We start from the raw sequence: 114,762 nt of genomic DNA, 5'->3' as shown, positions 1-114,762 counted from the left end.
CCGTGCCTGGCCTGCAAAAACGCATGATACGCATGGCGCGCGCGCAAAATAAATTAGTGATTACCGCAACGCAGATGATGGAGTCGATGATTACCAGCCCAATTCCAACCCGGGCGGAAGTTTCTGATGTTGCCAACGCAGTGCTGGATGGCACAGATGCGGTGATGTTGTCTGCTGAGACTGCAGCAGGGCAATACCCGCTAGAAACAGTGGAGGCGGTGCATCGCGTAGCCCTTGAGGCAGAGAAAGAGTACTTTAGCCAGCACCATGCACAAAAGCTTGATCAGGTGTTTATTAAAACCGATGAGGCTTTGGCTGCCGCTGCAATCTATACCGCGCAACACCTAAAAGTAAAGGCGATAGCCGCGCTGACACAATCCGGCAATGCTGCGCAATGGCTGTCACGTGCTGATGCCGAGGTGCCGATTTACGCCTTGTCACCAGACAAGTACGCACGTAGAAAGCTCACTTTGCATCGTGGTGTGTATCCTTACCCAATTGAGCAGGCCGGTAAAAATCGAGATGAGATTATCATGGAGATGGAGCAAGTATTGCTCAGGCAACGTGTCGTCAATCTGGGGGATCTGGTATTGTTAACCTTTGGTGAGCCGATTGGCCATCCGGGCGGTACCAATACGCTTAAAATCATTAGAATTGGCGAAAATCGGAAAGATTAAGGCCTATTTACACTATCGTGGATAACACTTTGCCGTGTTTGTGGTTGCTAGTCCCACAAGCTTAATTTATTCCAATATTTTTGTGCTGGATTCTGCATTTTAAATTCATCAGAATTAAACTACGTTTATAATATCTGCTTAGGTTAATTTACCCATTTATATAGTCATCATCACTCATGAATAATCCACTATTAGAAACCAGCATTCAAAGTTTAAAACGTATCCATCAAGGTAAGGTGCGTGATATTTATGATATCGACGCCAACACGATGTTGCTGGTATCTACAGATAGATTGTCGGCATTTGATGTTATTTTGCCTACGGGTATTGCTAATAAAGGCGCAATGCTAACGCAAATGGCTAATTTTTGGTTTGAGCAGTTAAAAGATGTAGTGCCTAATCATTTAACCGGTATTGAGCCAACTAGTGTGGTGACTGACCCAGCTGAAAAGGCCCAGCTAGCCAATCGTGCTGTAGTAGTCAAAAAGCTCAAGGCATTGCCGATAGAAGCGATTGTACGGGGCTACTTGGTTGGTAGCGGCTGGAAAGAATATAAAGCCAAAGGCACCGTGTGTGATATCCCGTTGCCAGAGGGCTTGCAAGAGGCCTCTAAATTGCCTGAGCCATTATTTACACCATCTAGCAAAGCAGCGGTGGGTGAGCATGATGAAAATATCAGCTTGGCGCAATGCGCAGCGCTGATTGGTGAAGAGATGGCTGCACAGGTGGCCAAAGCCGCCATTGCCTTGTACACGCAGGCTGCTGAGTATGCGCTTACACGCGGTATTATCATTGCCGATACTAAGTTTGAGTTTGGATTAGATGAAAACGGTGTGTTGCATGTGATGGATGAAGTTTTAACACCCGACTCTTCACGCTTCTGGCCGGCCGAGAGTTATGTAGTAGGTAAAAATCCACCTAGTTACGATAAGCAATACGTACGTGATTGGTTAGAAGCTAGTGGCTGGGATAAAACCCCGCCAGCACCAACATTGCCAGCAGATGTTGCCAGCAAAACCAGCGAAAAATACATGGAAGCGTTTGAGCGTTTAACTGGTCAGCCATTGACGCTTAAATAGGTGATTACTTTTAGTCAATCACTGTATTTGTAACGTGTTAGAAAAACTGAAATCATTGGCCAAGCAGCTCAAGCAAGAGCTAGCTGTTTATCGTTTGGTACTAAAGCACCCACAAACTCCTTGGCTGGCAAAATGCTTGCTATGGCTGGCTGTGGGTTATTTATTACTGCCGTTTGATTTAATCCCAGACTTTATCCCAATATTAGGTCAGCTTGATGAGTTGGTGATTATTCCAGCTTTATTGTACTTTGCCTTGTTATTAATTCCTCACAGTGTAGTACTGGCCTGCCGAGAGCAAGTGCAACACGCAGCAGCCATGGCAAAAGAGATTTAGGCGCCACTACACTTTGTTACGACTTTTTTCTGTGCGTTTATTGTGGGCTTGCTATAATTGCGCCTACAAAAATTCATTAGTAGTATTTATATTTAGGAATAGACCATGTCATTAAACCAAGTGCCAACCGGTAAAGATGTCCCTAACGATTTCAATGTAATTATTGAGATTCCAATGCAGGGTGATCCAGTAAAATATGAAGTAGATAAAGAGAGCGGAGCAATCTTTGTTGATCGCTTCATGGGTACTGCAATGCAATACCCAACCAACTATGGTTACGTGCCGCACACATTGTCAGATGATGGCGACCCTGTTGACGTATTGGTGATGACACCTGTGCCGTTGATTCCTGGTGTGGTTGTGCGTTGCCGTCCATTAGGTGTGCTGCTGATGGAAGATGAAGCAGGTATGGACGCAAAAGTGTTGGCAGTGCCTGTCGATAAAGTTTGTGGTTTATATGGTCATTTGAAAGCACATACTGATGTATCAGAATGGCGTTTGAACATGATCGCTCACTTCTTTGAGCATTACAAAGATTTAGATAAAGGCAAATGGGTTAAGATTAATGGCTGGGGCGATATCGAAGCCGCTAAACAAGAAATCCTGAACAGTGTAGAGAATTACAATAATGCACAAGTTAAGCCAGCGTTTTAATTAACATAGGTTTAAATAAAAAAAGGCAGCGTAAGCTGCCTTTTTTGCATTTAAGGTATGGTTTTAGACGATTCTGATATTAAAAGGCTAAGCCGTCACCACGCCAAATAGTTTACCCACAATGGCCGTGGCAGCCATGGCTACCACTCCCCAAAAGGCGACTCGCGCCACGCCTACCATAATATTAGCACCACCAGCCTGTGCCGCTAGCCCGCCTAGTATTGCCAAGAATAGAAGGGAGGATGTGCCTACGTACAGTGTGGTACTAGCTACAGGTGAAAAATAAGTGACCAGTAGCGGTAATAAAGCGCCGACTGCAAAGGTTGCGGCAGAGGCCAGCGCTGCCTGCATCGGGCGCGCGTTCATGGTTTCGGTAATGCCAAGCTCATCTCTGGCATGTGCGCCCAAGGCATCATGATGGGTGAGTTGCACGGCTACCTGATGCGCCAGCTCTGGTGTTAAGCCGCGGTTGATATAAATGCCCGTAAGTTCTTTTAGTTCGCTTTCGTGGTCGCTGGCTAATTCTAAGCGTTCCCGCGCTAGGTCTGCTGTTTCAGTGTCGGCTTGCGAGCTCACAGAAACATACTCACCTGCCGCCATCGACATTGATCCTGAAACTAAGCAAGCAACACCGGTAATGACTATGCTGCTGTTCGATACGCCAGCCGATGCCACGCCTATGATTAAACTGGCGGTAGAGATGATGCCATCATTCGCTCCGAGTACCGCAGCGCGCAGCCATCCGATAAGGTGTGAGCGGTGAAATTCTGAGTGTCGCATGAAGGGTTCTTCACTTAAAGTTAAACGTAGTGTTATTGTATAACGTAAGTTTGGATATGTTTAAATTGCTGCTGCTCTATCCATTTCTGTAATGCTCGTAAACTAATAAGGCGAATAAAAAGGCGGCCTAAGCCGCCCTCTGTGCGTTGGTGTTTATAGTAAAGGTACTATCAGCAATGCCACGATATTGATAATTTTAATCAATGGATTCACGGCAGGGCCTGCGGTATCTTTGTATGGGTCACCCACTGTATCACCGGTCACCGCGGCTTTGTGCGCTTCAGAGCCTTTGCCGCCATGATTGCCATCCTCAATATATTTTTTGGCGTTATCCCAAGCGCCACCACCGGTACACATGGAGATTGCAACAAACAAACCGGTCACAATGGTTCCCATGAGTAAACCGCCAAGGGCGACCGGGCCGAGTGTCAAGCCTACGACCACCGGTACAGCCACTGGTAACAGTGAAGGAATCATCATTTCCTTGATTGCAGCGGTGGTGAGCATGTCTACTGCTTTACCGTATTCTGGTTTTGCCGTGCCCTCCATAATGCCTTTGATGTCACGGAATTGGCGGCGAACTTCTTCAACTACGGCACCTGCGGCACGACCTACAGCCTCCATTGCCATCGCCGCAAACAGGAACGGAATCAAACCACCAATAAATAAACCAATAATCACCATTGGGTCACTTAAATCAAATTTGACCGCAATGCCTGCGCCTTCCAGTTTGTGCGTGTAGTCAGCAAATAGCACTAACGCAGCCAAACCGGCTGAGCCAATGGCGTAGCCTTTAGTGACGGCTTTGGTGGTGTTACCTACGGCGTCCAATGGGTCAGTCACATCACGCACGCTACTAGGTAATTCGGCCATTTCTGCAATACCGCCAGCGTTATCGGTAATGGGGCCATAGGCATCTAGCGCTACCACTATGCCTGCCATGCTCAGCATTGCCGTTGCCGCAGTTGCAACGCCATACAAACCGGCTAAATGGTATGAGGTGTAGATGGCCACACATACCGAAATAACAGGTAATGCGGTAGATTTCATGGAAATACCAATACCGGCAATAATGTTGGTTGCGTGGCCGGTAGTAGAGGCTTGTGCCACATGCCTAACCGGTGCGTAATCCGTACCAGTGTAGTATTCAGTAATCCACACCAAAGCGGCGGTTAGTACTAAACCAACAGCACAAGCGCCGAATAGTTGATTGGCAGAAATAGCTAGCTCGCCAGCAGTCACGCCATTTGGGAACATTTTGGTGGTGACAAAGTAAAAGGCAATCAGTGATAGTAGGCCAGCTACCGCTAAGCCTTTGTAAAGCGCTGGCATGACGTTTTTCATGCCAGGGGAGGCTTTGACAAAGAAGCAGCCAATAATAGATGCCACAATAGAAACTGCGCCCAACATCAGTGGGTAAATGACGCCATTAGCGCCTGCGCTGGTGAGCAGTAAGCTACCTAGTACCATTGTTGCAATCAAGGTTACAGCGTAGGTTTCGAACAAGTCAGCTGCCATGCCAGCACAGTCGCCCACATTATCCCCTACGTTATCGGCAATTACCGCCGGGTTGCGTGGGTCATCTTCCGGGATGCCGGCTTCCACTTTACCTACCAGGTCGGCACCAACATCCGCACCTTTGGTAAAAATACCGCCGCCTAAACGGGCAAAAATTGAGATAAGCGACGAACCAAACGCCAAGCCGATTAAGGGGTTCAGATTGGTCGCTGCCTCCCCGCCCAGATAAGCATAAAAGCCAGTCACACCTAATAAGCCTAGGCCTACTACCAGCATGCCTGTAATTGCGCCGCCATTAAATGCTACATTAAGCGCAGGGGCAATGCCGTTAGTAGCCGCTTGGGCAGTGCGTACATTGGCCTTGACCGAGACGTTCATGCCGATAAAGCCACATGCGCCCGATAGCACTGCACCTATCACAAAGCCAATGGCGGTGGTGATGTTTAGGAATATACCAATTAAAACGGCTAGGACGATACCAACGATGGTGATGGTTTTGTATTGGCGGGCAAGGTATGCGGCTGCCCCTTGTTGAATTGCACTGGCAATTTCTTGCATACGTGCATTGCCAGCAGGTAAACCTGTAATCCACTTACTCATTACTGCGCCGTACAGTACCGCTAATAACGCGGCCCCTATGGCAATCATTAGTTCGACTGACATGACTTCTCCCTATCTAAATTTTTATTAAAACTGCAAAATAAAACTAGTGTGAAAACGAAACCAAGTGCTAAACATCTGTGGCAGATAAAGCTTAAGTTGAGGTTTAGTGCTCCTTAAAATTTGTAAATAAAATGTAACATGACTTCATTATTGCACTATTAGGCTAGGTCAACAATAGCAGTACTTGCTAACGATTGATTGTAGCGTGCCCAGTTACTTGTTTGCGTTCTTGAGGAGCTTGGTGAGTGAGTCACCTAAGGTAGTGCCAGATAGTCTTAGTTCTAGTTTTTGCAGCTGACTAATGGCCTCTGAACTCAGTGATTTTGTGGATTTTGGCGTGGGTAGCGGGTTAGATTTTGCTTGCACTTTTATGCGAATTGCAGTAACTTCGTACCCTTGCTTTTCTAGCTTAATCAATAAGCTAGGAATTAAAAGTTTAATTTTCGCAGCCACCGCGTTGTTGTTTGCATACACGGTAAATTGTTTGTTTTTGATGCCGCTGATATGGCTATAATTTGCCATGCCGTCAGGCGCAATCTCCGCCCAAAGTTTTTGCGAAGCCTGTGCTTCCAGGGTGCGTTGATTCAGCTCGTTTAACTCAGGCTGCTTAAGTAATGTATTAAATCTTTGCATAGTGCTTGTAGTTAAGTGCTTTTATAAGTGACTGGCAGGGATTAGGGGTAGTATGAATATCATTTTAGTCTCAAACAATATGGCAAAAGCCAAAACGCTGTCTATACTGCAAGTCAGTATGATCGTGTTTGCACTAGTAATGTTGCCAGTCATGTTCATGCTTATGTTCATTGTGCCACAGGAGCCGTCTGCACAGAAGGGCGTAAAGTCACTGATTCCACATCATTTACGTTTTTCTTTCAATAATCCACAAAAACATCTGGATGCTTACGCAGTGCAGTTAGGTGAAATGCAGGCACGTATGATGCGTTTGGACGCGCAAAGCGAGCGTCTGGCCAAGCTGGCAGGTGAGAAGAAAAACATACGCAATAATAAAGTTGAACCCAGCATCACTCCTAAACCAAATTACTCACCGACTTCCAGCCTTGATTCAGCACTTGCTAACCCTGTAGTAAATGCCTCAATCGGCGCTAATCAGGGTGGGCCGTTAGTGCAAAGTGCGCCGTTGTCCGAAGCGGAGCTGCAAGCTAAGATTGCCGACTTGATGGCGAAAATCGAGCTTAAAACCGAATATTTAAGCGATATCGAAGCAAAGCTGCTACAGCAAAGTGTGTTAAAAAACACTTTACCAAACAGTAGCCCAGTGGATGCCGCATTTAATTCGTCTAGTTTTGGCTGGCGTTTAGACCCTTTTAATGGCAGTAAAGCTTTTCATGAAGGCTTGGATTTTACTGCAGCAACCGGTACTGCGATTTACGCTGCCGCTGGCGGTATTGTCTCAACGGCAGAGCAGACCCCTGATTATGGTAAAATTGTCAAGATTGACCATGGCTCTGGCTTGGAAACACGTTATGCTCATGCTTCCAAGTTGCTGGTGACTGTGGGGCAGCGTGTGGCAAAAGGACAAGTTATTGCCGAGGTGGGAAGTACCGGGCGCTCAACCGGACCGCATTTGCATTATGAAATCAGGTTAAATGGTAACCCGTTAGACCCAAGAAAATATCTTAGTGCATCGCGCTAACTATTGAAATAGTAAAAATAAACCCCACTTAATACCTTATGATTTATTACCTGTCAGGCATTTCGAGTTTACAATCTCACACTTAACTTCAATCTTTACTCAATTTAAAGTTGTTTATCCTCTAGCGGAAAGTATTTCATTTCATGATATCTACGTTGTTCAAAAAATTATTCGGTAGCCGTAACGATAGGCTGGTTAAGCAATATGCACAGAAAGTAGAGCAAATTAATGCATTAGAGCCTGCAATGCAGGCGTTGAGTGATGATGGCCTACGCGCGAAAACAGAGGAGTTTAAGCAACGTTTTGCCAATGGCGAATCTTTGGAAAAATTGCTTCCAGAAGCATTTGCTGTGGTACGCGAAGGCGGTCGCCGTGCTTTAGGGATGCGCCACTTTGATGTACAGCTCATCGGCGGGATGGTGCTGAACGCTGGCAAAATTTCTGAAATGCGTACTGGTGAAGGTAAAACCTTGGTAGCAACTTTGCCTACCTACCTGAATGCGATCACTGGTAAAGGCGTACATGTCATTACAGTGAATGATTACCTAGCAAAGCGTGACGCGGAGTGGATGGGTAAGCTTTATAACTTTTTAGGATTATCAATCGGTATTAACTTATCGCAAATGCCTAATGAAGCTAAACGTGCAGCTTATGCGGCAGACATTACTTACGGTACCAATAACGAGTTTGGTTTTGACTACCTGCGTGACAACATGGTGTATAGCCGTGAAGAGCGCGTGCAACGTGGGTTGAACTATGCATTGATCGATGAAGTAGATTCGATTTTAATTGACGAAGCACGTACGCCGCTGATTATTTCAGGTCAGGCAGATGATAGCGTTGCCCTGTATACGCAAATCAATGAAGTGGCTGCCAAACTGATTCCGCAAAAAGAGGAAGAAGGCGAAGGCGACTTCTGGGTGGATGAAAAAGCACAGAATGTGGTGATGTCTGAACAAGGCCATGAGCATGCTGAGGCGGTGTTGGCCGAGGCTGGTTTATTAGCTGAAGGCTCAAGTTTATATGAGGCATCTAATATTACTTTAGTGCATCATCTATATGCTTCGCTACGTGCACGTAACCTTTACCATCGCGACCAGCACTATGTTGTGCGTGATGGTGAAATCGTGATTGTGGATGAGTTTACTGGCCGTATGATGGCTGGCCGCCGCTGGTCTGATGGTCTGCACCAAGCCGTTGAGGCTAAAGAAGGCGTTGAGATTCAAAAAGAAAACCAAACGCTGGCATCCATTACTTTCCAGAATTACTTCCGTATGTACAACAAGCTGTCTGGGATGACAGGTACTGCCGATACCGAAGCTTACGAATTTAACCAGATTTATGGCCTAGAAACCGTTGTGATTCCTACACATCGCCCGATGCAACGTAAGGATGCAATGGATAAAGTGTACAGAACCTCACGTGAGAAATACGAGGCGGTAATTTTAGATATTAAAGATTGCCAAAGCCGCGGACAGCCAGTGTTGGTGGGTACGACCTCAATTGAGAACTCCGAGCTGATTTCTAAATTATTGACTGAGGCTAATCTGGAACATCAGGTATTAAACGCGAAGCAACATGAGCGTGAAGCACATATTATTGTACAAGCAGGGCGTCCGGGTGTAATTACCATTGCTACCAATATGGCAGGCCGCGGTACCGATATTGTGTTGGGTGGTAATCCTGAGCCTGAAATCGCTGCAGTGCATGATGATGAGTCATTGACCGCTGCGCAAAAAGAAAGCCGCGTGGCCGAGATTAAAGCTGCTTGGCAGCAGGTGCATGATGCTGTGTTGGCAGCCGGTGGTTTACATATCGTAGGTACCGAACGCCATGAATCACGTCGTGTAGATAATCAACTACGTGGACGTTCAGGTCGCCAAGGTGACGTGGGCTCTAGCCGCTTCTATTTATCTTTAGAAGACCAATTACTAAGAATCTTTGCTTCTGATCGCGTTTCAGCGATTATGGGCAAGCTGAATATGCCGGATGGCGAGGCTATTGAGCATCCTTGGGTCACGCGTGCGATTGAAAACGCACAACGTAAGGTTGAAGGCCGTAACTTTGACATTCGTAAGCAATTATTAGAGTTTGATGATGTATCGAATGACCAACGTAAAGTAATTTACGAGCAACGCAATGAGCTGCTAGAAGCTGCGGATGTCGGTGAAACCATTAAAGCCATGCGTGAAGACGTGATTGTGACCATGGTGGCTACCCATATTCCGCCTGATAGCGTGGAAGAACTGTGGGATGTGCCAGCGTTAGAGCGTGAGTTGAAGGCTGATCTTGGGTTAGAGGTTCCATTGCAGAAAATGTTGGAAGAGAACCCCGACCTGCACGAAGAAACATTGCGTGAGCGCATCCTTGCAGCGGCCAATGCGGCGTATCAAGCAAAAGAAGATTTGGCTAGCCCAGATATCTTGCGTCAGTTTGAACGTTCAGTGATGTTGCAAAGTCTAGATAACCACTGGCGTGAACATTTGGCTGCGTTGGACCATCTGCGCCAAGGAATTCATTTACGTTCTTATGCACAGAAAAATCCTAAACAGGAATATAAACGTGAGGCATTTGAACTCTTTGAAGGCTTGCTCAATATCATCAAAACAGAAGTAACCAAAGTGACTATGTTGGTACAGGTGAAAACTGAGGCGGATGTTGAGGCGGTGGAAAGACCAGTAGAAGTTGAAAACGTACAATACCAACATGCAGACTATGCAGAAGCGCTGGCAGGTGATACATCAGATGCCGCTGAGACGAATGTTGCTGCGCAGCAGCCGATGGTGCGTGATGGCGTTAAAGTAGGCCGTAATGACCTATGCCCATGCGGTTCGGGTAAAAAATACAAGCAGTGCCATGGCGTATTAAGTTAAGAATAGGGTTAGCAATGTCAGACAATACAGTAGAAGTGCAATCCCCTTGTATCGGGGTTTGTAGCATTGATGAAACAACAGGCTTTTGCCATGGATGTTATCGTACCATTCCAGAAATTAAGGGGTGGTGGGATATGCACCCATCTGAGCAGCAGAGCTTGCTTTCTGTGTTAGAAACGCGCCAGGGCGAGACCGTTAGTTTCGATTAAATAAGGGCAATGGTATGTTCTTCGGCAGGCGTCGATGATCATACCTGTGGTGCTGTACCAAGAATAATTCCTTGGTTTTTCAAGTCTAGTAAAACTCCTAATCCAAATTGCATGATGATTTGTGGTTGGGGGTGTTTTAATTCATCCGCAAGCATGTTTAGTGCTTGTTGTGCAGTCAACTCTCCAGATTTTAATAGCGTAATCAATTTAAATGTCATCGGATTTAGCTCGATAAATTTAATTTTGTCGTTTATATCACGGTGTACCAGCAGAGACGTGGGCGCTTTATCCTTAGGTTTATGTCTAGGGGATATCTTGTGCACGGCGTAGTCGTACGCCAGCAGCTGCATAGTCTGTGTAAATATTAAAACTTGGCGCGCTATATCACCATGTATGTCTACATCTTGATGATTGGGTGCGGGTAAGGCACTCAGGTAAAGCTCTATCCATTCATAGTGGCATAGCGCCTGCAAATAAGGTGGCAACGCCAGATTGGTGTGCTGCAAAAAGGCTAAGAACTCTTCTGGAATTTTGCGGAATAGTGGCGAATCTGCAGCGTGCTCTTTTAAAAAAGCTCGTACCAACTTTAGCCAGTCAGCTTTACCGATGGTCTTACGTGCGACTGGAAAACATGCAGAGACAGATTCCAACAGATTGTTAAATACAATTTCGTCATAAATTGCCATGCGTTCAGGCGCAACCCCCACCGGAATCGGTTGGTTGCGTGTGTCGCGTAAGCGTGCAGTAAAGGCTAATTGATATTGCTGAAAGCTGGGCAGTTCGTTGGTCATGATGGTTAACTGATTGAAATGGTCAGAGGTGTAGGCCGATTTCCATCAAGCTTACTGGGGCGTGGTATCGCCTGACGCTGCAAATCAGCGATTTTGTTCACTTCATGTATCAAGGTGCCTAGCGTTGGAATATTGCTATCGCGCTCTAGTAAGGTAGGGAACACGCCAAATAAGTCGTAAGCGTCTTTTAAGAGCGCCCAAACCGGGTCGATGACATCTTCACCATGCGTATCAATGAGTAAATCTGGCGATTGTTGATAGTGCCCTGCGATATGGCTATAAATAATGCGCTCATGCGGTATGCCACGCAAGAATGAAGGTGCATCAAAATTGAAATTCACGCTGTTGACGTATATGTTATTAATATCCAGGTGCAACAGGCAATCTGCTTCACTTAGCACTGCGTTAAGAAAGGTTAGCTCGCTCATTTCTGAGATTGGAGCCGCCGCATAAAACGAGGCGTTCTCTATGCCGATGCGCCTGCCTAGTATGTCTTGGGTTTGGCGAATGCGCTTTGCTACATAATGTACAGCTTCTTCGGTAAATGGGATGGGTAACAGGTCGTATAAATAGCCCTGCTTACCTTGGTAACCATCTGTGCAATAGCTTAAATGCTCAGTGTAGATATCAATGTCATACTGGTTTAAGAACTGCTTCACTTGTTGCAGGAAATCAATATTTAGCGGGCTGATGCCGCCTAGGGATAAGCAAAGACCATGACATACGATAGGATAGCGTGCTGCAAACCAATCTAGCTGTTTGCTTGCTTTGCTGCCCGCATCTATCCAATTTTCTGGTGCTATTTCTACAAACTGGAGATTGGAAATTAATGTTTGGTTGTCGAGTGACTGAATCTGGGGTATCAGCTCACGCTTCAACCCCAGACCTGCGCCATGAATTGGACTACGATTCATCATGCACTATATCAATCTGCTGGTGCTTATTTTTTCTCACCGCCGCAAGAGCCCTCTTTGGCTTTCTCACCGCCACATGAGCCTTCTTTTGCTTTTTCTGCACTGCTGGTCTTGCTGGAGCCACATTTTGCATCTTGCATTTTCATTTCTTTGGCTTTTTCAGCGGTGCCACACTTACCTGTGCCACATTTGCCATCGGCAGATTTTGCATCGTGCGCATCAGCTACTTGGTAGCCATTAGCAAGCGTTTTTAATGTAAATGGGTTTTCTGCCGCATTGACTGTGGTTGCTGCAACTGAAAGCGCTAATGCGCCACCGATAGCAAGAGAAATGGTTTTTTGTGTTTTGTTCATTATCGTTTCCTTTAATTTAAAGAGTTACCGCTAATTGCAATTAACGAAAGTTACTGAGATTGCTGATCAGATTCTATCTGATCAATTATTCTCGCCTTTGCTGCTAATGGGAGCGTAATAGCACTATTGTTTTCCATATTGGTTCTGATGCTTTGCAGTGCTACACGCAGTAGATTCAATTGTTTTTTGAATCGGTTACATGCACCGCAAATCATGAGATGCAGTTTTAACTGCATAAGTTCAGACCAAGATAACGGACGGTCCAGAGATTGCGAGATGAGTTTGCTGGCTTGTTTACAGGTCATCATATTCATCACCTAGCCTTTAACCCAGTTCATCTCTAAACATTTTCTTAACACCATCCTAGCTCTATACAACATTACCCAAGCATTGGTCGGCGTAATATCGAGTTCCTTACAAATATTTTCATTCTCCATTTCATGTACGTCTCTTAACATAAAAATGGCTTTAAGTTTCTTTGGTAGTTTTTGCATGCAAGCATCCAGTACACTTAAAAACTGGCTTTGCTCTAGCGCATGGTCTGGCATGTCAAAAGATTGCGGCTTGTCTAGCCAATGCCCGGTTTTGTCAAAGAAGTCATCCATGCTTTCTTCGCCAGCATCTAAATCAATAATGTCTGATATCGGCTGTTCACGGATCAGCTTGCGCTGCATATCCACTACTTTATGTTTGAGTATGCCGGTGAGCCAGGTGCGTACTGATGAATCACCTGCAAAACTATTGTGCTTAATTGCTGCGAGCATGGTTTCTTGTACGGCGTCCTCTGCCTGATGCGTATCTTTTAATCGCGCTAGGGCAAAGCGATATAAGTAATCCCCATGTTCATTCAGCCAGTCGTGAACATTGCTGTGCATATCAAGCCGCCACTCTTTGTTGTAATAGGCTCAGGTAGTGCGCAGAGTCTAATGGTGTGTTATTGCGCTGTGATTGCCATATGGTTTCGGCGAGGCATTCTAAGATATCGTGTTGTGCAAGGTGTTGGTCTTGATGTTTTTGTTTGAGCTGTTCGTAAATACCATGAATGCCGATGGGTTGATTGATGGATATTTGCTCAATCACAGATAAATGCAGGCTTAAATGCAGAAACGGATTGGTTTCCCCCATTTCTGGAAAGTACTGTTGCTGCATATAGCGCTCTGGCGCATCTAGTATCGTGTGATATTCGGGGTGCATTTGCATCACCTCGATCGCAATTTTCTCTAAATCTGAGAGCTGGACGTGTTGTTTAAACTTTGCCCATGCGTCAAATAAAAACTGTCTGGCTTGGTCGCGGCTCGGGTTATATAAACTCATAAAATACCTATTGCGCTATAACGCTGAAAATAATGAAAGAACGGTAGAGTAGGGGAGTAGCTGATTCTGCCCATTGATACAGGCAATTTCACCGTTACCATAAAAGCCTAATAATGGCATGTTTGGGAAGCGCTTGGTCACGACTTTTAGGTCTAGGTCTTCTCCATCGTATAAGTATGGTCCTCTCCCTAGGCAGGAAAATAGTAGGCCAAAGTCTGGGGTGCTGCCTAGCGCTGTTGATAGTGCGTCTGTCGCTAGCAGCATGTCCGCTTGGGCGCTGTTGGCATCACGCAGTGCCCAGCTTAAATATTGCCCCACGGGCAAGGTGTGTGCGAGTGTGACGCTGCCGTCAGCTTCGTCACAACTGATAATCGTGGTTTGATGATAATTCCCCTGCAGAATCGCCTTTTCACTATCACCATATACCGCCATGATTAAATGTAGCGGTAAGGGCTCTGGTGTCTTGCGGTAGCTATCCCAAGCTTTTTGTAAGGATCTAAGCGCTTTATGTTTGCCTAGCTGCTGCACATCAAACTGCTGGCTGGTCTGTATCAGCTTGGGGGGGCTAAGCAAGCTTAAACCATGCGCGGCCTGAGTTGCCATCTTTACTCCAGATATAAACATCTCGATATGGCCTGTTACATCCCCTTTTGCATTTTGCCATACCGAGAATGGCCCTTGTCCGGTAACGTCGCCAGAAATACCGCCATAGCGCGTGTGGTGGTCGAGCCATGTACTATTAATTGCACTCGGTGCTGCAATCGTCAACAGTGGCTGCAGGTTATGGTTGTGGCGTGCCAACTCGAGCTTGATATCGCCGCCAAACACCATTGCTGCGGCTGCAGGCGTATCCAACACCCAGTCTTCTTCAGTAAAGATGCCAGTTGCCGAGCAACCCGTGACTTGCGTGCAAGCTGCAGCCTTGGCCGCGGCTTTAATAGCAGCTTGCGGGTTGCTTGCAAACTCTGAGGTCAATAACAGTATCACAGCGTTGGCGCTAGTGATTCCAGCTTTGCTCATGGCATTGTTCACGGCCTGCGCAGCAAGTGCAGGCTGTGCCTGACGCCCCAATACAATGCTGGTGGCGACTTTCATTCTTTGGTGACGCCAGCGTTAGGTGGCAGGTAGTATTCTTTGGCCTGATATTCGCATAGGTCTTCTATGCAGCATTCTGCACACTTAGGTTTGCGTGCAGTGCAGACATAGCGCCCATGTAAAATAAGCAGATGATGCGCATCCTGCATGAACTCTGCCGGAATGGTTTTAATGTATTTTTTTTCTACATCCAGCACGGTTTTGCCTGTAGCGAGCTTGATGCGGTTGCCCAGCCTAAATAAATGCGTATCCACAGCGATGGTAGGTTCACCAAATGCTGTATTTAACACCACGTTGGCAGTTTTACGGCCAACGCCTGGCAACGCCTCTAATGCGCTGCGCGAATGTGGCACTTGCGATTGGTGTTTTTGTATCAATATTTGGCAGGTAGCTAATACATTTTTGGCTTTAGAGTGGTACAAGCCGATGGTTTTAATGTAATGCTCTAAATTTTCAAGTCCCAATGCCAAAATGCTTTCTGGCGTGTTGGCGATAGGAAAAAGCTTATCTGTGGCTAGATTCACGCTCTTATCCGTGGCCTGTGCTGACAGCATTACCGCAATCAGCAATTCAAAAGTCGTGCTGTAATTTAGTTCTGTGGCTGGATTAGGGATGGCTAACTTTAAGCGTTTAAATATCTCTAAGCGTTTTTCTGCATTCATAGGTTGTATTGACAGGTTAGGGGTGGAGCGCTGGTTGCAGTGCAGATGTAGTTGTATGCTCGTCAGCTGATTTTGCTTTGTTTCTAATATCCATCCAATTACGTGCCGCAATCAACATGCCTAGGCCTAGAAATGCCCCTGGTGGTAACACTGCCAATAAGAACCCGTGATAATCCGGGATGATCGTGAGTACAAACTGTTTGGCTGCTGGGCCAAACACAAGGTCTAGGCCTGAGAATAAGGTACCTTTACCTACAAGTTCGCGCATCCCGCCTAACAATCCTAATACTAAGGTTAAGCCTATCCCCATCATAAATCCGTCTAGAATCGATGGTATTGGCGCATTTTTGGCAGCAAATGACTCAACGCGTGCTAATACGATGCAATTTACTACAATTAATGGGATAAATATCCCCAGCACTTTATGCAGTGGGTGTGCAAACGCATTGATCGATAAATCAATCACAGTGACTAACGCTGCAATCACTAAAATAAATACAGGTACGCGAATTTCGTTGGGAACATATTTACGCACAGGGGAAATGGTGCCATTGGCTGCCGCCATGACCAATACTGTTGCTAAGCCAAGGCTGACTCCGTTGACGACACTAGTGGTGACGGCCAGCGTTGGGCACAAGCCCAATAATTGCACTACGCCCGGGTTTTGCTTCCAGATCCCATTCAGGGTAATTTCTTTATAGATGCTCATGTCGCGTCCTTACTTTGCGCTACTTTATCTGCAGTTTTGTTTTCTAATAACAAGAGTTTGTTTTCATTAAAAAACTGCAATGCCTTAGCCACTGCTTTAACGACCGCGCGCGGTGTAATTGTAGCACCTGCCATGTATTCGAACTTGCCGCCATCTTTAACCACCGCCCAATCTTTGGCAACGGTTTTAGTTAAAGATTCATTGCTAAACTGTGTGATCCAGGTATTGCGTTCAATTTCTATATAATCACCAAGTCCCGGTGTTTCTTTGTGTGCGAGCACGCGTACGCCGCTGATAGCGCCATCTGCACGGATGGCCAGCAATAGCTTAATGTCACCAGCGTAACCATCGTGTGCAATTGCCTCTAGGATGACGCCCACAGTTTCATCTCCTAATTTGGCAATATTGGCTTTACTAGGAACACGGTTCCCCAGTAGGGGGTTAGGCGGGATAGTAAGTTCTGTCTTCAGTAGATTATTGTTGTAAGTGTTATGCGGCAAAATCTGCGAAAACAGAGCCAGGCGTGCCTCGGCTTCACTTGCCTCTATTGGCGCGCGCGTGATGATGAATATATAAGCAAGTATGGCCGTTCCCACTAGCGCAAATGCAGTGAGCGTGCCTGCTGTTTTAATGGCGTGTTTAATAATGGTTTCTGACATTCTTCAGCCTGTTGATGATGAATTAACGCTTATGCCCAAATACACGCGGCTGGGTGTGCGCATCAATCAGTGGCACGCACATATTCATGATTAATACTGCAAATGCAACGCCATCTGGATAGCCACCATATACGCGAATTAAATAAGTGAGTACACCTGCACCTGCCGCAAAGTATAGTTTGCCTTTAGGTGTGGTTGGGCCGCTGACCGGATCGGTAATAATAAAGAACGCGCCCAGCATGGTAGCACCAGCCATTAAATGCAGGCCAGGGCCGGCAAATTGGCTAGGTTGCGCGATATTAAAAATAAAGGAAATGAACGCTAGGGCTGCGATAAATGCCGTGGGTAAATGCCAGGAGATAATGCGTTGCTGCACTAAATATAGGCCGCCGAGCAAATACGCCGCAGTGACCCACTCCCCTCCTTTTGCACCAAAATGACCAAAAATGGATGCTTGTGAAATGGTGGTTACTTCTTGCTGCAGCATGCGCTGAGTTTTAAGGTAGTCCAGCGGTGTGGCCGAGGTCACGGCATCCAGTGGCACGCCAGTGGGCAGTATGTTGCCAAAAATTAATCTAAATTGTTCAGTCCATGCTAATGGTGTTGTTGCCAGTGCTAGTGGCGCTGGCCATTTGGTCATGATTACCGGAAAGGAGATTAATAGTACAGCGTAGCCAACCATGGCTGGGTTAAACGGGTTGTAGCCTAATCCGCCGTAGAGTTGTTTAGCTATTGCAATCGCAAATAGTGTACCTACCACCACTAGCCACCATGGTGCGAGCGGTGGTAGTGCTAGTGCCAATAGCCATGCCGTTACCACAGCACTAAGGTCTGCTAGGCTAGGCGCTATCGGACGCTGTCTAATTTTTAAAATAGCAGCTTCGGTGATTAATGCGGTGATTGTGGCCAGCGTGAGCGAAATTAAAATACCACCGCCATAGACCCAAGTGTAAGCGATGATGCCCGGTACCAGCGCAAGCAGCACCTTGAGCATAATCATGCTTACGCTAGGTGCATCAGTGATGTAAGGTGAGCGGTTCAATCGTCGTATCCTAATAACAATAGAGTGGGTATAGTCATTAATCAGGTGCTTTACTTTTAATCATTTGTTGTGCTTTAGTGCGTATAGCTTCGATTTCATCGATTTCAGCTTTGACCTTGGCACTCAGGTTTTCTGTATTTTTAGGTGTAGCGCCAGTTTGCGCAGCAGCTAGCTTCTGCGCCTTGGCACGTTCAATCGCCGCGGCAATCAGTGCTTGCTTGTCTGCTTTGGCTTGCGCCTCATTAGTTGCCGATGTTGTGGCATCAGGCTTTGCCTCAGCTATATTAGGCAATGTGTTATCTGGAGTTGATTCAGCTTGTACTGGTAGGTCTGTGCCTGTTTTGGCTGCATCAATGTTGGCCGCCGCCAGCTTTAGTGCTTTTGCGCGCTCTACAGCTGCAGCAATTGCGGCTTTTTTCGCTTCAACAGCATCTGGATTGCTAGTGGTTTTTTCTGTTTCTGCTAGCTCTGGTTTAGCTTCGTTGTTTTTAGCGCTGGCTGCCCGTTCTGCATGTTTTTGCGCGCGTTCCAGTTTTTCGCGCTCAATGCGAGCTAGCCTAAAGTCATTGCGTTCACGTGCCAAATCTGCTGCTTCTTGGGCTTTGTCGAGGGCAATAATTTCACTTTTTGCGTAGCGGTAGTATTGCACGAGCGGGATATTGCTGGGGCAAACATAAGTGCAGCAACCACATTCGATGCAATCAAATAAGTTGTAATCTCGTGCTTTTTCAAAATTGTCAGACTTCGCAAACCAATACAGCTCTTGTGGCTGTAAATTAACTGGGCACGCGTCCGCGCAACGTGTGCAACGTATGCAGGGCTGAGCTGGCGGCGGCGGTGCAAACAAGGCTGGGCTAGCGGCAATAATGCAATTAGCAGCTTTGGTCACGGGCACATTGAGCGTAGGTAAGTCAAAACCCATCATGGGCCCGCCCATCACAAAGTGGGTGGTGTCTGGTTTTGCACCGCCGGCAGCAGCCATGAGTAATGGGATTGGTGTCCCTAACAAGACCTCAAAGTTCTGTGGGGTTGTGACATTGCCGGTGACAGTGACGATGCGGCTGACACTGGGCTCGCCAAAGGCGAAATAGCGATAAATCGCCAATACGGTTGCTACGTTAAATACTTGAATGCCGACTTCAGTTGAGCGTTTGTGATGCGGCACCTCTACGCCAAGTAATAAGTGAATGAGCCGGCGTGCATCGCCACTAGGGTAGAGAGTCGGCACGGTTGTCACAACTGCATTGGTCAGGCTTTGGCTAGCGCCAGCCATCGCCTGAGTGGCCTCAGGCTTGTTATCTTCAATACCGATGACGACTTTAGCCGCACCCAGTAGATGCTGGGCAATAGCTATTCCTTGAATGATTTCCTCAGCACGTTCACGCATGAGCATGTCATCACATGTAATGTAAGGCTCGCACTCCGCTGCATTGATAATCAGGGTGTGGATAGCTGATGACCTATCCTTACGCAGCTTAATATGTGTGGGGAATGTCGCACCACCTAAGCCCACGATGCCCGATGTACGTAAGCTGCTAATCAGTTCGCTGTGCGCAGTGTTTTTCCAGTCTATCGGTGTTAATGGTTTCCATTGATCTTTACCATCTGGTGTCAAAGTCACACACATGTCAGGCAAGCCGGACGGGTGCGGAATCACTGCTTCCTCAATAGCAGTAATGGTGCCGGAAGTCGGTGCATGGATGGCGGCAGATACTGTGCCTTCCGCCTCGGCAAGCATCTCCCCTTTTAAAACGTAATCGCCTACTTTAACTTTTAGTTTAGGAATGTAGCCCACATGCTGACGTAATGGTAGCGTGAGCGTCTGTGGAATCGGGAGTTGCGCAATCGGGCGTGTGGTTGATTCATATTTGTGACCATCCGGGTGCACGCCACCATGAAACTTATGTATATCATTTGCAGTGTTGGTAGCGAGGTTTTTAATCAGCTTGCTGGCAAATTGAATAATGGTATTCATGAAGGCACCTTGCCGGAATCTACAGGCAATGCCTTGATGGGGAACACTGGATACTTCCACTTCCAGTTATCAGGCGTTTCAGCCAGCGCTACCATGCTAATGCAGTCTACCGGGCAGGGTGCCAAACATAGCTCGCAGCCAGTGCATTCTGATGCAATAATCGTATGCATGTGTTTAGCCGCACCTAAGATGGCATCGACTGGGCACGCTTGTATGCATAAAGTGCAGCCAATACAAGTGGCCTCATCAATGAAGGCGACAGACTTGGGTTTAGGCAAGCCGTGCTCCGCGTTGAGGGGTTTATACTCGACGCCCAGCAAATCAGCCAGCGCATGCACACCGGCGTCACCGCCTGGCGGGCATTGGTTAATATCTGCTTCACCATTGGCGATGGCGGTAGCGTATGGCTTGCAGCCGGGGTAGCCACATTGGCCGCATTGTGTTTGAGGCAGAATGGCATCTATACGTGCCACCACTGGGTCGCCCTCTACTTTAAAAAGTAATGCCGCAATGCCTAACAAGGCACCCAGCACTAAGGCTAGCCCAAGCATGACGTAGATGGAGGTTAATAACATATCGCTTTTTGATTATCTTTAAATAAAGTGGCTAATATTTTAGTAGTTCTTTATGTTGTTTAACGAGGTTTGGCGACACCCAAATCTTTTAATACAATGTTTTTTAGCGGCTGAAGATTGAGTGCTTAAGTCTAGTATTTATCTTTGAGTCTAGTATTTATCTAGGCCCATAAATCCCATAAATGCCAAGCTCATTAATGCAGCGGTAATCATCCCGATAGCCGAACCTTTAAATGCAGCAGGCACGTCTGCACCTTCTAATCGTTCTCGCATGGACGCAAACAGGATCAGCACCAATGAAAAACCAAGTGCGCCACCTAGCCCAAAGAACAGTGATTCTAAAAAGCTATGGCTTGCTTGTGCATTGAGGAGTGGAATGCCAAGCACCGCGCAGTTTGTGGTGATTAACGGTAGAAAGATGCCTAAGCCTTGGTGTAGGGTAGGGAAGTTCTTTTCCATGACCATTTCTGTTAGCTGCACAACGCCAGCAATAATCACAATGAAAGATAGTGTGCGCAGATAAAACAGGCCATTCGGTTCTAGCAGGTAGTGATTGATGCCCCAGCTTGTCATTGAGCCCACGCTTAACACCAGCGCAGTGGCACCTGCCATTCCGATAGACGCTTCTAATTTTTTAGAAACACCCATGAATGGGCACAAGCCCAAAATCTTTACTAGCACGATGTTGTTTACAAACACGGTGCCAATCAAAATCATGATGTAATGATGAAAATCGAAAGTCATATTTTAAATATGGGTTTCAGCGATAATTTTTTAGATTATACAGCGTTTGTTACGGTGTAAATCAGTTAAGGACGCACTTGAGTTAAGTGTTTGATATATAAATGCTGTCATAAGTTTTGACTATCATTGAGTTGGCTGCAGGTTGATACTGGTAGTGGTAATCTACCTATGTGATTTAGTGCTGCAAGTGCGATAAGCTTTACGATTGGCGACGTCTGCTGAAAAGATGCTGGCGAATGTTTCTATAAAATCATCGTCAAATGGAAATTGTGCGTAATAAATACAGAAAATTATGAAACATTCAGGTTAAAATATAACATTATGAATCAGGTAGATTTCCTATGTTGCAAGGCAGTTTAGTTGCTATTGTTTCGCCCATGTTTGAAGATGGGCGTTTAGATATCCCATCTTTAAAAACATTGATTGATTTTCATATTGATCAAGGCTCGGATGGTATTGTGATTGTTGGCACTACGGGGGAGTCACCTACTGTAGATTTTGATGAGCATTGTTTGCTGATTGAAACAGCCGTGGCCCAAGTGGCTGGCCGCGTGCCAGTGATTGCGGGTACAGGCGCTAACTCAACCAAAGAAGCTATTGTGCTGACACAAAAGGCAAAAGAGCTGGGCGCTGATGCTTGTCTTTTGGTTGCACCTTATTACAACAAGCCAACACAAGAGGGTTTGTACCAGCATTTTAAAGCTGTGGCAGATGCTGTAGCTATTCCACAAATTCTGTATAACGTACCTGGTCGTACGGGTTGTGATATCAGCAATGACACGGTGCTGCGCTTAGCCACCCATGCCAATATTGTAGGTATCAAAGATGCGACAGGTGGTATTGAGCGTGGAACTGACTTGTTATTACGTGCTCCAAAAGAGTTCGCTATTTACAGTGGTGATGATGCAACCGCATTGTCTTTAATGTTGTTAGGTGGGCATGGCGTGATTTCAGTCACCGCCAACGTTGCGCCTAAGTTGATGCACGACATGTGTGTGTCTGCGTTGGCTGGAGATGTAAAAGTCGCACGTGAAATCAATGCCAAACTGTTCGGTTTACATCAGAAGTTGTTTGTAGAGGCGAACCCAATCCCGGTTAAATGGGTATTGGCACAGATGGGCATGATTAAAACTGGCATTCGATTGCCAATGGTTAATTTATCAGCTCAGTATCATGAAGTATTGCGCAAGGCTTGTGAGCCTGCACAAATTCTATAACGAACAATAGAGTTCTACACGAGGTTTGAATGAAACAAGTTAATTTCAACGCAGGCGTTTATCGTCTAGGCGTGTTGCGTAAAGCAAAGTCTTTAGTGCTACCTTTGTTTTTAATGGCAAGTTTAAGTGCTTGTGATTCTATTCCTTTTATTGATACAAAATCAGATTACAAAGGCGCAGGCCGTTCACGCCCATTGGAAGTGCCGCCTGATTTAACCGCAAGTCCAGTGAGTGATGCCTATGCCGTGCCAGGTAGCGCAAGTTACTCTAGTTATAGCCAAGCGCAAGAGGGGCAAGAAGTCGGTGTTGAGAAAGTGCTGCAAAACCCTGATGGTGTACGCATGGAAAAGTCAGGCACACAGCGCTGGTTGGTGGTAAATGCGCCAGCTGACAAAATATGGCCGGTGATTCGTGACTTCTGGACCGACATGGGCTTTGCTGTACGTGTAGAGAACCCACAGATTGGCGTGATGGAAACAGAGTGGATTGATGCTGAAGCACTGAAAAAAGATGAATCAGGCAACGCTTTAGATAAGTTTGACAAATGGCTGGATAAATTATCTGGGTTTGCTGATAAGAGAAAATTCCGTACACGTTTGGAGCATGGTAACGATACTGGCACAACTGAGATTTATATGACGCACCGTTCAGTGGTTGGTGCGCCAGACGACGGTAAAACCCGCATTAGAACCCAATTGGGTGAAATTGAAACCGGTTACAAAGCCGAAGCGGCAACTAACCCTAGAGGTGATGCGTTCGATGCGGAGCTTGATGCTGAGCTATTGCGCCGCTTGATGGTGAAGTTAGGGGTAGAAGAGAAAAAATCGCAAACGATTCTTGCTGATGCAACAGCTGCTAAACATGCCGAGGTGGTGAAGGAGGCTGACGGTAGTGCTAGATTGTTGCTGACTGACCAGTTTGACCGTGCATGGCGTCGTGTAGGGTTGGCTCTAGACCGCGTTGGCTTTGTAATCGAAGACAGAGATCGCTCTAATGGCCTTTTCTTTGTGCGCTATGCTGATGTAGATATTGATGATGCACCTAAGAAAAAGAAAGGCTTGATCGAGAGCATTAAATTCTGGGGTGATGACGAAGAGAAAAAGCCTGAGTCAGTCGCTAAAAAAGAAGATAAAAGCATCGTAGATAGCTTAAAGTTCTGGGGTAGTGACGACAAACAAAAGGCGAATCGCGATCGTCAATACCGCATCAAAGTGAGTGACGGTGATAACGGTGCAGTGGTGACCGTGGTTGATACCGAAGGTGCACGCGTGCGTACCACAACGGCAAATAGAATTATTGCCCTGATGTATGAGCAGTTACGCTAACTAAATATAAGGCGGCTTATTGGCCGCCTTTTTTGTTGGTGATGCGGCAAGTTTTAGGGTAAGAATAGGGCTACCGCTATTTGCCATGATTTGTAGTTCTTGGATTTATATGTTCTCAGGCTTTTACTTTCTTAATAGCTTGGCTAACTTACCTTTGTTTATTGTCAGTTTATAGAAGAGAGATCAAAGATGCGCTTTGCTTCGCTCGGAAGTGGCAGCGCTGGCAATGCGCTAGTGGTTGAGGTCAATAACACGCGCTTGATGCTGGACTGTGGCTTTAGCATTAAGGAAACCACCAGTAGACTGGCACGTTTGAATTTAAAGCCTGAAGATCTGGCCGGCATTGTCATTACGCACGAGCATGACGATCACGCTGGCGGCGCTTTTAAGTTTGCGGCTAAGCATCACATCCCCGTTTGGCTCACCTATGGCACACTCAAAATGGCCGAGCGATATTTTCCGAATCAGCACGACCTGCAACTTAATGTGATTGATAGTCACACGCCATTTAACGTGGCTGATATTGAAGTGTGCCCATACCCTGTCCCGCATGATGCGCGTGAGCCAGTGCAGTGTGTATTTGGTGATGGTCAGCATCGCCTAGGGGTGCTGACAGACGTTGGGCGTACTACCTTGCATATTGAGCAGCAGTTGAGCGGTTGTGATGCGCTGGTGCTGGAATGTAATCACGATAGCGCTATGCTACGCAATGGACCATATGCCGCCTCTTTAAAAAAGCGGGTAGGGGGTGAATGGGGGCATTTGGAGAACTCAGCCTCAGCTGATTTGCTCGCGAAGTTAGATCGTTCCAAATTGCAGCATCTGCTAGCTGCGCACCTAAGCGCAAAAAATAATACGCCGTTGCTTGCGAAATCTGCGTTAGCAGGGGTTGCTGACTGTGCGCTGGATTGGATTGGTGTTGCTGATCAGGCCTTGGGATTTGACTGGCGTCAAATTAGCTAGTTTGCCTGGTGAATAAAGCTGATGCTAATTGCTGAGGTTCAGTGCTCAGACGTAAAAAAGCCGACTTGCGTCGGCTTTTTTAATAACTATTGATTAAACAATAAATTATTTTGCAGCTTCAGCAGGAGCAGCTTCAGCAGCTGGTGCAGTTTCAGCAGCTGGTGCTTCAGCAGCAGGAGCAGCTTCAGCAGCTGGTGCTTCAGCAGGAGCAGCTTCAGCAGCTGGTGCTTCAACAGCAGGAGCTTCAACAGCAGGAGCTTCAGCAGCTTTTTCACCACAAGCAGTAACAGCAAGAGCTAACAATGCAGCTAACAAAACAGAACGTGTCATTTTAAATTTCCTTATGAGTTTAACTGGTTAAAAAACTGTTTTCGATACTACTTAAAAAGTGACTAATAACTATATCGAGTGGCGCAAATTCTAGCAGGAATTAAAAAAAAAAACACTACATTTCAAATATTAAGCTGAAATATAGTAAAAAAGTTCCCGCTTTCGTATAGCTTACCTGAAAATGATTATTCAACACGAATAAAAAGCTGGTTATTTTGGGAAGATTGCCCGCTACTGCTGGCCAATATCGCGCGACTCACCTCATCTTTGTCTTGCATCATGCCACCTAGATTGACCCACTCACCACGTTGTGCCCGTACTGTAGACGAGAGTTGCTCAAACTCTATGCGACCATTCTGCTGCAAGCTAGAAAATGTCGGGGTGATTTCAAGCTCAACTTGGCTGCCTATGCTACGAGCGCGCACTGTAAAACCTGTGCCAATATCTACAAATTCCGTACTGACTTGCCTAACTGCGTAGCGGCGAGTGAGCATTACCCATTCACTGGTGTAGGGAATGGATTCACCGACACTGATATAGGCAGGTGCGCCATCTGTAACCCGAATAAACTGTTGGCTACTTTGTCGTGAGCTGGTTTGGTTATCTTCTAGGCCTATTTGGATGCCATCCCTGCCGCTTCTAGCATCATTTTCCGTCTGTATGGCGACATTGCCAATGCGGGTGCGGCCTTTTACTGTAGTGTTACGACTAGTGCCTGTAACGTTATTCTGGCGCTTTACGCTAATGGTGAAATTTTCTCGTGCAGTGTCTAGTGTGGCAATGGTTTGCTCAACTTCGGCCATCGTTTTGCTATCGGTGCGGACGATAAGCTGGTTTTGTATGGCGGATGCTGTTCCATGGTTGCCAATGACAGCTTGTATCGTTGGTAGCACCTCTTCCGCAAAGCGATGCTGCAGGGTGAAAATTTTGAAGTCATTAGCGGCATGGCTTTGCAGCGTGAGGCTTAATGCCAATAACAGCCATAGCCAGCGATTTTTTATCAATAGTCGTATCATGTTGATGCCCTATAACCCTAATGGTGTGATGCTTACTGTGTCTTGGATTGCCTCTGTCAGTTCCTCAAATCTGGTGTGAAGTGCTTTAACCGTTGCGACGTCATCATAAGCATACTTAAATCGTGCTTGGTCGATATGTATGCGCTTAATGTAGTGTTTGCCATCCGCCAGAATAAAACAGTCTTTCGCATGCTTTGCGGACTGGTTGGTGACATGTACACTCATTTTGTGCCCAAAGGTTTTAAGCAGATTAAGTAGCCTAGGGCATTTATCTTGGAAATGAGCGCTATCTTGCAGAATAATCGATACACGGCTGGTAATCTGCTGGCTTAAGAGTTGTTGTAACAACTCATAGGTAGCCAAGCTGGAGAATTCACCTCGCTTTAAATCTTGGTCAAAGATTAAAAGCTCATGCTCTGCACTTTGTATAATGAGTTGCATGGCCTCGTTATACAAATGCTCTCCTACCATGATTTTATCCGGCATTAATATGCTGTCCATGATGTTAATAATACGCGCTATGCTTAATTGAAGTAAAGGTAACCAGCCAGATACCATGCATGTAATTGCTCAATGATTGTGGTCTCTATCTCGCCTGCTTGTTTAATATCGTCGCTAGTCAATTTACGATAATCGGCCAGTGCGGTGAGTAACTTTGCTGACCCGCCTGTCGCCGCAATAGATTCACCGTTTAAATAAAAATACTGCGCAGAAAACAGCATTTGGCTTTTTAAATCTAGGCAGATACCTTGCTGCAGCAGGTTTTCATGGAATTTACGTAAAGATATTTTTTTGTTTGGATTAAAAAACACGTCAACTTTAGGTTCGGACAAGTAAGACCCTAAGAAATCTGCCACATGCTGATCTGACCATTGAATAGTTTTTAAAATATCGGCTACTTTGCTAATCATCTCGCCGCCAATTTCGGCTGGGTGTTCTTGTAGAGTTAAATCGGCATCTTGATAGATACCAGGCAAGGCGTTTGCATCTTTATTGAGTTTATCTTGCAAAAAGCCAAGAAACTCTGTGGCTAGTTCTTGCACTTTGGGTGCTCTAAACCCAATGGAGTAGGTCATGCAGTCCGTATTGCCATCTGTCACGGCGATGCCCCAATGTGCTAAGTGTGGCGGTAAATAGAGCAAGTCGCCGGATTCCACTAGCCACTCTTGTGCAGTATCAAAGTTTTTTAAAATGCGTAATGGTGCGCCTTCGACCAAACTTAAATCGGTTTGCTCGCTAATACGCCATAGCCGCTTGCCTTGGCCTTGCAGTAAGAATACGTCATAGCTATCAAAATGCGGCCCTACACCACCGCCATCCGGTGCGTAGCTCACCATTAGGTCATCTAGCCTCGCATGTGGAATAAAATTAAATTGGCTCAGCAGTTCAGCGGCTTCATGTAAGTGATGATTCACACTCTGTACCAGCAAGGTCCAGCGGTGCTTAGGGTCTGGTTTTTCAGGAAGGTTCGCGAAGTCACTTTCATCAAATGGACCATGACTTGCATGCCATTTTCCTTTAATTTCCTCCACGATGCGGGATTGAACCTCTTCTTCGCAAGCTAGCCCTGCTAGCTCATCTGGGCTCAATAGTCCCTTAAATTCTGGAATGGCATTTTTAATCAGTAAAGGTTTTTTATGCCAATAGTGTTCTAAAAATTCGCTGGCAGTGATACCGCCTAGTAGCTGTAGTGGTTGGTTAAGATTATGCATGTGCTTGATTGATTAATAGTTCAGTGAATAATTATGCCATTGCATTACTATACAGGTGAGTATATATTAGTGAAAAAGTGTAAAAATTAAATCAATCTGTTGCAATCTAATATCACGAATCATCGCTATATTATTTTTTAAGGATTATTAATGATGAGCGCTCCTACTGACTCTTCTGTTCAAACCTTTCATGGCGGATGTCCGCATGATTGTCCAGACACCTGCTCAATGGTGTACACGGTTAAAGATAAAAAACTCATTTCAGTGACGGGTAATAAATCTCACCCTATGACGCGTGGCGGCTTGTGTGTGAAATTAAAAGATTACGAAAAGCGTCATTATCACCCAGACCGTTTGCTCTACCCGCTAAAACGTATCGGCACCAAGGGTAGTAAGCAATTCAAGCGTATCTCTTGGGATGAGGCCTTGGATGAGATTACAAATAAGTGGAAAGCGATTATTGATACAGACGGGCCGCACGCCATCATGCCAAATAGTTACTTAGGTAACCAAGGTTTGGTGCATGGGCTCAATGGTGGTGATGCATTTTTTAATCGTATGGGTGCAACGGTGTGTGAGCGTACTTTCTGTGGCGAAGGCTCATGTACAGCCTGGCTGCTGACGGTAGGGCCTACAGCAGGAGTAGACCCAGAAAGCTTTGCGCACGCTAAGTATATTGTGATCTGGGCTTGTAACTCAGTGAGTACTAACTTACACCACTGGCACATCATTCATGAGGCACAAAAACGAGGTGCTAAAGTGGTGGTAGTGGACTCTTATGCCTCTAAAACGGCCAAAGAGGCAGATTGGCATATTGCGCCTAAACCGGGTACTGATGGTGCCTTAGCGATGGCAATGATGCATGTGATTATTAGTGAAGGCTTAACAGACCAAGACTACATCGATCATTACACCATAGGTTATCAAGAGTTAGCCGAACGTGCTAAAACCAGAACGCCAGAGTGGGCTGCAGAAATCACCGGCATCTCCGCTGATGATATTAGAAAGTTTGCTCGTGAATATGCGACCACACCGCCAGCCGTAATCCGCCTAGGCGTTGCGCTAGAAAGAAGTTACGGTGGTAGCCAAGCCATTCGTGCTGTCACAAGTTTGCCTGCACTTATTGGCGCATGGCGCCATGTGGGTGGCGGTGCACTACAGTTTCCGGTATGGGAGCATCCATATAAATTCGATGTGATTTCCCGCCCAGATCTAATTCCCGAAGGAACCCCTGTAGTCAATAACCTGCAACTAGGGCGGGCGCTTACAGGTGAACTAGATCTTAAAACACCGATTAAATCGATGATGGTGTGGAACACCAACCCACTCACTCAAGCACCGGAAACGGACAAAATAGTCAAAGGCCTGGAGCGTGAGGCCCTATTCTTGGTAGTGGCTGAGCACTTTATGTCCGACACTGCTGCCTACGCGGATATTATCTTGCCAGCTGCGATGGGCGCTGAGATGGAGGATATGGTGCTCTCATGGGGGCATTTGTACCTGACTTACAATCAAAAATGCATAGATCCACCAGGGGAAGCGCTTCCAAATAATGAGATATTTAGACAGCTAGCCAAGCGCATGGGTTACACCGATGCTAATTTCCAGTGGAATGATACTGAGTGCTTAGAGAATTATGTAGATTGGGATTCACCTACCTGTGACGGTATCGATTTAGATTATTTACGGCAACACGGCTTTGCACGTTTAAAGGCGTTTGGTGATAAAGATACGCGCGCGCGCCATGCAAAAGGTGAGTTTCCTACGCCTAGTGGCAAGTGCCATTTCTTAGTGGAAGGGGCAAAAAACTTTGTGGCAGGGCCTTTCCGCCAAATGTATGATGGTTTCCAACCGGGCGAAGATTTAGATAGCCTGCCAGACTATGTGCCATCACGTGAAACGCCGGCAACCAACCCTGAACTTGCCGCCAAGTATCCTTTGAATATAATTTCACCTAAGAGTCATGGCTTTCTAAACTCATGCTATGCCAATGTCACAGAAAAAATTAAGGGTCAAGGCGAGCAGTTTGTAATGATTAATCAGCTAGATGCTACAGCGCGCAATATTAAAGCAGGTGATGTCGTAAAAGTGTTCAACGACCGTGGTGCATTTGAAGGTGTGGCGAGAATTTCAGACGATGTTAACGCTGGGATTGTGGTAGCGACACTAGGTTATTGGCGGCAGTTGAATAATGGGACGGTGAACTGTATTAGTTCGGCTGAGTTTGGGGATATGGGGCACTCCACTACCTTTAGTGATAATTTGGTGGAAGTGGCGTTGGGGTAAGCTAGTGGCGTAAAAATAGCTCCATTAGTTGGCAGTGTATAGCTCTCATATTTTGCAAGGAGCACACACCTTGATTTTGGGGATGTTCAAGAATGCAGTAAAATCATGTTATGAATATTTACTCGCTTGCTCGTCCTTTATTATTTCAGTTTGATGCTGAATCTGTTCACGATTTTACTTTAAAAAGCTTAAAAACCGCCGAGCGGTTAGGCGTTCTAAAGTTGTGTGCATCCCCGCCTGTTTGTCAGCCTCGCACAGTGATGGGCATTACCTTTCCTAATGCAGTTGGTTTGGCGGCTGGCTTAGATAAAAATGCAGCGGTGATTGATGGGATGGCTGCCTTAGGTTTTGGCTTTATTGAAGTCGGCACTGTTACACCAAGACCGCAGCCTGGTAATCCTAAGCCACGCTTATTCCGTGTGTCTGAAGCACAAGGCATCGTTAATCGCTTTGGCTTTAATAACCTAGGTGTAGATAACCTGATAGCAAATGTGAAGGCGTCTAAGTACAAAGGCGTGCTTGGCATTAATATCGGTAAAAACTTTGATACACCCAATGAAAATGCGGTGAGTGATTATTTGATTTGTATGCGTAAAGTATATGCGTATGCTAGCTATATCACGGTGAACATTTCTTCACCAAATACAAAAAACCTGCGTGCGCTACAAGAAAAAGAGGCGTTGTCTGACTTGCTGGCAACATTAAAAGCCGAGCAGTTAAAGCTTGCTGAACAGCATGGCCGGTATGTGCCAATCGCTTTAAAAATAGCGCCAGATTTAGAGCTGGCACAAGTCAATGAAATTGCAGATTTGCTCATGACGCATAAAATTGATGGTGTGATTGCCACCAATACCACGCTCTCGCGTGATGCGGTACAAGGCATGCAAAACGCGGCAGAAACTGGTGGCTTGTCTGGTGCGCCAGTGCGAGATAAATCTACAGTAGTGATTCAGCAGTTATCGCAGCGCCTGCAAGGCGCGTTACCGATTATTGGGGTAGGCGGTATTTTAAGTGGTGCTGATGCGGTAGAGAAAATTGCGGCCGGTGCGAGCTTAGTGCAGTTGTACAGTGGTTTAATCTATAAAGGCCCGCAGCTTATTCGTGACGTAGCGCAGGCATTGGGCTAATTTCCGTTTTCTGTCGATGACCCTGCCGATTTTATATTCGTATCGCCGTTGTCCTTATGCCATGCGTGCCCGCATGGCATTAAAGTATGCCGGTATTGCAGTAGAAATACGCGAGATATCATTGCGTGATAAACCTGCGCATTTGCTCGAAGTTTCACCTAAGGGTACCGTCCCTGTATTAGTGACAGCCCATGGTGCGGTATTTGAACAAAGCTTGGATATCATGCATTGGGCATTGCAACAAAACGATCCAGACGGCTGGCTCTCGGCAGACGTAGCGCAAACACAACAGCTCATTACTGAGAACGATACCAGTTTTAAGCAGGCTTTAGATCGCTATAAGTACGCGATACGCTTTCCTGAGCAAGCGATGGAGGACTATCGTTCACTTGGTGAGGTGTATTTAGCCAAGCTGGAGCAGAAGCTAAGCCAAACAGCCTTTTTGATGGGAGCTAAGCTGACCTTAGCCGATATTGCTATCTTTCCATTTATTCGCCAATTTTCTGCGGTAGATGCTGCGTGGTTTGAGTACGCAAGCTATCCTAAGTTAAAGGCATGGCTTGATTTGATGCTGTCGTCTGTGCTGTTTAATAGCATTATGGAGAAGCATCCGGTCTACGCTGCGCCCTAAGTCAGTTGGCTATCAATCGCCAACGTTTAGTTCGACTCTGTTTTCCAGTGCGGTAGGCGCCATTCAAAATAAATCGCCAAGATACGTAATATCGTCATCAAGGCAGCAGGAATAAAGATACAAAGCCAGGATGCCAGATTGAGCTGGTTAAGCAAACACACCAGCAAGCCACCTAAAAACGCAATCACCGCATATGGCTGGTAATCACTGAAAGCTTTGGGGATTTCGTCGCAAAAAATATCTCGTAATACACCTCCAAACACCGCAGTCATTACCCCCATTAAGGTACAAACAATCACAGGCAGTTGCTGCTGTAATGCGATTTGTGTGCCTAGTGCGGCATATAAACCTAAGCCTAATGCATCGGGGATGAGAATGGCGCGCTCGGTAAGTTGTATATGTTTATTGCGCATGAACAACATGGCCAGCATACATACGCATAACATGAGCCATATCCAGTTGGCATGATCAACCCAGAAGAAGGGGCGCCGATCAAGCAGTACGTCGCGTAAAGTGCCGCCACCAAAGGCCGCCACCCCGGTGACGACAAACACGCCAAAGGCATCTAGCTTTTTTCTAGCGCCAGCAACCAGCCCAGAAAGCGCAAAAGCTGAGGTGGCAAAAATCTCAATAGCCACTTGTAGCGTGGATGCAGTGACATCAACCATGGCTTAATACCTTAATAACAAGTGGGTGACTGTTTGCTTACTCAACAATACAACAGCATCGTGCGTTGCAGCACGATGCTGGTCAGCAAACAGCCAGTGAGATTTAAGTGGTTGCTAAGTCTTTAGCTTCGTTCTGATTATTTTCTTCAAAGATGAGTTTTACTTCGTCTTTGTCATCAATATCCACATGTACACTGCCGCCATTAGCCAGTTTGCCAAATAGCAATTCATCAGCCAGCGCTTTACGGATAGTGTCTTGTATCAGCCTTGCCATTGGGCGAGCACCCATTTGTGGATCAAACCCTTTTTTGCCGAGGTAGGTCTTGAGAGCATCACTAAATGTTGCCTCAACTTTTTTCTCATGCAACTGGTCTTCCAACTGAATCAGGAATTTATCCACAACGCGGATAATGATGTCGTGCGATAGCGCTGTGAATGAAACGGTAGCATCCAACCTGTTACGGAACTCTGGAGAGAATAAGCGTTTGATATCAGCCTGTTCATCACCAGCTTGTTTCGCAGTGGTAAAGCCCATGTTGGATTTAGATAAACTCTCAGCACCAGCATTGGTAGTCATAATGATGGTAACGTTTCTAAAGTCAGCTTTGCGGCCATTGTTATCTGTGAGCGTACCGTGATCCATCACTTGCAATAAGATGTTAAAAATATCTGGATGCGCTTTTTCAATTTCATCTAATAGCAATACGCAGTACGGATGCTTCGTAATCGCCTCTGTCATTAGGCCACCTTGTTCAAACCCTACATAGCCTGGAGGCGCACCAATCAGGCGTGAAACCGCATGGCGCTCCATGTATTCGCTCATGTCAAAACGAATCAGCTCAATACCCATAATATAAGCTAATTGCTTGGCGACTTCTGTTTTACCCACACCAGTTGGGCCGCTGAACAGGAAGCTACCAATAGGTTTGTTATTTTGCCCCAAGCCGCTACGTGCCATTTTAACGGCAGAAGATAGCGCTTCAATGGCTTTGTCTTGACCAAATACCACGGCTTTCAAGTCGCGCTCTAGTGTTTTTAGCGCGTTGCGGTCGTCTGAAGAAATGTTTTTGGGCGGAATACGTGCCACTTTGGCAATAATGTCTTCAATTTCTTTATTGCCAATGACTTTCTTCTGTTTCGATTTTGGCAAGATGCGTTGTGCCGCGCCCGCCTCATCAATCACATCAATCGCTTTATCTGGCAGGTGACGGTCATTGATATATTTAGCAGACAACTCTGCCGCTGTGGTGAGCGCCGCCGCTGTGTATTTCACGCTATGATGCGTTTCAAAGCGTGATTTAAGCCCTTTGAGGATCTCAATTGTCTCAGCTACGCTAGGTTCTACTACATCTACCTTTTGGAAGCGGCGAGATAGCGCGTGGTCTTTTTCAAAGATACCGCGATACTCTTGGTAAGTGGTTGCACCTATGCATTTAAGTGAGCCATTAGATAATGCCGGTTTCAGTAAATTACTTGCATCCAATGTGCCGCCACTGGCAGAGCCTGCGCCAATCAGTGTGTGAATCTCATCAATAAACAAAATCGCGTCAGGTTTTTCTTCCAACTGTTTCATTACCGCTTTTAAGCGCTGTTCAAAGTCGCCACGGTATTTAGTGCCGGCAAGCAAGGCACCCATGTCGAGTGAGTACACCACTGCGTTGGCAAGTACGTCTGGAATATCTTTTTCTACAATACGGCGAGCCAGACCTTCAGCAATCGCCGTTTTACCAACGCCAGCTTCACCTACCAGTAATGGGTTGTTTTTGCGGCGGCGGCATAAGGTCTGTACCACGCGCTCCAGTTCAGATGCGCGGCCGATCAGCGGGTCTATTTTCCCAGCGACAACCTGTAAGTTCAGGTTGAGGGTGTAGTTCTCAAGTGCGCCATTCGGCGCGGCCTCTGGCTCGGCTTCTTGCTCACCACCTTCTGGTTTAGCAGTTTCACCGATTTTTGAAACGCCATGTGAAATGAAGTTGACAATGTCTAGGCGAGTAATGCCTTGCTGATGCAAGAAGAATACCGCGTGTGAATCTTTTTCACCAAAAATGGCTACGAGCACGTTCGCGCCCGTCACTTCTTTTTTACCTGAGGACTGTACATGCAACATAGCGCGCTGGATTACACGTTGGAAGCCCAGTGTTGGTTGCGTATCCACATCATCCTGCCCAATCACGGTTGGGGTGTGTTCTTCAATGTACTGGTTTAACTCGGTACGTAATGTCTCTAATTTTGCGCCGCAGGCACGCAAAACCTCTGCCGCGGTTGGATTATCAATCATTGCGAGCAGCAAATGCTCAACCGTGATGAGCTCGTGGCGTTTTTGTCTTGCGTCCATAAACGCCATGTGCAAACTAACTTCTAATTCCTGCGCTATCATCTCGGTACCTAACTTTCTATTATGTATCTCGCCTACATTTATGCCATTTCAATGATGCACTGCAATGGATGTTGCGATTGCCTTGCATAGCTCACTACTTGATTCATCTTTGTTTCTGCAATGTCTTGTGGGTAAATGCCGCATATACCAGCACCCTCAGTATGTACTTTGAGCATAATTTGCGTTGCTTGTTCACGACTCTTGTTAAAAAAACGCTCAATTACTTCAACAACGAACTCCATTGGGGTGTAGTCGTCATTTAACAGTAGCACTTTAAACATGGGGGGTAATTTTGGTTTTGCAACCTCAGGCTTAAGTGCAATGTCATTTTCGTGCGGTTTATTTGCCATAGTATGAGTCTATTTTGAGCCAAACTGAAAAAAATTCAAGTGTAATTTGGTGTATCTTCAAGAGATATTGTTGCGAACAGGCAATCAGTGACTGCTTAGGCTAAGGGAAGATTTTGACGCTTTTTACAATTCTATCTTGTGTCTGCAATATCTCGAGACGGTGTGGGCCAATTTTGAAGCTGGTGTTAGGCTCGGGGATGTCTTCAAAATGTTCAAGAATCAGGCCGTTGAGCGTGCGAGGGCCATCCAGTGGCAATTCAAGATTTAATTTTTTATTAAGGTCGCGTAGTGTGCTGGTGCCATCAGCTAGCCAGCTACCGTCCTCTTCTTGGTGGTAGCTGCCAAGTCTGGAAGGCAATTGGGTATTAAAGTCACCAATCACTTCTTCTAAAATATCTTCTAAGGTGACCAAGCCTTTTAGCTCACCATATTCATCCACCACCAGCGCAATCCGCTCGTGGTTCTCCTGAAATTGCTGGATTTGCGTAAATAAAGGTGTGCCGGATGGAATGAAGTAAGAATCATCAATCACTTCAAGCAGCGCGGCTTTACTAAAGTCATCTCGTAGGTAGTGCTCACGCAGTTGATTGATCACTCTACGTACATGCAAAATACCAATGATTTCTTCAGACTCGCCCTGGCGCACAGGCAGACGCGTGTGGTGTGTATTGGTAATGTGGCTCAGGATATCTTCTAATGGCGCGTCAAAGTTAATGCTTTCAATCATGGTGTGCGCCGTCATGACATCATCTACAGTGATTTTTTCTAGCTCAAACAGGTTTAACAATATTGTGCGGTGCTTCTTTGGCATAAAGTGGCCAGCGTCAGTCACAATGCTGCGTAGTTCGTCCATGGTGAGTGATTGTGCTTGCGCATCAAAATTCACTTTAACTCTAAGTATGCGTAATAAGCCCACAACAAACAAGTTAACAAACCATACGATTGGATATAGGGCTTTTAGTAATGGGTACAAAATGTAGCTTGCGAAAAACGCTAGCTTTTCTGGGTATGCCGCTGCGATGACTTTGGGCGAGATTTCACTAAACACTAAAATAGCAAAAGTCACGGTCATGGTGCCAAACATCAGGGTCCATTCCCCTTCACCAAACAGCTCAACGACGATAATGGTGACTAAAGTAGCGGATGCTGCATTGGCAAAGTTATTGCAGAGTAGGATTACCCCTAGCAGCTTGTCGGTTTTTAGCAGCAAAAATGTTGCTAGCCTTGCTCCACGATGCCCTTGGTTCGCTAAATGTTTTAAACGATAGCGGTTAACCGACATCAAGCTGGTTTCAGCTAGTGAGAAAAAGCCTGAAATTAACAGCAGAACGGCTAAGGCGCCAAGCTGCCAAGAAATGGGTATGTTGTCCAAAGTATGATGTGATGGTTACTACGAAGAGGTAGTGTATACGTGATAAGGGGTTAGAACAAGTGCCGTGATTCTCTGCACCATACTGAGAGGGGTTTATACTGAATGGCTAAGAAGCGGAAGTGGCTAAAATGCTTTGTATAGGGAATGCAATGCGCTACAGCAACCTTTAGATTTGTTAGGTTGTTGTAGCGCTATCGTTGTTTTAAGCAAACTCTGATGGGTCTGGATCAGGATGCGTTTCTTTTTTATCGCTGTCTTTCTTTTCCACATCACTCATTAGGTTGGCACGACTAACACCCAACCACATGGCAATCGGGCAAGCTACCAGCACTGATGAGTAAATACCAAATAAAATACCAATGGTCAGTGCGAGGGCAAAGTTGTGTAACACTTCACCGCCAAATAGCAACATAGACAGCACCATCAGCTGTGTAGAAAAGTGCGTGATGATAGTGCGTGACATGGTGCGTGTAATCGCATTATCAATCACGTGGGTGACAGTAGCTTTACGCATTTTGCGGAAGTTCTCACGCACTCGGTCGAACACCACCACAGATTCGTTCACTGAGTAACCTAATACTGCGAGTACTGCTGCCAGTACTGTCAGGTTGAACTCCCATTGAAAGAACGCGAAAAAGCCCAAAATAATAACTACATCATGCATATTTGCAATGATTGCCGCAACTGCAAAGCGCCATTCAAAACGTAGTGCTAGATAAATCATAATGCCTGCAATCACCAACAACAGGGCTAGCGAGCCTTTTTCATATAGCTCGGTACCCACTTGCGGGCCTACGAACTCAATGCGGCTCATTTGTACTGAGTCATCAACTGCTTTAAGTGAGCCGAGTACTTTGTCTGAAAGCTGTGCACCAGTAAGACCCGTTCTGACTGGTAAACGAATCAGCACGTCACGGCTAGTACCAAAGTTTTGTACGGTTGCATCTTTCAAGCCGATGCTATCAATCGTGGTGCGGATCTTGTTCAGGTCTGCGGCGTGCGGGTAGTTCACTTCAATCATGGTGCCGCCGGTGAAGTCCACACCAAAATTCAACCCACGTGTAGCAAGAAACACAACTGCGAGTACAAAGGTAATCATGGAAATGGCTGTGGTTAAACGGCCATAGCTCATGAAGGGGATGTCTTTTTTTACTCTAAAAAATTCCATAGTTTTTACTCTATATTTTTGTCTGAGGGCGCTAAATTAACTGGAGCGCTTAACCAATTGAAAGGTGTGTTGTTTTACGACGGCTACCGTAAACCCAGTTAACAATCGCACGTGAAACCACTACCGCACTGAACATAGAGGTGAGGATGCCTAGTACGTGTACAACTGCAAAGCCTTTCACTGGGCCTGTGCCGAATAAGAATAAGGCAATGCCGGCGATCATAGTGGTGACGTTAGAGTCTAGAATCGTATCCCAAGCACGGTCATAGCCGATATGGATTGAAGCTTGCGGCGTATTGCCGCTATGCAACTCCTCGCGGATACGCTCGTTAACCAATACGTTGGCGTCAATCGCCATCCCCAGCGTTAGTGCTACCGCCGCCAATCCAGGTAAGGTTAATGTTGCTTGCAGCATGGAAAGTATAGCCACGAGTAGTAGTAGGTTAATGCCTAGCGCCAGTACTGAAATGCCACCAAATGCTAGGTAATAAATAATCATGAATACCGCAATCGCTGCGAAACCCCACAAGGTAGAGTGCATGCCGCGTTTGATGTTTTCTTCACCCATGCTTGGGCCAACGGTACGTTCTTCAATGATGTCCATTGGCGCAGCCAATGCACCGGCACGTAATAGTAAAGAGATGTCAGTTGCCTCTTGTGTGTTAGCCATACCTGAGATTTGTACACGGCCGCCACCAATTTCTTCGTTAATCACTGGTGCGGTGACTACTTCGGTATTGCCTTTTTCAATTAGCAAAATGGCCATACGTTTGCCCACGTTTTCACGTGTGACTTGTTGGAATACGCGAGCGCCGCGTGCGTCCAGTGTTACGTTCACCACTGATTGCCCTGTTTGCCCATTCACGCCAGGGCCGGCATCGGTAATGTAGTCGCCGGTGAGTACTACGTTCTTTTTCACGAGAATCGCACGACCTTCGCGGTCTTTAAAGGCATCGGTACCAACAGGTGCTTGCCCTTTCTCAGCTTTTTCTAAAGTCATGGCATCTGACTTTTCTTCATCTACCAAACGAATCTCAAGCGTAGCAGTACGGCCTAAAATTTCTTTAGCTTTGGCGGTATCCTGCACGCCAGGTAACTGCACGACCACACGGTCTGTGCCTTGTTGTTGAATAATAGGCTCAGCAACACCTAGTTCGTTGATTCGGTTGTGCAGTGTTTGAATATTTTGTTTTAGTGCAAATTCCTGAATACGTTTTTGCTCAATCGCATTCAATGAAGCGCTAAGTACAATATCTTCGCCATTGACGCTATCTTTAAGCGTAAGGTCAGGATATTGATTGCTGATGATTTTTCTGGCTTTTGCTAGTTCAGTCGCACTGGTGAAGCGGATTTGTACGGTTTGACCTTCGCGCGTTACGCCAGCGTATGAAACACGCTCTTTACGCAATGCCGTTCTGAAGTCACCAACAAAGCGTTCTGCGGCTTTGTCTAGTGCGGCCTTCATGTCCACCTGAAGCAGAAAGTGCACGCCGCCGCGTAAGTCTAAGCCCAAGTACATAGGTTTAGCGCCTATGCTGCGTAGCCAGTCTGGCGAGCGTGATAGCAAGTTTAAGGCAACAGTATAGTCGCTGCTTAGGTTTGCTTGTAGCAGGTCTTTGGCTTTGATTTGCGTGTCGGTATTTGCAAAGCGCGCTTTTACACCACGTGCATCTAAATAAATGCCGTCGTATGCAATTTTTTCTTTTTGCAGAATCTGTTCTACTTGCGCAAGTAAAGTAGGGTCAACCTTGCTGGTACTTTTTGCAGGTGTGACTTGAATTGCGGGTGATTCACCAAACAGATTGGGGATGGCGTAAATCAACCCCATCAGAATCATGAAGACAACAAAAATGTTTTTCCACAGTGGGTAGCGGTTCATAGTCAGACTCTAGTCAACGGTTTGCAGGTACTTAAAAGCAGTGATGCAAAATGTTTAGTTAAATTTAGGATGGTGCTTAGGGATTAAAAGCCTTGGGCTTAGATGCTTTTAATTGTACCTTTTGGCAATGCGCTTTGAATTGCATGCTTTTGCACGGTAATTTCAGTGTTAGCTGCAATTTCCAGCGTAATAAATGCATCAGTTACCTTAGTAACCTTGCCAACAATGCCGCCAGAAGTAACTACTTCATCACCTTTTTGTAGTGCAGCAATCATGTTACGTTGCTCTTTTGCTTGTTTCATCTGCGGACGAATAATCATAAAGAAGAACAGTAAAAAGATTACGATTAGTGGTAAAAAGCTAGTGAAATCTGTAGCAGGCGCTGTTGCAGCATAAGCATTTGAAATAAACACGATATAACTCTCTTTAAAAAAACTTAAAAAATGATCTAAAAATTAGCCTTGAATTCTAGCACATACTGTATCTGAATGCAGACGGTGTAGATTTTCGTTCAGTTGACTCAGGTCAAGCTTTTGCGCTTTGCTGCAAACTCTTGCTTGAACTTGTCAAACGTACCTGCTTCAATCGCATTACGCATGCCACTCATCAGTTGCTGGTAATAATGCAGATTGTGTATGGTGTTGAGGCGTGAGCCCAAAATCTCACCAATTCTATGCAAGTGGTGCAGATATGCGCGTGTAAAGTTACGGCAGGTATAGCATGTACAGTCTGCATCCAGTGGGTTGGTGTCGTTTTTGTAGCTGGCATTTTTAATTTTCACGTCGCCATATTGCGTAAAGAGCCAGCCATTGCGTGCGTTGCGCGTTGGCATGACGCAGTCGAACATATCTACGCCTTGTGATACGGCAGCGACCAAGTCTTCAGGCGTGCCAACACCCATCAAATAGCGCGGTTTTTCTTGCGGCATCTTGGGTGCAGTGTGCGCCAATATACGTAACATATCCTCTTTAGGTTCGCCTACTGAAAGGCCGCCAATCGCATAACCATCAAACCCAATTTGCTCTAAACCTTCGCGAGAAACGTCGCGCAGTTCTTCGTGCATGCCGCCTTGAATAATGCCAAACAAGGCATTCGGGTTGCCTTGGTGCGCTTGCTTACTACGCTTTGCCCATCTGAGTGAAAGCTGCATAGAGTCGTTTGCCTCTTTGAGAGTGGCAGGATAAGGCGTGCACTCATCAAAAATCATGACGATATCTGAGTTCAAAACACGCTGGATGCGCATAGATTCTTCTGGGGTGAGGAAGCATGAGTCACCATTGATAGGAGAGCGGAATTTAACGCCCTCTTCCGTAATCTTGCGTAAATCACCGAGACTCCAAACCTGGAAGCCGCCTGAATCCGTCAGGATGGGTTTATCCCAGCCCATAAATTTGTGTAGGCCACCATGTGCCGCAATCACTTCTAGCCCTGGACGCAACCATAGATGAAATGTATTGCCGAGTACGATATGTGCATCAATCTCGGTTAGCTCCAGCGGCGACATGGCTTTAACTGTACCGTAAGTGCCAACTGGCATGAACGCAGGCGTTTCCACTTTGCCGTGCGCTAGTTCTAAAGTGCCGCGACGTGCGAGACCATCTTGTTTGTGTAAGGTAAATTGCATGGTAAAACAATAATATTTTGAATGTCGCGATACTAACATAATATGTTTATGTTTGTAGGAGTCAGCTAGTGCTGACATGCTGTAACTTTAGGGACTTAAATATTCTGAATGTTGAGCCTTATTAAAACTATTTTGGCTGGCTGCAATCCAACGGTTAGCATTAATATAAATATCTGGAGGATATGATGAAAAATAAAATGGTAGTAAGCTCGGTAATATTGGCTTTGGTGCTTGGTGGTTGTGCCAATATGACAGAAACCCAAAAAGGGACGGCCAAAGGTGCTGCGATTGGTGCGGGTGCAGGTGCCGTTGTAGGTGCGATTGCGGGTAAAGGTAAAGGTGCTGCAATTGGCGCAGCAGTTGGCGCTGCTGCAGGTGCCGTTGCTGGCAACGTCTGGACGAAACGTCAAGAAGAGCAAAAAAAGAAAATGGAGGAGGCGACAGCTGGTACTGGGGTAGGTGTGACACAGACCGCAGATAATCGCTTGAAGCTAGACATTCCTAGTGATATTTCCTTTGATGTGGGTCGTGCCGACATCAAATCAAATTTTAGAACTGTGCTGGATACTTTTGCCACCAGTTTGATGGATAATCCGGCAAGTAACGTGACTGTGATTGGCCATACGGACAGTACAGGTAGCGACGCTGTTAATAACCCGCTATCGTTAAATCGCGCTGCGAGTGTGCGTGATTATGTTGCAGCACGTGGTGTGGCTTCCAGCCGTATTGCAATTGAAGGCAGAGGTTCTCGTGAGCCCTTGTTCGCCAATGATACTGCTGCAAATCGTGCAAAAAATCGTCGTGTCGAAATTTTTGTAGCTGAACCAGCTAAGTAATGTAGGCGCTCGCTTGTTTTATGGTGAGCAATAGGCGCTAAAACAAAGCCGGCTATTTGCCGGCTTTGTTTTGTAGGTCACCTTGGTATCAGCATTAAGATTAAAGGTCAGTGTTTTAGAAAAAGTTTAAAGTCAGTAGTCCTGAAATTTGATTTCGAGTATCGCAACAGGCTTTGCTATACTAATCAAAAATTTAAATATGATCATATATAAAGGTATGATGTAAAACATGATTGAACCTAAACAAAAAACACTTCGTCGTAACGCTGACTCACCATCTTTACGTGAACGTGGTATTTATTTATTACCTAATTTATTTACTTCTGCGGCTTTGTTTGCTGGTTTCTACGCAATTGTACAAGCCATGAATAGTAACTTTGAGCAGGCTGCTGTTGCAATTTTTATCGCAATGGTGATGGATGGCTTAGATGGTAGGGTCGCGCGGATGACGAATACACAGAGTGCTTTTGGTGCGGAGTACGATAGCTTGTCAGATATGGTGTCGTTTGGTGTTGCTCCGGCACTTATTTTGTATGTTTGGGCACTTAAGCCTTTAGGTAAGCTGGGTTGGATTGCAGCATTTATTTATTGTGCTTGTGCGGCACTGCGTTTGGCTAGATTTAATACCAAGCTGGATGATGTGAATCAAGATAAGCGCTATTTCCAAGGTTTGCCTAGCCCTGCGGCTGCCGCTTTGCTGGCTGGCTTCGTATGGGTGTCTTATGAGTATGGCGTAAATGGCCGCGATGTGTTTTTTGGCGTGTTGCAAATGAAATGGATGGCATGGTGCATCACGGTATTTGCTGGCGCCTCTATGGTAAGTGATCTACGTTATTACAGCGGTAAAGATATCAACCTGAAAGCGAGCGTGCCGTTTTTTGTCATCCTCGGCATTATGTTGGGCTTTGTGCTGATTTCATATAGCCCGCCTGAAGTATTGTTTCTGATCATGGCAATCTATGCACTTTCAGGCTATGTGATGTGGCTACGTGGGAAATTTACTGCCAGATAATTTAAATCTCCTTGGTTTGAATCTGGTGAATTGATCCCCAAGTCCAAGTGCTTAAGTAATACACAAGGTTAATTAAGATTTATTGATCATCATGATAAATAAATTCAAATACTTAAGCACTTGCGAAACCACTTAAAAAACATTATATTGCTAGTACTATGTTTAATTTTAATATTACATTTACTCAGTATGCGCTGCATCAATATGCCAGCGCCGATTTGCTACGCAAATTATCTGCTTTACGCCTTCTTAGCTTTCTGCGCTAGTGCGCAGACTAAAACATACCCCCAATTCAAGTATTACTTACGCGCATCCATTGTTTGCATGAGATGCCAGCTAGCAGCCTGTTGCCTTGTAGTGACAGGCTCAAACAAAATAAAAACTTAAGGTAATTATCATGACACAAGACCAAATTATTATTTTCGATACGACATTGCGTGATGGCGAGCAGAGCCCAGGTGCAGCAATGACCAAAGAAGAAAAAATCCGTATTGCACGCCAGCTTGAGAAGTTGGGTGTGAATGTGATTGAAGCAGGTTTTGCGGCGGCAAGCCCTGGCGATTTTGATGCGATTCATGAAATTGCAAAAATCATTAAAAACTCAACAGTCTGCTCATTGGCGCGTGCCAGCGAGAACGATGTACGCCGTGCCGGTGAAGCAATTAAACCTGCTGCAAAAGGACGTATTCATACATTTATCGCCACCAGCAAAATCCATATGGAAAATAAACTCCGTATGACAGAAGATCAAGTGGTTGAGCGCGCGGTGCAGGCGGTGAAATGGGCGTTGGAATATACAGATGATGTTGAGTTCTCTGCTGAAGATGCTGTGCGCTCAGATGTAGATTTTTTGATTCGTGTATTCGACGCAGTGATTCAAGCCGGCGCCAAAACCATTAATGTGCCAGACACCGTAGGCTATTCTATCCCTGCGGCATGGGGCGAGCGTATGCGTGAATTGATTGCACGTGTGCCTAACAGTAACAAGGTGGTGTGGTCTACGCATTGCCATAATGACCTTGGCATGGCGGTGGCAAACTCCTTGGCTGCGGTGATGGCTGGTGCACGTCAGGTTGAGTGTACGATTAATGGTTTGGGTGAACGTGCAGGTAATGCAAGTTTGGAAGAGGTGGTCATGGCGGTGAAAACACGCGGTGACATCTTTAATTTAACGACAAGCATTGACGCAACACAAATCGTACCAACCAGTAAGTTGGTTTCTTCTATCACTGGCTATCCGGTGCAGCCTAACAAGGCGATTGTAGGGGCTAATGCCTTTGCGCATGAGTCTGGCATTCATCAGGATGGCGTGTTGAAGCATCGTGAAACGTACGAAATTATGCGAGCTGAAGATGTGGGTTGGAACGCAAATAAATTAACCTTGGGTAAATTGTCTGGCCGCAATGCATTTAGAACTCGCTTGAAAGAGTTAGGCATTGAACTTGAAACTGATGATTTGTTAAATGCAGCGTTTGCACGCTTTAAAGATTTGGCAGACAAAAAATCTGAAATTTTTGATGAAGACTTACATGCTTTGGTAAGCGATGAGTTTATATCTGAAGCAAGCGAAAATTATAAGTTGGTGTATTTGCAAGTAGCATCACAAACAGGTGAAGTGCCACACTCCTTGATTACAGTGAGTGATAACGGCAGTGAGAAAAAAGCTGAGGCTGATGGCAGTGGCCCTGTAGATGCCACATTCAAGGCGATTGAGCATATTGTAAATAGCGGTGCTGAGTTATTGCTTTACTCCGTGAATAACATTACCAGCGGCACAGACGCCCAAGGCGAAGTTACCGTACGTCTTTCTAAGGGTGGGCGTATTGTCAATGGTCAAGGTGCGGACACTGATATCGTGGTGGCCTCAGCAAAAGCTTATTTAAATGGTTTGAATAAGTTACATAGCAAGCTAGAGCGTGCGCATCCTCAAGTGTAGTTTTTGAGTGCGCATGTGTTGTTAAACTAAGTCGGGCGAATCCATGAGTTTGTTAGGGCAGATGAAGCTTCAAGCGAAGCAAACGCTTGAGGAGAAAAGCAATCAAAGCAAACTAAGTGCTGATTCGCTCGCTTTGCGCAATGCAAAGCTTAAAGAGGTTTTCAATTATTGGCGTGAATTCTCTGAGCTAATTAGAGTAATTGAGCCTGAGTTCGCCCATGTAATTTCATTACCTAGCATCGGTGATTTGTCCGGGTTAAGAGTGACCGAGCCTTTTGCTGAGTACCGATATAAGCTCTTGAGTAATGAGACTTTCTCTGACGAGGTTAGTCATGTTTCATTGTTCTATTTTTACAAAGCGCCTCAGGTTTTTAAGTTTGAGCGGGAGTTAGGTATTGCGCAGCGCGTTAAAGATGTGTTGTGGCGTTATGGCATTGTGCATACTGCAGAAGATGTGAAAAATGAGTATGCACGGGTGGCCGGGGTCTCTTTTACTATTCCCTGGCAAGTCAAAGGTTCAATCCTGGTCACGGCATTATCTGATTCTGAAGTGTTGCATTTTTCCTTAAAAAATATTGCAAAGCTAGGTGAGATGGAATTGGAAATGCCTTTTGATCAGGTGGATGCAACATTCTTGGATGAGCTTTCTAAACTACTGCTAGGGCAGGACAATTTTTTTTGGAAACTTGCTAAGTTCTAGCAGAGTAACAATATGCGTCTACGTATGAGTCGGCAATCGCTTTTGATTGTATTGGCACTGTTCTGCACCTACTTTATTTGGGGCTCAACCTATTTAGCCATTCGTTTTGGGATAGAAAGCTTTCCGCCATTTTTAATGGGAGGAATACGCTTCACTGTCGCCGGCGTAGTTTTGTTTGTGGTGATGCGTTACTTGGGTGCGGCTATGCCCTCTGGGCGTGAATGGCTTGGTGCGGGCGTGGTCGGTTTACTGCTGCCTGCATTGGGTAATGGTACTGTGTGTTATGTGCAGCAAACGATTTCATCCAGCGTTGCTGCGCTATCAATTGCCACCGCACCGATCTGGATGGCAATTTTTTCCTCAATTTGGGGGCATAAAATTACGCTAAAAGAGTGGTTAGGTATTGCCATCGGTCTAGCGGGTATTGTGTTGCTGAACTTGGGCGGCAGTTTTGAAGGTGATTTTACTAGCGCCTTCTTACTGATATTTGCTGCGGCGAGTTGGTCGTTTGGCTCGGTTTGGGGTAAGCATTTAGCGATGCCGGCGGGTTTGATGGGCGCCGCGTGCCAGATGCTTGTAGGAGGGCTGGCGCTGTTGTTAGCAAGTGCTTACGCTGGTGAGGCATGGCCTCAGCAAGTGTCGCCTAAGTCATGGGGCGCGCTGTTGTTTTTGATTGTACTGGGGTCGTTAGTTGCATACAGTGCATACCAGTACTTGCTGAAAACGGTGCGGCCTTTGGTTGCCAGCAGTAATACTTTTGTAAACCCGATCGTGGCGTTTGCTGTGGGGATTTGGTGGGCGGGGGAGCATGTGACCATGGTTGAAATGGTCGCATTGGGTGTGATTTTGGTCGGTGTGTTTTTAGTACTTTCTGTAACGAACGATAAAGATATTTAATATGAAACAAGACGTAACTCCAGCGCAGAATTTAGCGTTGTTTGACTTAGATAATACTTTGCTGGCTGGTGATAGTGATTACAACTGGGGCATGTTTTTGATTGGTGAAGGCTTGCTGGATGGTAAGACACACCAAGCGCGCAACGACCAGTTTTATCAAGATTATAAAAACGGCAATCTGGATATTTATAAATTTCTTGAGTTTCAGCTAAAGCCGTTAAGTGAACACTCTAAAGAGTTTTTAGATACGCTACATTTGAAATATATGGAGCAAGTGATTCGCCCGATGATGACCGTGAGGGCGCAAGAGCTAGTAGATCAGCATAAGGCGGCAGGAGATTTATGCGTTGTGATTACGGCAACCAATAGCTTTGTCACAAAGCCGATTGCCAGTGCATATGGGATTGAGCATTTAATTGGTACCGATCCGGAAATGGTCAATGGCCGATACACGGGAGGCGTGCAAGGCGTGCCGAGCTTTCAAGAGGGTAAGGTAACGCGTATTAATGCTTGGTTAAATGCGCGAGGTCAGCAATTAGGTGATTTCGCGAAAAGCTATTTTTACAGTGATTCACACAATGATTTGCCGTTAATGAAGTTAGTGACCAACCCTGTCGCTGTTGATGCGGATGCTACACTTGCTAGCTATGCGGAGCAACATGATTGGCCGCGTATTAGCTTGCGCTCATAAGGCGTTCTGCATAGTCGGCGTATTCATACTACGCTGATTAATAATCTACACAACGTTTACGCTAGAGGCCGCCGATGCTTCTAGCGCTTGTTGTTCCAGCCGCCTAGTGTCCTAATAGAATCTGCGAAACAAACTTACTGCCGATATAAGCCAGCACCAGCAGGACGAACCCGGTGAGGGTCCAGCGAATGGCTTTTAATCCACGCCAGCCGTATTGGTATCTGCCAAATAATAGCCCTGCATAGATAAACCAACTGGCAATCGAAAAGATGGTTTTATGGTTGAATTGTACTGGCTTGTGGAACAGTGCCTCAGAGAACCACATACCGCTCACTAACGTTGCAGTGAGTAAAATAAATCCAAACCCTATCATTTTAAATAACAGGCTTTCCATCACCATTAATGGCGGAAAGCTAGGTAGTTTAATCAGCGTGGTTTTGTGGTGCAGGTTTCGTTCTGCAATGGTCATCAGCAATGCATGTAGTGCAGCAAACGTAAATAGGCTGTAGGCAATCATGGCTACCCAGATATGCGCAATAAACAGCGGGTTGCCAGATTCCGGCAAGAAATGCGTTTCGGTGAAGAAGGCAGGTAGCAATGAGAATACCGCAGCCGGTGGTAATACAAACGCTTGCAGGCTATATAACTGATGATTGCGGTCCGTTACCCAATACACCAAAACCGTTAACCAAAGTATTGCCGAAATTGACTGATAAAAGCCTAAATTAAAACCGATAGCGAAAATGCTTTGGTGTAATAGCCAACCATGAATCAGTAAGCCCAAGGCAATCATTGCTGAGTGCAGTTTCAATGCATCAGGTTTTATATTGGCATGGTTTGGTGCTTTTGCACCGCGCCAGAAATCAATAGCCACTGCCATATAAATGAACGCAACAATAAAATAAGGAATTAATTTTTGCATAGTGCAATTATGGCGCAATTAGCGTGTAAATATAATAGTTGAGATTAATAAATATAAGATTTATCACATGGCGCAATACGCCAGTAGGCAGTAACGCAATCTAGCTACCAGTACCAAAGCTTATACTTACTTAAAATATTGGATTGATTAAACAAATGTATTAATAGGACACGTCTGGCGCTTGATGTAAAATTAGGCCTAATATTATTTGTACGAGTATAAAAATGCTAGAAAACCTGACCGGACGCTTGCAGGGCGTCATTAAAAACTTACGTGGGCAAGCACGCTTAACTGAAGAAAACATCGCCGATGCGATGCGTGAAGTTCGAATGGCCTTGCTGGAAGCTGACGTTGCCTTGCCCGTAGTGAAGGATTTTATTGCTGCGGTGAAGCTGCGTGCACAAGGTAAAGAAGTGTTGCAGAGCTTAACACCAGGTCAGGCTGTGATTGAAGTGGTGAATGATGAGTTGACCTCTCTCATGGGTAAGGCGAATGAAGGCTTGAACTTGGCAGCAGTGCCGCCAGCTATTATTTTAATGGCAGGTTTGCAGGGTTCGGGCAAAACCACGACTTCGGCCAAGTTGGCAAAGTTATTAAAAGAGCAAAAAAAGAAGGTGTTGTTAGCGAGTGCTGACGTTTATCGTCCTGCCGCGATTGAGCAGCTTAAAACGTTGGCGAAGCAACTGGAGATTGAGTGCTTTGACAGTAATGCAAGTCAGGCACCGCTTGATATTGCCACTGCGACCTTGGATTTTGCAAAACGCGGTTATTACGATGTGGTGATTTTCGATACGGCAGGTCGCCTAGGCATTGATGAAGCGATGATGGCTGAAATCAAAGCATTGCACGCCTTCTTGAACCCGATTGAGACCTTATTTGTGGTCGACGCGATGCAGGGTCAGGATGCTATTAATACGGCGAAAGCGTTTGGTGATACTCTGCCATTAACAGGTGTTGTTTTAACCAAGCTAGACGGTGACTCACGCGGCGGTGCGGCTTTGTCGGTTCGCCATGTGACAGGTAAACCCATCAAGTACATTGGGGTGAGTGAAAAAGTGGACGGCTTAGAGCCATTTTATCCAGACCGTATGGCATCCCGTATTCTCGGGATGGGTGATGTACTGGGCTTGATTGAGCAAGCACATAAAAATGTAGACATGGCTGAGGCGCAAAAGCTGGCCGATAAAGTTAAATCAGGTAAGAACTTTGATTTAGATGACTTTAAAGCGCAAATGTCTCAAATGCGCAAAATGGGAGGGATGGGAGCACTGATGGATAAAATGCCGTCACAACTGGCAGGTATGGCAGCCAAAGTGAACCCAGATGATGCAGATAAGAGCATCCGCCGCATTGAGGGTATTATCAATAGCATGACGCCGTTGGAGCGTCGTAAACCAGAGCTGATTAAGGCAACGCGTAAAAAACGTATTGCGGATGGTTCTGGGGTGCAAGTGCAGGAAGTGAATCGTTTATTGAAGCAGTTTGAAGAAACGCAGAAAATGATGAAGATGTTTAGCAAAGGCGGCATGGCAAAAATGATGCGCAGCATGGGTGGCTTGATGGGCGGCAAACTGCCGGGAATGCGTTAATGGGTGGTTTGGGTGGATCAGTATAATTTTAGTAAGTCTTGTTAAAACAATCTCTTACGGAAAAGCGAAAACTTTTTTACAAAATAATTAAGTTATTTGTGAATTTTTCATTGACCAACCTGATAGTTTCTATATAATGGCGACCTTTCGTAAGTAGCACGATTAATTACGAAATGAATGGGGTGTTAGCTCAGCTGGTAGAGCAGCGGACTTTTAATCCGTTTGTCGTGGGTTCGATCCCCGCACACCCTACCAAGATATATAAGGCTTAATCAGAAATGATTAAGCCTTTTTCTTTTGTGCGATCACTTCCGATTAGCGCTATTATTTAATCCGTACATGTAGCCTTTGGGTACTTATCTTTTTAATCTGCCTATCAAATATTAGTGAAACCTGAAAACACCAAATCTGCGTTGCATCCGCGTAATCGACATCGCGAGCGCTATGATTTCGATGCGCTGATTCAAACTAGCGCGGCGCTAGCCCCGCATGTGCAATTAAATGCGTACGGCGATGCTTCTATTGATTTTGCAGATGCGCAAAGTGTTAAAGCGCTTAATCAGGCCTTACTTAAGCAGTTTTATGCGGTGGATGTTTGGGATATTCCTAAACATTACCTATGTCCGCCCATCCCCGGGCGTGCAGATTACTTGCATTACCTTGCCGATTTGTTGGGGGAGACGGGTGGTGAAGTGCCGCGTGGGCCATCTGCGCGCGTGCTGGATATCGGTGTAGGTGCAAATATGATTTATCCACTGATTGGTACCCGTGAATATGGCTGGCGGTTTGTAGGTGCGGATATCGATGCTAAAGCACTGCGGAATGCACAGCAGATTGTGGATGCGAACGCACTGGCGGATGTAATTGAACTGCGTTTGCAGGTTACGCCAGCATCTATTCTTAAGGGCGTGATTCAGCAGGGCGAGTCATTTGCGTTGACGATGTGCAATCCGCCGTTTCATGGCTCATTAGCTGAGGCACAGGCGGGTACGCAACGTAAGTGGAGAGGCTTGGGTAAGCATGTAGCCAAACCTGGCGTAAGTGGTAAGTCTGCCGTATTGAATTTTGGTGGGCAAGGGGCCGAGTTGTATTGTGCTGGCGGTGAGGAGGCCTTCGTCACTAGCATGGTGAAGGAGAGTAAGCAGTTTGCGGCACAGTGTGTATGGTTTACTACACTGGTATCAAAAGCCGCAAACTTGCCTAGCGTTTATCGAGCACTCAAAAACGTGCATGCACACGAGGTGAAAACGATAGAAATGACGCAAGGCCAAAAGCAAAGTCGCATCGTGGCTTGGACATTTTTAGATGCCAACCAACGGAGGCGCATCTTGGGGTGATGCGACGGATAGTCTGATCCGGATAATGAATGCCAGCTTCAGTGCTATATGTATGTGATACAAAAAAAACAGCCTAATCGACATCTGATTAGGCTGTTTTGTTTTGGCTGGGCGAGGTGGCAAAAGTAGCTAGCCGCTACGGCGATGTATATTTCTTGACAAGCTCTAGCGCTGGTAGCACAGTAGGTTTTGATAATGGTCGCTTGTTTAATTGATTGAAAGTCAACATGATGGCTAGCAAACAACAAGAAAATACATCCGCTATTAAATTCATGTTTGTTTTAGCGCTTGATGCGCTCGTTTGCGAGCAGATAGAGGGGGATGCCAAGCCATTAACCGGATGGAGTTCTGCGCGGCTGTCCGTATCTAACCCCACACTCAAAAGTTTATTTCATCCAGACGACCTGGATATTTATGATGCCATTTTCTCACACTCATCCCAGATAGAGCCCGTTAGCCTGACGTTCCGGATTGTTGATAAAAAGGGACAGGCTAAGATTTTGAGGGCTACTTATCAGAAACATCTGGATGTCGATCAATTAAAAACACTTATTACGCTCACGCTGGCTCAGCCCGAGCTCAACCTTGAGGTTGCACAAGGCATGATGTATGACAGCTTTTTTGCGATGCTGGAAAATACGGATGATTACATTTATTTTAAGGATATCAATCATCAGTTTACTAGTGCGAGCCAAACGCTAGTGGATGTCACTCAAGGTATTACGCATTGGTCAGACTTGATTGGTAAGACCGACTACGATGTTTTATCCAGAGAATATGCCGATATTTATTACACCTTAGAGAAAAAGATTTTTAATGGGTTTTTACCTATGGCGCAAGAGGTACAGCCGCTACTGGATAATCACGGTAAGCTTGGTTGGGTTGATAACCGAAAATATGCGATGAAAGATAAGGACGGCAATATTATTGGTTTGTTTGGTATTGCCAGAGACATTACCGACTTGAAGGAGGCTGAGGCGCGGCTGCGTAAAAGTGAAGATAGAATGCGCCTTGCCTTACTGGCGGCAAACCAAGCTTGGTTTGATTTAGATATCAAAACGGGTGAGATGACGACAAGTGACGAGTATCCCCAAATTTTGGGTTACGCAGAAGGCGAGCTAGATCATAGTTTGCAGGAGTGGCAGGCAGCATTGCATCCTGAAGATAGCGCTAGAGTGATGTCTATATTAAATGCGTGCTTGGCGGGCGGTGACTCAGCCTCTGTTGATTATCGGCGCCTTGCGAAAAATGGAGATTGGGTTTGGATGAGTAGCGTGTTCAAGATTGCTGAGTTTAACGAGCAGAACCAGCCGGTGAGTATGATAGGGGTGCATGCCAATATTAATAGCCGTAAATTGCTGGAGCTTGAGCTTAGCCAAAAGGCACAAATTGATTACCTGACAGCGCTCAATAATCGCGGTTATTTTATGGAGCTGGCAGAGAAAGAGCTTAGCCGAAGCCAGCGCTATCAAAAAGAGATGGCCATTTTTATGATGGATATCGATTTTTTTAAGAAAATTAATGATAGTCACGGCCATAAAATTGGCGATATAGTGCTGAAAAAATTAGCAGATGTGTGTCGCCAAACTTTACGTGAGGTTGATATTATTGGACGTATTGGGGGTGAGGAGTTTGCTATTTTGCTGCCGGAAACCAATCATGTAGAGGCGCTTGAAGCAGCTGAGCGCCTGAGACTTGCTGTAGCTAACTCCGAAGTTCCGATGAAGGATGGTTTGCCTGTGCAATATACGGTCTCAATCGGTGTGTCCTCTGTGCTATCTGCTGATGACAATATTGATATGTTGCTCAGCCGCGCGGATAAGGCACTTTATCAGGCAAAGCAGTCGGGGCGTAATCGGGTGTGTGCGGCCGCCTAGTGTTGTTGTCTGGTCACGCTGTTTTTGGATGTTAGGTGTGATGCGTGGTTGTGAAAAGCTTAATTTTTATTTTTTCTGCTTATTAATTAGTGAGCATATAAGTTAATATTCAGCTTGATTTTGTCTGGTCTACTTTAAGGGAGCGTCATGTTTTTTATTGAGCTGATTCACAATACTGCTTTGTTAGTTGCGCTCACAACAATCTACCAAGTCGCCTCCTCCCGTAATAAAAAAAATCCGTTCACACAAACATTATTTTTTGGGTTCTTATTTGGTATTGCCGGTGTGATTGGCATGATGACCCCCGTGCAGTACGGTAATGGCGTTATCTTTGATGGACGCTCCATTATTTTGTTTGTTGCAGGCATGTTTGGCGGCCCATTTGTGGCGGCGTTGAGTGCATCGATTATTGGCGCATACCGGATATGGCTTGGTGGCGCTGGTGTTTATATTGGGGTGATTGTCACCGTGATGGCTGCATTAACCGGTGTTGCGTTTTATTATTATCGTAAAAGTGTGGGCGGCTCCTTGAACGCACTGCAACTGCTAGGCGCCGGGCTGCTGGTGCACATCGTGATGTTGCTACTCTTTTTATATTTACCTGACGGCATAGGTATTTGGATTGATAAGCAGCTTGGCCCCACGATTATTTTGTTTTATCCGGTGGCAACGATGCTCATTTTCCTGCTTTTTCAGGATTACGAAGAGAAAGAGCATGGTCATGTTGAACTACACCGTTTGGCATACTACGATTCATTGACCGGCTTACCGAATCGCTCACTGCAGATTGATCGTCTTAATCGTGCCTTGTTGGAGTGCAAAAACACTGGTGCTAAAGGCGCGCTCATTTTATTAAATCTCGACCGTTTTAAAACGCTCAATGAAGCGCGTGGGCATGCGGTAGGCGATATGCTGCTATGTTATATCGCAGATAGGCTTAAACTGCTGGTAGAGGCTGATGGCATGCTAGCTAGAATGTCTGCAGACGAGTTTGCTGTGCTGGTTCAGCGAAATGTCAACGATACAACAGAGATAGACTCTGTCGTTAACCATTTGCTGGATAAAATTAGGGTGCAACTTAAGCTTCCAATTCAGCTGGGAGACGACGAACTCATTGCTTCAGGTAGTATTGGTATTGCTACCTTTCCTGTGAGTATTGAAGATGATGCGGGTGATGTATTTCGCCGAGCGGATACTGCCATGCATCGTGCCAAACAGAATGGTGGTAATCAAAGTATCTTGTTCGAGCAGTCGATGGCCAGCGTGGCTGAGCAGCGCTTCAAAATTGAGCGTGAACTGCGTTTAGCAATCCCTGCCGGGGAGCTAATGCTGTATCTGCAATCGCAAGTGAATGCGGCCGGCGTGGTGGTTGGCGCAGAGTCTTTAGTGCGTTGGCAACATCCCGAGCGTGGTTTGGTCCCGCCTTCTTTATTTATTCCAGTGGCTGAAGAGACCGATTTGATTGTGGATGTGGATGTTTGGGTGCTCACTGAAACTTGTCGGATTCTGGCAAGACAGGATATCTACAGTTTGCCGATTCGCGTATCGGTCAATATTAGCCCAAGACACTTCCGTCAGCGTAGTTTCGTTTCTAGCATTAAAACAATTTTAGCGGATACAGGTGCTGACCCAACCCATTTGACGTTGGAGGTAACGGAAGGGTTGGTGATTGATAACATTAGTGAAGTGATTGCTAAAATGACCGAGCTTACTTTACTGGGGATACACTTTTCTCTGGATGATTTTGGTACCGGTTACTCCTCGCTCAGTCATCTTAAGCGGTTGCCGATTCATGAGTTAAAGATAGATAAAACCTTTGTGCAGGATGCGCCGCATGATCCGGATGATGCCGCTTTGGTTGAATCTGTACTGGCAATTGCCAAACATATGCAATTAAACGTGGTGGCTGAAGGTGTGGAAACACAAGAGCAAGCAGACTTTTTAAACGCCAGAGCAGAAGTGATCCACCAAGGATACTTGTACAGTAAGCCTGTGCCTGCAAGTAGCTGGATTCAGCATCTGGTGTGATGATAATCACACTGGTCATCTGCCAGATTGATTCATTTACTGCATTGCGATGTAGACACGATTGCGACCGTACTTTTTAGCCTGATATAGTGCTTCATCAGCTAAGTTCAGTAGCATGTCGATGTTGTCTTGCTTGGATACTCTTGAAGCTACACCGATTGAAACAGTGAACTGAATCGGAACGCCAGCCTCCAGCGGCACTTTTTGATTGGCAAGCACTGCACGTAGCCGTTCGGCAACTTCTGCGGCCTGTGCCTTATCTGTTTCCGGTAGCAAAATAGCAAACTCTTCACCCCCTACGCGGCCAATAATATCAATCTCTCGCAAGGTTTCACGGCACACGGCCGCCATCCTTTTAAGGATGATATCACCTGATTTGTGGCCATATGTGTCATTGACTTGTTTAAACAGGTCAATGTCTAACATAAAGAACGAAAGTGGCGCGTCGTAGCGGCTAGTCCTCTGTATTTCTTGCTCGGCCTGCTCCATAAAATAGCGGCGATTGCTGACCCCAGTGAGAAAATCAATACGTGCCTGACGTTTGAACTCATCTTCAAGCTGTTTACGTTCGGTGATATCGGTAGATGTGCCAATCATACGTAACGGTTTTCCGTCACTACTACGGCTAATCACCATGCCTCTGTTCAATAGCCACTTATAAGACCCATCGCCACATAGTTTTTGCTGTTCTATCTGGTATCGATCTGTCTTATTGTCTGTCATGGCTTGTATTGCCATCATGGTGCTGGTGATGCTGTCTGGGTGCGTATGTGCTGCCCAGTGGTTAAACCTTTCGATATCCTCCGGCAAATTAGCATTTAAGCCCAAAATTTCCATAAGTCTAGGAGAGGCTTCAGTTTTTCCTGTCTGAAAGTCATATTCCCAAACCCCATCTCCTGCGCCTTCTAACGCAAATCTCCAGCGTTCTTCATTCTTCTTTAAGGCAAGTTCACTGTGGTTTTTTTCAATAGCGATACTTGCCAGATAAGCAGCTTGTTCAATCAGCATAATATTGGCTTCAGTTGGCCGATACGTGTACTGATGATAAATGGCAACAGTTCCCAGTATTTTGCCTTGCGTTGAGCGTATTGGCTCGGACCAGCAAGACCCTAGCCTAGCCTGGCCTGCGAGCTCTTTAAAATAATGCCAATAGGGGTGTTTTTGAATATCTTCAACAATCACCCGTTTTCCTGTAAATGCGGCCGTGCCACACGAACCAACACCTTCACCAATACTAAGATTGTTGATAGCGGCCACATAGAATCTGGGCAGATTGGGGGCTGCAGTTGCGAGCAGGCGCTTGCCTTCCATATCGAGCAACATAATACTGCCGCGTATCGCTGGATTTTCTTGCTCCACCCACAGGATGATCGCTCTGAGTATATCGGGTAGCGGCGCGCCTTTGGTAATCAGCTCTAGAACATGGCTGCGGAACTTCTCTCGGACTTCGGCCTGTTTAAGTTCATCGCTATATTGCCTAAGTCTGGTAATGATTAATCCACTTAGGCAGGATGTTAGTGAGAAAAATACCAAAGGAATATAGCTTTTTTGCGTGCTAAGCAATACTTCAAACGGTTTTACGAAGTAGTATTCACCCGCTATCCCAGATAGCATGGCCACTACAATGCCGGGGCCGGTGCCAAGCAAGTAAAAACAAATAAGTGTTGTCAAATAAAAGGTAATGTATGCAACATTTTCTTCCGCAGCTGTGAACTTGAGACGCAGAAAAAAAGCGATAAAGAATAGCACTATCGCAATTAGGTAACGATAAGTGGGTGGTAATTTTGTATGCATTTCTTCGAAATTCAACAAAACAATCCTTTCGTTTACTTACGCATTTGAGCGTGAATAAACTATGCAACGCCATCAGCTTTACATACTAAAATTGATTATAATGAATTTTACTGAGTTGTTGGTAGTCATTAGTCATTCACTCAATTAAATAGCTAGATTAAGTTACTATATCCGTTATGTCTGTGAAACATCCTTTTTTTGAATACCTCGGCGAGAACTACCCGTATGCGCTTGAGGATAAGTTTGATCGTATTTTGGTGCGCATTGAGAAGCTGTGGTCTACGCCACAAATCCATGATTATTTCAGTGAACTGATTATTGACTCTCGCGGTGGGCGTCAAGGTTTCCCAAAAGATGTGATGGAAGATATTCTCAGGCTACGGCAAGTACGGCAGTCTCAGCATATCCGTGAAGCTGAGGGTATAGATAGTGCGATTAAAGAGTTAGAGCGGCTAGGCATTAAGCGTAGCTCAGAGCAATTGCTGGCGGCGATTCATGCAGGTAATCAGGCGGTGGTTGATTTGTTTGTTCGTAGTAATTTCAATATCCATATTTCAGATCCGGATGGCACGCCAGCGCTGTTAGTCGCTTTAAAAAAAGGCTACACGGTGATTGCCAGCATACTGATCAAAAAAGGTGCGGATGTGAACGCCTATGACCGTAAGACCATGACCCCGCTTTTACTTGTATGTGGCCAGCAACTGCCTGGCTATAAAACGATTGCAGAAATGTTGATCAAAAGAGGGGCTTATATCAACGATCGGGATAGCCTTGGTTTTACGCCTTTATTACTTAGCCTGACATCAGGTCAGTTTGAGGTTGCTGAGCTACTTATCGAGCGTGGTGCTGATATATTGGCGCGCGGTAAGAACGGTAAATCTGCCCTATCACTCGCAGAAGATGCAGGTAACGTTAAGCTAATAGAGCTGTTAAAGGCAAAAGGCGCAACCTATTGAGTGCCGGCTGGAATTGCCGTTGAGGCGGTTCCAACCGGTTTTTTCCTAGTTTAGTCCCAGCTTAATGCACCGCCCGTTTGGTACTCAGTGACGCGCGTTTCAAAGAAGTTTTTCTCTTTCTTCAAATCTATCATTTCACTCATCCATGGGAATGGATTGGTCGCGCCCGGATACAGCGCGTCCAAGCCAATTTGCTGGCAACGGCGGTTGGCAATAAAGCGCAAGTATTCTTTAAACATAGTGGCATTTAAACCTAGCACACCGCGCGGCATCGTCGCCTCCGCATAGCGGTATTCAAGCTCAACACCATGCTGAATTAAACTCTTAATCTCATCGCGGAATTCAGCCGTCCAAAGGTGCGGATTTTCTAGCTTGATAGTATTAATCACATCAATACCGAAGTTGCAATGCATAGACTCGTCACGCAGAATGTACTGGTATTGCTCCGCGGCACCCTGCATCTTGTTCTGGCGACCCAGTGCCAGAATCTGCACAAATCCCACATAAAAGAACAAACCCTCCATAATGCAGGCAAACACGATAAGTGATCGCAGTAATTGCTGGTCAGCTTCCGGCGTGCCGGTTTTGAATGCCGGATCAGTCAACGTGTTGATAAATGGAATTAAAAAATCGTCCTTATCTTTAATGCTTGCTACCTCTTGGTAGGCATTAAACACTTCCGACTCATCCAAACCCAAACTCTCCACGATATATTGATAGGCATGGGTATGAATCGCTTCTTCAAACCCCTGGCGCAGCAAGTATTGACGAGCCTCAGGTGCAGTAATATGGCGATAGGTGCCGAGCACAATGTTATTGGCAGCCAATGAGTCCGCCGTGGTGAAAAAGCCTAGGTTCCGTTTGACGATTAAACGCTCATCGTCGCTTAGTGCTGTGCTGTCTTTCCATTGTGCGATATCACGGCTCATGGAAACTTCCTGTGGCATCCAGTGATTGGCGCAACCTGCCAAGTATTTATCCCAAGCCCAATGGTACTTAAATGGCACCAATTGATTCACATCGGTTTGGCCGTTAATCATGCGCTTGTCTGAAGCGTTTACGCGGCCTGAAATAGACGGCTGGTTAGCGGTTAATGGCGTGGCCGTTGGTGTTGATATTGCTGTTGCCATTGGTGCCAACTTTGGCACCATGACTGGCGTTTCTTCGTAAACTTCATCTTCAAATGAAAGCATATTTTTTTCCTTAAATCTTTATTGATCATTTGGGAAAAGCAAGCTGGCGAGAGCCATTCAGTGCAAGGCACAACAAGCGCAAAACACAAGACAATACATATAGTACGGCGCAGTATTTGAGCATTGCAGTAACAAAGCAATGGATGGCTCGCAGACGCTTACTTATTGGCAGGATTCGCAATCGGGATTATCAATACTGCACATCTTCGGCGCCGGCTCTGTGGTGTTAGCTGCAACTGCATTCAACTCACCGCCTGAACCTGTTGATTTCTCTGCCGCTGTTGCACCTAATGAACGCAGGTAGTACGTGGTTTTAAGGCCACGTTGCCATGCCAATAGGTAGGTATCGTTCAGTTTTTTTCCTGAAGGTACAGCAAAATACAAGTTGAGCGATTGGGCTTGATCTATCCACTTCTGGCGACGCGCTGCTGCTTCAATCAACCAGCTAGGATCCACATCAAATGCCGTGGCATACAGCTGTTTCAAGTCAGCCGGTACACGTTCGATTGGTGCCAATGAGCCATCAAAATATTTCAAATCTGACACCATCACGGTATCCCACAAGCCACGTGCTTTCAGGTCATTCACCAGCTGCTCATTCACAATCGTGAATTCACCTGACAGATTAGATTTCACATACAAGTTTTGGTATTCAGGTTCAATGCTGGCAGAAACGCCCACGATGTTAGAAATCGTCGCAGTTGGCGCAATCGCCACGCAGTTGGAGTTACGCATGCCGACCTTTTGGATGCGGCTGCGTAACGCATCCCAATCCAAGGTTTTGCTTCTGTCCACTTCCACGTTGCCACCACGTTCACTCGCCAACAAATCTAGCGTGTCTAATGGCAAAATACCTTGATCCCATAGGCTGCCTTTAAAGCTAGAGTATGGGCCGCGTTCTTCTGCCAACGCGGTTGAAGCCCAATAAGCGTTGTAGCACACCATTTCCATGGCACGGTCGGCGAACTCCACTGCTTCCATGCTGGCGTATGGGATACGCATTGCATGTAAGCAATTTTGGAAACCCATGATGCCCATCCCCACTGGACGATGGCGTGTATTGGCATTGCGCGCTTTACCTACTGGGTAGAAATTGATATCCACCACATTATCTAACATACGCATGCCGACTTTAACCGTTGCTTGCAACTTGTCGTTATCTAACACTAAGTTGCCGTTAACTTCCGTTAAGTGCTGTAATAAATTCACGGAGCCCAAGTTGCATACAGCAATTTCTGTATCAGAGGTATTCAGCGTAATTTCTGTGCATAAATTTGAGCTATGCACCACGCCCACATGTTGCTGTGGTGAGCGAATATTGCATGGGTCTTTAAACGTAATCCATGGATGACCAGTTTCGAACAGCATGGAAAGCATCTTGCGCCACATCTGCACAGCTGGCACGCGTTTGAACAGCTTGATTTCGCCGTTATCAGCACGTCGCTCATATTCCACATACGCCGCTTCAAACGCTTTACCATATTTGTCATGCAAATCCGGCACATCAGATGGTGAGAACAATGTCCACTCGCCCTGTTCAGTCACACGGCGCATAAACAAGTCTGGAATCCAATGCGCGGTGTTCATGTCATGCGTACGGCGGCGGTCATCGCCGGTGTTTTTGCGTAAATCTAGAAATTCTTCAATATCTAAGTGCCATGTTTCCAGATAACCGCAAACTGCGCCTTTGCGCTTGCCGCCTTGGTTCACTGCTACCGCGGTGTCATTCACCACTTTTAAGAATGGAATGACGCCTTGGCTCTTACCATTAGTGCCTTTGATACGTGCGCCTAATGAACGTACTGGTGTCCAGTCGTTGCCCAAGCCGCCTGCGTATTTTTGCAGTAAAGCATTTTCTTTAATGCCTTGGTAAATACCATCCAAATCATCGCTCACAGTGGTGAGGTAGCAGGATGATAGCTGTGAATGCAAGGTGCCTGCATTGAATAGCGTAGGCGTTGAGCTCATAAAATCGAATGTGCTCAATACGTTGTAGAACTCGATGGCACGCGCTTCGCGGTCAATCTCGTTAATCGCTAAGCCCATCGCCACGCGCATAAAGAAAATTTGCGGCAGTTCGATACGACGCTCTTCAATGTGCAAGAAGTAACGGTCGTATAAAGTTTGAATGCCTAAATAACCGAATTGAAAGTCGCGCTCTTTTACCAAAGCGGCTGCCAATTTATCTAAATCGAATTGTGCTAAACGTGGGTCTAGTAAATCTGCGGCGATACCAATCTTGATATAGCGTGGGAAGTATTCAACGTAATGTGTATCCATTTCTGCATGGCTTACACGCTCGCCAAGTACTTCAGCGCGCACCAAATCTAATTGCAAACGCGCAGTCACGTAGTTGTAAGCCGGCTCAGTTTCAATCAGGCTACGCGCAGACAAGATCAGCGCTTTGTACACTTCTGTGAATGGGATGCCATCGTATAAATCACGTACCGCTTGCTCAACCACCAGTTGCGGTGACACTGAATTGCCTAAGTCTGCGCAGGCCTCTGTCACCATGGCATTGAGTTGCTTACTGTCAAGCGGCAAAAGTTTGCCATCAATATTTACATTAAGCGCATGGATAGGCTCAATTTCGGCATGGCTTGCTTTTTCTGCCGCACGTTCAGCATTACGTTTCTCACGATAAAGCACATAAGCACGTGCCACGTCATGGTTGCCGTTACGCATCAGAGCTAGTTCAACTTGGTCTTGGATGTCTTCAATATGGATAGAGCCGCCTGCAGGCAAGCGACGGATTAAGGCGTTATTAACGATTTGGCTCAAGGAGCTAACTTGGTCGCGCACGCGCTGTGAGGCGGCACTTTGGTTGCCTTCAACTGCCAAGAATGCTTTAGTGATTGCGATAGCAATTTTGTCTAAATTAAATGTTACGGCGGCACCATTACGGCGAATTACCTGCAACATTGGCAATAGTGTAGATTGTACTGAATCAGTACTTGAAGATGGTTTTATGTCATCCATTTAGATTTCCCTTTTTTAATAAAGGGCAGGTACGCTTTATAGGCGAGCATCTTCTGCAATAGAAAAATACGCCAAACAAAGACCAGCATGGCGGATAGATTGAATCTACCCATCTGCCGAGGACACCCCGCCTCAAACGTTATAAAAGTATTCACACAAGTGCAGTGTGAAAAATGTCTACGGCAGGTCTTCTGGCTTTCAGGTCATCATCATTTTGTTAGCCTTCCCGAACCTTAGATTCAGTGGCTAAGTAATCACAAAATGACTCGCTGATTACAGCTGCGGGGGCAGCCCCGGAATTGAAGTTTGCTTAGAACAAGCTTCGCACCGGATTCCCTATTATCTTAATTTTCGACTGAAAAGTAAGAACCGTGTGTAAGCACTATAACGCAACATAGCGTGATGTTTCAATACTTAAAACACAATATATTGATATTTATTTCTTTTAATTCCCATATCTATGTTTTGTAAGGATTTTTTTATATGCCTATTTTAGAGGAATATTGATGGTGTTTTTTGAGTGTTTTGATACAAATAAAAAGACAAGAGACTTAAAATCTCTTGTCTTTGAGGCGGTTCCTTTGTTTTACACCGTTATAGTATTACTGATGATTGTTTGCCTGAATTGCTGGCTAATACTCAGCATGTTTTGTAGTGAATTAAAATTTAACTTTGTTAACTAATTGATTGTTGGCGTCGTAGTAGTAGGCCTCATGAGAAACTTTTTTTAGTGAGTATACTTTTTCAATCACAATCTTAGCGGCATCACCTTTGTGTGCATGCACCAACGCCTGATTGGTTAAAGCTAATGAGGGCAATGGAATGATTCTTTCAAGCTCAAACCCTTCGTTATACTTAAACTCAACGCTATAGAGTAAATCATCCCAGCTCAATGTAGCGTCGTAGCCTTTTGCCATGCGCATTACATGTAAGCTTGGGTTGTGTATTTCCTGCACACCTAAAATTGCACTGTTAAATAGTAGAAAGCCCGACACTACCATTGCGCCATATCCAAACTTGCTAAACACACCAATGGATATTCTAGGTAAGATAAACTTCATCAAATAGGTAGCAAACACTGCGGCAATCGCGACAATCAGTCCGATTTTCAACACTTTAAGGGTAAATAAGCCTAGGTAAGCATATAAAAAAAGCTTGATGATATGTAGCAGAATTTCATTTGCGGCGCGGGTGGCGACGATTTCAGTTTTATCTAAGCCATAACGTAAATATACGCCATTAAATAACACGCCCACTGCACCGGTTAAGCCAGAAATAAACCCTGCTAATAATCCTATAAACCGTAAGAAATGATTGGAGTATTGGCGATTATTACTGTTGCTGTCCTCTTTTTTAAACACATAAGGCAAGTTGGAGACTAAGAAAATAGCCATACATAGCTCAATGTAAGTTGGATCTAAATAGCTTAATAACCATGCACCTAGCACTACCCCAGGTAGTGCTGCCGGTAAGAACAGCTTAACAATTTTCCAATCGATTTTTGAGTAAAACAAAGAAAGCTTGGTAGTTGAGCTCACTGAGGTGCCGATGGACAAGGCAGCAGGGACTTGTGATGCAGGCAATGCGTAGCCTAGGATTGGGATTAGCAATAAACCTGCACCCCCGCCACAAATCACGCTCATGGAAAATGCCAGTAAGGCAGCAATAAAAATAGAATAAAGAATCATGGAAATTAGGTTGGTTATTTATTAAAAATTGGTAAATGCGGCCTGTGCAATAAGCCAAAAAGTGATGAATTTTTAAGCATTACTACATTTTTCACTAAGGTAGACTTAAGTTAATGGCTATGTTTGGCTGCTGATTGTTTGAATATCATGATGGAGCCGATAATTAGCCCTATTAGAACCATAGAGGCGGAATAGCGGCTAAGAGCTAAACCACCGGCGGCTAAAGGTTTATCAAGAAAGTCGCCAACAACGGCACCCAGTGTGCGATACCAAAGCAACAGTAATGACATGAGTAGGGTGAGCAAGAGTAGAGTGCCCCCTGCGTAGCCTATGCCAAGCGATCGATCTGCGAAATCCGCCTACGGTTGTTGTAGCGACAATGCTCGCCCAATACAGCCAGAGGTTAAATTGCTTAACAGCTATCTATCTGCATATTACTTATTCCTAGCCTCATCACTTATCATCCTTGATGTTATTTCTTGGACAGTAAGAAGACTCCGGCAACGATGAGGATAGCGCCCATTATCATGCGCAAGGTGATGACCTCTTTAAACAATAGCCATGCCAATAGTACGGATACAACAACGCTGCCTTTATCAATTAAGGCCACGGTTGCTACATCTCCCATTTTTAGTGCTTTGTAATAAAAAATCCAAGAGCCAGCGGTGGTCGCTGCGGATAATCCTAGCCAAATGTAGTGCTGTTGTTGCAGGTTTTTAATTTCAGATGGGGTAATGCTGAGCAAACCAAAGGAGATAATAAATGCACAAACAAACAAGGTTCTTAACGTTAAGCCTAGCTCAGCAGAAATGCCGACTAGCCCTTGTTTTGCAATCACGGCAGTAAAGCCAGCGAACAGCATGGAGATAATGGCGTATAAAATCCAGCGTTCCATATTATGTTAATCTACATTTCTATTTAAATGACTGTTAGCTACTGCCGCTGATTTTATCGCGATATTTTTTGATAGCATGTATTTTTCCGCTGCGCACATATGTGAATCTAACTCATAAGATGCAAGTACGGTGCAAAATAAATCATCATGGCTTAACACATGATTTTTATAAGACCGAATATCGTCTAAACGATAATCAAAGTTTTTCCCTGTCCATACAATCGCTGGAACATGCGTTTGCTCTCTAGGCGCTATCATGTAGGGAGCGGCATGCAAGTAGATGCCATGCTCACCCAAAGACTCCCCATGATCTGCGATGTATAGCATTGCGGTTTCGTGTGTGCTGTCGTATTTTTTGAGGAAGCTAATCACCTCGGATAAAAAGTAGTCTGTATATAAAATTGCATTATCATAGGCGTTGTCAATTTCCTGTTTAGAGCAATCTCTCAACTCGCCGGTTTGGCAGGCAGGTGTAAAGCGTTCGAATGTTTTGGGGTATCTTCTGTAGTACTCAGGGCCGTGATTACCCATTTGGTGCAATACAATCATCATGTCTTGGGATTTGTGCGCATCAATATACTTATCAAGCCCGCTTAACATGCCGATATCTCTGCATTCACCCTCGCAAACTGGATTAAGCGTTGGCGACTTAAAGTCCTCATATTTTACTCTAGTGGCAACGCCTTTTGAGTCTGAATTATTGTCACGCCACAGTACCTCGATGCCGTTCTTCTTGAGTACGTCTAAGACATTTTCTTGCTCTAATGCCTTTTCTTTATCGTATTTATCTCGCCCTAAAGATGAAAACATGCATGGTACAGAGACTCCAGTAGATGTGCCGCATGAGCTGACATTACTAAAACTTACAACATTTTGTTTGGAAAGTAATGGGTTAGTATCACGTTGATACCCGTTTAACGAGAATCGGTCTGCTCGCGCAGTTTCGCCTACAACCAATATAATCAGCTCTTTTTTGCTGGTAATCGGATCAATTAAAACTGCATCTTCTGCAGTTTTATGTAACACCGCATGACTTGCGATTTTTGATTGCTCTGTAAGGTATTTTATCGCCGAGTATACTGAGTAAGTAGGATTCGCGTAGAACCTGACAATTTTATGCTCGCGTATAAACGAGCTGTAGTCAGCAGTGAACGGTATTACTAATAAAACAATACTCACTATGCAAAAGAGGATCGTTTTAAGTCTGGATTTAAATTCTGCTTTGAAATTAGTAGGAGATGGGCAGTACTTCACAATGAACCATGCCGGGATGAAACCTAATACTAAAGTTCTTACGATTAAGCTGGTAGTGATTAAGCTTGCAAACTCGTTTGTATTAGTTTGCATGATGTTATCAATCATGACGGTATCAATAATGACCCCTAAGTGATCCATATAATAAGCGGCTTGTGATGCAATAATGACAAACAGCGCCAATATCCAGCGTGTGAATTTTCCATGGCAAATGGATAAAAAGAAAATAGCGGTCAGTGCGCTAAAGAATAAAGCCAATGAGGCTAAAAAAGGAATATTGGCCACTGTAAGTGGGTATATATGCACAATGCCGTGAAACAGAGCAAAGTTGCCTGTCAGCATAATGAACATAACAACTAGCAATATCGCTTGTGTTTGATTCAAAAGTTTTGGTAGTGCCGTATTCTCAATAACTTCTGGATTCATTGACTGCATAGTATAGGGTGTGCCTTGATTTGAAATATTCTCAAGGTAACAGCAGTATATGTGCCAAGCCCCTACATTATTGATTTGTATAAATAAATAGTAAAATATGCATCATGCATGATGCAATAATTGCATGAATTAATTAGCTAGTTAAATCCGGCACTGCACAAATTGTAGACCCCGCATTTGAGCGGGTTGCTTGTTTGTCCTATGCAAGCAAGGTCGGCAATAGTGCTTGATATGCACTTGTTGTGCACAATCGTGTTGTTAATTAATGTCGTTAGGCAGACTTAAAGTAAGCTGATATTTGATTCTGGTGCTAAACTTGATGCTGTATGTGATAGGTAAGGACGACCTTACTTATTTGAATTAATCTAGGGACGACCCAATATTTTTTGTGAGGTATTTAAGATGAGTTGGGCGATTCTTGTTGCAGCCGGGCTGTTAGAAGTGGTGTGGGCGATTGGCTTAAAGTATACCGAAGGCTTCACGCGACTTTGGCCAACTTTAGGCACCGTGCTGGCAATGGTGCTCAGCGTTTGGTTGCTAGGAATGGCAATGAAATCATTACCTGTAGGCACTGCGTATGCAGTATGGGTAGGGATCGGAGCCATCGGTACTGCAATATTCGGCATATTGTTATTTGGTGAATCTGCTAACTTAGGTAGGTTGCTAAGCTTATCATTCATCTTTATCGGTATCGTCGGACTCAAGTTAAGTACGGCTATATAGCGCTTTGCCTGTAGCTGTTTGAAGTTGCAGGCCAAGGCATACCACTCTTAGCTTAGCATCAGCAGTCAAGAACCACTCCGCACTTTACGTGGGCATAGACAGCAAGTGGGCACTCACATTAGATGCCTGCAATACTAGCCATTTCTATCACTGCGTACTGATCCACTCTTAAGGAAACAACACGTGGTCAGTTGGCCAAGTTCCTTCATAGACGGCTTCTGGATGTCTTTTAATCAAGATATCGCGAATCTCCATGAGTCTATGCAGCGGCACAGAAACAATCATCAATACTTTCCCTGCATTAATTGGTTGTTTATATGCCTCTAGCCTGTGGTTGGGAACCCCTGTTGCTAAGGTTCCAGCCCACATTGCACTCGCTACCGCGCCAATCAGCATGGTGTAGGGGATAATTGCCGTAGAAACCGGTCCGAACCACCATGGAACCATAATAGCCAGTACTCCAGCCAGCGCGCCTAGCACTGCCCCCAGTAGCATGCCTACACTTGCGCAAAAAGCGACTTCTGATCTTTCTAGTACAGTTGCCGCAGGCAGGTCTCCCAATGATTTGTCTGGCCTCGCCAGAAAGTGAATATGATTAGCATTAATGCGAGCCAGTAACAATTCATTCATCATCACTTGCGCGCTTTTAATATCTGGTAACACGAAATAAAGTCTACGTCTCATCGCGTTCTCCTATCTGATTCGCAGTTGTAAGTAGCTTAGACTGACTAGCTGAGGTGCATGATGCTTAGCTCAATTAACTTAGTCATCTATGGCTATTTAACAATTGCTTCGATTGATTGCTACATTTAATTAAATGCAACTTTATCAACAGCCATTTCTGGCATGTATGCTCACTTGTCGATGCTCGCCGTGACACGCTTTCAGCCACGTTGCACAACCGATTGCCACATTGGCGCAGGACAAATGCGTAAGTTACGCCAATTGAAGTCAGACCCCCATCAAGCTTCAAAGTTCTGATTAGCTGGATTGCAAGAACGCTTCTATCGTTCTCCGGCATAACCGGAGAACGATAGAAATACATAGCCTTGCTCTGTCATGCGGCTGCACTAAAACGTGTTGCCTCCTCCCAGCCTTTAGTTGCGTTGCCTGTGCTGTAGGAGTGCGCACCTGTACCAGCTAAATGACCACCATCTACAATCAGATACTCTTCACGAATTGGTTTGCCTGCAAACCAGCATTCCAGAATTTCACGCGTACCAGCAGCATAGCGTGCTTGTGCACTGAGGCTGGTGCCAGATACGTGTGGTGTCATCCCGTGGTATGGCATAGTGCGCCATGGGTGATCTTTCGGTGCCGGTTGTGGAAACCACACATCACCTGCGTAGCCAGCCAACTGGCCGCTTTTTAATGCCCGTGCTATTGCATCCTTGTCGCATATTTTGCCGCGCGCAGTATTCACAATATAGGCACCTCGTTTCATCTTGGCAATTAACGCATCATCGAACATATGTTCTGTTTCTGGGTGTAATGGGCAATTGATGGTCACCACATCGCACACTTTTACCATAGACTCCACATTAGGGTGAAAAGTGAGTTGCAGTTCTTTTTCAATGTCTGGTGATAACCGATGCCGGTCTGTGTAATGCAGTTTTACATCAAATGGTTTCAGCCGCCTTAACACAGCCAAACCGATACGGCCAGCGGCCACTGTGCCGACATTCATGCCTTCTAAATCATATGATCGGGTCACACAATCGGCAATGTTCCAGCCACCGTTCACTACCCATTGATACGAAGGAATGTAATTACGTACCAAACTTAGAATCATCATCACCACATGTTCAGAAACGCTAATACTGTTGCTATAACTCACTTCTGCAACAGTGACGCCATGTTTAATGGCAGCTTGTAGGTCTACGTGGTCAGAGCCTATGCCGGCAGTAATGGCTAACTTTAATTTAGGCGCCTTGGCAAACCTTTCTTCAGTGAGGTACGCTGGCCAAAACGGTTGAGAAATAATAATGTCGGTGTCCGGTAGCTCTCTCTCTAGTCGCGAGTTAGGCCCATCTTTATCTGAAGTGACCACTAACTGATGACCGTGAGATTCTAGATAATTTCGTAAACCGAGCTCACCAGAGACGCTACCTAATAATTGACCTGGTTTAAAGTCTATGGCTTCTGGGGTAGGTAAGGTCTGCCCCCCAGGGTAGGTCTTGATATCGGGTATTCCGTCACGTGGATATAATGTTGGATAACCCGAGACAGGGTCGTCATAGAGCACACAAAGAATTTTGCTCATTTCAGCCTCCTTTCGATAAACGATAGAAAGCTTAGAAGGCCTTTCTTAGTGTGAAATACCAGTTTTAGGATTGGTATTTAATCTTTGTTGCTAGCTTTCCTGCATCTTCTATCTTTATCTTGCACCTAAGCATCGCCTCAACAGCAACTGAGTTACTACGCAACAGCGTCGGTAGCAGCGCAGTGTTAAGTTCTAATGCAACGGGCGCATTCAAACCTCCTCATATGTTGAGACATTGTAGATACTAATAAATTGCATCAGTAAGTGTGTTGTTGTCTGGGAGCCATACGCTCTAATAATAGAGCCTGTCTTAATAACGCTGGTGGATTACAGAGGTTGGATAAGAGAGATATAAAATACAAAAGGCTTACAGTCGTTAAACTGTAAGCCTTTGTTTGTTTGGTGCGCCCGAAGAGATTCGAACTCCTGACCCCTTGGTTCGTAGCCAAGTACTCTATCCAGCTGAGCTACGGGCGCGAAAGCGTGCATTATACTCGAAGCTGGGATTTTTTCCAGCAAAATAATAAAATATTTCACACTTATAAAACTTGGCGGAGAGCGAGGGATTCGAACCCTCGATACAGATTTAAGCCCGTATGCTTCCTTAGCAGGGAAGTGCCTTCGACCACTCGGCCAGCTCTCCGTTTACTTCAATTACGCTTCTTACGAGGGCGTGATACTACGCTAAACGCTTTTAAAAATCAACGTTAACTTGCAATTATGCCGCTTCTAATTCAAATGCTTTATGTAGAACGCGTACTGCAAGCTCTAAATATTTCTCATCTACCACTACTGCAATCTTAATTTCAGAGGTAGAGATCATTTGAATGTTAATACCTTCTTCAGCCAATGTGCGGAACATTTGGCTTGCAATACCTACGTGTGAGCGCATGCCAACGCCTACAATTGATACTTTAGCGATTTTGTCGTCGCCATTTATTTCGCGTGCGCCAATGTGGCCTTGTACTTTGTCGCGCAAGATACTTAGCGCTTTGTTCATTTCATTTTTATGCACAGTAAATGTAAAATCGGTTGTGCCGTCAGCGCCTGTGTTTTGGATAATCATATCCACGTCAACATTTGCTTCAGCCACTGGACCAAGAATCTGGTAAGCAATACCAGGTTTGTCCGGTACCCCTAATACAGTGATTTTGGCTTCGTCGCGGTTAAAGGCAATGCCAGAAATAACGGGTTGTTCCATTGTATTTTCTTCCTCAAATGTGATTAGTGTGCCATCGCCTTCTTCTTCAAAGCTTGATAACACGCGTAATTTAACTTTATATTTGCCTGCAAACTCAACAGAGCGAATTTGTAGCACTTTGCTGCCTTGAGAGGCTAGCTCTAGCATTTCTTCAAACGTAATTTTGTCTAAGCGGCGCGCTTCAGGCACAACGCGTGGGTCTGTGGTGTAAACGCCGTCTACGTCTGTGTAGATTTGGCATTCATCCGCTTTTAATGCAGCAGCCAGTGCTACACCTGTGGTGTCAGAGCCACCACGGCCAAGCGTGGTGATGTTGCCATCAGCATCTACGCCTTGGAAGCCCGCAACCACGACTACGTAACCGTCATCTAGGTCTTGTTTGATGTTGTGCTCATCAATGCTTAAGATGCGAGCTTTGGTGTGAGCGTTGTCTGTCAGGATTTTGACCTGTGAGCCCGTGTAGCTTTTTGCTTTGATGCCAAGCTCCATCAATGCTAACGCCGTCATCCCAATTGTCACTTGTTCCCCTGTGGCAACCATTACGTCCAGTTCACGTGGATCTGGATCCGGCATAATTTCTTTTGCTAATGCAATCAGTCGGTTGGTTTCACCTGACATGGCAGAAACAACAACGACAATTTGGTGGCCCAGTGCCTTGTAACGGGCAACGCGCGCAGCTAGGCTTTTAATACGCTCAGGATTGGCAACAGAAGTGCCGCCGTATTTTTGTACAATAAGTGCCATAAAAGTTCTTTTAACCTTATTAACTGTTTTAACTATGTTTAATTTTGCTAACAGCAAATTGCTGTTAGGTGACGCAGATAGTGCATTTTCCAGTATTTGACTAGCCTGTTACCACTGCTAGCCAATACTAGGTATTTAGTTTGCTTTTTACCCAATCTGTTACGCTGGTTAACGCTTGCGGAAGCTTGCTTGCGTCGCTACCGCCAGCCATTGCCATATCCGGCTTGCCGCCGCCTTTACCACCAACTTGGCCTGCAACAAAGTTGACGAGCTCGCCAGCCTTCACTTTACTGGTTAAATCAGCAGTAACGCCAGCGGCTAGGCTGACTTTGCCGTCAGTTACGTTAGCCAGCACAATTGCTGCTGATTTTAGTTTGTCTTTTAGCTTGTCCATTGTTTCGCGCAGTGCGTTAGCATCTGCGCCATCTAATGTAGCAGCTAACACTTTAACGCCTGCAACTTCAATGGCTTGTGTGGCTAAATCATCACCTTGTGATGAAGCTAGTTTGGATTTTAGGCGTGCTAGTTCTTTTTCTAATGATTTAGCATGGTCGCTAAGTTGAGCTACTTTCGAGGCCAACTCGTTTACCGGTGCTTTTAAATCATTCGCTAATGCTGAAATCAATGATTGTTGTGCATTAATCAGTTTTAAAGCGCCTTCGCCTGTGGTGGCTTCAATACGGCGCACACCTGCGGCTACACCGCTTTCAGAAGTGATTTTGAATAGGCCAATATCACCTGTACGGTTGACATGGGTGCCGCCACATAGTTCGCGGCTGCTACCGATGTCTAGGACGCGCACTTCATCGCCGTATTTTTCGCCAAACAACATCATCGCGCCAGTATTTTGTGCAGACTCAATATCCATCACACGTGCTTGGCAGGCGGCGTTGGCTAGAATCTCTGCGTTTACAATTTGTTCTACTTTTGCGATTTCGTCATCGGTCATGGGTGCGGTATGCACAAAGTCAAAACGGGTTTTATCGGTATCAACCAATGAGCCTTTTTGCTGCACATGTGCGCCGAGCACTTCGCGCAGCGCTTTATGCATTAGATGCGTAGCCGAGTGGTTGCGCATTGTGTTGGTTCGCGCTTGCGTGTTAACGCGTGCGCTCACTTGCTCACCTACACTCAATGTTCCGGTTTTTAGTACACCATGATGGCCGAATACTGTTGCTTGTATTTTTTGCGTGTCTTCTGCTTCGAAAATACCGTTTGTGCCACGTAGTTCGCCGCAATCGCCAATCTGGCCGCCAGACTCTGCGTAGAATGGCGTGTTATCAAGTACGACGACGCCGATTTCACCTTCTGCCAGTTTAGTGACAGCAACGCCGTCTTTATACAGAGCAGTAACAGTTGCGCTGGTCTCTAACTTATCGTAGCCGTGGAATTGAGTGGCAACTCCTTCATATTCCAAATTGGTGGCCATTTTGAACTTGCCTGCTGCACGTGCTTGCTCTTTTTGGCGCGCCATTGCCGCATTAAATGCGTCGGTATCCACTGCCACATTACGTTCACGGCAAATATCCGCAGTTAAATCTAGCGGGAAGCCGTAAGTGTCGTGCAGTTTGAATGCGGTTTCACCATTGAATACCCCTTGTGTATTGGCAAGTTCTGACTCTAAAATTGCCATACCGTTTTCAATCGTTTCAAAGAAGCGATCTTCTTCTTGTTTTAAAATCTCGGTAATGCGTGCTTGGTTGCTTGTAAGCTCAGGATAAGCGCTACCCATTTCAGCCACTAGATCCGGTACGATTTTGTGGAAGAACGCACTACGTACACCTAGTTTGTAGCCATGGCGAATTGCACGACGGATAATACGGCGTAGTACATAACCACGGCCTTCGTTGCCTGCAATCACGCCATCTGCGATTAAGAAACTGCAAGCGCGGATATGGTCAGCCAGCACTTTGAGAGACGGACTGCTTAAGTCTGCTGTTTTGGTTTCACGTGCTGCGGCAGCGATTAAAGTCTGGAATAAATCGATTTCGTAGTTGGCATGTACATGTTGCAATACGGCTGAAATACGCTCCAGCCCCATACCAGTATCCACTGATGGTTTTGGTAGCGGGTGCATGACACCTGCTTCATCGCGGTTGAACTGCATGAACACGTTGTTCCAGATTTCAATATAACGGTCACCATCTTCATCTGGGCTACCTGGCGGGCCGCCAAAGTGATGAGCGCCATGGTCATAGAAAATTTCTGTACATGGACCGCAAGGGCCAGTGTCACCCATCATCCAGAAGTTGTCAGATGCGTAACGTGCGCCTTTGTTATCGCCAATGCGAATGATGCGTTCTGCTGGTACGCCGATGATGTTGTTCCATATGGCGTAAGCTTCGTCATCTTCGGCGTATACCGTGACGGTCAATTTATCTTTAGGTAGTTTGAATACTTCTGTCAGTAACTCCCATGCGTATTTGATGGCATCTTCTTTAAAGTAATCACCAAAGCTAAAGTTACCTAACATTTCAAAGAATGTATGGTGGCGCGCAGTGTAACCTACGTTCTCGAGGTCATTATGTTTACCACCGGCGCGTACACATTTTTGACTTGAGGTAGCGCGTGTATATGGACGTTTGTCAAAGCCAAGAAATACGTCCTTGAATTGGTTCATCCCAGCATTGGTAAATAAGAGAGTAGGGTCGCCGTGCGGTACTAGTGAGCTAGAGCTAACAATCTCGTGGCCTTTTGATGCAAAGAAATCAAGAAATGCCTGACGAATTTCGTTGCTGCTTGGGGTGCTGCTAAGTTGTATGGTCATAAAGTTTAGTTTTAATCGCTTGTTTAATCGTTATCATCAACGGTTAGTATTTTTTTTATCAAATCAAAGCCAAAGCCTCGACTTTGTAAGAATCTTGCTTGCTTTGCCCATTCTTCACGATTTTGTGGATAGGTTTTGAATTTTTTACGCCACACTTCTGTCGCGTTATCTAACTCTGTTGTTTTTAATGTTTCTACTGCATCCGTAATTAATTGGTCTGAAATACCTTTTTCACGTAATTCATGCGCTATCTTGGCTGTGCCAAACTTGGCTTTTCTTGCGTGAATGATTTGCTCAGTAAATCGTTGGTCGGAAAGCCAGCCTCTTGCTTTAAAGTCATCCAATAGAGCCTGAATGTCATCTTCTTCATCCGCGTACGTTTTTAGTTTTTTGCCAAGCTCGGTATAAGAATACTCGCGCTTGGCTAAATAATCTAAAGCCCGCTGCCGTAATGACTTGGCGACAAACTCTTTACTCATCCTCACCGCGTGGTGCAGCCATCGCTTCGTTCAGCGATTTAGCATTAGCGCGGATTTTAGCTTCAAGCTCTGCTGCGATTTCTGGATGCTCGCGCAAGAACTCTTTTGCATTTTCCTTACCTTGGCCAATTTTCTCGCCGTTGTAGCTATACCAAGCCCCTGCTTTTTCAATCAGTTTAATATTTGCACCAAGCTCAATGATTTCGCCAAAGCGAGAAATGCCTTCACCGTACATAATGTCAAACTCAGCTTGCTTGAACGGAGGTGCTACTTTGTTTTTAATCACTTTTACGCGAGTTTCTGAACCGGTAATTTCATCACCTTTTTTGATTGCACCAGTACGGCGAATATCTAAACGCACAGAAGCGTAGAACTTAAGGGCGTTACCACCTGTGGTTGTTTCTGGGTTGCCAAACATCACGCCAATTTTCATACGGATTTGGTTAATGAAAATAACCAAGGTATTCGTGCGTTTGATGTTGCCAGTTAATTTACGCAGAGCCTGGCTCATCAAGCGTGCTTGCAGACCCATATGTGAATCACCCATTTCGCCTTCAATCTCTGCACGTGGGGTCAGTGCTGCCACTGAGTCCACTACTACGATATCTACAGAGCCTGAGCGGACTAACATGTCTGCAATTTCAAGCGCTTGCTCACCAGTGTCTGGTTGTGAGATTAATAAATCCGGTACATTGACACCTAATTTAGCTGCGTATTGTGGGTCTAGTGCATGTTCTGCATCAATAAATGCTGCAACGCCACCCAATTTTTGCATTTGTGCAATCACTGACAGGGTAAGTGTGGTTTTACCTGAAGACTCTGGACCGTAAATTTCTACGATACGGCCACGCGGTAACCCGCCGATGCCTAAAGCAATATCAAGGCCGAGAGAGCCAGTTGAAACGGCTTGAATATCTTCGCCAATATCACTGTCACCCATACGCATGATGGACCCTTTGCCAAATTGTTTTTCAATTTGTGAAAGTGCGGCAGAGAGTGCTTTGGCTTTGTTGTCATCCATTGGGTTTTTACCTTTATTTTGAAGTGCTTAAATTAGCTTTCAATTATTCCATATTTTACAGTTTAGCGTAAGTCTCATAGGTGCTTAACCATGTGTATTTATGGCAATCATGATGAAAATAATAATCTTGCACTTGAGGTCAACGAGATGTTTTGTGATTCGTTAAGTGTGAGCGTAGTTGTGTAATGTTAAGGAGAGTGACAATGAGAGTATTTCGTTCACTATTAGTGGTGTTGGCAATAGGTGTTGCCACATTATCTAGTGCACAAGCGCGGGATTCCGTCAGTTTTTCACTTAATATCGGCGCCCCTGGTTATTATGCCTATCCAGCGGAGGTGCAGTATGTTGCGCCGCCAGCAGTTTATTACCCAGGCTACAGCGTTTATTATGATACGCCGTATGCATACCGATATTATTACCCTGCAACTGTTTATCGTGGCGGCTATGGCGTGTACGGAGGCTATTATTCCGGGCATCGCCATCATCGAGGATACGGTCACCGCGATGGTTATCGCAGATAGTGCTTAGTGTGAAGTGTTAACTTAGCCTGTTCAGCAGGTTGAGTTGTTCAGTTAGTGTTGCCAACATAAATGCGGTGGCTTGTTGCCTGATTGCCGTACGGTCGCCCGTAAATTGTTGGGTGCATGTGAACATTGGTAGGTGGTTGCCTACCAGTGCGAAGCATACTGTGCCCACGGGTTTCTCCGTACTGCCACCGCTTGGCCCTGCGATGCCGGTAATGCTGCCGGCAATTTGTGCGTGGCTATTCTGTAAGGCGCCTATCGCCATTTCTGCCGCAGTTTGTTCGCTAACTGCGCCGCAGGTTTCTAGTGTGGTGTTGTCGACATCCAGCATTTCTATTTTAGCTGAATTGCTATAAGTCACGAATCCACGGTCAAACCAATCTGAACTGCCGGCAATGCTAGTGATGGCTTGCGCCGCCATGCCACCCGTGCAGGATTCGGCCAGTGTTAGTAAATAACCGCGTTGCTTGAGTGCGTGGCCGAGGGCTGAGGCTAAAGTTGAGTGATCGTCCATGCTAAAACCTTTAGACTGAGGATGGCGTAAATGGCAGCCAGCAGGTCATCAAGCATCACGCCTAGGCCGCCTTTTACTTTGGCATCACATTGTCGGATGGGGAATGGTTTCCAAATATCAAATAAGCGGAATAGCAAGAATGCAACTAACCACCATTGCCATTGGTTTATGGTAAAAGTGAGTACTAACATCATGGCGACAATTTCGTCCCAAACGATACCACCATGATCGGATACGCCTAATGCCTTACCAGTTTTGTCGCAGAAATAAATGCCTACTAAAAACAATAGACCAATCAGTGCTAATTGTGTTGTGAGACTATGGCTGTCAATGAAGCAGAATAGAGGCAACCCCACCGCTGTGCCAAAAGTGCCAGGGGCTTTTTTGGCCAGTCCGCTACCAAAACCCAGTGCAAAAAAATGGGCAGGATGTGAAAGCAATAGTTTGCACGTAGGTTGTGTTGGGACGTTAGCCAAAGTGATCAAACCCTTTTTTGGTGATGTCTACAGCTTGCTGGTGGTGAGTAACTGTTAATCCTAACTGTAGCGTAGTCTCGCCAATTAAACTGAGTGGTAATTGCAATTGCTGACTTAGTTGTTGGATGTAGTCACGTTGCGATTTGGGCGCAGTAAATAAAAGCTCATAGTCATCGCCTCCTGCCAAGATGCATTGCTTGATATTTGCATCATCTAAGTGCGCACGTAGGTAATCGTGGCAGTGGATATTTTCTAGAGAGAGCTTTGCGCCTAGATTAGATGCTTTGAGTATATGGTTGAGGTCTGCTGTCAGGCCATCGGAAATATCAATGCAGCTATTAGCAATGCCACGTAGTGCCAAGCCAAGCGCTACTCGTGGCGTGGGGGTGGTTAAGGCGTTTAAGCAGTGCGTCGTCGTTGGTTCTGTGAGCGTAACTTTAGCTTGCAGGTGTGCCAGCCCAAGTGCGGCACTGCCTATGATTCCAGACACCCAAATATCATCACCATCTTTTGCACCATTGCGTTGAATTGCTTGGCCTAGCGGCACTTCTCCCATGATTTGTATGCTCAGCGTCAATGGTCCTCTTGTAGTATCGCCGCCAATTAGATCAACGTCGAATGCTTGGGCGCATGCAAAAAAGCCTTTAGAGAACGCTGCCAGCCATGGCTCGTTCACTTCAGGCAGTGCAATCGCAAGCGTAGCCCATTTTGGCTGTGCGCCCATGGCCGCCATATCTGATATGTTCACTGCTAAAGATTTCCAACCAATGCTATAGGGCGATGCATCATGAAAAAAGTGAGTGCCCGCTACCAGCATATCTGCTGAAATTGCGAGTTGTTGCCTTGGCGCCACACGAAGCAACGCTGCATCATCTCCCACCCCTAAGTCTGCATGTTGGACAGGGCGGGTAAAGTATTTGGCAATTAAATTAAACTCGGACATTTTCTAATCAATTAGGCTGCAGGTGCAGATTTTGGCCTGAATGCTTTAACCACGGCTTCATTGGTTTCTATTCTGGGCATTGGGCTGTCTGGCGTGGCGAGCAGGTCTATGCAGTATGGTACTGCAGCAAAAATGCCGTGCACCAGCGTGTTACCTGCTTCGTCTTTTAGTCCCTCTAAGGTTTGTGCAATCGCTTTAGGTTGGCCTGGTAAGTTGATAATCAGACATTGCTTACGCGTCACGGCGACTTGCCTTGATAAAATGGCGGTGGGTACAAAGTTCAGGCTAATCTGGCGCATTTGCTCGCCAAAACCCGGCATTTCCCTATCGGCAACCGCTAGGGTTGCTTCAGGGGTGACATCACGTAAAGATGGGCCAGTGCCACCGGTGGTCAGAATCAGATGACAGCCTTGAAAGTCGACTAAATCGATCAGGGTGGATTCAATTTCGTCTTGCTCATCTGGAATTAATCGCGCCTCGAGGCTAAACGGTGAGGTAAGGGCTTGTGCCAGCCATGCGCGCAGGCTGGGAATGCCTTTGTCTTCATATTCTCCGCTGCTTGCGCGATCGCTAATTGAAACTAATCCGATTTTAATGAATTCTTTGGTCATTTCTGAGTCACTAGTACTTAAGCAAGACTAAATCATACCATTACCAAGCTCAAAGGATATTTTATGCCAGCCGTTAGCACCAATAATTCATACGTCAGTTTAGTAAAGTTTATGCTGTATTCCCTAGCAAGTTTAGGTTTGGTGCTATTTGCGCATCAGCTTTATGCGGCAGATCAAAACCCTTATGAGCAGAGTTACAGGAAGCAGAGCGCTGGAGATTTACGCTCATTACAGTCAACGCCAGATACTAAGATGTTTGTTGGAAACCATAAAAATGAAGACAACATCACTATGTTGGAAGACGGTTACGATTTGATGGGAACTTCAGGCTTCTCGGCGGCAGAAGCGGCATCAGGGCTTGCATTGCAACATGCGAAATCCATTAAAGCCGATATTGTGATGGTGTATCAAAAATATGAGTCTGCACAGATGGCAAGTTCTAAGTTGCAGTTAATCAAAGAAGCTGCAAAAAAAGGTGGTGAAATTGACCCGAATGATCTAGAAGAAGGACCTACACAATATCAGTACCATGCAAGTTACTGGGCTAAGTTGCCGATGCCTTTATTTGGCGTGCATGTGATTAAGCTGAAACAGGACAGTGCAAATGAAGCTGCACCTAAAGTTTTGCCTGGTTTGAAAGTGATTGCAGTGATTAAAACCTCCCCAGCTTACAACATAGGCTTAGTACGGGGTGATGCAATATTAAAACTGGGTGATGTCACATTAAATACTGCAGATGACTTATTTGCAGCAGTCAAACGCTATGCAGGGCAAAAGGTGGCAGTAGCGTTGCAACGCGGTGATGAGACAATGACGCAGTTTGTGCAATTGAACGCCCGTAAATAAACTAGGCGCATATAGCTTGGCTACTGGTACTGTGTTGAGCGCCTGAGTTAAAACGGTTAAATATTATTTAAAATTAACTTCACGGAATGTGCGTATTAAGTCCAGCGAGTAAGCAAAAAAGCCTGCTAACATCAGCATGATAGAAACATTTTCTAGATGTTTAGCGAGGCAGTTAGCCCCGCTGGGTGACGGTCAGTTTTATGCAATTATTTTTGAATAAAAAAGAGGAAGTCTTCTGCATTTTTTAGTTCGTGTAGCAATGTAAATGGGTTATTTGCAACCAATGTACGTATGTTTCTAACGCTACTTTCTTTGTTTGTGATCACTTTTAAGACCTGTCCGTTTGGCAGTGCATCTAATACTTCTTTTGTGCGAATGGTTGGAATTGGGCTGTCCTCATGGCGTACATCAAGTACAGTATCGAAATTTATCGTCATGATTTTTCTACCTTGTTTTAGGGTATACCGAAGCGGATATGCTAGTGCCGGTATGTGATTGACGTTAATACGGCAAGATTGCCATACACGATGTTAGTACAGAACGTTATTCTTTAACGTCAGTACCGAAGCGTTACTCTGCTTCTGACTCGTCAGACTCAGCAGAGTCGACAGAGGTTCCGCTGCTGGTGATCTCGCGCAGCAGTTTAAAAATCTCTCTACTGCTTTTTGGTGGCTTATTAGCTAGATGCTCTTTTTGCGCATTGCGAATGAGTGCGCGTAATTGCTGGCTATCAGTGCTTGGATGCAAGGCCATGAATTCAGATAATGCATTTGGCTCGCTGATTAACCGATCGCGCCAGCGCTCAAGCCCATGGAAGTAGGCATTCTCGGCGGTATTTTTGCCTTCCCAGCGTGATAGCTGCTCAATAATCGGCGCAGTATCAACGTCGCGCATTAAGCGTCCTAGGTATTGCCGATGGCGACGTATTGCACCATTCGCGGTAATTTTCTTTGTATCGAGTACGGCTGTCAGTAACTCTTCGGGCAGGTTAAGTTTATTGAGCTTATCTTTAGAAAGTGCAGATAGCTTAACGCCCAGCGCTTGCTGTGCATCTGCCTCAGCTTTTAATTTGGTTTTACTCGTAGGTAAGTCCGCATTTAAATTTGCATCGTTACTTAATTCTGTATCTTTAGTTGTCTTTTTAGGTTTCATGCTGAGGTATTATATCATTTATGCAGTTGAGTGATAAAAGTACATTTTTTATAGTAGAAAGCGTTATGTCAGATTCCGGGTTTAGTTATACATTAGATGAAATTAAGCAGATGTCAGAAGACGTGCTTAAAGTAGCCAAAAGCCTTGGTGCGAGCCAAGCTGAGGCTGAGCTGAGCTTGAGTATTGGGCAAAATGTTTCTGTGCGCATGAAAGAAGTCGAGCATATTGAATATAACCGTGATAAAGGCATGTCGGTCACGGTTTACTTCGGTAAACAAAAAGGCCATGCCAGTACCTCTGACTTATCGCCCCAAGCGCTGAAAGATACAGTTGCCGCTGCCTGTAATATTGCTAAATATACCGCCAAAGATGAGTTTTGCGGATTGGCAGATGCCGATTTAATGGCTAACGAAATTCCAGATTTAGATCTGCATCACCCTTGGCAACTCTCTGTGGATGAGGCTGCATTACTGGCTCAGCAATGTGAAGAAGCCGCCTTAGCGGTAGATGCGCGCATTACTAACTCAGAAGGCGCTAGTGTTTCAACTGGCACAGGCTTTTTTGCGTATAGCAATAGCCATGGGTTTACGGGCGGATATCCAAGCTCACGTCATGGCATAAGCTGTTCAGTGATTGCTGAGTCAGGTGACAGCATGCAGCGCGATTACTGGTATGCCACTGCACGCGCAGCAGAAGACCTGCAATCACCTGTGGAGATTGGTAGGCTTGCCGGTGAGCGCACGGTTAAACGCCTGAACTCCAGAAAAATTAAAACTTGCCAAGTACCGGTGTTGTTCGAGGCGCCTTTAGCTAGTGGGCTGATATCTACTTTAATCAGCGCGATTTCTGGCGGGAACTTATATCGTAAGTCATCATTCTTGCTTGATAGTTTGGGCCAGCAAATTGCTTCACCACTATTGAATATCTATGAAAATCCTTTTATAAAAAAAGGATTGGCTAGTAGCCCGTTTGACAATGAGGGTGTGGCCACAAGTGCGCGTCAGTTAGTGAAAGACGGCGTGTTGCAAGGCTATGTGTTATCCAGTTACTCAGCCAGAAAGCTAGGGCTTAAAACCACAGGCAATGCCGGTGGTAATCATAATTTAATCGTGCAGCCAGGCACACTGAATTTTGCCGGCTTATTAAAAGAGATGGGAACCGGGCTCGTCGTGACAGAGTTGCTTGGGCACGGTATGAATATGGTAACCGGTGATTACTCACGTGGTGCTGCGGGTTACTGGGTGGAGAATGGCGTGATTGTGCATCCGGTAGAAGAAATCACAATTGCTAGCAACATGGCGGAAATGCTGAAAATGATTGTAGCCGTTGGCAATGATGTTTTGGTGCAAGGTTCAAAACAAGTGGGTTCTATCCTGATTGAACGCATGACTGTGGCGTGTGAATAATGCGCTTTAGCGCATATATTCCAAGGGCAAGTCAGATGCTGGCTTAAGCACATACTCCACGGACAAGGCCCTTGCGGTTTTATGCGTGTAAGCCAGCATGGCTTTCCAATTGACTGCAGCTGATTGCTGCGATAAATCGCTAAAGCGGCAAGTCAAGTGTGAAATAATCTACTTTGACGTCGGCTGCATGCCATTGTAAAGATAAAAGGTTTTGCTATAAAAAAAGCCCACTGAGTAGTGGGCTTTTTATTTTAAGACTTACTTAGTCTCTTTAATTTCTTTTTCATCTTCAAAGAACTCGTCTTTGATTAATTCACTCGGTACTAAGCCGTCTTGTACTAGGCTTGCACGTCGTTGCAGGTAAGCATCGCGCATGAAGGCGTAAGGGTCTAGTGATGCGTCATCTACCAAATCTTTTGCATCAAGTAGCTCAGTACGTTTGTCTATAAATTGCGCGGCACGTAGCTGGTTGTGCAAGCGTACTTCGCCGATGTTGTGTGTGTAAGTGATAGGGTCTGTGGTTGATAGGTCAAAAATCCAGCCTGTAGTATCACGAACACTAGACGGGCCTGCAAATGGCAGTACCAAGTAGGCACCTGGGCCTACGCCCCAGTAACCTAGCGTTTGACCGAAGTCTTCTTTATGCACTGGGATTTTATCCATACCAGTAACATCAATAAAGCCTGCTATACCGAATGTGCTGTTGATCACAAAGCGGCCTGCTTCGCTGAATGCATTCGCAAGTTTAAACTGCAGTAAGTTGTTCAATACGTTGGTAAGTGTACCTAAGTTATTGAAAAAGTTATTTACGCCAGTGCGGATAGGCGTAGGTGCGACTGTTTTGTAAGCAGTGGCGACAGGCTTGAATACAGCGCGGTCAGTAACATCGTTAAATTTGTAAACGCCGCGATTAATGCTCTCCAACGGGTCTTTATTAGCTTGAGACGCACAGCCAGTAACCATCGCAGCCATAAGGCATGAGGCGAATAAATAGAATATTTTTTTATACATTTTTATGTTTCTTATTTAAAGACTTGTCGAAAAGTAGTAAACCATTATACCAATTTATTGATAAGTAAATATTGATAGCGGCGCATGACGATAATTAACGCTTGTAAAATAAACCATTTGTTACATTTATGCAACAAAAATTCAGGCATGGTTTTGTGTGTAAGCATTTGTATGTGATATGTAATATAGAGGAAATTAAATACTCAAACCGTATTTTTATATAGGCTGAGTGCGCGTTCACGTTGCGTAGCATGATCTACAATCGGTTTAGGGTAATCCTGCCCAATAACAGTGTTGATGCTAGTCTGCCGCTGTGCCGATATTAACCAAGGTGCGTGAATTTCTTTATCGCTACAGCGTGCCAGCTCTGTGACATATTTGCGGATAAATTTACCATGTCCGTCAAAGCGCTCGCTTTGCGTCATTGGGTTGAAAATTCTAAACCAAGGCTGGGCGTCACAGCCGGTAGAGGCTGCCCATTGCCAGCCACCATTATTGGCGCTGAAATCAAAATCAATCAGTTTTTCTGCAAAATAGCGTTCACCCCAGCGCCAATCTATCAGCAGGTCTTTTACTAAAAAACTGGCAGCTACCATCCTCAGGCGATTATGCATAAAGCCTGTGTTGTTGAGTTGCCTCATGGCGGCATCTACCAATGGGTAGCCCGTTTTTCCTTCACACCATGCTGAAAATAGCGCGCTATCATTAGGGAAGGGAATGGATTCGAACTCAGGTTTAAAGGCTTTACCCGTAGCAAGCTGTGGGTTGTGATGCAGTATCTGAAAGTAAAAGTCACGCCAGATGAGTTCAGAGGCCCAAGTTTCTGCACCGAAACCACCTATCTGCAGCGCGGTTCTGGCCAGCTGGCGGATGGAAATGGTGCCAAAGCGCAAATGCACGGATAGATAGGACGCGCCTTTGACCGCGGGGAAGTCGCGTGCTTCTTTGTAATGTTTGATGCGCTCTATAAAGTCAGTGAACAGTGTTGCTGCGCCGCTCATGCCTGTAGGTAAACGCATACTGGATAAATTAGTGCGCTGAAACCCGAGTGACTCAAGGCTTGTTAATGTCTGTGGTTCGAGTTTGGCAAGGTTGCCTAGGTAGCGATCAACCGGGTACGGCTTGAGGTAAAAGTCGTTAACAGTTTTGAGCCAGGTGTTTTTGTATGGTGTAAATACGCTATATGGCTTGTGTGCCATGGTTAATATTTCATCTTTTTCAAAGATCACCTGATCTTTGTAATGATGAAAATCAATTTGGTGTGTTTGCAGTTGCTGTGCAACTTGGGTATCACGTGTAATCGCACTCGGTTCGTAGTCGTGATTGGTAAATACTGCCTGAGCTTTAAGCGCCTGCGCTAACTGTGGTACTTCATGCTGTGCCATGCCATGTAGCACGATTAAATCACTGCCGTGCTGCTGGAGTGCGGCTTTGAGCTCTTTCACGCTCTCCCAGATAAACTCTACACGGCGGTCGGCCTTGTCTGGCAGATGGTTTAAAATTTCCGTATCAAAAACAAATACACAATAGACTTGTTGTGAGGTCTTGAGCGCGTAATAGAGAGCCGCATGGTCATAGTTGCGCAAGTCACGACGAAACCAGACTAGGGATGTGGAATATTGCATGCGCTATCAGTGGTTGATTAAGGTGTAGTGATTTTACTCCAGTTGTCACATTCCTAGTGATTGAGACGATAGCATGATGCTACTTTGTTTAGCTTCTTGCTCCCATCATGTACTTTTGTGGTGGGGTAGAAGTGGTTTCATTGCTGCTGGAAGGCGTGAGTAAGCCAAGTAGCAGTTGTAAATCTAGTGATAATAAAATCAGCTCTTCATCACCCAGTGCATCTACGCGTTCAAAGACTTCGGTCGCATATTGGCGGTCTTTAATTAGTTTGGCTGGGTTAACTGCGCCTATTACTTTTCTAGCTGCTACAGAGAATTTTGACAATACAACTAAACATTGATTATCCATAATGACTCCCAGAGAATTTTTCTAAAAAAGTGCTAATTAGCTACAAATGCAATGTAATGGTGCATAAGTCAGTAAATTTAGGCACTTATCTTGTTGATGTCTCTAGATTAAGCATTAAGCATGCCAGAAGAATGGGTGTTTATTCGCGGTGGTACGGGTGGTTTTGAATCACGGTGTGGGCGCGGTAGAGTTGTTCGCATAAGAGTACGCGCACAAAGGCATGCGGTAGAGTGAGCTTGGATAAACCCCACAGCCAGCTGGCTTGCTGTTTGAGGCTGGCATGGATGCCATCGGCGCCGCCGACGACAATGCTGATATCTTTGCCCAGTGATTGCCAGAATTGCATTTTCTCGGCAAGCTGCAACGTGGTGACTTCTTGCCCGCGCTCATCACAGACTACCAAGCAATCTTTGCCCGCCGCTTCCAAAATACGTTTAGCTTCAGCTTCTTGTACTACAGTGCTGTTTTTTCCATCCGCACGTTTGTCTGGTTTGATTTCAACAATCTCAATACTGAGTTCACGCGGCATGCGCTTGATATATTCTGCGCAGGCGGTTTCTACCCAGCTTGGCATTTTGTGACCGACAGAAATAATCCGGAGTTTCAAGTGGCGTTAGGTGGAGGTGTGAGGAGGGGTGTGCAAATTTAACCCTGCTACCTAGCGGCGCAGGGTGCTTGTTGTCACTAAACGGGTGTAATGTGGCCGCGGCGTGCTTCTGCCTCGCCCCATAGTTGCTCAAGGTTATAGTATGCGCGCGTTGCCGGTACCATGATATGCACAACGATATCGTCTAAGTCTACTAAAACCCATTCGCCTTCTTTTTCGCCTTCAGTACCGCGAATCGCAAAGCCTTTTTCTTTGATTTTTTCTCTTACGTTATCTGCGACAGCTTTTGCCTGACGGCTAGAGTTTGCGGATGCAACAATCATGTAATTGGTCATGCTGGTGAGCTTGCGCACATCCATCACGCTGATATCAAAACCTTTGATATCTTCAATTGCATCTACTACTGCGTTTTTCATGGCTTCTAAATCTAAATTATTAGAAGCGGCTTTCTGTGTGTCTTGTGTCATTTAAGCGGCCTGTGCTGGTATTGCATTGCGTTGAGATTTTATGCGGTTTTCGTTATCCACATAAATAAGTTGTGGCGTGTACTTTTCTAGTTCAGCTTCATTATAGTTCGCGTAGCTCGCGATAATAATGATGTCTTTAGGGTCTGCCTTGTGTGCGGCAGCACCATTCACTGAAATAATGCCAGAGTGGCGATCGGCACGAATCGCATAAGTAGAGAAACGCTCACCATTGGTAACGTTGTAAATACTGATTTGCTCGTATTCATGAATATTCGCCGCTTCTAGTAATTCTTCATCTATCGCACAGCTACCTTCGTAGTGTAATTCAGAGTGCGTGACGTGTACGCGGTGCAACTTAGATTTAAGCATGGTTCTTTGCATGTGCTTAACCGTTTTTCAAAAGGGATTGCATTATAGTCTTTTCAATCACTTAGCGCAAAAATCAATATTATCAATCAGTCTGGTATTCCCAAGCTTTGCAGCAATTAGGACAACAAGTTGGCTATCTTGGTTCGTTGCAGGCTGTAAAGTGTGGGCTGCGCGCACGGAGATATAGTCAACCAGCCAGCCTTTTTGCACAAGTGCTTCTGATGCTGACTGGGACAAATCTGCAAAATTGGTATTGCCTTGCTTGATCTGATTGACGATATTCACCAGGCATTGGTGCAATTGTGCCGCTTCAGCTTTTTGTGCCGGCGTTAAGTAGCCATTACGTGAGCTCATGGCGAGGCCACTTGGCTCGCGCACCGTGTCGCCGGCAATAATCTGGATCGGTAAGTTAAATTGCCGCACTAGCTCTTTAATGACAAATACTTGTTGGAAGTCTTTTTTGCCAAAGATAGCCACTTGCGGCATGACTAGGTTAAACAACTTCATGACGACCGTGGCAACACCAGAAAAATGGCCGGGGCGCGAGGCGCCGCATAGCTCCGAGGCAATAGGCGGCGCGGTGATTGTCATGGTTTGATGCAGTTGTTCGCCATCAAAATCCGGGTACATTTCTAGCACGCTAGGAATAAACACAATGTCTGCGCCAGCATCCTCTAGCCGTTTGCAGTCTGCCTCCAGCGTACGGGGATAGTTAGCCAAGTCTTCATTGGGGCCAAACTGTAGCGGGTTAACAAAAATACTGGCAACTACACATTGTGCATGCTGCCTAGCTATGCTCACCAGTGCGATGTGCCCATCATGCAGATTGCCCATGGTGGGCACAAAGGCAATGTTATTGTGTGTCTTGAGTGTGGCTCTGAGCTCGTCAGCGGTGTAGATGCGTTGCATATGTGGCTATAGTCGAGGTTTAATAACTATGCTCAGGTGCGGGAAAGGTTTTGTCTTTCACGGCTTTTACATAGTTGCTTACAGCTTGCTGCACGCTGTTGGTATCGGATAAGAAGTTTTTTACAAATCTTGGGGCTTTGAATTCGCTCGGGTGTTTGCTGGCTACGCCATTATAAATCCCCAGCACATCTTGGATGACGAGCACTTGCCCATCACAATCTACGCCAGCACCAATACCGATAGTCAGTGCTTTAATGCTGTCTGTAATCTGTTTTGCTAATGTTGCCGGTACCATTTCCAGTACCATCATGCTCACACCAGCATTACTCATGTCGATGGCATCCTGCATGATTTGATGGGCGCTTTCCTCAGTTTTACCCTGAATTTTATAGCCACCAAGCTGATTGACTGATTGCGGCGTGAAGCCAAGATGTGCACAGACAGGGATGCCGCGCTCAATCAGGTAGCGTGCGGTTTCTATACGATCACCACCACCTTCAAATTTAACCATTTGCGCACCAGAACGAATCAACCACTCTGCATTTTTGTAAGCAGCCTCGTTATCATGTTCGTAACTACCTACAGGCATGTCGGCAATAATCAAGCTATTAGGTGCGCCAGCAGCCACACTTTTGGTATGGTAGGTCATGTGATGCATGCTCACATTGAGTGTATTTTCTGCACCCTGTAATACCATACCTAGCGAGTCGCCTACTAACAAGATATCCACGCCGGCATATGCCATTAACTTAGCGAAAGTGGCGTCATAGCAGGTGAGCATGGCGATTTTCTCGCCGTTGGCGGCCATTTCATTTAGCTTAGGTAATGTCATATACGTATACCCAGAGGTTATTCAAAGTTAGGATTAAAGAACTCGCGCTGTCCTTTAATCTGCATGATGCGATTGAGCAACAAGTCAAGTGAGCTGTGGTTTTTAACAATATTAAGCTTCTCGTTGTTGACGATCAAGACTGGAGATGTGTCGTAGTTATGGAAGAAGTCACTATATGCATTGGAGAGACGCTCTATATATTCTCTTGGAATATCTTGCTCGTAGCTCACGCTGCGCTCTTCAATCCGTTCCATTAATGAGTCGATTGGGGTTTGCAGATAAATTACTAAGTCCGGCTTAGGCGCTTTTAGCTGCAGGTGCTGGTAGATCTGATGATACAGTGCATATTCTTCATCATCTAAATTAAGTCTGGCAAATATCGGGTCTTTTTCTAAAAAGAAATCGGCAATAATGGGCCTTGCAAACATGTCGCGCTGGCTTAATTCTTTGATTTGATTCGCACGCTGGAATAAAAAGAATAACTGCGTAGGTAAGCCATAACGTTGAGCATCTTGATAAAAACGCGGCAGAAAGGGATTAGCCTCTGCTTTTTCAGACAGATAGTCCACTGGAAATTTATCAGCCAGCATTTTTGAGAGCGTGGTTTTGCCACAGCCGATGGGGCCTTCAACAACAATGTACGGAAATTTATTAAAAATGCTCATGTTTTCACTTACTGAGGGTAATTATCTGCAGATGGTAATTTTTTGATGCCAAACAATAATTCCGGCGTCATATACGCGGCTATTTTGCCATGATTTGGGATGGAAATATCCGGTGCGATTTCAAATAATGGCAATAAAACAAAGCCACGTGTATGCATGCGCGGGTGCGGTAAGGTGAGTTTTGGCGTATCTAGCGTTACATTTTCATATAACAGCAAATCACAATCTAATACGCGAGGCGCGTTGATATAAGGGCGCTCACGCCCTGCAATATTTTCAATGTTGAGTATGGCGTCGAGTAAGGCCTCGGGTGAGAGTGTGGTTTCCACTTCAGCCACCGCATTGATGAAATCTGGTGCAGTCGCTATGCAATCAATCGGTGCGGTCTGGTAAAGCGATGATTGCTTGAGGAGGCGCGTTTCCGGCAGCTGGCTCAAGGCAAGCAACGCACCTTCTACCTGCGCTTTGGGGTTTTCTAGATTGCTCCCAAGTGCAACAAAAGCGCGCTTCATCATGATTCAGATGGTGTGCTGCTACTTGGTTTCTTGCGATTTCTTTTTCTGCGTTTTTTAGGCGCGGTGTCCGCCTCCAGCATCGCCTGGCGTGTTTCGTTATCCGCTTCTGCAAATGTGGTCCACCATGTGCCTAGTTCTGCTGGCAGTTCGCCAGACTCGCAGCGCAGTAACAAAAAGTCGTAACCGGCACGGTAGCGCGGATGTATCAATAAGCCAAATGGACGTTTGCCTGAACGCTGTTCAAAACGAGGCTGCATGCCCCAAATCTCTTTCATGGTTGCGGTGTAGCGATTATGAATCGCCAGTTTCTCCGCCTGTGAGGCAAGTACTTCGCTCATCGCCATATGTAGTGCGGGGATGGGTGGGCTGCCATCTTTCTTATAAATTTCCCAAGCGGCGAGTACTTCATGCCATAGCAAGGTGGCAAACAGAAAACTAGGGTTGGCAGATTTGCCTGACAAAATACGTTCATCTGTATTTTTGAGCGCAAGCATTACAAAGCGCTCACCCATCGGTTGCTCTAATACCACATCTAACATAGGTAGCAAGCCATGGTGCAGGTGCTGTTGGCGCAATGCACTTACGCTTTCAATGGCGTGGCCGGATAAAAATAGCTTGAGCATTTCATCAAACAGGCGGCTAGGCGGTACGTCTTGTAGCAGGTCTGCCATTTTTGCAATGGGTGCCATGGTGGCTGGGTCAATTTTTAGCCCCAGTTTTGCCGACAGGCGTACTACGCGCAGCATGCGCACTGGGTCTTCTGCATAACGTGTTTCAGGTTTGCCTATCATGCGCAGGATGCCTGCCTGAATGTCTGCAAACCCTTGATGGAAGTCTAGTACGATTTCGCTGGTTGGGTCGTAATACAGGGCATTAGCAGTAAAGTCACGGCGTGTGGCATCTTCTTCCAGACTACCAAACACATTATCGCGAATGATACGACCGCTTTCATTGGTGTGGGCATCCCCTTTCGCTTCATGATGTCCGCGAAATGTAGAAACTTCAATGGTTTCATCACCAAATAACACATGTACCAGCCTAAAGCGCCTGCCGATAATGCGCGAGCGCCTGAAAACACGGTTTACTTCTTCAGGTGTGGCATCTGTGGCCACGTCAAAATCTTTGGGCACACGTTGCAGCAGTAAATCGCGCACTGCACCGCCTACGATATAGGCTTCAAACCCTGCTTTTTGCAGGCCCTCGATGGTTTTTATTGCGGCATTGCTTAACAGCCTGCGGTCTATCTGGTGCTTTTTTAGCGGGATGCTGATGGCGTTGTCTGTATTGCTACCTCTTCTTTTGGCAGATTTTTTTGTCCCTAGGATGGGGCGCGTTGCATGCTGCGTTTTCGCGTTTTCTGGCTTGGCCCGCACTGGTGTTTCGTGCGCAGTTTTAGCGAGCCTAGGCTTGAAGATTTTGTTGAACAGTTTTCTTATCATGTTGAAATTATAGCTTAACCTATATTGATTCTAAAATCTGAATGATGTGGCAGTGCATGCTAGATGTGCTTGTCGGTTTGTGTCTTGAATCGCGTAGGCTAGTTGCTTGCCGGCGTTCAAGCCTGCTTGTTTTTCCACAATACGTCACTCACGCCAGCTTCTTTGTTAATAATACGACACATCACAAATAATAAATCAGAGAGGCGATTTAAATATTGCAGGGAAATTTCAGTCACTTTTTCGTTGTGGTGTAATTCAATTAATTTTCGTTCTGCACGGCGGCATACGGTGCGGGCTAAATGGCAGAAAGCTGCGCTTTTAGTACCACCAGGTAATATAAATTCTTTTAATGGGCTCAACTCGGCATTTAGCGTGTCTATGCTTTGTTCTAAATCATCCACGCATGAGACTGTTAACAGGACATAACCTGGGATGCAAATTTCCCCACCTAGATTAAATAAGTCGTGCTGAATTTTTGTGAGCGTGGTTTGTAAGTGGGGAGGGACTCCCTCTGCCAACATTAAGCCTATCACTGAATTTAGCTCATCTACATCCCCCATTGCTTCCACGCGGATGCTATCTTTGCTGATGCGGCTGCCATCGCCCAGCCCTGTGGTGCCATTATCACCGGTGCGTGTGTAAATTTTACTTAAACGATTACCCATTATTCATTCCTTATGCTCATTTGCCTGCCATCACTAATGCCAGATTATGTTGCGATATGCCATTGAGCATTAAATCATGCCAACAGTTTATAATGTCTGCATTGTAACTTAACCGCTTAACCATGACTGTTTAACCATGAACGATCAATCCGCTATGCATGATGTCAAGCAAAGTCCAGTCGCTGTTTTTGATTCTGGTGTGGGCGGTATTTCGGTTTTACAGCACATTCATGCATTGTTGCCTAGTGAGCAATTGCTGTACGTAGCGGACAGCAAGTACGCGCCGTATGGCAATAAAAGTCCGGCGGAAATTCAAGCGCGTTGTGTAGAAATTTCAGGTTTTTTAATCGCAAAGCGTGCCAAGGCTATCGTAGTGGCGTGTAATACCGCGACTGCGGCGGCGATTGATATGATGCGTGAGCGATATACGCTACCTATTATTGGCATGGAGCCAGCAGTCAAGCCTGCGGCAACGGCCTCAAAAAATGGCATTATCGGTGTGTTGGCAACCACCGGCACATTAAAAAGTGCCCAGTTTGCCGGCTTGTTAGAAAGTTATGGCCGCAATGTCAAAGTAGTCACACAAGCCTGCGTTGGTTTGGTGGAGTGTGTAGAGCGTGGGGAGTTGCAAGCCCCTGCTACTTTGCAGCTGGTTAAGAAGTATTGCCAGCCATTGCTAGATGAAGGCGCGGATACCATTGTGCTTGGCTGCACCCATTACCCATTTGTCAGGCCATTGATAGAGCAGGTGGTAGGTGAGCGGGTAAGCCTGATTGATACCGGCGCCGCGGTAGCTAAACAGTTGCAAAAACGGTTGGCTGCGCTGGATTTACTCACCAGCGACCTGCAGACAGGAAGCGTGCAGTTTTGGACAAATAGTGCCGCAGAGAATGCAAGGCAAGTGGTGGAGAGTTTATGGCGACAGCCAGCGCAGGTTAGCTTGCTATAGCTTGATGTCGTAAGTCAGCCATTGGGTTTTGGTGGCTAATTTGTCATAGGTGTTTCGTGCACGATAGTTGTTTTCAGCAGTAATCCAACGGATAGCAGACCAGCTTTTTTCTTTGCCGATTTGTGCAACTGCCTCAATTAACCTTTTGCCTATCTCGTTGCCACGTGCCGATGGTGTTACAAATAAATCATCGATGAAACCACCGATTGATGCTGACAGTGGTCGGGAGAATGGACGGTAGTGAGCTAAGCCCACAGCATTACCTTCATTATCTAAGGCAATCAAACCATTCACTTCATGATTGGCCTCGTGCAACCAAGACCAAACTTGGTCGCGCATTTCTTTTGTTTGCGTTACTTGATAAAACTCTGCGTAAGCTAAATATAAAGTACACCAAGCCTCATAATCAGTATTAGAGATTGGGCGTACTGAAATCATTTAAGGGTGTAAATTGTGTTTAGATTAGTGATGGTGACCAACAGCTTCGCCGGCTTTTAATTTGTATTTTGTTCCACAGTAAGGGCAAGCCACATGGCCTGTTTTTGCTACGTCTAAAAATACACGTGGGTGAGATGACCATAATGCCACCTCTGGCGTTGGGCAGTGCAGTGGCAGGTCTTTAGCTGACACTTCGATTTCATTCGCGTTAGACATTAAAAGATCCTTCATTTCAGCACTCCCGCTTGCGCGGGAGTGTTAGTTTTTATACTAATGTTAACCAGTCTGCGTGTTTTGCAGATTTACCTGTCACTACATCAAAGTACAGTTTTTGTAGTTGCTTAGTGATTGGGCCTGCAGTACCCGCGCCGATGGCACGATTATCTAGCTCGCGAATAGGTGTTACTTCAGCAGCTGTGCCTGTGAAGAATGCTTCGTCAGCACCATAAACTTCGTCGCGTGTGATGCGTTTTTCAATCACTGGAATACCTAATTCAGTCGCTAATTGCACGATGGTGTCGCGCGTGATGCCTTCTAGCGCACTGGTCAGGTCTGGTGTGTACAGTTTGCCGTTGCGTACGATAAAAATGTTTTCGCCTGAGCCTTCAGCAACAAAGCCGTCAACATCCAGCAATAAGGCTTCTTGGTAGCCGTCTTGCGCAGCTTCTTGGTGCGCCAAAATGCTGTTCATGTAGTTGCCGTTTGCTTTGGCTTTACACATGGTGATGTTCACATGGTGGCGTGAGAATGAGGAAGTTTTTACGCGAATACCGTTATCTAAAGCGTCTTGACCCATGTAAGCGCCCCATTTCCATGCGGCAACAATCACGTGTGTTGATAATGTTTTAGCGGAGATCCCCATCGCTTCTGCGCCATAAAATGCCATTGGGCGCATGTAAGCAGATTCAAGATTGTTATCGCGTACTGCTGCTTTTTGTGCTTCGATCAGCTCTTCTTTGCTGTAAGGCATTTTCATGCCTAAGATATGCGCAGAGCGGAATAATCTGTCTGTGTGCTCTTTCAAGCGGAAAATTGCAGTGCCTTTGTCTGTTTTGTAGGCGCGAACACCTTCAAACACGCCCATGCCGTAGTGCAATGTGTGTGTTAAAACGTGAGTGGTGGCATCACGCCAGTTCACCATTTTACCGTCATACCAAATTACGCCGTCGCGGTCTGCCATACCGCCAGAAGTTGCTGCAGGGTTAGCCATGCTGAGTCCTTAAAATGCTTGAAGTTTTGCAAAAGTAATATTGTAAACGAGTGCGCACTTGGTTTGCAGTAATTTATCTGATTTGTAGATAAATTTATCATGCAACATGTTGAATTTATTGTGCATGGTAGAATCTTTATCTATTAACGATGTTGCAAAGGTGTGATTCGGTGAATAAATTCATGAGATTGATATTGTTGGGGCTCTTGTTGCCGTTGCTGGTCGGTTGCGGCTCTGCAAAGAATGCGCAACAATTTAATACCACAGACATTACTGGAGTGGATTTTGGTAGCCAGCTTAACCTGACCGACCACACTGGTAAACCGCGCGCATTGAGTGATTTTAAGGGTAAAGTGGTTGCCTTGTTTTTTGGCTATACGCACTGCCCAGATGTTTGTCCAACCACGCTTAACGATATGAAACAAAGTAAGAAGCTACTCGGTGCAAACGCTAGTGAACTACAAGTGCTGTTTGTGACATTGGATCCAGAGCGTGATACGCAAGCATTGCTGGCAGAGTTTGTACCCGCTTTTGACCCTAGCTTTATTGGTTTGTATGGGACTAAGGAGCAAACAGCAGCGGTGCTTAAAGATTTTAAGATTTTTGCGGCAAAAGTTGAAAACAAAGGACGTAGTGGTTACACCATAGACCATAGCGCGGGTGTTTATGTGTTTGATAAAACCGGTAAGATTCGTCTGTATGTGGATTATGGGACTAAGCCAGATATGATCGCGAGTGATATTCAGAAATTGCTGTAGTTGCGGCATGGCGCGTTAATAAGCCAAGTAGCCTAAATGATATGTAGCTTAGGCGACCATGCTTTAAGCTCTTTTTCCGCTGTTTTGTAATCAGGGAAAATGCTGCCAACCACTGCCCAGAATTTCGCCGAGTGATTCATCTCTTTTAAGTGCGCTAGCTCATGGCACACTACATAATTGATAATGTGTGGCGGTGCCTGCAGCAGGCGCCAGTTGAGCCGAATTTCTTTTCTGGAGTTGCAGCTACCCCAGCGTGAACGTGCGTTGGATAAAAACAATTCAGGCGTCGGCACGCCGAGCTTAGTGGCAAAAAGTGCTAAGCGCCTGGAAAAGTCAGTCAGTGCTTGTTTTTTATACCATTGCAGTACTTTTCTTTCCACTGCGCTTGGCTCACTGTGATTAGGCATAGCCAGTTGTAAAAAACCCGGCGTATATTCAACTGCTCGTGAGCGGGTGTCCTGTTTTGTCACGAGTGTGATGGTGTTGCCTAACAATAACAGCTGGTCACCGTGTTGCCATTGCATAGGCGGATGTTGGTTAGCGCTGCGCGCTTCTAATTTCTTAAGTATCCAATCCGCTTTCAGTACAATCAGGCTTTCCAGATAGGTTTGTGCGATGCGCTTGGGCGCATGTACGATCAGGCCTTCTTGGGTGATTTTTAGCCCAACGGTACGGCGCTGCCTGCGCTCCAGTGTGTAATGAATTTGCTCGCCAGAGGGGAGTTGGATGCTGTGGCTCATAGGTTTAACGTTAGCCCAGCGTTGCCATTTCAGATTCTATCCAATGCTCAACTTGGTTGTTTAATGCATCAGTTTTAACGTTGACGGTTTGTATCGGTTTGCCGATATGAATCTGAATAACACCAGGTTTTTTGATAAATGAGTTTTTCGCCCAAAACTTGCCTGCATTATGCGCGACAGGCACGACCTGTGTTTCGGTATGGGTTGCCAGCCATGCGCCGCCAATATGATATTTGCCGTGTTCACCTGGTGCCATACGGGTACCTTCAGGAAAAATCACTACCCATAAACCTTTGCTCAGTCTAGCTTTACCCTGAGCCACGAGTTTTTTCAGTGCTTCGCGTCCTGCGCTGCGATCAATAGCAATGGGTGATGACATTGCCAGGCCCCAGCCGAATATTGGAATCCACAATAATTCACGTTTAAGCACGTAAACTTGCGTAGGGAAAATTGCCTGAAATGCTAAGGTTTCCCATGCAGATTGATGCTTTGCCAGAATGATGCTGGGCGTTGCTGGAATATTTTCTAGTCCTACGATCTCGTGCTTGATATTGCATGTAATGCGCAGCCACCAAATCATGCTGCGTGCCCAACCAGAAATCAGCACGTTACGAGTAACAGGATGCAGCGGCATTGAGAGCAGGGCAATCAATGTAAAAATTGGTGCAGTAATAATCTGCCCGAGAAGGAATAATGTAGAGCGTAACAGCAGCATGGGCTAGGCGTATTCTTAAGTTTAGATGTATTCTGAGTTAGTTGTTTTCTGCAATGATATATTGCGCAGCTTCACTTAAATCGGCAAACACGATGGTATTCGCCGGTAATTCGCCAGAGCCTAGTGTGGTTTCACCTTTGCCAGTGCGCACTAAAATAGGTTGGCAACCTGCGTTTGCAAATGCTTGTAAATCGCGTAATGCATCCCCAATGCCGCATACCTGACTTAAATCTACAGAGAAGCGCTTGCCGATTTCTTTAATCATGCCAGTTTTTGGTTTGCGGCAGTTGCAATTGTCATCCGCCGAATGTGGGCAATAAAACACTGCATCAATACGCCCGCCAACCAGTGCCAGCTCGCGGTGCATTTTGTCGTGAATGCTGTTGAGGGTAGCCATATCAAACAAGCCACGGCTCACTCCGGATTGGTTAGTGGCGACCACTACTCTGAATCCGGATTGATTCAATAGTGCGATAGCTTCGAGGCTGCCTGGGATTGCAATCCACTCATTAGGGTTTTTAATGAAATTGGCGGAGTCTTGATTAATGACGCCGTCGCGATCTAGTATCACTAACTTCATAAGGTAACCAATCTTGTTTGAATAGGGGGTATGCTCACTAGCTTAAGGTTCTTGTAACGTACTGACCTTAACCTGGTGAGCATATTGTATTGGTAATTAACCTGCCAGTTTAGATAAATCAGCGACACGATTCATGGTTTGGTGCAATGTCGCTAACAAGCCTAGGCGGTTTGCTTTAAGCGCTGTATCTTCTGCATTCACCATCACGTTGTCGAAAAAGTCATCGACAGGCGCTTTTAATGCAGCCAGCGCTTTTAATGAACTGGTGTAGTCGCCACTTTCAAACTGTTGATCAGCTTCTGGTTTTACTGTGATCAGTGCATTATTCAGTGCAATTTCAGCAGGCTCTTGTAACAAGCTTACATTGACTTGTGCTTGAATTTCACCTTCCACTTTTTTCAGGATATTGCTGACGCGTTTGTTAGCTGCGGCGAGTGCAGGTGCTTCGGCAAGCTCAGCGAATGTGCGGACAGCCGCAAGGCGTTGTGGAATTTCACTGAGTAGAGCCGGGTCGAGTGACAGTACTGCGTCTACTTCCTGTGCAGTAGCGCCGTTTTCGCGCAAGTTAACGCTCAAGCGGTCAAAGCAAAACTCTTTGATGGCCTGTACGGTTGCTGCGGTATTGGTCGCATCATGCTCAAATGCAGAGAGCACGTCGTGAATCAGTTGCTCAAAAGCCAACGGTAGTTTGCTTTCAATCAGCATGCGGATGATGCCTAGTGCTTGCCTACGCAGCGCAAACGGGTCTTTATCGCCAGTCGGTTTTTCGCCAATGCTGAACAAGCCCACTAGTGTTTCAAGTTTATCTGCCAATGCGACGGTGAGGCCCGCCTGATTACGTGGTAAGTCATCGCCTGCAAAACGTGGTTTGTAATGGTCTTCAATCGCAAAAGCAACTTCGTTATCCAAACCTTCATGCTGCGCATAGTAGCGCCCCATAATGCCTTGCAGCTCAGGGAACTCGCCTACCATATCGGTAATTAAGTCTGTTTTTGCCAGTTGAGCAGCTAGGCCCGCTTTGGCTGCTAATTCTGCACCACCCAGTTGTTGACCAATTGCTTTAGCAATCGTACCTACGCGCTCTGTACGCTGGCCTTGAGAGCCTAGTTTGTTGTGGTAAACCACTTTTTCTAAGCTGGTAATGCGTGATTCCAACGTTTTTTTGCGGTCTTGGTCAAAAAAGAACTTAGCATCGGCTAAGCGCGGGCGTACCACGCGTTCGTTACCGCCAATCACTGCCGATGGGTCAGTAGGGCAAATGTTAGACACAATTAAGAACTTATTCGTTAATTTATTATTGCTGTCTAATAATGGGAAGTATTTTTGATTCGCCTTCATGGTAAGAATCAAACACTCTTGCGGTACTTCTAAATAGATTTCTTCAAACTGACCAAGTAATACATTGGGGCGCTCTACCAATGCAGTCACTTCATCCAGCAATGCTTCATCGTCAATTGGTTTTAGGCCTTCTCTAGCGGCCGCTGCGGTGAGTTGGCGCACGATTTCAGCGCGACGTTCAGCGAAACTGGCAATCACTGCACCTTCGGTTTTAAGTTGCTCGGCGTAGCTGTCTGCGTTTTTAATCACAACGTTGGCTGATGCAGCCTCAAAGCGGTGGCCTTGCGTTTGGTTGCCGGCATTCAAGCCTAGGGCGCTGGTCGCAACAATGTCGCTGCCATGTAGTGCGATTAAACCATGCGCAGGGCGCACAAAGTTAACGCTGCTCCAGCCATCGGCAAGTTGGTAGGTCATCACTTTAGGGATAGGCAATTTTTGGATGGCTTCTTCAATGGCTTTTTGTAAGCCATCGTTCAGCACTGCACCTTTTTGCGTGACTTCTAAAAACAAGGCTTCGTTTTTGCCATCCATTTGTTTGGTGAGCTGTGAAACTGCTGTCTCATCTAAGCCCATACCGTTTAAACGTTTAATCAGGGCAGGGGTGGCATTGCCGTTTGCATCCAAACCTACACTCACTGGCATCAGCTTTTGCGAGATTTGCTTATCTTTGGCTTGCGCTGCTATGGCAGTCATGTGCGCTGCTAAGCGGCGCGGTGTAGCAAAAGAGGTCACGACTGAGTTTTCAGCAGATAAGCCCTGAAGCTTCAAGGTTTCAAATAGTGTGTTGCTGAATGCCTCGCCTAGTTTTTTCAGTGCTTTTGGCGGTAGCTCTTCTACAAATAATTCTACAAGTAAGTTTTGTTGTGACATGATTTAAGCAACCTTCTTATCTTTTTCTTGTTTTTCTTTATCGAGCTTGGCTAGCACTTCATCTGCCCAATCTTTTGGCGCCATCGGGAAGCCAAGTCGGGCGCGGCTATCTAGGTAGCTGGCAGCAACTGAACGTGCCAAGTTGCGAATACGGCCAATGTAGCCTGCGCGCTCAGTGACAGAAATTGCACCGCGTGCATCAAGTAAGTTAAAGGTATGCGCGGCTTTGAGCACTTGCTCATAAGCTGGCAGCGCCAATTGGTTTTCCATCAAGTGCTTTGCTTGTTTTTCATGTGCATTGAACGCGGTAAACAAGAAGTCAGCATCAGAGTGCTCAAAGTTGTAAGCACTTTGCTCTTGTTCGTTTTGTAGATACACATCGCCATAGCTCAAGGCTTTACCATTTGAATCCACGGTCCAAGTCAGGTTGTATACGTTATCCACCCCTTGTAGGTACATGGCCAAACGCTCTAAGCCATAGGTGATTTCGCCGGTAATCGGTTTGCAGTCAATGCCGCCTACTTGTTGGAAGTAAGTAAACTGCGTGACTTCCATCCCGTTGAGCCAAACTTCCCAGCCTAAGCCCCATGCGCCTAGTGTTGGGTTTTCCCAGTCATCTTCTACAAAGCGGATATCGTTCTGTTTTAAGTCAAAACCTAGCGCTTCTAATGAGCCTAGGTACAGTTCCAGAATATCTGCCGGTGCTGGTTTTAATACTACTTGGAATTGGTAGTAATGCTGTAACCGGTTTGGATTCTCGCCATAACGACCATCTTTAGGGCGGCGGCTTGGTTGCACGTAAGCGGCTTTCCAAGGCTCTGGGCCTAATGAGCGTAAAAAGGTAGCGGTGTGCGAGGTGCCAGCGCCAACTTCCATGTCGTAAGATTGCAGAAGCGCACAGCCTTTGTCGCTCCAGTATTTTTGTAGGGTGAGAATAATCTCTTGAAATGTTAAAGCCATGATGTGTTTGTTGAAATTGGCGAAAAGTGCAATTTTACTTGGTTTTGTAATCTTGCAATAGGTTTTATCTTGATGACGCCCTGTTACGTTTCCATATGAATAGTAATAAGCCGAAACATATGGTTAGAAATAGCCAGTTTCCCCAGTATACATAAGGGGTTGTGCCAGTGTAGCCTTGTGCGTATCCATCCAGTGAAGTTTGCACAAAGTGCGGCGCATGCGCTGTGAGATAGCCTTTTTGATCAATAATCGCGGTCGCGCCCGTGTTGGTGGCACGCAGCATCATGCGCCCGGTTTCAAGTGCGCGTGCTTGAGAAAACTGTAAATGCTGATCTGCTGCGTATGATTCACCGTACCATGCGTCGTTACTCACATTTACTAATAATGTGGCTGCCGGTAGCTGGCGTATGATTTCCTCGCCGAACACGTCCTCGTAACAAATATTGACCGCTACTTTTGCATCAGCCACGGGCATAGGCTGCTGATATTTTGCACCGCGCGATAAATCGCTCAATGGCATGTTGAGCCAGTCGCGATATATCCAGCCAAACGCTACTTTCAGCGGAATGAACTCGCCAAATGGCACAAGGTGGGATTTACGATACGTTAGTGTTTGCTCACTTCCGTAACTCAATACGCTATTAAAATATTCGCCATCCTCGCGCTCAATCATTCCAACCAAGATGTCACCCTGATTTTTATGGGCATGTGCAACTAGCCTTGTTTTTAACTCTTGCGGAATTTCACTGGCAATCACGGGTAGCGCAGTTTCTGGCAGTACAATTAATTTTGCACTGCTCTGTTCTGTCATAGTCAGGTATTGCTGCATGGTGTGTTCAGCAAGCTCTGGCACCCATTTTAGGTTTTGTTCAATATTACCTTGTAGCAGACTCACACTGAGTGGTTTACCAATAGGGGTCGTCCATTCAATCTGTTTTAGCCCGTAGCCACTAGCAATCAGTAATAGCAAGGTACCGACTGCGCCACGTTGCCAGACTGAGGTTTTTGCTTTGTTTGCTAGTCCAACGCCAATCACGCTGGCAATCAGCACTGTAATGAAGGTAACGCCATAAACACCGGTCACTGGCATATAGCCTGCCAATGGGCTGGCTGGGACCTGACTGTAGCCAATCGTCAGCCACGGGAACCCGGTAAATATCCAGCTTCTTACCCAGTCTGCGAGTGCCCAAAGCACTGGAATGGCGATGATGGTTGAAGTAGGATGTTGCCCCAGTTTCTTGCTCAATGCACCGACCATGGTAGGGAATAGCGCTAAAAATGCAGCTAATACAAAAGTGGAAAAAGCCGCCATGATGCCAGGCATACCGCCATAGGTATGCAGGCTAATGTAAATCCAGTAAATTCCAACGCCAAATAGTCCTAAGCCATAAGTAAAGCCACTGATGGCGGCAGACTTGGCTGAGTCACTTAGGGTAATGAAATAGATAACGCCGATCAGCGAGAGTATGCTGGCAGGGTAAAAGTAGTAGGGCGCAAAACCAAGCACACCAAAAGCACCAAGTGCAAAGAGCGTGACGGTTTTGATGACAGGGTTGGAGATAGAAAATAGCATGCTGCGAATTGTAGCTTGTTAGTGCCTCAGATAACAAAAATTAACATCTAAATTGTGCTGTACAGATTGGCATATGTTGACATGGTGGTTACATAAGACATATATTTAATGACCAAGTAAGAAAAATATTTGAAGTTAACTATACCCGTTACAGATGTTCATCTGTCTGTACAACTATATGACTGGAGAAATGCATGAGTATCGCGTCCGAATTTAAACAATTTGCTTTAAAAGGCAATGTCATGGATTTAGCAGTAGGTGTCATCATTGGCGCTGCATTTGGAAAGATTGTTGATTCTTTAGTGGGCGATATCATTATGCCGCTGATTGGTAAGGTTGTGGGTAATGTAGATTTTAGTAATATGTTTGTTGCATTGGCAGCAATCCCGGAAGGTAATGCAGGTACGTATGCAGCGCTTAAACAAGCGGGTGTGCCTATGCTTGCCTATGGTAACTTTTTAACCATTGTGATTAACTTTGTCATCTTGGCGTTTGTGATTTTTATGTTGGTGAAACAAATGAATCGTCTGAAAAAAGCAGAGCCAGCACCACCACCTGCACCAACGGCAGAAGATATTATTCTGTTGCGTGAAATTCGTGATGCATTAAAGAAATAGACTTTAAGTTTGGATATAAAAAAGCGCCGTAAACGGCGCTTTTTTATATGTGCATGTTATTGAACCGGCACTTCATACTGTTGGCTTGCTTCAGGGCCTTCACTACCGTCATTCTTTAAAAATGCAACCATCACTACTTTGTCATCAATAAAGTCTAACTCGGTAGTTTCATAGTAAGAACCATCCGCCGCGGTATTGATAAAATGGTACAGCCAAATTGAAGCCACTACTTTACCCGAACCTTTTACCTTGACATCGTCTGACTTTGCGGGCTCACCAAACTGTTCAATAATTTGGGCTTTGCTAAATTGATTGATTGATTTTACAAAGTCCTGCTCTATTGTGGGTATAGTAGCCTGGCTACTCGTTGCTTCCTCTGCCATTGCAGTTTGTATTAATAGCCCCTGCGCAACAAAAAGACAAACAAACAATAAGTGCTTCATAACGAACTCCAGTTAAATTGGACTAAAGAATTGAGATTCAGGACAACACAGAGTTATGAAATGAATCTCTAGACTTAGTTCCCTATCTACCTAATTTAAAATGGAATAGATGAAGTTAAGATTGGTTTTAGTTAGCCTTCACTCTGAATTGCAGACTCGGTTTTAACCGAAACTAAAATGGTGTGCAGACGACGGCTATCTGCGCGCAATACTTTTACGTGAATGCCGTTAAAACTGACCTCTTCATTGCGTTTTGGTAAGTGGCCAAACTTGCTAACAATCAAGCCGCCTATGGTGGAGAACTCTTCGTCGCTGAAAGTTGTGCCTATAATTTCATTAAAGTCTGCAATCTCAGTGAGTGCCTTTACTCGGTACTGACCATCTGCGTTTTGAATAATGTTGTCTTCATCTTCGTCGTAGTCGTACTCGTCCTCGATATCGCCAACAATCTGCTCCAACACGTCTTCAATGGTGACCATGCCAGCCACACCACCGTACTCATCTACCACAATGGCAATATGGTTGCGGTTGCTGCGGAATTCTTTCAGTAATATGTTGAGGCGTTTGGCTTCAGGGATAAATACGGCAGGGCGTAACATGTCGCGGACTTCAAAGTCTTCGCCCGCATAGTAACGTAACAAATCTTTTGCCAGCAAAATGCCGATGACATCGTTTTTATTGCCTTCAATCACAGGAAAGCGCGAGTGTGCAGTTTCAATCACACTGGGAATAAATACTTCGGGAGGTTCAGTGATGTCGATGACATCCATTTGCGAGCGCGGAATCATGATGTCGCGCACTTGCATTTCACTTACTTGCAGCACGCCCTCAATCATTGCGAGCGAATCCGCATCCATTAAGCTGTTTTCATATGCACTGTGCAGTAGCTCGACCAGCTGTTCGCGGTCTTCAGGTTCCCGCAATAAGAAATTACTTAAACGTTCCAACAAGCTAGGCTTGTTAATTGATTTATGGTTGCTTGGTTTTTCCGACTCGGTTGCCATTAGTTGGCGTCCTCTGTAATGAGATAGGGTGAAGCATACCCTAATTTCGTGACAATTGCAGTTTCTAGGCCCTCCATCAGCTCAGCCTGTGCATCGATTTCATGGTCGTAACCATGCAAATGCAGGATGCCATGCACTGTTAAATGCGCGTAATGTGCCTCTAGGCTTTTTTGCTGAGCCTCAGCTTCTGCTGCCACCACCGGTGCGCAAATGATGATGTCACCCATCAGGTAGGGTTCTTCAGTGAGCGGGAAGGTCAGTACGTTTGTTGCATAGTCTTTGCCACGATAGGTGTTATTGAGCAGTTGGCCTTCTTCGGCATCGACGATGCGGATGGTCACTTCGGTATCTACTCGCAGCGCAGCTTTTGCCCATTTGCGAAACTGACTAGCACTGGGAATGCTGTCAGCGACGCTGGCGTATTGAATGGTTGCAGCTAATTTAGGCATAGGTCGTCTTAATCGGTTTTAGATTGCAAGTCTGTGCCATCGGTATATGGAAACTTCACGTGTCCATAGCGCACCACTAAAATGGCCAGTGCAATCAATAAGATGGAGCCTGAAAGTGCAAACATAGTCATCGCGTCTAGCTCTTTGATATCCAGCACCAAGAAGCGGGCTAAGGCGATAATGCCAATATATAGCGGATACCTGACTGGTAGCTTCCCTGCTGTGAGGTAGTGGCTCAGCATCGACATCACCTCAAGGTAAAGGAAGAGCAGTAATAGGTCACCAACGTGAATAGTGCGCTCATCCCAAATATTTAAGATTGCCTGAAGCACGCCAAAAATGGTGGCAATGCCAATTACAATCAATACTACTTGTTCAACAATACTTAAGCCTTTTTGCAAAATCTTGCTGTATTTATTTGGTGTCATTTTTTATCTCAAAAATTATGCATCGTCGTTTTGATTATACCTTGCACTATTCTCGCATGGTATATCAAGGTGCAGCAATGTTGCGCTATGTGCTTGCTTTATATCCGTTAATTTTTTTGCTGTGACTCGTATTCTTCGTAGGCATTCACAATTTTTTGTACCAACGGGTGGCGGACTACATCACCAGATAAAAAGTGCGTCATGGCGATGCCTTTGATATCTTTTAATACCTTTTGCGCTTCTACTAAACCGCTTTTTTGATGCCGCTGTAAATCAATTTGTGTCACGTCGCCAGTAATCACTGCCTTGGTGCCAAAGCCGATACGGGTTAAGAACATTTTCATTTGTTCCGGTGTCGTATTTTGCGCTTCATCCAGAATAATAAAGCTTTGGTTCAACGTGCGTCCGCGCATATAAGCAAGCGGTGCTACTTCAATGGCGCCACGTTCAAACATTTTGTTCACGGTGTCGTAACCGGCTAAATCATATAGTGCATCGTATAAAGGGCGTAGGTAAGGGTCTACTTTTTGGTTTAAGTCACCTGGCAAAAAGCCCAAGCGCTCGCCAGCCTCAACCGCCGGGCGTACTAGTACGATACGTTTAACGCGGTCACGCGTCATGGCATCGACTGCACAGGCAACAGCTAAATATGTTTTGCCCGTACCTGCCGGGCCAATGCCAAACGTAATGTCATGCTCCTGTATTTGCTGCAAATACGATACTTGGCGTGGAGTGCGGCCATGTAAATCGCCACGGCGTGTCATCAGTACAGGCATAGCAGTAGAAACCACATCTTCAGGCTTTAGCTTGTCGATTTCGACTAAACCCAGCTGCACATCTTCTAGTTCAATCGGTTTTTTGGCGCGGACATAAAAATTTTCAATCAGCTGCGCGGCAAGGCGAGTGTTATCTAGTTTGCCACTGACGTTAAACGTGCTACCGCGGCGGTTAATGTTCACTTCGAGTGCGGTTTCAATTTGCTTGATGTTTTCATCCAGCGGTCCGCATAAGTTAGCAAGGCGAACATTATCTTCAGGGGTTAGGGTAATTTCCATGGTTATACGATCTCGCCAATTAAGCGTCTTGGGTTAGAAACGTCGGTAATTCTTACATTCACAAACTGATGCACCAAGCTGGCATCGCCTGCGATATCAACCACGCGATTATTATCGGTTTTGCCAGCTAGCAAACTGGCATCTTTCCACGATGCGCCTTCAATCAGCACGCGTTGCGTGGTGCCAAGCATTGCTTCAGAAATGTCCTTGGCTTGCGCTTCGTTAATCGCTTGAAGCTTATCTAAACGTGTAAGTTTAACTTCTTGTGTAGTGTCATCTTTTAAAAATGCAGCAGGCGTGCCTGGGCGCGGGCTATACAGAAAGCTAAAACTTGCGTCAAAGCCTACATCCTGCATCAGTTTTACCGTTGCCTCGAAATCTGCATCAGTTTCACCCGGAAAGCCAACAATAAAGTCTGAAGTGAATGTTAAATTAGGATTAGCTGTTTTGAGTTTGCGAATGATCGATTTGAATTGCAGAGCGGTGTAATTGCGCTTCATGGCCATCAAAATACGGTCGCTGCCAGCCTGCACCGGTAAATGTAATTGTGCGGCCAATTTAGGTACAGTGGCAAAACAGTTAATCAGGCGCTCATTCATTTCATTGGGATGGCTAGTGGTAAAGCGGATGCGTTCAATTTGCGGGATTTCAGCAATGGTTTCAATTAACATGGCTAAGTCTGCATCCACGCCGTCGTATTCAGTGCGGTATGCGTTAACGTTTTGGCCTAATAGCGTAATTTCTTTCACGCCTTGTTCTGCCAATTGCACTGCTTCGGTCAAAATGTCGGTAAATGGACGAGAGACTTCTTCGCCGCGCGTATAAGGCACTACACAAAAGCTGCAATACTTGCTACAGCCTTCCATAATGCTTAAAAATGCACTCACCCCTTCTACGCGCGGTGGCGGTAAATGGTCAAACTTCTCAATTTCAGGAAAGCTAATATCCACTTGTGAGGTGCCGCTCGCTTGCTTGTTTTTAATCATTTCTGGCAGGCGATGCAAGGTTTGTGGACCAAAAACAACATCAACGTATGGCGCACGCTTGATAATATTGTCACCTTCTTGTGACGCCACGCAGCCACCCACGCCAATCACCAGATTGGGATTTTTCTCTTTCAGTGGAATAAAACGCCCAAGATGGCTAAATACTTTATCTTCTGCTTTTTCGCGTACAGAGCACGTGTTGAGCAAAATGACATCTGCGTCATCCGGCGTCAGTGTTTCTACCATGCCGTCAGACGCAGACAGCATATCTGCCATCCGTGATGAATCGTACTCGTTCATCTGGCAGCCAAAGGTCTTAATAAAAACTTTTTTAGGTGTATTCAAGGTGTTATAGCCAAAACGCAAAATATGATTTTAACGTATTTGCTCACTTGCCTCACGCAAAGTTGTTCACTACAAGGTAAAATGATTAACTTAATGTATAGATAATCATTCAAAACATGCAAGCACTCCCTATTTTTATCAATATCACCAATCGATCATGTGTGGTGATTGGCGGTGGCGATGTCGCAACTCGTAAAGTTGGCATGCTGTTAAAGGCAAATGCAGCGGTGACCTTGATTTCACCAGAAATTTGTCACGAGCTGCAAGCTTTGGCTGAAGCGAAAAAAATTCAATGCGTTCAGGCAACCTACAGCAAACCTCAGCTTGAGGGTGCATGTCTGGTGATTGCCGCAACCGATGATGAGGTAGTGAATAAAGCAGTTTCAATGGATGCAAAAGCATTGGGGATTCCGGTCAACGTGGTGGATGCCCCTGATTTATGTACCTTTACCATGGGTTCGATTATTGAGCGTAGCCCGGTAGTGATTGCAATTTCCAGTGAAGGTAATGCGCCGGTATTGGCACGTTACATCCGTACCAAAATTGAAACTATGCTGCCTGCCGGCTATGGACGCATTGCTGGTATTGCGGGTGAGTTTCGCGATAAAGTAAAGGCAAAATTCACTACAACCCAAGCGCGCCGTCGCTTCTGGGAAGATGTGCTACAAGGCCCGCTAGTCGAGCGTGTTTTGTCAGGGCAAGAGCAGTCAGCGCGCGCTTTATTGCAAGATTTGATTGACCAGCAAAATGGCACCGCCAACAAAGGTGAAGTGTTTTTAGTCGGTGGCGGTCCAGGTGACCCAGACCTACTCACGTTCAGGGCATTACGTTTGATGCAGCAGTGTGATGTATGCGTCTACGACAAATTGGTTAGTCCAGAGGTGATGGAGCTGGTGCGCCGCGATGCGGAGCTGATTTATGTAGGCAAATCACGTGATCAGCATACGTTGCCGCAAGAGGAAATTAATGTGTTACTTGCTAAGTTGGCATTGCAAGGCAAACGCGTACTGCGCTTAAAAGGTGGTGATCCATTTATTTTTGGTCGCGGTGGCGAGGAAATCGAAACCTTGATGGAGTATGGCATTCCATTCCAGGTGGTGCCAGGGATTACCGCTGCTAATGGTGTTTCCAGTTACGCAGGTATCCCGTTAACCCACCGTGATTACTCACAAGCTTGCTTGTTTATTACTGGGCATTTAAAAGATGGTAGCTTGGATTTAGATTGGGAGGCGATGGCACGCCCAAGGCAAACAGTCGTCATCTATATGGGTCTGGTTGGGTTGGCACAAATCTGTGAGCAGCTCATCAAGCACGGAGTTTCCCCGGATATGCCAGTGGCAGTGGTGCAACAGGGTACGACTCAACGCCAAAAGGTGGTGACTGCAACCTTGGCAGACTTGTCGGAGAAGGTCATCGAAGCTGGCCTAAAAGCGCCATGCCTCACCATTATTGGTGAAGTGGTGCATTTGCGTGAGAAATTGGCTTGGTTTGAGCCTGGCGCTTAATACGCCAGCTAGTTACTAGTTCTTAATTGGAATACTCAGCCTAGCTTCTAGGCCGCCTTCAGGCCGGTTAATTAGCTCAAGTTTGCCGTGATGTAGCTTCGCAATGCGGTCTGCAATCGCCAAGCCTAGGCCGCTACCCCCTGCGTTACTACGTGCGGTATCAAGCCGTTCAAATGGGCGTAATAACTTCTGTAGATGGGTTTCGGGAATCCCCGGGCCATTATCAAAAATGCTGATTACAATCCAGTCTGCCTGTATCTGGCTGCTAACGCGAACTTGTCCGCCGCCGTAGTTGTACGCATTACCGACCAGATTATCTAGCAAGCGCTGCATAGCCAGTGGCTTAATCGGTACTTTATAAGTTGGTGCAAGTTGAATCACCAAGTCGCGTCCAGCGCGCTGCTGCCTCTCATGCAGCGCTTGCAGCAGGGTGTTGATATCCACCATCAGCGTTGGTTCACCTTCTGTGCCGCGTACAAAATCTAAGAACTGATGAATAATATTATCCATGTCAGCAATATCTTGCACCATGCCTGACTTTAGATAGCCACAGTCCTGTTCGGGTAGCATTTCTACAGCAAGACGCAGGCGCGCTAAAGGTGTGCGAATGTCGTGTGAAACGCCAGCTAGAATCAAGGTTCTTTCTGCATCAAGCTCAGCCAGAGATTCTGCCATTTTGTTAAAAGTAGTGCTTACTTCGCGTAGTTCAGTCACACTGTCTTCTGGCAGTTTTTCTGGTTGCTCACCTTTACGCAGTTTGTCAGCTGCACTTACCAGCAGGTTTAGTGGCTTGTTAATACGTGCGGCAAGCAAATAACCGCCTGCTAAAGATAAACTCAAGACCAAGGCGATCCAGCCTAGCCATTGCCAAGGGAACGGGCGCTCTACGTGTACGTTCGGAATAACAACCCAAAAGTCATCCTGATCAATGCCAAAACTGACCCATAAGCCACTAATGCCATAGTGCTTGGTGGTAATGATGGTTTGTTCACCCAGGCGTTCTCTAATCTTATCGGCCACCAATTGGATGAAGGGATCATCTGGCAGTGGGGCAATTTCTTCCATAAAGTCGGCGTAATAAATACGAACGCCCTCTTTACCAGTTAATTCAGAAAGTAAAGCTAAGCGTAGGTTTTCTTGCGACGCAATCAGGGATGCGCGCGTGTAGTTAACAACCGTGACAGCTTGTAATGCCGTTGCTTGTGCGCGTGGCTCACGCTCAAAGTATTCAAAAATCTGCAAAGATGCAAACTGACCTATCGCTAATAAAACAGCGATAAGTAACATGATTCTTGAGAGTAGCTTTTTGGGTAACAGGCGCAATGTGGTTGGCTTAAGTAATTAAAATTAGCGTACGGTCAGGCCATTATGACTAGGACAATTGCCTGACTTGTGGTTTTTAGTTGTCAGCTTCACCATCTGGGATGAATACGTAGCCAAAGCCCCACATGGTTTGCAGGTAGCGTGGATGGGCGGGGTCTGGTTCAATCAATTTGCGTAAGCGTGAAACCTGCACGTCAATACTGCGGTCGTACACATCTAGTTCACGTCCACGGGCGAGTTGCATCAGCCTGTCGCGAGATAGCGGCTGGCGCGGATGGTCAACAAACACCTTTAACAATGCAAATTCGCCGCTGGTAATGGCAATGGCCGTGCCTTGACGGCTAAGTGAGCGCGTTGAAGCATTGAACACAAAGTCACCAATGGTGATGTTTTCTGCCGCGTTGGCTGGCGCGCTTGGCACCAAGCGCTCATGCCTGCGAAGCACCGCATTAATACGCGCTAATAACTCTCTAGGGTTAAATGGTTTGGGTAGGTAATCATCCGCACCCATTTCCAGGCCGATAATTCTATCTACTTCATCGCCGCGCGCAGTGAGCATCACAATTGGCATCATTGTGGCGTTACCGCGCATTCTGCGGCAAATAGACAAGCCATCTTCGCCCGGTAACATTAAATCCAGCACTAATAAGTCAATCGCATCGTTAGCAAGAATGCTGTCCATTTCTTTGGCGTCATTGGCGGTTTTAACGGTAAACCCCTGCTCGGTGAGGTAGCGCTGCAAGAGCTCACGTAAACGTACATCATCATCTACGACTAAGATTTTTTTATTTTGATCGGCCATCATTATGTTTAAACCTTAATTTTTAATAGCGTTGTGTTGAATATTTGTAAAACAATATTATTTTCAATAACTGCAAAGTGTATGCTAAATTTATATTTATATTAAATTTTATGTGCCTGAACTTGCAATTTTATCTACAGTCTCATGATTCATGTCGAAAAAATTTACAATTCCTTACAATTTCACCGTTTAGTGAAACATTCAATTAACAAACGTGCTTCATGATAATGCAACTTCAATCGTAATGCTTAACATTGGAACCTTGATCTTTTGGATTTGATTTTGCTAAACAATATGTCATTGACCAAGTACGCTTGCCTAGTTTTATGCATGAGCTTAAGCCTTACTTTAAGCGCTAACCCTGGGAGTAGGAATAATCTGGCTGCCGCAGCTGAAAAGCCTAGGCGTACGACAGATGGTGAGCGTGCTACTGAAGATGATGCTAAAGAAGGCTACCAAAAGACTTTAAACCTGAACTTTAGCCCTGAGCGTAGAGAAATGCTACGTAAAGCACTCGAAGATTACGCCCGTTCTATTGACCCCAGTCACGATCAAATTGAAGAACGCAGACGCGCGATGCAAGAAAGTATTGAAGCACGCTTTTTTGAAGCAGATTCAAATAATGACAGCACGATAGATCGACAAGAAGCCACAGAAAAACTGCCGCAAATCGCTAGACATTTCAACAGTGTAGATACAAACCAAGATGGCGTGATTTCTCTAAACGAGCTGGTAGAAGCTCAAGCGAGAATCCTTGAGCGCCGTCGGGCTGCAGAAGCGGCAATACAGCTAGAAAAACAAAGAAAAGCCATTGAGGCTGAAGCACTAGAGGACGCTAAAGCTAAAAATAAGCAGGCGACAAATACCTCCAAAAAAAAGGCACTATAAAGCTGCACTGACAATAGCTAACCTTGTTCCAGTCGTCCCCGTTCTTCAGTACCCATCCACTCATTACTGATATTGATTTAATCGATATTGGTGCCAGTTTCTCTTTTTCCTTTTTTCCTTCGATTTAATCATCGCATTTAAAGTTAGGTGTACTACCTTCCCTTTACCTTGGTGCATAATTAGGTATCAATCATGAACAGATACGGTGTTGGTGTATGGCGTTAAGGCTTGAGGTTGGCGATGGTGTAGCACAAGTTCCGGCTCAGACTTGGGACGCCTTGCTAGATGGCATGCCCCTATTGACGCATGCTTTTCTGAGTGCGCTAGAGACTTCAAAGTCTGTCGGCGGCGGCACTGGCTGGCAGCCTTCTCCACTCTTACTGTATGATGATGCGCAGTTAATAGGCGCTATGCCGCTCTATGTAAAGTATCATTCATATGGCGAGTATGTCTTTGATTGGGCATGGGCCGAGGCGTATGAGCGTAATGGCTTGAATTACTACCCCAAGCTTGTTTCCGCTATTCCATTTACCCCAATTACCAGCACACGCTTGCTTACAACTGACCCTGAAGCGAAGCGATTACTCATCAACGCGTTGCTGCAAATTGTGCAGAAAAACAAAATGTCATCAGCACATGTGTTGTTCCCTGATGATGGTTCTGAAAAGGCATTTAAAGAGGCGGGATGGATGCAAAGGCATGGCGTGCAGTTCCGATGGCATAATCCTGGCTATACCAGTTTTGAAGATTTTTTAGGTCAATTAAGCCATGATAAACGCAAGAAGATTCGGCAAGAGCGTAAGAAAGTCGAAGCTTCTGGCGTGGTTTGCAAATCAATTAAAGGCAGTGAAATTACTGCTGAGCAATGGGATTTTTTCTATCAGTGTTATGAAAACACTTATCATGAGCACCGATCTACGCCATATTTAACGCGTGATTTTTTCAAGAATATAGGTAGCAGTATGCCGCAGCATATCTTGTTAATTATTGCTTATTTGGATGGGAAGCCCATAGCTGCAGCTTTAAATATCTATGATCAAACCACGTTGTATGGTCGCTACTGGGGTGCGTTGCAATATGTGCCCAATTTACACTTTGAGCTTTGTTATTATCAAGCTCAGGAGTTCTGTATTGCTGAGCGTATTGTGTATTTTGAGGGTGGGGCGCAAGGTGAGCATAAGTTGGCACGTGGCTTTAAAGCTAGGTCTACTTGTTCTTTTCACTTGATTGCCAACCCGGATTTTGCGTCAGCCATTCAGGATTTTGTCACACAAGAGTCCGCAGGGCTTGTGGCTTATACCAATGAGCTAGACGAACGTGCGCCATTTAGATCTCAAAGTTAATTACAGAGCGCAAGTTGGCAAATACATATATTATTCACTTTAGAAAAAATTACGAGTAGCAAATGATTTCAGCATCAGTAAAACTATCCAACACCTTCAACAATTTTTTTGCGTCAGAGAAGTCGAGCGGAATTTTGCTCATCTTCTGCACGTTGATCGCAATTTTGATGACCAACTCTTCAATTGGCCATGCGTACTTAAACTTCTGGCAAGTTAAATTTGGTGGTTTAAGTTTGGAACTCTGGATTAACGATGGCTTGATGGCGGTGTTTTTTCTGCTTATAGGGTTAGAGCTCAAGCGTGAACTCTATATCGGTGAGCTTTCTAACTTTAAAAATGCGCTACTTCCTATTGTGGCTGCTATAGGCGGGATGCTTGTTCCGGCGCTAATTTACTTCACCTTTAATCATGGCACACCAACACAGGATGGTATCGGCATACCAATGGCAACCGATATCGCCTTTGCATTAGGGGTATTGGCGATTCTTGGTAAACGTATACCAGCATCGCTAAAAGTATTTGTCGTTGCTTTTGCCGTTATTGATGACTTGGGCGCAATCGTGGTTATTGCTTTGTTTTATACGGCCCAACTCTCGGCTGCATATCTTGCAGGTGCTTTTGCTGTTTGGGCGCTGCTCTTGATGCTGAATCGCGCATTAAAGGTAATGTTACTTTTACCATACATTATCTGCGGTCTAGTCATGTGGTTTCTGATGCTGAAGTCTGGTATTCACGCAACAATTGCTGGTGTCATGTTGGCTTTTGTGATTCCGTTTTCAGCGAAAGATAATGACAAACAATCCCCTTCACATCGATTAGAGAGTTTTTTACATAAACCCGTAGCATTTGTAATTTTGCCAATTTTTGCATTGGCAAATACAGGCATTACTTTCGACTCAAATTGGTTTAGCGGTCTGGCAAGCTTGAACGGTCTTGGTATTGTCACGGGCTTAATTATTGGCAAACCACTCGGCATCGTTTTAATGTGTTACTTTGCAGTTTTGATCGGCATATGTCAGTTACCCTCTGATCTGAAGTGGGCGCACATCACTGGCGCAGGTATGCTCGGTGGTATCGGTTTTACTATGTCTATTTTTATTACTAATCTGGCCTTTTTAGGCAGCCCTGAAGTGATCAACACCTCCAAGATGGCGATTCTGTTAACGTCTTTGACTGCTGGGATCTTAGGTTTTCTTTGGCTGAGGGTGCTAGGGAAAAACAGAGTATAAAATATCAGCTTTTCTTAGCGTTGACTTGCATGCTCTATGCAGAAATTGCATTCAATGAAAATGTTAAGCCAACTTAACATGGTGGTTATAAGCTTTTCTTATCTGTAGAGCTTTTATGCGTTGGAATAGATAAAGCCTCTCCCCAAGCAGTTAGGTGGAGGCTTTATCTTTTGCTGCTACATGGCTACTGCGCAAAAAAATCAGTAGTATTTTTATATTCAAACATGCCCGCCAAATTTTTACGCCTGATTGTTATTTCTTCTCTGGTGCTGTTCGGTGGTGTTCTTCCATTGCTTCATGCGCAGCTTTGCGCTCGTTGGCGTCGATTTTTCCATCTTTATTAGTGTCCATTCTGGTGAACATTTTTTCTGCGCGTTTCTGATGTTTCATCATAAACTCCTCACGCGAAATTGTACCGTCTTTGTTAGTGTCCGCATGTTCACAGTGATTGCCGCCCTCTTCGCCAGCGTGATGGTTTGCGTAAGCAACGGTAGCTGAGCCTAGCAATAAAGAGCTGGTTAATAACATGTGTGTAATTTTCATCATATATCCTTTTTGGTAACAAAAAACGTTTATAACTCACTGAACGTTATAGCCAATATATCGTTGACTCGTTGCACTTGAAAAAATTCACACGTATCTATATACGCTGTAACACATTGATGTCCGGAGCTGGGTGTACGCGCTTAGTAAATTGTAGCGGCTGATAAGCTAATCGTGGAGAAAGGTTTGCACATGCAATAAAAAAGGCTC

Annotated in this window: 114 protein-coding genes, 3 tRNA genes and 1 riboswitch (1 of these 118 only partly in view); of the genes, 36 read left to right on the top strand and 81 right to left on the bottom strand. The window is 45.6% G+C overall.

Annotated elements, in window-relative coordinates:
• The 4 genes from pyk to ppa form a co-directional block, all read left to right on the top strand.
• A protein-coding gene (gene pyk, locus C3Y98_RS10820) for a pyruvate kinase (protein ID WP_135278609.1) crosses the window boundary here: on the top strand, positions 1-677 show its end. 760 nt of this gene lie to the left of the window's left edge; 677 of the gene's 1,437 nt are visible here — the last part of the coding sequence; its start codon lies beyond the left edge, outside the window; its stop codon occupies positions 675-677.
• 176 nt (positions 678-853) lie between these two features.
• Positions 854-1,756, top strand: a complete 903-nt coding sequence (locus C3Y98_RS10815; RefSeq protein ID WP_135278608.1) for a phosphoribosylaminoimidazolesuccinocarboxamide synthase — start codon at positions 854-856, stop codon at positions 1,754-1,756.
• Positions 1,757-1,790: 34 nt separating this feature from the next.
• The gene (locus tag C3Y98_RS10810) at positions 1,791-2,090 is read left to right on the top strand and encodes a YkvA family protein (protein ID WP_135278607.1); all 300 of its coding nucleotides are present in this window, start codon (positions 1,791-1,793) and stop codon (positions 2,088-2,090) included.
• 105 nt (positions 2,091-2,195) lie between these two features.
• The gene (ppa, locus tag C3Y98_RS10805; RefSeq protein WP_135278606.1) at positions 2,196-2,744 is read left to right on the top strand and encodes an inorganic diphosphatase; all 549 of its coding nucleotides are present in this window, start codon (positions 2,196-2,198) and stop codon (positions 2,742-2,744) included.
• 87 nt (positions 2,745-2,831) lie between these two features.
• Here the strand turns inward: ppa and C3Y98_RS10800 are convergent, their stop codons facing one another.
• The 3 genes from C3Y98_RS10800 to C3Y98_RS10790 form a co-directional block, all read right to left on the bottom strand.
• Positions 2,832-3,524: a VIT1/CCC1 transporter family protein gene (locus tag C3Y98_RS10800; protein WP_135278605.1), complete on the bottom strand. Its 693-nt coding sequence runs from the start codon at positions 3,522-3,524 to the stop codon at positions 2,832-2,834.
• A gap of 153 nt (positions 3,525-3,677) precedes the next feature.
• A complete protein-coding gene (locus C3Y98_RS10795) occupies positions 3,678-5,705 on the bottom strand; it encodes a sodium-translocating pyrophosphatase (protein WP_135278604.1) in 2,028 nt (675 codons plus the stop codon).
• A gap of 213 nt (positions 5,706-5,918) precedes the next feature.
• On the bottom strand, positions 5,919-6,338 hold the full coding sequence (locus tag C3Y98_RS10790; RefSeq protein WP_135278603.1) for a DciA family protein: 420 nt from the start codon (positions 6,336-6,338) through the stop codon (positions 5,919-5,921).
• A gap of 52 nt (positions 6,339-6,390) precedes the next feature.
• Here C3Y98_RS10790 and C3Y98_RS10785 point away from each other — a divergent pair, with 52 nt between their 5' ends.
• From C3Y98_RS10785 to C3Y98_RS10775, 3 genes are all read left to right on the top strand, one after another.
• The gene (locus C3Y98_RS10785; protein WP_135278602.1) at positions 6,391-7,359 is read left to right on the top strand and encodes a M23 family metallopeptidase; all 969 of its coding nucleotides are present in this window, start codon (positions 6,391-6,393) and stop codon (positions 7,357-7,359) included.
• Positions 7,360-7,502: 143 nt separating this feature from the next.
• Entirely contained in the window at positions 7,503-10,232 is a 2,730-nt protein-coding gene (gene secA / locus C3Y98_RS10780) for a preprotein translocase subunit SecA (RefSeq protein ID WP_135278601.1), read from the top strand.
• A 14-nt stretch (positions 10,233-10,246) separates the two neighbouring features.
• Positions 10,247-10,441 (top strand): DUF1289 domain-containing protein, encoded by a 195-nt coding sequence (locus C3Y98_RS10775; protein ID WP_135278600.1) that lies wholly within the window; start codon positions 10,247-10,249, stop codon positions 10,439-10,441.
• 38 nt (positions 10,442-10,479) lie between these two features.
• On the opposite strand, the gene C3Y98_RS10770 is transcribed toward C3Y98_RS10775, so the two are convergent.
• From C3Y98_RS10770 to rsxA, 14 genes are all read right to left on the bottom strand, one after another.
• Positions 10,480-11,232 carry an HvfC family RiPP maturation protein gene (locus C3Y98_RS10770; protein WP_135278599.1) on the bottom strand — a complete coding sequence of 251 codons (753 nt, stop codon included), beginning with the start codon at positions 11,230-11,232 and terminating at the stop codon, positions 10,480-10,482.
• Positions 11,233-11,237: 5 nt separating this feature from the next.
• Positions 11,238-12,149 (bottom strand): HvfB family MNIO-type RiPP peptide maturase, encoded by a 912-nt coding sequence (locus tag C3Y98_RS10765; RefSeq protein WP_135278598.1) that lies wholly within the window; start codon positions 12,147-12,149, stop codon positions 11,238-11,240.
• 23 nt (positions 12,150-12,172) lie between these two features.
• Positions 12,173-12,499 carry an HvfA family oxazolone/thioamide-modified RiPP metallophore gene (locus C3Y98_RS10760; protein ID WP_135278597.1) on the bottom strand — a complete coding sequence of 109 codons (327 nt, stop codon included), beginning with the start codon at positions 12,497-12,499 and terminating at the stop codon, positions 12,173-12,175.
• Between the two features lie 50 nt (positions 12,500-12,549).
• Positions 12,550-12,807 carry a zf-HC2 domain-containing protein gene (locus tag C3Y98_RS10755; RefSeq protein ID WP_135278596.1) on the bottom strand — a complete coding sequence of 86 codons (258 nt, stop codon included), beginning with the start codon at positions 12,805-12,807 and terminating at the stop codon, positions 12,550-12,552.
• A 9-nt stretch (positions 12,808-12,816) separates the two neighbouring features.
• On the bottom strand, positions 12,817-13,374 hold the full coding sequence (locus tag C3Y98_RS10750; protein WP_135278595.1) for a sigma-70 family RNA polymerase sigma factor: 558 nt from the start codon (positions 13,372-13,374) through the stop codon (positions 12,817-12,819).
• Position 13,375: 1 nt separating this feature from the next.
• Positions 13,376-13,813: a DUF1841 family protein gene (locus C3Y98_RS10745; protein ID WP_135278594.1), complete on the bottom strand. Its 438-nt coding sequence runs from the start codon at positions 13,811-13,813 to the stop codon at positions 13,376-13,378.
• Positions 13,814-13,828: 15 nt separating this feature from the next.
• Positions 13,829-14,908 (bottom strand): FIST C-terminal domain-containing protein, encoded by a 1,080-nt coding sequence (locus C3Y98_RS10740; RefSeq protein ID WP_135278593.1) that lies wholly within the window; start codon positions 14,906-14,908, stop codon positions 13,829-13,831.
• Positions 14,905-15,570, bottom strand: a complete 666-nt coding sequence (nth, locus tag C3Y98_RS10735; protein WP_135278592.1) for an endonuclease III — start codon at positions 15,568-15,570, stop codon at positions 14,905-14,907. The genes C3Y98_RS10740 and nth overlap by 4 nt, the downstream gene beginning before the upstream one ends.
• Positions 15,571-15,586: 16 nt before the next feature.
• The gene (locus tag C3Y98_RS10730; protein ID WP_135278591.1) at positions 15,587-16,279 is read right to left on the bottom strand and encodes an electron transport complex subunit E; all 693 of its coding nucleotides are present in this window, start codon (positions 16,277-16,279) and stop codon (positions 15,587-15,589) included.
• Positions 16,276-16,938, bottom strand: coding sequence for an electron transport complex subunit RsxG (gene rsxG / locus C3Y98_RS10725; RefSeq protein ID WP_135278590.1), 663 nt, complete (start codon positions 16,936-16,938; stop codon positions 16,276-16,278). The genes C3Y98_RS10730 and rsxG overlap by 4 nt, the downstream gene beginning before the upstream one ends.
• A gap of 22 nt (positions 16,939-16,960) precedes the next feature.
• The gene (gene rsxD / locus C3Y98_RS10720; RefSeq protein ID WP_135278589.1) at positions 16,961-17,980 is read right to left on the bottom strand and encodes an electron transport complex subunit RsxD; all 1,020 of its coding nucleotides are present in this window, start codon (positions 17,978-17,980) and stop codon (positions 16,961-16,963) included.
• Positions 17,981-18,017: 37 nt separating this feature from the next.
• Positions 18,018-19,955 carry an electron transport complex subunit RsxC gene (rsxC, locus tag C3Y98_RS10715; protein ID WP_135278588.1) on the bottom strand — a complete coding sequence of 646 codons (1,938 nt, stop codon included), beginning with the start codon at positions 19,953-19,955 and terminating at the stop codon, positions 18,018-18,020.
• Positions 19,952-20,530 (bottom strand): electron transport complex subunit RsxB, encoded by a 579-nt coding sequence (rsxB, locus tag C3Y98_RS10710; RefSeq protein ID WP_135278587.1) that lies wholly within the window; start codon positions 20,528-20,530, stop codon positions 19,952-19,954. The genes rsxC and rsxB overlap by 4 nt, the downstream gene beginning before the upstream one ends.
• A 150-nt stretch (positions 20,531-20,680) precedes the next feature.
• Positions 20,681-21,274 carry an electron transport complex subunit RsxA gene (gene rsxA, locus C3Y98_RS10705; protein WP_135278586.1) on the bottom strand — a complete coding sequence of 198 codons (594 nt, stop codon included), beginning with the start codon at positions 21,272-21,274 and terminating at the stop codon, positions 20,681-20,683.
• Positions 21,275-21,615: 341 nt separating this feature from the next.
• On the opposite strand from rsxA, the gene dapA reads away from it, so the two are divergent.
• The 3 genes from dapA to C3Y98_RS10690 all read left to right on the top strand — a co-directional run bounded on the left by dapA (position 21,616) and on the right by C3Y98_RS10690 (position 24,779).
• Positions 21,616-22,491, top strand: a complete 876-nt coding sequence (dapA, locus tag C3Y98_RS10700; RefSeq protein WP_135278585.1) for a 4-hydroxy-tetrahydrodipicolinate synthase — start codon at positions 21,616-21,618, stop codon at positions 22,489-22,491.
• 29 nt (positions 22,492-22,520) lie between these two features.
• Positions 22,521-23,816 (top strand): outer membrane protein assembly factor BamC, encoded by a 1,296-nt coding sequence (gene bamC, locus C3Y98_RS10695; protein WP_135278584.1) that lies wholly within the window; start codon positions 22,521-22,523, stop codon positions 23,814-23,816.
• A gap of 189 nt (positions 23,817-24,005) precedes the next feature.
• On the top strand, positions 24,006-24,779 hold the full coding sequence (locus C3Y98_RS10690) for an MBL fold metallo-hydrolase (RefSeq protein WP_135278583.1): 774 nt from the start codon (positions 24,006-24,008) through the stop codon (positions 24,777-24,779).
• 105 nt (positions 24,780-24,884) lie between these two features.
• Here the strand turns inward: C3Y98_RS10690 and C3Y98_RS10685 are convergent, their stop codons facing one another.
• The 4 genes from C3Y98_RS10685 to C3Y98_RS10670 all read right to left on the bottom strand — a co-directional run bounded on the left by C3Y98_RS10685 (position 24,885) and on the right by C3Y98_RS10670 (position 27,837).
• On the bottom strand, positions 24,885-25,109 hold the full coding sequence (locus tag C3Y98_RS10685; protein ID WP_135278582.1) for a hypothetical protein: 225 nt from the start codon (positions 25,107-25,109) through the stop codon (positions 24,885-24,887).
• Between the two features lie 185 nt (positions 25,110-25,294).
• Positions 25,295-26,125 carry a secretin N-terminal domain-containing protein gene (locus C3Y98_RS10680; protein WP_135278581.1) on the bottom strand — a complete coding sequence of 277 codons (831 nt, stop codon included), beginning with the start codon at positions 26,123-26,125 and terminating at the stop codon, positions 25,295-25,297.
• 9 nt (positions 26,126-26,134) lie between these two features.
• Entirely contained in the window at positions 26,135-26,626 is a 492-nt protein-coding gene (locus tag C3Y98_RS10675; RefSeq protein ID WP_245234366.1) for a DUF7931 domain-containing protein, read from the bottom strand.
• 23 nt (positions 26,627-26,649) lie between these two features.
• Complete coding sequence (locus tag C3Y98_RS10670) at positions 26,650-27,837, bottom strand: cupin domain-containing protein (protein ID WP_135278580.1); 1,188 nt, start codon at positions 27,835-27,837, stop codon at positions 26,650-26,652.
• Positions 27,838-27,990: 153 nt separating this feature from the next.
• On the opposite strand from C3Y98_RS10670, the gene C3Y98_RS10665 reads away from it, so the two are divergent.
• The 3 genes from C3Y98_RS10665 to C3Y98_RS10655 all read left to right on the top strand — a co-directional run bounded on the left by C3Y98_RS10665 (position 27,991) and on the right by C3Y98_RS10655 (position 31,881).
• A complete protein-coding gene (locus C3Y98_RS10665; protein WP_135278669.1) occupies positions 27,991-30,123 on the top strand; it encodes a molybdopterin-containing oxidoreductase family protein in 2,133 nt (710 codons plus the stop codon).
• A 110-nt stretch (positions 30,124-30,233) separates the two neighbouring features.
• Positions 30,234-31,250, top strand: a complete 1,017-nt coding sequence (locus C3Y98_RS10660) for a quinone-dependent dihydroorotate dehydrogenase (RefSeq protein ID WP_135278579.1) — start codon at positions 30,234-30,236, stop codon at positions 31,248-31,250.
• A gap of 16 nt (positions 31,251-31,266) precedes the next feature.
• A complete protein-coding gene (locus tag C3Y98_RS10655) occupies positions 31,267-31,881 on the top strand; it encodes a glutathione S-transferase (protein ID WP_135278578.1) in 615 nt (204 codons plus the stop codon).
• Positions 31,882-31,907: 26 nt separating this feature from the next.
• Here the strand turns inward: C3Y98_RS10655 and C3Y98_RS10650 are convergent, their stop codons facing one another.
• The 8 genes from C3Y98_RS10650 to tgt form a co-directional block, all read right to left on the bottom strand.
• Positions 31,908-32,549, bottom strand: a complete 642-nt coding sequence (locus tag C3Y98_RS10650; protein WP_135278577.1) for a trimeric intracellular cation channel family protein — start codon at positions 32,547-32,549, stop codon at positions 31,908-31,910.
• 103 nt (positions 32,550-32,652) lie between these two features.
• Positions 32,653-34,926, bottom strand: a complete 2,274-nt coding sequence (gene clpA, locus C3Y98_RS10645; protein WP_135278576.1) for an ATP-dependent Clp protease ATP-binding subunit ClpA — start codon at positions 34,924-34,926, stop codon at positions 32,653-32,655.
• A 38-nt stretch (positions 34,927-34,964) separates the two neighbouring features.
• Entirely contained in the window at positions 34,965-35,276 is a 312-nt protein-coding gene (gene clpS, locus C3Y98_RS10640; protein WP_135278575.1) for an ATP-dependent Clp protease adapter ClpS, read from the bottom strand.
• Between the two features lie 100 nt (positions 35,277-35,376).
• Complete coding sequence (locus C3Y98_RS10635; RefSeq protein ID WP_135278574.1) at positions 35,377-36,648, bottom strand: HlyC/CorC family transporter; 1,272 nt, start codon at positions 36,646-36,648, stop codon at positions 35,377-35,379.
• Positions 36,649-36,850: 202 nt separating this feature from the next.
• Positions 36,851-37,816, bottom strand: a complete 966-nt coding sequence (gene secF / locus C3Y98_RS10630; RefSeq protein WP_135278573.1) for a protein translocase subunit SecF — start codon at positions 37,814-37,816, stop codon at positions 36,851-36,853.
• A gap of 49 nt (positions 37,817-37,865) precedes the next feature.
• Positions 37,866-39,695: a protein translocase subunit SecD gene (secD, locus tag C3Y98_RS10625; RefSeq protein WP_135278572.1), complete on the bottom strand. Its 1,830-nt coding sequence runs from the start codon at positions 39,693-39,695 to the stop codon at positions 37,866-37,868.
• A gap of 98 nt (positions 39,696-39,793) precedes the next feature.
• On the bottom strand, positions 39,794-40,108 hold the full coding sequence (gene yajC, locus C3Y98_RS10620; protein ID WP_135278571.1) for a preprotein translocase subunit YajC: 315 nt from the start codon (positions 40,106-40,108) through the stop codon (positions 39,794-39,796).
• Between the two features lie 107 nt (positions 40,109-40,215).
• A complete protein-coding gene (gene tgt / locus C3Y98_RS10615; protein WP_135278570.1) occupies positions 40,216-41,319 on the bottom strand; it encodes a tRNA guanosine(34) transglycosylase Tgt in 1,104 nt (367 codons plus the stop codon).
• A gap of 185 nt (positions 41,320-41,504) precedes the next feature.
• Between tgt and C3Y98_RS10610 the strand changes: the two genes are divergently transcribed.
• From C3Y98_RS10610 to C3Y98_RS10585, 6 genes are all read left to right on the top strand, one after another.
• Positions 41,505-42,155 (top strand): YiaD family glycine zipper/OmpA-like lipoprotein, encoded by a 651-nt coding sequence (locus tag C3Y98_RS10610; protein ID WP_135278668.1) that lies wholly within the window; start codon positions 41,505-41,507, stop codon positions 42,153-42,155.
• A 229-nt stretch (positions 42,156-42,384) separates the two neighbouring features.
• Positions 42,385-43,167 carry a CDP-diacylglycerol--serine O-phosphatidyltransferase gene (gene pssA / locus C3Y98_RS10605; RefSeq protein WP_135278569.1) on the top strand — a complete coding sequence of 261 codons (783 nt, stop codon included), beginning with the start codon at positions 42,385-42,387 and terminating at the stop codon, positions 43,165-43,167.
• 397 nt (positions 43,168-43,564) lie between these two features.
• Complete coding sequence (locus tag C3Y98_RS10600) at positions 43,565-45,103, top strand: 2-isopropylmalate synthase (RefSeq protein ID WP_135278568.1); 1,539 nt, start codon at positions 43,565-43,567, stop codon at positions 45,101-45,103.
• Between the two features lie 43 nt (positions 45,104-45,146).
• Complete coding sequence (locus C3Y98_RS10595) at positions 45,147-45,803, top strand: hypothetical protein (protein WP_135278567.1); 657 nt, start codon at positions 45,147-45,149, stop codon at positions 45,801-45,803.
• 12 nt (positions 45,804-45,815) lie between these two features.
• Positions 45,816-46,700 carry a drug/metabolite exporter YedA gene (gene yedA / locus C3Y98_RS10590; RefSeq protein WP_135278566.1) on the top strand — a complete coding sequence of 295 codons (885 nt, stop codon included), beginning with the start codon at positions 45,816-45,818 and terminating at the stop codon, positions 46,698-46,700.
• Position 46,701: 1 nt separating this feature from the next.
• On the top strand, positions 46,702-47,391 hold the full coding sequence (locus C3Y98_RS10585) for a histidinol-phosphatase (RefSeq protein WP_135278565.1): 690 nt from the start codon (positions 46,702-46,704) through the stop codon (positions 47,389-47,391).
• A gap of 103 nt (positions 47,392-47,494) precedes the next feature.
• Here C3Y98_RS10585 and C3Y98_RS10580 read toward each other — a convergent pair whose 3' ends face one another.
• Positions 47,495-48,313: a cytochrome C assembly family protein gene (locus C3Y98_RS10580; protein ID WP_135278564.1), complete on the bottom strand. Its 819-nt coding sequence runs from the start codon at positions 48,311-48,313 to the stop codon at positions 47,495-47,497.
• Positions 48,314-48,537: 224 nt separating this feature from the next.
• Here C3Y98_RS10580 and ffh point away from each other — a divergent pair, with 224 nt between their 5' ends.
• The 5 genes from ffh to C3Y98_RS10555 all read left to right on the top strand — a co-directional run bounded on the left by ffh (position 48,538) and on the right by C3Y98_RS10555 (position 55,144).
• Complete coding sequence (gene ffh / locus C3Y98_RS10575) at positions 48,538-49,902, top strand: signal recognition particle protein (protein ID WP_135278563.1); 1,365 nt, start codon at positions 48,538-48,540, stop codon at positions 49,900-49,902.
• A gap of 179 nt (positions 49,903-50,081) precedes the next feature.
• Positions 50,082-50,157 (top strand) — tRNA-Lys (locus C3Y98_RS10570).
• Positions 50,158-50,288: 131 nt separating this feature from the next.
• A complete protein-coding gene (rlmF, locus tag C3Y98_RS10565) occupies positions 50,289-51,239 on the top strand; it encodes a 23S rRNA (adenine(1618)-N(6))-methyltransferase RlmF (RefSeq protein ID WP_135278562.1) in 951 nt (316 codons plus the stop codon).
• Positions 51,240-51,466: 227 nt separating this feature from the next.
• The gene (locus C3Y98_RS10560) at positions 51,467-53,116 is read left to right on the top strand and encodes a sensor domain-containing diguanylate cyclase (protein ID WP_135278561.1); all 1,650 of its coding nucleotides are present in this window, start codon (positions 51,467-51,469) and stop codon (positions 53,114-53,116) included.
• A gap of 147 nt (positions 53,117-53,263) precedes the next feature.
• Positions 53,264-55,144, top strand: a complete 1,881-nt coding sequence (locus C3Y98_RS10555) for a putative bifunctional diguanylate cyclase/phosphodiesterase (RefSeq protein ID WP_135278560.1) — start codon at positions 53,264-53,266, stop codon at positions 55,142-55,144.
• A 36-nt stretch (positions 55,145-55,180) separates the two neighbouring features.
• Here the strand turns inward: C3Y98_RS10555 and C3Y98_RS10550 are convergent, their stop codons facing one another.
• Positions 55,181-56,953 (bottom strand): diguanylate cyclase, encoded by a 1,773-nt coding sequence (locus C3Y98_RS10550; protein WP_167759934.1) that lies wholly within the window; start codon positions 56,951-56,953, stop codon positions 55,181-55,183.
• Positions 56,954-57,114: 161 nt separating this feature from the next.
• Between C3Y98_RS10550 and C3Y98_RS10545 the strand changes: the two genes are divergently transcribed.
• A complete protein-coding gene (locus C3Y98_RS10545; RefSeq protein ID WP_135278558.1) occupies positions 57,115-57,894 on the top strand; it encodes an ankyrin repeat domain-containing protein in 780 nt (259 codons plus the stop codon).
• A 50-nt stretch (positions 57,895-57,944) separates the two neighbouring features.
• On the opposite strand, the gene C3Y98_RS10540 is transcribed toward C3Y98_RS10545, so the two are convergent.
• From C3Y98_RS10540 to C3Y98_RS10515, 6 genes are all read right to left on the bottom strand, one after another.
• Entirely contained in the window at positions 57,945-59,087 is a 1,143-nt protein-coding gene (locus tag C3Y98_RS10540; RefSeq protein WP_135278557.1) for a ribonucleotide-diphosphate reductase subunit beta, read from the bottom strand.
• A gap of 162 nt (positions 59,088-59,249) precedes the next feature.
• A complete protein-coding gene (locus C3Y98_RS10535; protein WP_135278556.1) occupies positions 59,250-62,066 on the bottom strand; it encodes a ribonucleoside-diphosphate reductase subunit alpha in 2,817 nt (938 codons plus the stop codon).
• A 164-nt stretch (positions 62,067-62,230) separates the two neighbouring features.
• Positions 62,231-62,455: riboswitch (cobalamin riboswitch) on the bottom strand.
• 270 nt (positions 62,456-62,725) lie between these two features.
• On the bottom strand, positions 62,726-63,754 hold the full coding sequence (locus tag C3Y98_RS10530; RefSeq protein ID WP_135278555.1) for a sulfite exporter TauE/SafE family protein: 1,029 nt from the start codon (positions 63,752-63,754) through the stop codon (positions 62,726-62,728).
• A 110-nt stretch (positions 63,755-63,864) separates the two neighbouring features.
• Complete coding sequence (locus C3Y98_RS12955; protein WP_425339469.1) at positions 63,865-64,044, bottom strand: hypothetical protein; 180 nt, start codon at positions 64,042-64,044, stop codon at positions 63,865-63,867.
• Between the two features lie 182 nt (positions 64,045-64,226).
• Entirely contained in the window at positions 64,227-64,649 is a 423-nt protein-coding gene (locus C3Y98_RS10520) for an EamA family transporter (RefSeq protein ID WP_135278554.1), read from the bottom strand.
• Between the two features lie 6 nt (positions 64,650-64,655).
• Positions 64,656-66,338: a phosphoethanolamine transferase gene (locus tag C3Y98_RS10515; protein ID WP_135278553.1), complete on the bottom strand. Its 1,683-nt coding sequence runs from the start codon at positions 66,336-66,338 to the stop codon at positions 64,656-64,658.
• A gap of 402 nt (positions 66,339-66,740) precedes the next feature.
• Between C3Y98_RS10515 and sugE the strand changes: the two genes are divergently transcribed.
• Entirely contained in the window at positions 66,741-67,061 is a 321-nt protein-coding gene (gene sugE, locus C3Y98_RS10510) for a quaternary ammonium compound efflux SMR transporter SugE (protein WP_135278552.1), read from the top strand.
• Positions 67,062-67,229: 168 nt separating this feature from the next.
• On the opposite strand, the gene C3Y98_RS10505 is transcribed toward sugE, so the two are convergent.
• The 8 genes from C3Y98_RS10505 to recA all read right to left on the bottom strand — a co-directional run bounded on the left by C3Y98_RS10505 (position 67,230) and on the right by recA (position 75,536).
• On the bottom strand, positions 67,230-67,745 hold the full coding sequence (locus tag C3Y98_RS10505; protein ID WP_135278551.1) for a hypothetical protein: 516 nt from the start codon (positions 67,743-67,745) through the stop codon (positions 67,230-67,232).
• A gap of 373 nt (positions 67,746-68,118) precedes the next feature.
• The gene (locus C3Y98_RS10500) at positions 68,119-69,324 is read right to left on the bottom strand and encodes an NAD-dependent formate dehydrogenase (RefSeq protein ID WP_135278550.1); all 1,206 of its coding nucleotides are present in this window, start codon (positions 69,322-69,324) and stop codon (positions 68,119-68,121) included.
• Positions 69,325-69,724: 400 nt separating this feature from the next.
• Positions 69,725-69,801, bottom strand: a tRNA-Arg gene (locus C3Y98_RS10495).
• Between the two features lie 72 nt (positions 69,802-69,873).
• A tRNA-Ser gene (locus tag C3Y98_RS10490) sits at positions 69,874-69,967 on the bottom strand.
• A 75-nt stretch (positions 69,968-70,042) separates the two neighbouring features.
• Positions 70,043-71,269, bottom strand: a complete 1,227-nt coding sequence (locus C3Y98_RS10485) for an aspartate kinase (protein WP_135278549.1) — start codon at positions 71,267-71,269, stop codon at positions 70,043-70,045.
• 127 nt (positions 71,270-71,396) lie between these two features.
• Positions 71,397-74,036, bottom strand: coding sequence for an alanine--tRNA ligase (gene alaS, locus C3Y98_RS10480; RefSeq protein WP_135278548.1), 2,640 nt, complete (start codon positions 74,034-74,036; stop codon positions 71,397-71,399).
• 23 nt (positions 74,037-74,059) lie between these two features.
• Complete coding sequence (gene recX / locus C3Y98_RS10475) at positions 74,060-74,515, bottom strand: recombination regulator RecX (protein WP_135278547.1); 456 nt, start codon at positions 74,513-74,515, stop codon at positions 74,060-74,062.
• Positions 74,508-75,536: a recombinase RecA gene (gene recA, locus C3Y98_RS10470; RefSeq protein WP_135278546.1), complete on the bottom strand. Its 1,029-nt coding sequence runs from the start codon at positions 75,534-75,536 to the stop codon at positions 74,508-74,510. The genes recX and recA overlap by 8 nt, the downstream gene beginning before the upstream one ends.
• Positions 75,537-75,739: 203 nt before the next feature.
• On the opposite strand from recA, the gene C3Y98_RS10465 reads away from it, so the two are divergent.
• Positions 75,740-76,057, top strand: a complete 318-nt coding sequence (locus C3Y98_RS10465) for a hypothetical protein (RefSeq protein ID WP_135278545.1) — start codon at positions 75,740-75,742, stop codon at positions 76,055-76,057.
• A 16-nt stretch (positions 76,058-76,073) separates the two neighbouring features.
• Here the strand turns inward: C3Y98_RS10465 and C3Y98_RS10460 are convergent, their stop codons facing one another.
• The 4 genes from C3Y98_RS10460 to mog are packed head-to-tail and all read right to left on the bottom strand — an operon-like array spanning position 76,074 to position 78,604.
• On the bottom strand, positions 76,074-76,574 hold the full coding sequence (locus C3Y98_RS10460; protein ID WP_135278544.1) for a CinA family protein: 501 nt from the start codon (positions 76,572-76,574) through the stop codon (positions 76,074-76,076).
• Positions 76,553-77,050 (bottom strand): phosphatidylglycerophosphatase A family protein, encoded by a 498-nt coding sequence (locus C3Y98_RS10455; RefSeq protein ID WP_135278543.1) that lies wholly within the window; start codon positions 77,048-77,050, stop codon positions 76,553-76,555. The genes C3Y98_RS10460 and C3Y98_RS10455 overlap by 22 nt, the downstream gene beginning before the upstream one ends.
• A complete protein-coding gene (gene thiL / locus C3Y98_RS10450; protein WP_135278542.1) occupies positions 77,043-77,993 on the bottom strand; it encodes a thiamine-phosphate kinase in 951 nt (316 codons plus the stop codon). Before thiL ends, C3Y98_RS10455 begins: the two co-directional genes overlap by 8 nt.
• Before the next feature lie 11 nt (positions 77,994-78,004).
• Positions 78,005-78,604, bottom strand: coding sequence for a molybdopterin adenylyltransferase (gene mog, locus C3Y98_RS10445; protein ID WP_135278541.1), 600 nt, complete (start codon positions 78,602-78,604; stop codon positions 78,005-78,007).
• Between the two features lie 63 nt (positions 78,605-78,667).
• Between mog and C3Y98_RS10440 the strand changes: the two genes are divergently transcribed.
• Positions 78,668-79,450, top strand: a complete 783-nt coding sequence (locus C3Y98_RS10440; RefSeq protein ID WP_135278540.1) for a PDZ domain-containing protein — start codon at positions 78,668-78,670, stop codon at positions 79,448-79,450.
• 206 nt (positions 79,451-79,656) lie between these two features.
• Here C3Y98_RS10440 and C3Y98_RS10435 read toward each other — a convergent pair whose 3' ends face one another.
• Positions 79,657-79,887, bottom strand: a complete 231-nt coding sequence (locus tag C3Y98_RS10435) for a sulfurtransferase TusA family protein (protein ID WP_135278539.1) — start codon at positions 79,885-79,887, stop codon at positions 79,657-79,659.
• A gap of 133 nt (positions 79,888-80,020) precedes the next feature.
• Positions 80,021-80,602: a ribosome biogenesis factor YjgA gene (gene yjgA / locus C3Y98_RS10430; RefSeq protein ID WP_135278538.1), complete on the bottom strand. Its 582-nt coding sequence runs from the start codon at positions 80,600-80,602 to the stop codon at positions 80,021-80,023.
• Between the two features lie 65 nt (positions 80,603-80,667).
• On the opposite strand from yjgA, the gene pmbA reads away from it, so the two are divergent.
• Positions 80,668-82,008, top strand: a complete 1,341-nt coding sequence (gene pmbA, locus C3Y98_RS10425) for a metalloprotease PmbA (protein ID WP_135278537.1) — start codon at positions 80,668-80,670, stop codon at positions 82,006-82,008.
• A 258-nt stretch (positions 82,009-82,266) separates the two neighbouring features.
• On the opposite strand, the gene C3Y98_RS10420 is transcribed toward pmbA, so the two are convergent.
• The 12 genes from C3Y98_RS10420 to C3Y98_RS10365 form a co-directional block, all read right to left on the bottom strand.
• A complete protein-coding gene (locus tag C3Y98_RS10420; protein WP_135278536.1) occupies positions 82,267-83,019 on the bottom strand; it encodes an MlaA family lipoprotein in 753 nt (250 codons plus the stop codon).
• Between the two features lie 203 nt (positions 83,020-83,222).
• Entirely contained in the window at positions 83,223-84,644 is a 1,422-nt protein-coding gene (locus tag C3Y98_RS10415) for a cryptochrome/photolyase family protein (RefSeq protein WP_135278535.1), read from the bottom strand.
• 88 nt (positions 84,645-84,732) lie between these two features.
• On the bottom strand, positions 84,733-84,993 hold the full coding sequence (locus tag C3Y98_RS10410; RefSeq protein ID WP_135278534.1) for a hypothetical protein: 261 nt from the start codon (positions 84,991-84,993) through the stop codon (positions 84,733-84,735).
• A gap of 139 nt (positions 84,994-85,132) precedes the next feature.
• Entirely contained in the window at positions 85,133-85,600 is a 468-nt protein-coding gene (gene rlmH / locus C3Y98_RS10405; protein WP_135278533.1) for a 23S rRNA (pseudouridine(1915)-N(3))-methyltransferase RlmH, read from the bottom strand.
• Positions 85,601-85,677: 77 nt separating this feature from the next.
• Complete coding sequence (rsfS, locus tag C3Y98_RS10400; RefSeq protein ID WP_135278532.1) at positions 85,678-86,067, bottom strand: ribosome silencing factor; 390 nt, start codon at positions 86,065-86,067, stop codon at positions 85,678-85,680.
• Positions 86,068-86,448, bottom strand: coding sequence for an aspartate 1-decarboxylase (gene panD, locus C3Y98_RS10395; RefSeq protein ID WP_135278531.1), 381 nt, complete (start codon positions 86,446-86,448; stop codon positions 86,068-86,070).
• A 45-nt stretch (positions 86,449-86,493) separates the two neighbouring features.
• Positions 86,494-87,345 (bottom strand): pantoate--beta-alanine ligase, encoded by an 852-nt coding sequence (gene panC / locus C3Y98_RS10390; RefSeq protein WP_135278530.1) that lies wholly within the window; start codon positions 87,343-87,345, stop codon positions 86,494-86,496.
• Positions 87,346-87,364: 19 nt separating this feature from the next.
• Positions 87,365-88,177: a 3-methyl-2-oxobutanoate hydroxymethyltransferase gene (gene panB, locus C3Y98_RS10385; protein WP_135278529.1), complete on the bottom strand. Its 813-nt coding sequence runs from the start codon at positions 88,175-88,177 to the stop codon at positions 87,365-87,367.
• A gap of 17 nt (positions 88,178-88,194) precedes the next feature.
• Positions 88,195-88,842, bottom strand: coding sequence for a deoxynucleoside kinase (locus tag C3Y98_RS10380; RefSeq protein WP_135278528.1), 648 nt, complete (start codon positions 88,840-88,842; stop codon positions 88,195-88,197).
• A gap of 8 nt (positions 88,843-88,850) precedes the next feature.
• Positions 88,851-89,357 carry a 2-amino-4-hydroxy-6-hydroxymethyldihydropteridine diphosphokinase gene (gene folK, locus C3Y98_RS10375; protein WP_135278527.1) on the bottom strand — a complete coding sequence of 169 codons (507 nt, stop codon included), beginning with the start codon at positions 89,355-89,357 and terminating at the stop codon, positions 88,851-88,853.
• A complete protein-coding gene (gene pcnB, locus C3Y98_RS10370; protein WP_135278526.1) occupies positions 89,354-90,796 on the bottom strand; it encodes a polynucleotide adenylyltransferase PcnB in 1,443 nt (480 codons plus the stop codon). Before pcnB ends, folK begins: the two co-directional genes overlap by 4 nt.
• 116 nt (positions 90,797-90,912) lie before the next feature.
• A complete protein-coding gene (locus C3Y98_RS10365) occupies positions 90,913-91,461 on the bottom strand; it encodes a cob(I)yrinic acid a,c-diamide adenosyltransferase (RefSeq protein WP_135278525.1) in 549 nt (182 codons plus the stop codon).
• Positions 91,462-91,597: 136 nt separating this feature from the next.
• Here C3Y98_RS10365 and murI point away from each other — a divergent pair, with 136 nt between their 5' ends.
• The gene (murI, locus tag C3Y98_RS10360; RefSeq protein ID WP_245234365.1) at positions 91,598-92,410 is read left to right on the top strand and encodes a glutamate racemase; all 813 of its coding nucleotides are present in this window, start codon (positions 91,598-91,600) and stop codon (positions 92,408-92,410) included.
• Here the strand turns inward: murI and C3Y98_RS10355 are convergent.
• From C3Y98_RS10355 to C3Y98_RS10345, 3 genes are read right to left on the bottom strand one after another with little or no spacing between them, the layout of a single operon-like run.
• The gene (locus C3Y98_RS10355) at positions 92,405-92,848 is read right to left on the bottom strand and encodes a GNAT family N-acetyltransferase (protein WP_135278524.1); all 444 of its coding nucleotides are present in this window, start codon (positions 92,846-92,848) and stop codon (positions 92,405-92,407) included. The two genes, murI and C3Y98_RS10355, sit on opposite strands and share 6 nt — an antisense overlap.
• 24 nt (positions 92,849-92,872) lie before the next feature.
• Positions 92,873-93,064: a zinc-finger domain-containing protein gene (locus tag C3Y98_RS10350; RefSeq protein WP_135278523.1), complete on the bottom strand. Its 192-nt coding sequence runs from the start codon at positions 93,062-93,064 to the stop codon at positions 92,873-92,875.
• A gap of 49 nt (positions 93,065-93,113) precedes the next feature.
• Positions 93,114-94,058, bottom strand: a complete 945-nt coding sequence (locus C3Y98_RS10345) for a branched-chain amino acid transaminase (protein WP_135278522.1) — start codon at positions 94,056-94,058, stop codon at positions 93,114-93,116.
• 149 nt (positions 94,059-94,207) lie between these two features.
• Between C3Y98_RS10345 and C3Y98_RS10340 the strand changes: the two genes are divergently transcribed.
• Positions 94,208-94,816: an SCO family protein gene (locus C3Y98_RS10340; protein ID WP_209308791.1), complete on the top strand. Its 609-nt coding sequence runs from the start codon at positions 94,208-94,210 to the stop codon at positions 94,814-94,816.
• 32 nt (positions 94,817-94,848) lie between these two features.
• Here the strand turns inward: C3Y98_RS10340 and C3Y98_RS10335 are convergent, their stop codons facing one another.
• From C3Y98_RS10335 to lnt, 6 genes are all read right to left on the bottom strand, one after another.
• A complete protein-coding gene (locus C3Y98_RS10335; protein ID WP_135278521.1) occupies positions 94,849-95,556 on the bottom strand; it encodes a M48 family metallopeptidase in 708 nt (235 codons plus the stop codon).
• A gap of 10 nt (positions 95,557-95,566) precedes the next feature.
• Positions 95,567-96,271, bottom strand: a complete 705-nt coding sequence (locus tag C3Y98_RS10330) for a lysophospholipid acyltransferase family protein (RefSeq protein ID WP_135278520.1) — start codon at positions 96,269-96,271, stop codon at positions 95,567-95,569.
• A gap of 37 nt (positions 96,272-96,308) precedes the next feature.
• Positions 96,309-96,851 (bottom strand): D-glycero-beta-D-manno-heptose 1,7-bisphosphate 7-phosphatase, encoded by a 543-nt coding sequence (gene gmhB / locus C3Y98_RS10325; RefSeq protein ID WP_135278519.1) that lies wholly within the window; start codon positions 96,849-96,851, stop codon positions 96,309-96,311.
• Positions 96,852-96,947: 96 nt separating this feature from the next.
• Positions 96,948-99,059, bottom strand: coding sequence for a glycine--tRNA ligase subunit beta (glyS, locus tag C3Y98_RS10320; RefSeq protein ID WP_135278518.1), 2,112 nt, complete (start codon positions 99,057-99,059; stop codon positions 96,948-96,950).
• 3 nt (positions 99,060-99,062) lie between these two features.
• The gene (gene glyQ, locus C3Y98_RS10315) at positions 99,063-100,019 is read right to left on the bottom strand and encodes a glycine--tRNA ligase subunit alpha (RefSeq protein WP_135278517.1); all 957 of its coding nucleotides are present in this window, start codon (positions 100,017-100,019) and stop codon (positions 99,063-99,065) included.
• 64 nt (positions 100,020-100,083) lie between these two features.
• On the bottom strand, positions 100,084-101,592 hold the full coding sequence (lnt, locus tag C3Y98_RS10310; RefSeq protein ID WP_135278516.1) for an apolipoprotein N-acyltransferase: 1,509 nt from the start codon (positions 101,590-101,592) through the stop codon (positions 100,084-100,086).
• A gap of 194 nt (positions 101,593-101,786) precedes the next feature.
• On the opposite strand from lnt, the gene mscL reads away from it, so the two are divergent.
• Positions 101,787-102,209, top strand: coding sequence for a large conductance mechanosensitive channel protein MscL (mscL, locus tag C3Y98_RS10305; protein WP_135278515.1), 423 nt, complete (start codon positions 101,787-101,789; stop codon positions 102,207-102,209).
• Between the two features lie 56 nt (positions 102,210-102,265).
• On the opposite strand, the gene C3Y98_RS10300 is transcribed toward mscL, so the two are convergent.
• The 6 genes from C3Y98_RS10300 to miaB form a co-directional block, all read right to left on the bottom strand.
• A complete protein-coding gene (locus C3Y98_RS10300; protein ID WP_135278514.1) occupies positions 102,266-102,652 on the bottom strand; it encodes a hypothetical protein in 387 nt (128 codons plus the stop codon).
• A 131-nt stretch (positions 102,653-102,783) separates the two neighbouring features.
• Positions 102,784-103,656: a CorC family transporter gene (locus tag C3Y98_RS10295; protein ID WP_135278513.1), complete on the bottom strand. Its 873-nt coding sequence runs from the start codon at positions 103,654-103,656 to the stop codon at positions 102,784-102,786.
• Positions 103,656-104,105, bottom strand: coding sequence for an rRNA maturation RNase YbeY (gene ybeY / locus C3Y98_RS10290; RefSeq protein ID WP_135278512.1), 450 nt, complete (start codon positions 104,103-104,105; stop codon positions 103,656-103,658). The genes C3Y98_RS10295 and ybeY overlap by 1 nt, the downstream gene beginning before the upstream one ends.
• Positions 104,106-104,113: 8 nt before the next feature.
• Positions 104,114-104,533: a phosphate-starvation-inducible protein PsiE gene (locus C3Y98_RS10285; RefSeq protein WP_135278511.1), complete on the bottom strand. Its 420-nt coding sequence runs from the start codon at positions 104,531-104,533 to the stop codon at positions 104,114-104,116.
• 107 nt (positions 104,534-104,640) lie between these two features.
• Positions 104,641-105,588 carry a PhoH family protein gene (locus C3Y98_RS10280; protein ID WP_135278510.1) on the bottom strand — a complete coding sequence of 316 codons (948 nt, stop codon included), beginning with the start codon at positions 105,586-105,588 and terminating at the stop codon, positions 104,641-104,643.
• A gap of 2 nt (positions 105,589-105,590) precedes the next feature.
• Positions 105,591-106,919 (bottom strand): tRNA (N6-isopentenyl adenosine(37)-C2)-methylthiotransferase MiaB, encoded by a 1,329-nt coding sequence (miaB, locus tag C3Y98_RS10275; RefSeq protein ID WP_135278509.1) that lies wholly within the window; start codon positions 106,917-106,919, stop codon positions 105,591-105,593.
• Between the two features lie 116 nt (positions 106,920-107,035).
• Here miaB and cysG point away from each other — a divergent pair, with 116 nt between their 5' ends.
• A complete protein-coding gene (gene cysG, locus C3Y98_RS10270) occupies positions 107,036-108,424 on the top strand; it encodes a siroheme synthase CysG (RefSeq protein WP_135278508.1) in 1,389 nt (462 codons plus the stop codon).
• A 15-nt stretch (positions 108,425-108,439) separates the two neighbouring features.
• Here cysG and C3Y98_RS10265 read toward each other — a convergent pair whose 3' ends face one another.
• Both C3Y98_RS10265 and ompR read right to left on the bottom strand, forming a co-directional pair.
• Entirely contained in the window at positions 108,440-109,747 is a 1,308-nt protein-coding gene (locus C3Y98_RS10265; RefSeq protein WP_135278507.1) for an ATP-binding protein, read from the bottom strand.
• A 76-nt stretch (positions 109,748-109,823) separates the two neighbouring features.
• A complete protein-coding gene (gene ompR / locus C3Y98_RS10260; protein WP_167759932.1) occupies positions 109,824-110,552 on the bottom strand; it encodes an osmolarity response regulator transcription factor OmpR in 729 nt (242 codons plus the stop codon).
• Positions 110,553-110,879: 327 nt separating this feature from the next.
• Here ompR and C3Y98_RS10255 point away from each other — a divergent pair, with 327 nt between their 5' ends.
• The 3 genes from C3Y98_RS10255 (at position 110,880) to nhaA (ending at position 114,009) form a co-directional block, all read left to right on the top strand.
• Positions 110,880-111,437, top strand: a complete 558-nt coding sequence (locus C3Y98_RS10255; RefSeq protein WP_135278506.1) for an EF-hand domain-containing protein — start codon at positions 110,880-110,882, stop codon at positions 111,435-111,437.
• 215 nt (positions 111,438-111,652) lie between these two features.
• The gene (locus C3Y98_RS10250) at positions 111,653-112,780 is read left to right on the top strand and encodes a GNAT family N-acetyltransferase (protein ID WP_135278505.1); all 1,128 of its coding nucleotides are present in this window, start codon (positions 111,653-111,655) and stop codon (positions 112,778-112,780) included.
• A 62-nt stretch (positions 112,781-112,842) separates the two neighbouring features.
• Positions 112,843-114,009, top strand: coding sequence for a Na+/H+ antiporter NhaA (nhaA, locus tag C3Y98_RS10245; RefSeq protein WP_135278504.1), 1,167 nt, complete (start codon positions 112,843-112,845; stop codon positions 114,007-114,009).
• Between the two features lie 252 nt (positions 114,010-114,261).
• On the opposite strand, the gene C3Y98_RS10240 is transcribed toward nhaA, so the two are convergent.
• Complete coding sequence (locus C3Y98_RS10240) at positions 114,262-114,552, bottom strand: EF-hand domain-containing protein (protein WP_135278503.1); 291 nt, start codon at positions 114,550-114,552, stop codon at positions 114,262-114,264.
• Between the last annotated feature and the right edge of the window lie 210 nt (positions 114,553-114,762).

Source organism: Methylotenera oryzisoli (assembly GCF_004661485.1).
Lineage (GTDB): Bacteria > Pseudomonadota > Gammaproteobacteria > Burkholderiales > Methylophilaceae > Methylotenera > Methylotenera oryzisoli.
The sequence above is the reverse complement of the archived record's forward strand: the minus strand, read 5'-3'. Positions and strand labels throughout refer to the sequence as shown.

Coding starts and splice junctions, on each gene's coding strand:
- C3Y98_RS10300 (WP_135278514.1), bottom strand. CDS start 102,652: ATGAAGCACTTATTGTTTGTTTGTCTTTTTGTTGCGCAGGGGCTATTA.
- C3Y98_RS10420 (WP_135278536.1), bottom strand. CDS start 83,019: ATGTATAAAAAAATATTCTATTTATTCGCCTCATGCCTTATGGCTGCG.
- dapA (WP_135278585.1), top strand. CDS start 21,616: ATGTTGCAAGGCAGTTTAGTTGCTATTGTTTCGCCCATGTTTGAAGAT.
- C3Y98_RS10580 (WP_135278564.1), bottom strand. CDS start 48,313: ATGCAAAAATTAATTCCTTATTTTATTGTTGCGTTCATTTATATGGCA.
- panD (WP_135278531.1), bottom strand. CDS start 86,448: ATGCAAAGAACCATGCTTAAATCTAAGTTGCACCGCGTACACGTCACG.
- C3Y98_RS10505 (WP_135278551.1), bottom strand. CDS start 67,745: ATGAGACGTAGACTTTATTTCGTGTTACCAGATATTAAAAGCGCGCAA.
- C3Y98_RS10750 (WP_135278595.1), bottom strand. CDS start 13,374: ATGCACAGCAATGTTCACGACTGGCTGAATGAACATGGGGATTACTTA.
- gmhB (WP_135278519.1), bottom strand. CDS start 96,851: ATGAAGTTAGTGATACTAGATCGCGACGGCGTCATTAATCAAGACTCC.
- C3Y98_RS10800 (WP_135278605.1), bottom strand. CDS start 3,524: ATGCGACACTCAGAATTTCACCGCTCACACCTTATCGGATGGCTGCGC.
- yedA (WP_135278566.1), top strand. CDS start 45,816: ATGCGTCTACGTATGAGTCGGCAATCGCTTTTGATTGTATTGGCACTG.
- C3Y98_RS10790 (WP_135278603.1), bottom strand. CDS start 6,338: ATGCAAAGATTTAATACATTACTTAAGCAGCCTGAGTTAAACGAGCTG.
- C3Y98_RS10250 (WP_135278505.1), top strand. CDS start 111,653: ATGGCGTTAAGGCTTGAGGTTGGCGATGGTGTAGCACAAGTTCCGGCT.
- C3Y98_RS10440 (WP_135278540.1), top strand. CDS start 78,668: ATGCCAGCCGTTAGCACCAATAATTCATACGTCAGTTTAGTAAAGTTT.
- sugE (WP_135278552.1), top strand. CDS start 66,741: ATGAGTTGGGCGATTCTTGTTGCAGCCGGGCTGTTAGAAGTGGTGTGG.
- ffh (WP_135278563.1), top strand. CDS start 48,538: ATGCTAGAAAACCTGACCGGACGCTTGCAGGGCGTCATTAAAAACTTA.
- alaS (WP_135278548.1), bottom strand. CDS start 74,036: ATGACCATACAACTTAGCAGCACCCCAAGCAGCAACGAAATTCGTCAG.
- C3Y98_RS10535 (WP_135278556.1), bottom strand. CDS start 62,066: ATGGATGACATAAAACCATCTTCAAGTACTGATTCAGTACAATCTACA.
- C3Y98_RS10520 (WP_135278554.1), bottom strand. CDS start 64,649: ATGGAACGCTGGATTTTATACGCCATTATCTCCATGCTGTTCGCTGGC.
- C3Y98_RS10795 (WP_135278604.1), bottom strand. CDS start 5,705: ATGTCAGTCGAACTAATGATTGCCATAGGGGCCGCGTTATTAGCGGTA.
- C3Y98_RS10335 (WP_135278521.1), bottom strand. CDS start 95,556: ATGAGCCACAGCATCCAACTCCCCTCTGGCGAGCAAATTCATTACACA.
- C3Y98_RS12955 (WP_425339469.1), bottom strand. CDS start 64,044: ATGTCATTACTGTTGCTTTGGTATCGCACACTGGGTGCCGTTGTTGGC.
- mscL (WP_135278515.1), top strand. CDS start 101,787: ATGAGTATCGCGTCCGAATTTAAACAATTTGCTTTAAAAGGCAATGTC.
- rsxA (WP_135278586.1), bottom strand. CDS start 21,274: ATGACTTTCGATTTTCATCATTACATCATGATTTTGATTGGCACCGTG.
- C3Y98_RS10415 (WP_135278535.1), bottom strand. CDS start 84,644: ATGCAATATTCCACATCCCTAGTCTGGTTTCGTCGTGACTTGCGCAAC.
- C3Y98_RS10285 (WP_135278511.1), bottom strand. CDS start 104,533: ATGACACCAAATAAATACAGCAAGATTTTGCAAAAAGGCTTAAGTATT.
- C3Y98_RS10460 (WP_135278544.1), bottom strand. CDS start 76,574: ATGGACGATCACTCAACTTTAGCCTCAGCCCTCGGCCACGCACTCAAG.
- ompR (WP_167759932.1), bottom strand. CDS start 110,552: ATGATGGCCGATCAAAATAAAAAAATCTTAGTCGTAGATGATGATGTA.
- mog (WP_135278541.1), bottom strand. CDS start 78,604: ATGACCAAAGAATTCATTAAAATCGGATTAGTTTCAATTAGCGATCGC.
- C3Y98_RS10760 (WP_135278597.1), bottom strand. CDS start 12,499: ATGAACAAAACACAAAAAACCATTTCTCTTGCTATCGGTGGCGCATTA.
- folK (WP_135278527.1), bottom strand. CDS start 89,357: ATGATGAAGCGCGCTTTTGTTGCACTTGGGAGCAATCTAGAAAACCCC.
- glyQ (WP_135278517.1), bottom strand. CDS start 100,019: ATGGCTTTAACATTTCAAGAGATTATTCTCACCCTACAAAAATACTGG.
- C3Y98_RS10815 (WP_135278608.1), top strand. CDS start 854: ATGAATAATCCACTATTAGAAACCAGCATTCAAAGTTTAAAACGTATC.
- C3Y98_RS10675 (WP_245234366.1), bottom strand. CDS start 26,626: ATGGACAGCATATTAATGCCGGATAAAATCATGGTAGGAGAGCATTTG.
- cysG (WP_135278508.1), top strand. CDS start 107,036: ATGCAAGCACTCCCTATTTTTATCAATATCACCAATCGATCATGTGTG.
- secA (WP_135278601.1), top strand. CDS start 7,503: ATGATATCTACGTTGTTCAAAAAATTATTCGGTAGCCGTAACGATAGG.
- bamC (WP_135278584.1), top strand. CDS start 22,521: ATGAAACAAGTTAATTTCAACGCAGGCGTTTATCGTCTAGGCGTGTTG.
- murI (WP_245234365.1), top strand. CDS start 91,598: ATGAACGATCAATCCGCTATGCATGATGTCAAGCAAAGTCCAGTCGCT.
- C3Y98_RS10660 (WP_135278579.1), top strand. CDS start 30,234: ATGAATATTTACTCGCTTGCTCGTCCTTTATTATTTCAGTTTGATGCT.
- C3Y98_RS10345 (WP_135278522.1), bottom strand. CDS start 94,058: ATGGCTAACCCTGCAGCAACTTCTGGCGGTATGGCAGACCGCGACGGC.
- C3Y98_RS10765 (WP_135278598.1), bottom strand. CDS start 12,149: ATGATGAATCGTAGTCCAATTCATGGCGCAGGTCTGGGGTTGAAGCGT.
- C3Y98_RS10745 (WP_135278594.1), bottom strand. CDS start 13,813: ATGAGTTTATATAACCCGAGCCGCGACCAAGCCAGACAGTTTTTATTT.
- glyS (WP_135278518.1), bottom strand. CDS start 99,059: ATGTCACAACAAAACTTACTTGTAGAATTATTTGTAGAAGAGCTACCG.
- rsxG (WP_135278590.1), bottom strand. CDS start 16,938: ATGTCAGAAACCATTATTAAACACGCCATTAAAACAGCAGGCACGCTC.
- C3Y98_RS10365 (WP_135278525.1), bottom strand. CDS start 91,461: ATGGGTAATCGTTTAAGTAAAATTTACACACGCACCGGTGATAATGGC.
- recA (WP_135278546.1), bottom strand. CDS start 75,536: ATGGATGACAACAAAGCCAAAGCACTCTCTGCCGCACTTTCACAAATT.
- C3Y98_RS10340 (WP_209308791.1), top strand. CDS start 94,208: ATGTTGCAAAGGTGTGATTCGGTGAATAAATTCATGAGATTGATATTG.
- C3Y98_RS10610 (WP_135278668.1), top strand. CDS start 41,505: ATGAAAAATAAAATGGTAGTAAGCTCGGTAATATTGGCTTTGGTGCTT.
- clpS (WP_135278575.1), bottom strand. CDS start 35,276: ATGGCAAATAAACCGCACGAAAATGACATTGCACTTAAGCCTGAGGTT.
- C3Y98_RS10775 (WP_135278600.1), top strand. CDS start 10,247: ATGTCAGACAATACAGTAGAAGTGCAATCCCCTTGTATCGGGGTTTGT.
- pmbA (WP_135278537.1), top strand. CDS start 80,668: ATGTCAGATTCCGGGTTTAGTTATACATTAGATGAAATTAAGCAGATG.
- nth (WP_135278592.1), bottom strand. CDS start 15,570: ATGAATGCAGAAAAACGCTTAGAGATATTTAAACGCTTAAAGTTAGCC.
- pcnB (WP_135278526.1), bottom strand. CDS start 90,796: ATGATAAGAAAACTGTTCAACAAAATCTTCAAGCCTAGGCTCGCTAAA.
- C3Y98_RS10730 (WP_135278591.1), bottom strand. CDS start 16,279: ATGAGCATCTATAAAGAAATTACCCTGAATGGGATCTGGAAGCAAAAC.
- C3Y98_RS10380 (WP_135278528.1), bottom strand. CDS start 88,842: ATGAGCATTTTTAATAAATTTCCGTACATTGTTGTTGAAGGCCCCATC.
- C3Y98_RS10670 (WP_135278580.1), bottom strand. CDS start 27,837: ATGCATAATCTTAACCAACCACTACAGCTACTAGGCGGTATCACTGCC.
- ppa (WP_135278606.1), top strand. CDS start 2,196: ATGTCATTAAACCAAGTGCCAACCGGTAAAGATGTCCCTAACGATTTC.
- C3Y98_RS10685 (WP_135278582.1), bottom strand. CDS start 25,109: ATGACACGTTCTGTTTTGTTAGCTGCATTGTTAGCTCTTGCTGTTACT.
- C3Y98_RS10545 (WP_135278558.1), top strand. CDS start 57,115: ATGTCTGTGAAACATCCTTTTTTTGAATACCTCGGCGAGAACTACCCG.
- rsfS (WP_135278532.1), bottom strand. CDS start 86,067: ATGACACAAGACACACAGAAAGCCGCTTCTAATAATTTAGATTTAGAA.
- lnt (WP_135278516.1), bottom strand. CDS start 101,592: ATGCTATTTTCTATCTCCAACCCTGTCATCAAAACCGTCACGCTCTTT.
- C3Y98_RS10560 (WP_135278561.1), top strand. CDS start 51,467: ATGATGGCTAGCAAACAACAAGAAAATACATCCGCTATTAAATTCATG.
- C3Y98_RS10435 (WP_135278539.1), bottom strand. CDS start 79,887: ATGACGATAAATTTCGATACTGTACTTGATGTACGCCATGAGGACAGC.
- C3Y98_RS10295 (WP_135278513.1), bottom strand. CDS start 103,656: ATGGCAACCGAGTCGGAAAAACCAAGCAACCATAAATCAATTAACAAG.
- clpA (WP_135278576.1), bottom strand. CDS start 34,926: ATGATAGCGCAGGAATTAGAAGTTAGTTTGCACATGGCGTTTATGGAC.
- C3Y98_RS10410 (WP_135278534.1), bottom strand. CDS start 84,993: ATGGATAATCAATGTTTAGTTGTATTGTCAAAATTCTCTGTAGCAGCT.
- C3Y98_RS10755 (WP_135278596.1), bottom strand. CDS start 12,807: ATGATGACCTGTAAACAAGCCAGCAAACTCATCTCGCAATCTCTGGAC.
- C3Y98_RS10500 (WP_135278550.1), bottom strand. CDS start 69,324: ATGAGCAAAATTCTTTGTGTGCTCTATGACGACCCTGTCTCGGGTTAT.
- C3Y98_RS10680 (WP_135278581.1), bottom strand. CDS start 26,125: ATGATACGACTATTGATAAAAAATCGCTGGCTATGGCTGTTATTGGCA.
- C3Y98_RS10595 (WP_135278567.1), top strand. CDS start 45,147: ATGAGTTTGTTAGGGCAGATGAAGCTTCAAGCGAAGCAAACGCTTGAG.
- C3Y98_RS10240 (WP_135278503.1), bottom strand. CDS start 114,552: ATGAAAATTACACACATGTTATTAACCAGCTCTTTATTGCTAGGCTCA.
- C3Y98_RS10665 (WP_135278669.1), top strand. CDS start 27,991: ATGAGCGCTCCTACTGACTCTTCTGTTCAAACCTTTCATGGCGGATGT.
- secD (WP_135278572.1), bottom strand. CDS start 39,695: ATGAACCGCTACCCACTGTGGAAAAACATTTTTGTTGTCTTCATGATT.
- C3Y98_RS10740 (WP_135278593.1), bottom strand. CDS start 14,908: ATGAAAGTCGCCACCAGCATTGTATTGGGGCGTCAGGCACAGCCTGCA.
- yjgA (WP_135278538.1), bottom strand. CDS start 80,602: ATGAAACCTAAAAAGACAACTAAAGATACAGAATTAAGTAACGATGCA.
- C3Y98_RS10690 (WP_135278583.1), top strand. CDS start 24,006: ATGCGCTTTGCTTCGCTCGGAAGTGGCAGCGCTGGCAATGCGCTAGTG.
- C3Y98_RS10600 (WP_135278568.1), top strand. CDS start 43,565: ATGACACAAGACCAAATTATTATTTTCGATACGACATTGCGTGATGGC.
- C3Y98_RS10255 (WP_135278506.1), top strand. CDS start 110,880: ATGAGCTTAAGCCTTACTTTAAGCGCTAACCCTGGGAGTAGGAATAAT.
- C3Y98_RS10485 (WP_135278549.1), bottom strand. CDS start 71,269: ATGGCACTTATTGTACAAAAATACGGCGGCACTTCTGTTGCCAATCCT.
- C3Y98_RS10350 (WP_135278523.1), bottom strand. CDS start 93,064: ATGTCTAACGCGAATGAAATCGAAGTGTCAGCTAAAGACCTGCCACTG.
- rsxC (WP_135278588.1), bottom strand. CDS start 19,955: ATGAATACCATTATTCAATTTGCCAGCAAGCTGATTAAAAACCTCGCT.
- C3Y98_RS10330 (WP_135278520.1), bottom strand. CDS start 96,271: ATGCTGCTGTTACGCTCTACATTATTCCTTCTCGGGCAGATTATTACT.
- C3Y98_RS10655 (WP_135278578.1), top strand. CDS start 31,267: ATGACCCTGCCGATTTTATATTCGTATCGCCGTTGTCCTTATGCCATG.
- secF (WP_135278573.1), bottom strand. CDS start 37,816: ATGGAATTTTTTAGAGTAAAAAAAGACATCCCCTTCATGAGCTATGGC.
- C3Y98_RS10530 (WP_135278555.1), bottom strand. CDS start 63,754: ATGATTCTTTATTCTATTTTTATTGCTGCCTTACTGGCATTTTCCATG.
- C3Y98_RS10650 (WP_135278577.1), bottom strand. CDS start 32,549: ATGGTTGATGTCACTGCATCCACGCTACAAGTGGCTATTGAGATTTTT.
- C3Y98_RS10770 (WP_135278599.1), bottom strand. CDS start 11,232: ATGACCAACGAACTGCCCAGCTTTCAGCAATATCAATTAGCCTTTACT.
- C3Y98_RS10585 (WP_135278565.1), top strand. CDS start 46,702: ATGAAACAAGACGTAACTCCAGCGCAGAATTTAGCGTTGTTTGACTTA.
- ybeY (WP_135278512.1), bottom strand. CDS start 104,105: ATGCCTAAATTAGCTGCAACCATTCAATACGCCAGCGTCGCTGACAGC.
- panB (WP_135278529.1), bottom strand. CDS start 88,177: ATGACATTACCTAAGCTAAATGAAATGGCCGCCAACGGCGAGAAAATC.
- C3Y98_RS10515 (WP_135278553.1), bottom strand. CDS start 66,338: ATGCAGTCAATGAATCCAGAAGTTATTGAGAATACGGCACTACCAAAA.
- tgt (WP_135278570.1), bottom strand. CDS start 41,319: ATGCAATTTACCTTACACAAACAAGATGGTCTCGCACGTCGCGGCACT.
- panC (WP_135278530.1), bottom strand. CDS start 87,345: ATGCAACGCATCTACACCGCTGACGAGCTCAGAGCCACACTCAAGACA.
- nhaA (WP_135278504.1), top strand. CDS start 112,843: ATGATTTCAGCATCAGTAAAACTATCCAACACCTTCAACAATTTTTTT.
- C3Y98_RS10355 (WP_135278524.1), bottom strand. CDS start 92,848: ATGATTTCAGTACGCCCAATCTCTAATACTGATTATGAGGCTTGGTGT.
- recX (WP_135278547.1), bottom strand. CDS start 74,515: ATGAGTAAAGAGTTTGTCGCCAAGTCATTACGGCAGCGGGCTTTAGAT.
- C3Y98_RS10465 (WP_135278545.1), top strand. CDS start 75,740: ATGAGAGTATTTCGTTCACTATTAGTGGTGTTGGCAATAGGTGTTGCC.
- thiL (WP_135278542.1), bottom strand. CDS start 77,993: ATGTCCGAGTTTAATTTAATTGCCAAATACTTTACCCGCCCTGTCCAA.
- C3Y98_RS10785 (WP_135278602.1), top strand. CDS start 6,391: ATGAATATCATTTTAGTCTCAAACAATATGGCAAAAGCCAAAACGCTG.
- pssA (WP_135278569.1), top strand. CDS start 42,385: ATGATTGAACCTAAACAAAAAACACTTCGTCGTAACGCTGACTCACCA.
- C3Y98_RS10555 (WP_135278560.1), top strand. CDS start 53,264: ATGTTTTTTATTGAGCTGATTCACAATACTGCTTTGTTAGTTGCGCTC.
- C3Y98_RS10280 (WP_135278510.1), bottom strand. CDS start 105,588: ATGGAAATTACCCTAACCCCTGAAGATAATGTTCGCCTTGCTAACTTA.
- rsxB (WP_135278587.1), bottom strand. CDS start 20,530: ATGTTATTAACCTCCATCTACGTCATGCTTGGGCTAGCCTTAGTGCTG.
- C3Y98_RS10540 (WP_135278557.1), bottom strand. CDS start 59,087: ATGCTTTCATTTGAAGATGAAGTTTACGAAGAAACGCCAGTCATGGTG.